The following is an 86,291-nucleotide window of genomic DNA, read 5'->3' on the forward strand; positions in this document are numbered from 1 at the left end:
GGGACGTCGACGACCGCCGGCACCGTGATGCCCTTCGGGTACTCCGGGTCGCGGGCGAAGTAGGCCTGCTGCAGCCGCTCGTAGCCGAGCACCGGGTCGCGGCCGTCCGGATCGAGGTCGAAGGTCCAGCTGCGCGCGTCGTGCGTCGGCCCGCACAGCCCCATCGAGATCGCCGACTCCAGACCCAGCAGCCGTCGCACGATGATCGTGCGGTTGGCCCACGGGCAGGCGCGGGCGGCGATCAGCCGGTAGCGGCCGGCCTCGACCGGCCAGCCGTCCCGCCCGTCGGCGGTGATGCGGTCGGAGATGTACTTCTCGTCGCGCGTGAACTCCGGCTCGATGTACCCGGACCCGCTGGTGCTCTTGTCACTCACCCCGTCAGCGTGCCCGGTCGCCGTCCGGCTCACACCCCGGACCGCCCCGATGACGCGTGCGGCGGTGGGGACAGCGCAGAATGCCGGGGCGGAGCCGCCGGGCGCCGGGAGTGGGGAGAGCACGTGGTCGCGGTCGGGCAGTACCCCTTCGACACCAGCGGCATCGACGTCGGCGCGGACGGGATCCGCCGCTACGCGGGTGTCGGCGGCACCGTCGTCGACATGCTGCGCCGCACCGTCGAGCGGCACGGCGAGCGGACGGCGGTGGTCGAGCTCGGCGGGCCGTCGATCACCTTCGCGCAGCTGTGGGAGCGCGCGCTGCGGGTCGCCGGTGGGCTGCGCGACGCCGGGGTGCGCCCGGGCGACCGGGTGGCGATCCGACTGGGCAACTCGGTGGACTGGGCGCTGGCGTTCTGGGGCGGGCACCTGGCCGGCGCGATCGTCGTCCCGATGAACACCCGGCTGGCCGAGCCCGAGGTCGAGTACATCCTCGGCGACTCCGGCGCCGCTCACGTCGTCCTGCCCGGCGTCCCGCTGCCCGACGGCGAGCCGGGGGAGATCCCGGTGCGCGCGCACGGCGACGTCGCGGCGCTGTTCTACACCTCGGGCACGACCGGCCGCCCCAAGGGCGCCATGGTCACCCACGAGAACTTCCTGTCCACGGTCGAGAGCGTCGTCCGCTGCCGGACGCTGGAGCGCGGCCCGGAGCACGTGGGGCTGATCTCCGTGCCGCTGTTCCACGTCACCGGCTGCTGCTCGCAGTTCATGACGCAGATGGGCCTGGGCGGGCAGTCGGTGGTGATGCCGCAGTTCCAGCCGGCTGCCTTCCTCGCCGCGATCCAGGAGCACCGGGTCACGCTGGTCACCGCCGTGCCGACCATCTTCGAGCTCGCCCTGCGGCACCCGGACTTCGCGACGACCGACGTCTCCTCCATCCGCACCCTCAGCTACGGCGGGTCCCCGATCGCGCCGGAACTGGTGCACCGGCTGCTGGACGCCTTCCCGCACGCGCGGGTGGGCAACGGCTTCGGGCTGTCCGAGACGACGGCGATCGCCACCTTCCTGCCGCACGAGTACGCGCTCGACCACGCGGACTCGGTCGGCTTCCCGACGCCGGTCGACGAGGTGCGGCTGGACCGGCCCGACCCGGTGTCGGGGGTGGGCGAGCTGCTGGTGCGCGGCCCCAACGTGGTGGCCGGTTACTGGGGCGACCCGGCGCGGACGGCGGAGACCTTCGTCGACGGCTGGCTGCACACCGGCGACGTCGCCATGATCACCGACGGCATGGTGCGGATCGTCGACCGCGCGAAGGACATGATCAACCGCGGCGGCGAGAACGTGTACTCCGTCGAGGTGGAGAACGCGCTCGCGGAGCACCCCGACGTGATCGAGGTGGCCGTCGTCGGCGTCGCCGATCCGGTGATGGGGGAGAAGGTGGGCGCCGTCGTCCTGCCGCGGGACGGTGCGGGCGACGACCTGGTGCCCTCGCTGATCGCCTTCGCCCGGGAGCGGCTGGCCGACTACAAGGTGCCGCAGTTCGTGCGGGTGCTGGGCGAGCCGCTGCCCCGCAACGCCGGCGGCAAGGTGCTCAAGACGACGCTGCGCGGCAGCGAGGGCTGGGTCGAGATCCCGCGCCGCTAGAGCCGACTGGTGGTCGCCTCGTCGTCCCGGCCGGCGAAGTACCGGTCGAGGACGGCGCGGAACAGCGGCTGACCGGGGTCGGTGTGCGCGAACAGGGTCATGGACGAGCGCAGCTTCTGCGCGTCCACCGGACCGAGGACGGCGACCGCGTCGGTGCCGTCCAGGTCCACCAGCGCCTGCGTGCACTCGATCAGCCGGGGGCCGAGCACCGGGTGCGCCAGGTAGGCGTGCGCCTCGTCGAGCCCGCTGATCGCGAAGTGCTGGGCGGTGGCGCTGTGGCCGAGCCCCGCGATCTGCGGGAACACGAACCACATCCAGTGGCTGCGCTTGCTCCCGGAGTGCAGCTCGGCGAGGGCGGTGTCGTAGCTGTCGCGCTGGGCGTCGACGAAGCGCTGCAGGTCGAAGGCGTCGCTCACGTCCGCGAACGCTTCCCGGCGCCGCCGGCGGCGGCAACCGCAGTGACCTCCGTCACGACGAAGCCGCAGGTCAGGCGCTCGTACCCCTCGCCCGGGTGAGTTGCGCCGGAGGACGGTCGAGCGCCGGCCGCCGGCAACCGAAGTGATCTTGTGATCACTCATCTTGCGCGGGTCCAGGACGGTCTCGGTGCGCTGCACCCCGTCGGCGGCGGGTCGGGGGAGACGCCGACGCTGGAGGCACTGGCGCAGTCCGTTCCGGTGCTCTCGGGGGCGAGCAGCTGCGAAGAGCTCGACCGCGCGTTCGGCCGGTCGCGCGGCGCCGGGTGCGCGGTGGTCACCCATCCCGACGTCGACGGGGTCGTGGGCCTGGTCGAGCGGAGTCGCTTCGAGGCGATGATGAGCGGGCCCTACGGCTACGGTCGGTCGCTCTACGGCCGCCGTGACGTGGCAGAGGTCGCGCAGTGGGACGCGCTCACGCTCGCGCCGTCCACCACCGTCGTGGAGGCGTCCAGCCGGGCCATCACCCGGCACCCCGACCACGTCCAGGACCACGTGCTCGTGCGGAGCACCGACGGAGCGGTGCTGGCCGTCCCGATGCCGGTGCTGCTGTCCGCGCTGGCACAGGCGCTCGCCGGGCAGGCGCTGCGCGATCCGCTCACCGGCCTGGCGAACCGGCACGCGTTCTTCGGCCGGGTCGAGGAGTCCTGCCGGCGCAGCGCCACCCAGGAGGGCCACCAGACGGCGGTCGTCTACTTCGACCTCGACGGCTTCAAGCTGGTCAACGACACCTTCGGTCACGACCGCGGCGACCTGCTCCTGCAGCAGGTGGCCGACGCGCTGACCGAGGCCGCCCGCCCGACCGACCTGGTGGCCCGGCTCGGCGGCGACGAGTTCGCCGTGTGCCTGGACATCGAGGCCACCCCGGCCGTCGGGCACGCCCTGGACACCGATGTCGCCTCGTCGATCGCCGGCCGGATGCACGCCGCGGTGGCCGCCATCGGCCGGGCCGACGGGGTGCGGGAGCGGCTGCGGATCAGCGCCGGCCTCGCCGTGAGCGCGGGTGGCTGCGTCGACCCCACGGAGCTGGTGCGCGCCGCCGACCTGGCCATGTACACGGGCAAGCGGGACGGCGGCGACCACGTCACCGGCCCGGTGGTGGTGACGACCTCGGCCGACGCCGACCCGCTGGTGGGGAGCACGGTGGCGGAGGTCATCGCGCGCGGAGAGCTCCGGCTGCTCTTCCAGCCCATCGTCGCGCTGGCCGACGGCCGGCTGTGCAGCGTCGAGGCGCTGGTCCGCTGGCAGCACCCCCGGCTCGGCCTGCTCTCCCCGGACGCCTTCCTGCCCGCCGCCGCGCGCGCCGGCCAGCTGACCGAGCTCGACGACTGGGTGCTCCGCACCGCTGCCCGCGAGTTCGCCGCCTGGCGGCGGGCCGGTGGGCCGGACGCCGACGGCGTCGCGCTGAACGTCAACGTGAGCACCGACCGGCTGCTCACCCCGGGCCTGCTCGACGTGCTGGAGTCCGCGGTCGCCGCGGCCGGTCTGGAGCCTGCGGTCGTGCGGGTCGAGGTGCCCGAGCACCTGCTGGTCGACCAGCTGGCGGCCGCCGTCGAGCCGCTGGTCCGGTTGCGCGCCGCGGGGTTCGAGGTGACCTTCGACGACGTCGGCGCCGGCGGGACGTCGCTGCGCCACCTGCGGGACGTGCGCGCCGACGGGCTGAAGATCGACCGCTCCTACGTGCAGGGGATCGGCACCGACGACCGCGACCGGGCGGTGGTGCAGCTGCTCGTCGACTTCGCCGAGAGCGCCGGCATGGCGGTCACCGCTGAGGGCGTCGAGACCGCCGAGCAGCGCGCGGAGCTGCTGGCGATGGGCTGCCGCTACGCCCAGGGTTGGCTGTTCGCCCGCCCGGCGCCGCTGGCCGACCTGGGGACGCACTTCCCGGCGTCCTGATCGACCGCCCGCCGACCGATGACTCCGGCCCGGAGTCCAGGTCTGCCAGGCATGGAGACGACGACGTTCGACCTCGCCCCTGCCGCCGACGCGGTCCGGCGGGTGGCGGCCGGGGTGCGGGACAGCCGGCTGTGCGACCCGACGCCGTGCGAGGCCACCTCGGTGGCCGGGCTGCTCGACCACCTGGTGGGGCTCACGCTGGCCTTCCGGATGGCCGCGGAGAAGACGGTGCCCGACGGCGGACCGCAGGCGGACGCCGCGAACCTGGCCCCGGACTGGCGCACGCGGCTCCCGGCGCGGCTGGACGAGCTGGTCGACGCCTGGCGGGAGCCCGACGCGTGGGACGGCGTGACCGAGGCCGGAGGAGTGGAGATGCCGGCGTCGCTCATGGCGGTCGTCGCGCTGGACGAGCTGGTGGTGCACGGCTGGGACCTCGCCGTCGCCACGGGGCAGGAGTTCGCGCCGGACGAGGAGTCGGTGCGCCGGTGCCTGGAGTTCGCCGAGTCCTTCGGCGACGACCCGCAGGCGCGGGCCGGGCTCTACGGGCCCGTCGTCCCGGTGCCGCTGGACGCGCCGCTGCTCGACCGGCTGATCGGCGCTACCGGGCGCGACCCGGCCTGGACGGCCCGCTGAGGGCCGGAGCGCCTAGCCGGCCTCCTGCCGGCGCACCATCTCGGCGATCCAGACCGGTGCGAACGGCGAGGTGCAGCCCGGGGACGTCGGGTAGTCCTCGAGCACCCGCAGGCGTTCCCCGATCGCGATCGCCCGGGCGCGGTGCCCGGGGTGGGTGATTCCGATCTGTGCCAGGCACTCGTTCATCGCCCACTGCAGGCGGTCGGGGGCGTTCTTCATCTCCGCCTCGACGGTGTCCAGCAGGCCCGGTAGGTCGAGTCCCTCGGGCTGCCTGACCACGCGCTCGGTGGTCAGCGCCCAGCCGGCGCTCGCGACCACGGGGTCGGGATCGGCCGACCAGACCGGGCGCAGCGCCTCGGCGTGGGCGCTCTTCTTCACCACGTAGTTCACGAGCCAGTCCTGCACCTTGGGCACGCGCGCCTCCCGCAGCATGCGGTCCAGCTCGTCGCGCTCGAACGCCTTGGGCCGGCAGACGAGCAGTGCCAGCAGTCGCGCCGCGGTGTCGCCGGTCGCCCAGAGCTCGCGAGCGAGGTCCTGCTGCGTCTTCAGCCGCTTGGCCACGGCGCGCAGCCGGGTGAGGTTCACGCCGTGGTCGTCGCCGTGCCGCTCGTTCACTGCACGGACCCTGGGGTCCTCGAGGGCGGCGAGTTCGGCCATCACCTCGGCCACGGTCGTGCCGGTCGTCGCGGTCATCTCGTTCCTCCGGTCAGCCGACCCGGTGGGTCACCGCGGTGCTCCGCCCCGCCTCGACGGCGTGCGCGAACCGCAGCGTGGTGGACAGCCACAGCAGGATGTCGTGCATCCGGAGCTGGGTGAGCTCCACGGCGTCCGTGCGGAGGGCGGCCTCGAGCTCGGCGAAGGCGCCGGCGGCGGACCGCAGCTCCCGGTGGACCACCGCCTCCACCCCGCTGTCGCCCTCGCGGACGTGGGGCAGCAATGGCCGGCGCGTGCTGTCGTGCAGCACCGGGAACAGCTCCGGGTGACGGTGGTGCAGCGCCGCCGCGACGTGCGGCCGGCTCGCGTCCAGCCGGTCGCACAGCTCCCCGACCGACCGCAGCAGCGCCCCGACGGTGCCGGGCTCGGCGAGGACGGAGAACTCGTCCTCCGGCAGCTCCCAGAACGCCCGTCCCGCCGCCCGGGCGACGACGTCGTCGGCCAGTGCCTGCACGGCGGGCAGGGCCGCGGCCATCGCCGTCCAGTCCCCGCGGCCGAGGCGCCCGTGCAGGCCCTCGGCGGTCAGGATGTCGGCCTCGCCGAGCGGGGCGTCCGGCACCGGCCCGCGGTCGAACCGCTCGTAACCGAACGCCGGCACCTCGGCCCAGCGCCCGGTGCGCGCGTTCGGCGCGCGGTAGTACAGCGGCCGCCGCGCGGCGCAGTAGCCGAGGACGGCGGCGACCGCGGTGCCGGCCGGGATCGGCTCGGGCCCCGCGCTGGGCAGGTGCAGCGGTGCGGTCACGGGTCCCCTCTCCGGTCCCGGTCAGCATCCTCCGTCCCGGCGCCCTGACCGTGGTGCGGGCGGCCGCGTGTGGCGAGTGGGACACGGCTCACGGTCCGGACCTGCCCGGACGGTCCGCTCGGGCGCCGGGTCCGCCGATAGTTCACGGGGTGGCGGAGCTCCTCGATCCCGTCGCCCGAGGGGGGAAGAGCGCGATGCCGCGACGACGTGGACGCTTCGGCGACGGGCTGGCGGTGCTGTCCGGCGCCCGGCCGGACGTGCTGGAAGCGGTGCCGGGCGCCCGGGCGAAGTTCGTCGCCCTGGGCGGTGTGCTGCTCTCCACCGGCGGGCTGGCGGTGCTCTCCGCCGCGTTCGCGGTGCACATGGCCCTCGGCGTGTGGTGGCCCCTGGCGCTGCTCGTCGGTGTCGGCTGGGGCTTCGTCATCGTCAACCTCGACCGGATGCTGCTGGTCGGGATGGCGCACGACGCCTCGCTCAAGCGCAACCTGCTCATGGCCGTGCCCCGCGTCGGGCTGGCGCTGGTGCTCGGCATCGTGATCTCCACGCCGCTGACGCTGCAGATCTTCCACAAGGAGATCGACACCGAGATCGTCTCGCTGCAGGCCGAAGCTTCCGATGCCTACAACGAGAGCCTGGACGCCGACGCACGCTTCGCCGGGCTGCCCGAGCTGCGCGAGAAGGTCGCCACCCAGCAGGCCGTCGTCGCCAGCGGGGGCAGTTCGGCCGCCGACCTGGCGCCGCTGCAGGGCGGGGTGGCCGCCGCCCAGGCGGCGTACGACGCCGCGCTGAGCACGCAGCGGGAGCTGTCGGCGAAGGCGCAGTGCGAGCTCGACGGCACCTGCGGCACCGGGGACGCCGGCACGGGGGAGGCCTACGCCCAGGCGCGTGCGGCGGCCGACGCCCAGCGCGACGTCGTCGATGCGGCCAAGGCCGACCTGGACGCCGCGGTCACCGCCGTCGCGGCCGGGGCGTCGCGCAGCATGGCCCAGGCGGCCGCGGACCTGGAGACCGACACCGCGGAGCTGGCGCGGCTGACCCAGCAGCAGACGGCGCTTCAGGAGGCGTTCGACGAGACCAACGCGGACAACACCGGCATCCTCATCCGGCTGCAGGCCCTGTCCGCGCTCAGCGACTCCACCGCCACCATGGCGGTCGCGCACTACATGCTGGCGCTGCTGTTCATCTGCATCGAGCTGCTGCCGGTGCTCATGAAGATGCTGCTGAACTTCGGGCCGCGCAGCACCTACGACCGGCTCACCGAGCTGCGCGACGACGGCGACCTCGAGGTGGAGCAGCTGCAGCAGTCGGCGCGGGTGGAGGTCGAGCAGGCGGTCCAGGAGCTGCTGATCATGGCGGAGAAGGAGCGGGTCGACCGGCAGAAGGAGCAGGTGCTCGCCCGCCGGCGGGCACGGCTGGCGGCCGCGGTGGCCCAGCGGGAGTCCGGCGAGGTGCCGGCGCCGCGGACCGAGTCGTCGGCCGAGGAGTCGGGCCGCCGGATGTGGGACACCGGTCCGATCATCGGGCTGGCCCGCGAGGCCGCGTCGCGGACCGTGCGGACGATGCGCCGCCGTCCCGACGTCCGCGAGGTCGAGACCGTCTGACGTCCCGGGTGCGCCTCGGGACGGCGGCGGCGGTGACCTGATCGTCACCGACGATCCGCGGGCCCTCACCCGGAACCCGGGCGTCTCGTGACAAGGTGCTCCCTTCGACACCGACGACGTGAGGCCCGCACCCGATGAGCACCGACGACAGCCGGCCGACCGGCGCCGCTCCCACCGCGACCCAGCCGGCGCACGGCGACCCGGGCGCTCCGTACTTCGGCGGGGCGCAGACCGATCCCGGCTTCCAGCTCCCCACCGGCGAGCCCGAGGCGGAGCCCGGCTGGTTCGAGCGCAACGCCACTCTCGTCATCAGCATCTCGGTGGCGGTCATCGCCGTCGTCGCGGCGCTGGTCACGCTGTTCTTCTACCGGGAGTCGGTGGACGAGCGGAACGGCGACACCGAGGAGGCGGTGAGCGCCTTCGTCGAGGAGAAGGGCGGCGAGGTGGAGAGCGTGCAGTGCGACGACGGCTCGTGCACGGCCATCGTCGACGGTGCGGCCTACAGCGTCCTGGTGCACGAGGACGAGGACGGCGACCAGACCTTCGGCGTCTCCGCGTACGCCGGCAACTGACCCCTCGGAGCGACGCGCGGTGGCCCCGTGCGGGGTGCGACGGCGCGTCGTGGGCTAGACAGGGCACATGACCGAGGTGACGAACTCCGACGCGGGCTGGCTCTCTCGTGAGGAGATGGACCTCGCCCGCGAGCGGCTGCCGATCCTCTACGTCGACGTCGTCCCGGTGCGCGTGGACGGCCAGGGCACGGCGATGGCCGTCGGTCTGCTGCTGCGGGCCGGTGAGGACGGGCAGATCAAGCGGGCCCTGGTGTCGGGGCGCGTGCTGTACCACGAGCGGGTGCGCGCAGCCCTGCTCCGGCACGTGGAGAAGGACCTCGGTCCGCTGGCGCTGCCGCGGGTGCCGCCGGCGCCGCAGCCGTTCACCGTGGCCGAGTACTTCCCGACCCCGGGCGTCACGCCGTTCCACGACCCGCGTCAGCACGCGGTCTCGCTGGCCTTCGTCGTGCCCGTCGAGGGCGACTGTGCGCCGCAGCAGGACGCGCTGGAGCTGACCTGGGTCACCCCCGACGAGGCGCGGGACCCGGGCGTGCTCGCCGAGATGGCCAACGGGCAGAGCAGGCTGCTCCTTCAGGCGCTCGGGCATCTCGGCGTCTGAGCGCGCCCGGGTGCCGGGTCGTCAGACCAGTTCGGGCACGCGCAGGTGGTGCAGGACGACGTCGTAGCTCTGGACGTCGACCAGCTCCATCCGCATCTGCCGGGTGAACTCCTCGCGCATCCGCCGCATGTCGTCCCCGGCCGCCTCCATGGCGGAGCGGTCGTCGTAGACCGTGGTGAGCGACCCGAGGCCGGAGTGCCGGTCGATCATCATGCTGAGGCTGCAGAAGCCGGGGACGTCGTCCATCCGCGGAACGATCGTGGTGCGGAAGGCATCGATCACCTGCTCGGCCCGGTCGGGATCGGTGCGGCTCCAGGTGACGCGGGCACAGGCGTCGTCGCCGGCGTGATGTAGCCGGTGCAGGGCGGCAATCTCCCACTCCTGCACCTGGGGTGAGGCGGAGCCGAACCGCGTCGCGGTGTTGTCCCGCAGCATGGCGACCCGGTCGCGGGTCCTGGCCATGGCCTCCTCGGTCTCCCAGGCGGTCGTGACGATGCACCGGCCGGAGTCGCGGTCGCAGAGCATCGACAGGCCGGTGCAGCCGTCCATGTCGAGGACGGCGGGCATCACGGTGTCGCGGACCTCGGCGATGCCGTCGTCCATGCGCTCGGGGTCGGCGGTGAGCGTGGTGGAACGGGCGTACATGGCGTCCCCTTCCGGGACAGAGCGGCGCCCCTGCGGCGTCGCCGCACCCTCATGCTGCTCTGCTGACTCCTGCTGTCCACGGCCCTAGGTCCCCGGTGGACCGCCCCGCTTCCCCGACCGCATGCTGGTGACGCTGCAGGCGACCGGCTGGCCGACGCGCTGGACCTGGTGATGATCGCCGAGGGCGTGGAGACGCCGGCGCAGGCGCGGATCCTGACCGCGCTGGGCTGCCCGCTGGGGCAGGGCTACCTGTACGGCCGCCCGCGCCCGGTGGCCGAGCTGGTCGCCGAGCTGGGGTCCGTGCGCACGACCGTGGAATCGTCGCTCTTTCGCTACGCACCGACGATGTTCCTACCCATTCGCACCACGGGCCCCAGCGACACCTGGCGGCCCGGCACGAACTCGGCACTCCGCCACATAGCGGTACGGTCCCGTTCCTCTACGGGAATGGAGACCCTCCGTGTCTGACACCGCTGCCATGTCTGGTGCTAGTGCCACTGCCGGCTCGGCCGAGCCGGAGAAGAAGTCGAAGCGCTGGCTGACGTGGGGGATCCCCGCACTTGCCTTCCTGATCGGCGTCGGAGTGGGCGGTTCGGGAACTCCCGAACCGGAGGTCGAGGCCGCTCCCGCGTTCGTCTCCCTCAAGAGTGAACTGACCGAGAGCCAGGCGGAAGCAGCGGAGCTCGAGGACCAGGTCGCGGAGGCGGAAGAGCGCATCCGTCAGGCCACGGCCGAGGGGGAGTCGCGCCTGGCGGCGCAGGCAGCCGAGCTCGATGAGCGGAGCGGCCTGCTGGATCAGCGGGAGAGTGAGCTCACCGCCCGTGAAGCGGTGGCGCTCCGGGCCACGCCGCCGTCGCAGGCAGCGCCCCGGCCGGCGCCTGCCGCCCCGCGGCCCGCGGCTCCTGCACCGGTAGCGCCGGCACCGATCGTGGAGGCGCCTGCGCCGTCCTCGGTCTCCTACGACAACTGCACCGCCGTGCGGGCCGCGGGAGCCGATCCGGTGCGCACCGGGGATCCGGGGTACGCCCGCCACCTCGACCGTGACGGCGACGGCGTCGGCTGCGAGTAGCCGACGTACCTGTCGCCCGACGGCGCCCGCGGGCTCAGGCGTGGAGGGCGGCGGCGCGGTCGGCGTGGTCCAGCTGCGCGACGACGTCCGCCAGCGGCGCAGGGCGGCCGTAGAGCCAGCCCTGGCCGAAGCGGCAGCCGATCGCGCGCAGCTGGGCGTCCTGCTCCGCCGTCTCGACGCCCTCGGCGACGACGTCCAGGCCCAGCACATGGGCCATGCCGACGATGCTGCGCAGCATCGTCGCCCGGCGCGGTGAGGTGGTGATCGTCCCGATGAAGGACGCGTCGAGCTTGAGGATGTCGACGGGCAGGGTGTCCAGCCGGCTCAGTGACGAGTAGCCGGTGCCGAAGTCGTCGATGGCGATCATGAAGCCCAGGGCGCGCAACTCGTGCAGCGCGGCCACGGCGGTGGAGGACTCGGCCTCCACGAGGCTCTCGGTCACCTCGAGCACGGTCTCGGCCGCCGACCAGCCGGTCGCGGCGAGCACCGCGCGGATGCGCTGCGGATAGCTCGGGTCGGAGAGCTCCCGGCCGGACACGTTGACGCCGAGCCGCAGCCGCCGTCCGGTGGTGGTGCGCAGTTCGACCAGCTGCGTGCAGGCGGTGCGGAACACGTGCTCGCCGAGGCGGGTCATCAGCCCGTGCTGCTCGGCGACGGCGACGAACTCCACCGGCGACACCGGGCCGCGCTCGGAGTGGGTCCAGCGGGCCAGCGCCTCCACGCCGACGATCTCGTCGGCGCCCATGTCGACGATCGGCTGGAAGTGCACCGTCACGGCGCCGGAGTCCAGCGCGACGGCGAGGTCGGTGACCAGGTCGGAGGCCGGGCCGTCGTCGAGCCGGCACCCGCCCCGGCCGGCGGCCTTGACGGTGTAGAGCGCCAGGTCCGCGCGCCGCATCAGCTGGGCGGCGCTGTCGTGCGCCCGGTGCTCGGCCACCCCGCAGGACATGCCGATGTCCGGGTGCGAGGCGCGGATGCGGCAGACGAGCTCCAGGGCCGCCGGTCCGGCCAGGCCGGGGAGCAGGAGGGCGAACTCGTCACCGCCGTGCCGGGCGAGTACCGCCGTCGTCGGCAGGGCCGTGCGCCAGACCTCCGCCACCCGCCGCAGGACCCGGTCCCCGGCGTCGTGGCCCTCGGTGTCGTTGATGGTCTTGAAGTGGTCCAGGTCGAGCAGGGCCGCGGACAGCGGTTCGCCGTTGCGGGCGGACGCCGCCATCAGCTCGCCGAGCGCCGAGTCGAAGCCGCGGCGGTTGGTCAGGCCGGTGAGCGGGTCGCGGCTGGCGCTGGAGGCGCGCAGGACCAGTCCGCGGGTCACCGTGCTCAGCCCGATGACCGCCGCGACGAGCGCGAGCGCGGTGACGACGGGGACGTCGTCCCGGAGCACGAGGGCGACCGTCGCCGAGACCAGAGCCACGACCAGGTGGACGACGGTGAGGGGGAGGCTGAAGAAGAAGCAGGCGTTGATCGCGACCAGGCTGTTCAGCGAGGCGATCGTCACGGCCGAGATCGCATCCGGGCTCACCGTCACGGCGACGGCGATGACGGCCGACGCGGCGAAGACGGCGACGTGGAAGACGTGCCGGGCCCAGGCTCGGCCCCACCGGAAGGCGACGACGGCGGCGACGAGCACGCTCGTGGCGAGGACGACGATGGTCTCGCGGCCGTGCCCCTCGGCGCCGGCACCGAGGCCGGCCAGCAGGCCCGCGGTCCCGCCGAGGAGGAAGAGCACCGCCAGGGTCTGGGCCATGACCCGCGGTGTCGCCACCTCGGGCACGCCGGACCAGTTCATGAGAACGACATCGACTCGATTGCGCGCAATGTTGATCCGGTTCCCTCCTCGGGGGGACACCGGCGAGGGCTGTGCCGGCTCGCGGGCCCTGCGACCGGCGCAGGGCCCGCGGAGCTCAGCTGCGGGGGAGTGCGGGCCGGGTCTTGGCCCAGGCGAGGAACTTCACGGCCTGGTGCAGGTCCGGGATGTCGTTCCCGACCAGGGAGCGCAGCAGGTCATTGCTCCAGATCGCGACGCGCCCGATCGTCCAGGCGACCTTCTCGGCGGCCGGCAGGTCGAGGTCGAAGACGAGCTTGACGATCTCCTTCTTGCCGTCGGTCGGGGCCGTGTAGCGGAGCACGGGGAGGAACCGGTCGGGCTCCGCGACGCACAGCACCTTGGTGAGCAGCGGCTCCTTGTTGAACGACGGCAGGCCGATCTTCTTGCCGTCCACGAGCTGGGTGAGCCGGTCCTCCAGGCGCAGGCTCGCCGGCCCGTGCAGCAGGAACTCGATCGACTCGCGGACCTTGTGCGCCGCGGCGTCGGCGCCCTGGGTCTTCCAGGCGCGGTTGACGCCGGACATGTTGCCGGCGCTGGCCAGGGTGTCGGAGGTGGCGAAGTGCAGCAGCTGCTCCGGCGTCGCGTCGCCGAGCCCGTCCTGGGTGAAGAGCTCCTGGTAGCGCTCGCGGAAGGCGGTGACCTCGGGGTCGGGTTCCGGCCGGTCGAGCTGGAACTCCGCCGTGAGGAGCTCGACCCGCTCGCGGACGTCGGGGCGCACCGCTGCCGCGGTCGGGAAGGCGGCGTGCAGGGAGTCGATCGTCTGCACCGCCGGGCGGCCGGGGTCGCGGCGGGCCTCGCCGCGGAGCCACTCGTGGCCGCAGTCGGCGCAGTGGATGAGCAGCTGGCTGTCGGCCTGCTTGGTGCCGGTGATGTCCTCGCTGGAGCAGGTGGGGCAAGCGATCAGAGGCATGAGTTCCCGTTCGTTCGGTTGGTGCGTGTACGAGCACCCGCGGGCCCTCAGCGCTCCCTGTGGGAGCGCATCGGCCGGCCGGCTGGCGGATCGATGTCGTGTCGCCGGCGGTCGGCTGGGGTCAACGATCCCACGTCGGCCCTGCTGGGTGGCCGTTCCGGAGGTGGATCCCCGCCGATCAGCCCGCGGGCGCCGCCGTCGACCGCCATCGGGCGACCAGGCCCGGGACCACCTCGGCGCCGGCCGCCCCGGCGACGGCGCAGGCCAGGACGATCGCCCAGGAGACCGGGTCCAGGGGTGTGCAGCCGAAGAACCGGCTGAGGCCCGGCGTCTGCACGATGCCGAGCAGGACGGCGAACGAGCCGGCGACGGTGGCCAGCACCAGCGGGCTGTGCCGGCCGGACCACGCCGTCTGCACCAACTGGGTCGAGATGAGGGCCGCCAGGCCCATGGTGCTCGCCCGGCCCCGGAACAGCGGGCCGGTGACCCGGCCGGCGACCCAGGCGGCGGTGGCGCCGCTCGCCGTCGCGGCGCCCCGGACGCCGACCATGCGCCGCACCTCGCGGGTGAACCCGGAGTGCGGGCCGGCGAGCAGGACCGCCGCGAGCGGGTGCCCGGCCAGCGGTCCGTCGTCGCCGGTGCCGTTGGCCGACGTCCCGTTCGACGATCGCGGTGCGGCGACCGCGACGGCAAGTGCGGGGAACATGTCGGTGAGCAGGTTGACCAGCAGCAGCTGCCGGGTGCCCACCGGTGCCCGTCCGCCGACGGCGGTGCCCAGCACGGTGAACGCGACCTCGCCGGCGTTGCCGCCGACCAGGATCGACACCGCGTCGCGGACGCGGGACCACATGGCCCGGCCCTCGGCGATCGAGTCGACCAGCCGGGTGAGGTCGGAGTCGGTGAGCACGAGGTCGGCGGCGGTGCGGGCGGCCGGTGACTCGGCGCCCTCCACGCCGACGCCCACGTCGGCCAGCCGGATCGCCGCGGCGTCGTTCACCCCGTCGCCGGTCATCGCCAGGGTGGCCCCGGCCCGGCGCAGCGCACCGACCAGCAGCACCTTCTGCTCCGGGCTGAGCCGCGCGAAGACGGCGTGGTCGGCGACCAGGCGGGCGCGCTCGCTCTCCGACGCCCGGGCCAGCTGCTTCCCGGTGATGACGCGGTCGGCGTCGGGGATGCCGGCCTGGGCCGCGATGGCGCCGGCGGTCTCGGGGTGGTCGCCGGTCGCGACGACCACCCGGACACCGGCGGCGAGCAGCTGCTCGACGGCGCGCACCGACGACTCCCGCAGGGTGTCGGCCAGCCCGACCAGGCCGCGGAGGGTCAATTCCTTCGCGGCTTCGTCGAGGTCGTCGGGGACGCCGTCGACCGCGCGGTCGGCGACGGCGAGCACCCGCAGCCCGTCGGCGGCCAGCTGCTGGATGTGCTCGCGCAGGTCGGGGGCGTCGGTGCAGCGGCGCAGCACGGTCTCCGGGGCGCCCTTGACCACCAGCCGGCCGTTCCGCACGCCGGCGGAGAACCCGCGCCCGGCGGCGAAGGGCAGGCTCGCGTCGGGCGGCCCGTCGTGGGCGTCGCCGGCGGCGTCGAGGACGGCGCGGTCGGTCTCGTGCGCCGCGGCGTCGCCGTCGCCCATGCCGGCGGCGGCCAGCCGGAGCAGGTCGTCCTCGGTCCCGTCGTCCAGCGGCACCAGGCGGGCGACCCGCAGCCGGTTCTCGGTGAGCGTGCCGGTCTTGTCGAAGCAGACGGTGTCGACCCGGCCGAGCGCCTCGAGCACCCGCGCGCTGCGGACCACCGCACCCCGCCCGGAGAGCCGCCGGGCGGCCGCCTGCTGGGCGACGGTGGCGACCAGCGGCAGGCCCTCCGGGACCGCGGCGACGGCGATCGCCACCCCGGCGGCGACCGCCTCGCGCAGCGGCCGGCCCCACAGCACGCCGAGCAGGGTGACCGCCCCGCCACCGGCCAGGGTGAGCGGCAGGACGGCGCTGGTCAGCTCGGCCAGCCGCGCCTGGACGCCGGCCGGGGGAGCGGCGCCCCCGGCGGCGCGGGTGGCCCGCCCGGCCTGGGTGGCCTGCCCGACGGCGACGACGACGGCCCGCCCGGTGCCGGCGACCACCGTGGTGCCGTCGAAGAGCATGCAGGTGCGGTCAGCGACGACGGCGCCCGGCGTCGCGTCGACCGACTTGCTCACCGACAGCGACTCGCCGGTGAGCCCGGACTCGTCGACCTCCAGGTCCTCTGCCTCGAGCAGCCGGGCGTCGGCGGCGACGAGGTCGCCGGCTCCGACATGGACGACGTCGCCGACGCGCAGGTCCGTCGCCGGGATCTCCTCCGTCCGTTCCCCGTCCTGGACCTCTCGCCGGGCCGTGCGGTCCTGTTCCAGCAGCAGTTCCTCCAGCGCGGTCTCCGCGCGGAGCCGCTGCAGCCCGCTGACCAGAGCGTTGACCACGGTGACGCCGCCGACCAGGACCGCGTCGGTGAACTCGCCGAGGACCGCGGTCGCGGCGGCCCCGGTGGCCAGGATCGGCGTGAGCGGGTCGGCGAGCTCGGCGGCGACAGTGCGGGCGAAGCGGGCCGGGGTGCTCGCTGCCTTGGGCTTCCGGCGCTCGTCCGGCTCGGCCGGGACGTCTGTGAGGCGGCGGAGTACCTCGTCCGGGTCCAGGGCGTGCCAGGGGGTGTGCACGGTGGGCGCCGGCACCGGGCGGCGGGCGACCCGGACGGCGGTTCCGGCGCCCACTGCCATCGTGCTGACCGTGGCCCACTTGCCCGGCGTGGTGGCCCGGCGCTGGCCCACGCGGGGGCTGCCGACGGCGGCGAGCAGTCCGCCCAGGACGTTGCCGGTCAGTGCGGTGCGCACCGCCTGCCGGCTGATCCGCTTGGCGTCGGCGGTCGCGGCGACGATGCGGCAGGCGTCGGCCAGGCCGGGTGCGGTGACGAGGTCGGCGCCCCAGGCGGGGGAGCGGCCCTCGAGTACCGGGGCGACGGCGACGTCGGCGGCCAGCAGCGCAGGCCCGTCGGTGGCCGAGACGAGCAGCACGCCGGCGCCGTCGGACTGCAGCCGCCGGACCGTGTCGACCAGGGGCTCATCCGCGGGCGGGACCTCCTCCGACGCCCCGGCCAGTTCGCCGGTGCTCACGTGCGGGGTGAGCACCAGCCGGCAGCCGGCCTCGACGGTGGCAGTGAGCAGCGCCTCGGCGTGCGGGTCGAGCCCGGGGGCCACCAGCACCGTGCCCATCCGGCGGCGGCCCTGGAGCAACGAGCGGACCTCGCCGCCGGGGGAGTCGGTCGAGGTGCGCGGCGGGCCGAGGCGGAGCTTCCCGCCGTCGCGTTTGCCGTCGTGGGCCGTGCCGTCGTTCTTGCTGTCCCCGCCGAGCAGGCGGGTGGCGGCGGTCCAGACCGCGGCGTCGTCCCAGCCGTCGGCCTGGCCGGTGGCCTCCACGACCTCCGGCGGGCCGGTGGCCAGCGTGCCGGCGTCGACGACGACGGTGTCGATGCGGTCGAGCCGGCGGTAGGCCGAGCCGTCCATCGGCAGCACGCCGCGGCGGGCGAACAGCAGGTCGAGCCAGGCGGCGAACGACTCGCGGCCCTGGACGGCGGCTCTGTGGTTGAGCGCCTTGAACAGGTCGGCGGAGCGGCCGGGGCTCCGGGTGAGCGGCAGCAGGGCCAGGGCCGCGGCGAACTCGCTGGGGCCGAGCCGGTCGAGGTAGGTCTCGACGGGGCCGTTCGGCAGCGGGGTCGGCCGCGGACCGGGAGGGAGCTCGGGTTCGTCGCTGCCGTTGTCCGGTTCGGGCAGGCACAGCTCGCGCTCGCGGCGGCGCCACACCTGGCGGCGGGCGCGCATCTCCAGCGCCCGCTGGATCGCGGCGGCGGCGTTGAGCGCCGGCACGGTCGGGCTCTGGGTGAGGGAGTACAGCAGGGCGCTGGTGGCCTCGAAGGCCAGGTCGGTGCCCACCGGGCCGACGCGGCTGCCGAGGGCGCGCTTCAGCCACTGCTGACTGTCCAGCACTGCCATGACGAGCGTGGCGTGCCGGCTGAGGGCGGGGACCGGCAGGTATCTGGCTGCGGTGGCCACTCCGAGCGCGGCGGTGTCGATGACGGCGGAGACGGTGGCGGCCAGCAGCGGTTCGAGGTCGGCCGGGTGGTCGGGGCGCTGGGGGAAGATCCGGGTGCCGCCGCGGGCCTGCTCGACCTCGGTGACGACGCCGATGACGTCGTCGACGCCGACCCGGCGGGTGTCGACCGCGACCAGGACCCGGCCGAGGACGTCGTTGACCGTCGCCCACTCGACGCCTTCGAGGCGCTCCAGGTGCCGGAGCAGGCTGCGGCGGGCCTCGGCCGGCTCGTCGTCGGCGGGGGCCTCCACCTCGATCTGGATGCGGTCGCGGTCGCCCCAGACCCTTCTCGTGTGGCGGGCCTCCGGTGGTTCGAGCATGCCCCGGGCGGTGCCGACCAGGTCGCGCAGGTGCCCGCCGGGGAGCGGGTCGGCGCCGGTGACGACCGTGCCGACCGCCCGGGTGCCGTGGACGACGGCGCGGCGGGTGAGCTCGACCGATCCGCTGATCCCGGCGCGGGCGACGTCCCGCGTGAGACCTGCTGCCCCGCCCAGCAGCCCGGCGCCGACCGCCACGGGGACGGCCGCCAGCGCGGCGGTGGCGGTGGCCAGGCCCGCCGCCTCCCGCGCGACAGTGCCGGCCGACGCGATCCGGCGGAGCAGGGCCATGACACCTCCGTTGTGACGGCGGTCACTCCGAACGGTACGTCGTCGGCGGCTGGTGGGCAGGTCCTGCGGCGGTCTGCTTCGACTCCCTGGCCTCGGGCCGGTGCTCACGCACGGTGAGCTGAGGCGGGGCCTCTGCACCCCATCGAGCGACACGATTCGAGAGGCGGGTCTTCGGGCCCGGGCGTTCACTCGTCGTGAGGAGCTGATCACCGACGGTTGAGGAGGCGCGATGTCCATGCACATCACCGCTGCCCTCCGTCGGCCGGTGCGGTCGCCCGTGGCCCGGCGCGCGCTCGTGCTGTCCGGCCTCGCGGCAGGGCTCTGGCTGGCCGGCTCGGCGACTGCGTCCGCTGCTGCGGACGACATTCCCCCGCCGCCCCTTGCTCCGCTGACCGCGCCGGTGCAGGACGTCGCCGATCGGGCCGGCGGGCTGGTGTCCCCGGTGACCAGCGCCGTTTCGCCGGTTGTGGCGCCGGTCGTCGCGCCGGTCGTCGCGCCGGTCGTGGCGCCCGCCGTCGAGGCGGCCGTGGCTCCGGTGGCGGAGACGCTCGCGCCGGTGACGGAGACGCTGTCTCCCGTCGTCCGTGCGATCGAGCCGGTCACCGCACCGGTGGTCGCCGTGCTCGCGCCGGTGGTGGAGCCCGTGGTGGCTCCTGTGCTGCCCGTGCTGGAGTCGGTGCTGCCTGCCCTGGAGTCGGCGCTGCCGCCCGTCGTCCGCGACGTGGTGGAGCCCGTGCGTGTCGCGACCGGTGTGCCGGTCGCCCTCGGCGCGCCCGTCGTGGCGGTGCCCGCTCCTTCCTCGCCGGTCGAGGAGATCGCCGGCCCGGCCACCCCCGTCCTAGCGGCTGGTGCGGACGGTTCGGCCGCCCGCACGGGCATCGTCGCCGAGCACCTCGATCACGCCTCCACCGCCGGTCCCGCCCCTGTCCCCGGCGGGAACCACGTGCCGGTGCCCGGACCGGCTCTGCCGGCCGGTGCACCGGCACCGGTGGCCTCCGGGCCGTCGTCCCCGGACCAGCCGGCGGCGGACCTGCCGCCCGCTGCACGCCTCGTCGATGCGGCGGCGCTGTACGCCGCGGCCGACGACGCCCGAGACGCGGCAGCCGACCGCGCGCTCGACCCTTCCTTCGCGCCCGACTGAGGACGCCCTGGTCAGCCCTGAGCTGACCGCGGCCATCCCACCCGGTCCCCTCGGACCGGTCCCTCAGTCAGAGAAGGACACCCCTCATGAACGTGTGGATGAAGCGCGGGCTGCAGACGGCCCTGTTCACCGGCGGTCTGCTGGCCGCCGGCACGGGCATCGCGTCCGCCGACGACGACATCGCGGTGACCGTCCCGGTCACCGTCACCGACAACGCCCTGGCGGTGCTGGGCACGGCGCCCGGGACCACGCCCGCCGAGATCGAGCCGCCGGCTATCGACGGCACCGTGGGCGCCGACCTCGGTGGCCTGGCGATCGCCGTCCCGATCGACATCGGCGGGAACGCCGCCGACGTCGCCGAGCTGGACGTGGCTCAGCCCGCTGCCGCTCCGGCGTCCGGCGGGACCTCGGGCTCGGCGGGCGGGTCATCCGGATCGGCGGGCGGGTCCTCCGGCTCAGTCGTGGACGCCGACGTGCCGGTGACCGCGACCGGCAACGCGATCGCGGTGTTCGGCGACGCCACCGCTGGGAGCTCGTCGACCGGCACCGCCCCGGCGGCGCAGCCCGAGGACAGTGCGTCGCTGCTCGACGTCGACGCACCGGTGCTGGTGTGCGGCAACGCCGTCGGCGTCCTGGGTGATGCCAGCGCCGACTGCGCCGCTCCGGCGCCCGCCGCGGGTGGCTCGACGGACGGCGCTCTGCTCGACGTCGACGCGCCGGTGACCGTCTGCGGCATCGCCGTGGGGGTCCTCGGGAACGCCGACGCGGACTGCACCGCTCCGGCGTCCGGCGCTGGTGGTTCGACGGACGGCACCGGTCCGGTCGTGGGCGTGGACGCGCCGATCAGTGTCTGCGGGATCGGCGTCGGGATCCTGGGTGGTGCCAGCACCACGTGCACCGACCCGGCCGCGCCGGCCACCCCTGTCGCGCCGGCCGCTCCGGTCGAGCCGGCGTCCGGCCAGCCGGGCGCGTCCCCGGGTGCGGCGACTGCGAGCACCAGGGAGTCGACGGGCGTGGAGGGCTCCGACAAGAAGGCCGGCGGTGCGGCTACCGGTACTGATTCGGCGCTGGCCTACACCGGCATCGCCGCCTTCCCGGTGGTGTTCGCCGGGCTGCTGGCCGTCGCCTTCGGCATCGGACTGACGCTGCTCAGCCGTCGCCGGGCCGGCGTCCTCGGCTGATCCCGGCACCACGGGCCCGGCCTCCCTGGGGTGGCCGGGCCCGTCGTGGGCCCACGGACGTGGCTCGCGTGGTCGGCGGCCGACGGACGACGCCTGGTCAGGCTTGACCGACGTACGCAACGCAACGCAATGCACCGCGCCGACGCCGCCTCGGTTAGCGTTGCACGATGCGCAACGGTGCTGATGGCGACGGACCGGCGCTGGTGCAGTCCGTCGACCGCGCGCTGGCGATGCTCTCTGTGCTGGCTGACCGCGGCAGCGCCGGCGTCACCGACCTCGGTGCCGAGCTCGGCGTGCACAAGTCCACCGCATCCCGGCTGCTGGCCACCCTGGAGGCGCACGGACTGGTCGAGCAGCTGGGGGAGCGGGGCACCTACCGGCTCGGGTTCGGGCTGGTGCGCCTGGCCGGGGCCAGCGCGGCACAGCTGGACCTGACCCGGCTGGGGCGCGAGGCGTGCGAGCGGCTGGCCGCCGAGCTCGACGAGACGGTCAACCTCGCGGTCCGCGACGGCGACAGCGTGGTCAACATCAGCCAGGTGCAGGGCAGTGCCTCGGTCGGCCTGCTCAACTGGGTCGGCCGGCGCACGCCGCTGCACGCGACGTCCAGCGGCAAGGTGCTGCTCGCCTTCGGCCCCGCGGCGGTGCGCCGCGGCCGGCGGTCGGCTCCGCTCGAGCGCTACACCCCGGCGACGATCACCGACACCGCGGCGCTCGAGCAGGTCCTGGACGAGGTCTGCGTCCGCGGCTGGGCGGCGACCGAGGGCGAGCTCGAGCTCGGGCTCAACGCGGTGGCCGCACCGGTGTGCACTGCGGACGGCGGGCTCATCGCCGCGCTCAGCGTCTCGGCACCCTCGTACCGCCTGCCTCCCGAGCGCTTCGACGACGTGGCCGAGAAGCTGTGCGTCGTCGCCACGGAGACCGGCCGACAGCTCGGCTGAGCCGTCGACGGCCGCGCTCTGTGTCGCGGCTGTGAACACCATGTCAGGACTTGCGGCCAGGGGCTGGCGCCTCTTGACGGCGCCGCACCCGGGTTCGGATGCTGTTGCGCATCCCGCGAGCCGTTGCGGGAGTCGCAACAACCGAAGGGCGTGGCCATGGGCATGGCTCCCCACAGGACGTCGCCCCGCGTCGTCGTCATCGGCGCCGGGATCGTGGGGTGCTCGCTGGCCGACGAGCTCACCGAACGCGGCTGGACCGACGTCACCGTGCTCGACCGGGGCCCGCTCTTCGCGGCCGGCGGATCGAGCTCGCACGCCCCGGGCCTGGTCTTCCAGACCAACCCGTCGAAGACGCTCGCAGAGTTCGCGAGCTACACCGTCGGCAAGTTCGGTGCCCTGACGCTGGACGGCGTCCCGGTCTTCCGGTCCGTCGGCGGTCTGGAGGTGGCGACGACCCCCGAACGCCTGGCCGACCTGGCCCGCCGGCACGGACTGGCCACCTCCTGGGGGATCGAGGCCCGGCTGGTCGACCCCGCCGAGTGCGCCCGGCTGCACCCGCTGCTCGACCCGGGTGCCGTGCTGGGTGGGCTGCACGTCCCGAGCGACGGGCTGGCGCACGCGGTGCCGGCCGGAGAGGCGCAGGCACGGCGTGCCATCGACCGAGGGGCGCGCTTCCTCGCCCGGCACCGGGTCACGGGCGTCGCCGAGGAGCGCGGCCGGGTAAGCGGCGTGCACACCGACCGCGGCTTCGTGCCGGCCGACGTGGTGGTCTGCGCCGCCGGGTTCTGGGGTCCGGACGTCGGCGCCCTCGCCGGGCTGACCGTGCCGCTGCAGCCGCTGGCGCACCAGTACGCCACCACCGCGGCAGTGCCGGCACTGGCCGGCGCGGTGCGGGAGATCAGCGCGCCGATCCTGCGGCACCAGGACGCCGACCTGTACTACCGCGAGCACGGCGACCGGATCGGCATCGGCTCCTACGGCCACCGGCCGATGCCGGTCACCGCGCAGGACGCCGAGGCGTACGCGAACAGTTGCCTGCCCTTCACTCCCGACGACTTCGCCGATGCCTGGAAGCAGAGCCTCGCGCTGCTCCCCGGGCTCGCCGACACCGAGGTCGCCGCCGGCATCAACGGCGTCTTCTCCTTCACCCCCGACGGCATGCCGCTGCTCGGCGAGCACCGCGACCTGCCCGGCTTCTGGGTCGCCGAGGCGGTGTGGGTCACCCACTCGGCGGGCGTGGCGAAGGCGCTGGCGGAGTGGCTGGTCGAGGGGCAGCCGCGCACCGACGTGCACGAGTGCGACCTGCACCGGTTCACCGACGTCCAGCTCTCGCCGCAGTACGTCGCCGAGCGGGGGGCGCAGCAGTTCGTCGAGGTCTACGACGTCGTCCACCCGCTGGACCCGCCGGCGGTGCTGCGCCCGCTGCGCACCAGCCCGTTCCACCCCCGGCAGCAGGAGCTCGGCGCCGTCTTCACCGAGGCGGGTGGCTGGGAGCGGCCGCTGTGGTTCGAGACCAACGCGCCGCTGGCCCAGGGACTCGACCTGCCGGAGCGGGACCCGTGGGCGGCGCGGTGGTGGTCACCGACTGTGGCCGCCGAGGCGCTGGCCACCCGCGAGCGGGTGGCGCTCTACGACATGACCCCGCTGACCCGCATCGAGGTGACCGGTCCGGGGGCACTGGACTTCCTGCAGCGGCTGACCACCAACGACCTCGCCCGCCCGGTCGGCCGGGTCACGTACACGCTGCTGCTGGACGCCGCCGGCGGGATCCGCAGCGACCTGACCGTCGCCCGGCTGGGCGAGCAGCGGTTCCAGGTGGGTGCCAACGGGCCGCTGGACCTCGACTGGTTCCGGCAGCACGCCCCGTATGACGGATCGGTGCAGCTGCGGGACACAACCGCGGGCACCTGCGGCATCGGACTGTGGGGACCGCGGGCGCGCGACGTGCTCCAGGCGCTGACGAGCAGCGACGTCTCGCACGCGGCGTTCGGCTATTTCCGGGCGCGGGAGCTGTTCGTCGGCGGCGTGCCGGTGACCGCGCTGCGGGTCTCCTACGTCGGGGAACTCGGCTGGGAGCTGTACACCGACGCGGCCACCGGGCTGCGGCTGTGGGACGTGCTCTGGGACGCCGGGCAGCGGCACGGGATGGTCGCCGCCGGGCGGCGGGCCTTCGACAGCCTGCGGCTGGAGAAGGGATACCGGGCCTGGGGGACGGACATGACGACCGAGCACGACCCGGTCGAGGCGGGGCTGGGGTTCGCCGTCCGGGAGGACAAGGGCGACTTCGTCGGCCAGGAGGCCCTGCAGCGACGTCCGCACGACCGGCGGCTCGCCTGCCTCACCCTCGACGACCCGGCGACGACGGTGCTGGGGCGCGAGCCGGTGCGGGTCGGGGGAACGCCGGTCGGCTACGTCACCAGCGCGGGGTTCGGCTACTCGATCGGCCGGTCGATCGCCTACGCGTGGCTGCCGGCGTCGCTCGCCGTCGTCGGCACCGCCGTGACCGTCGACTGGTTCGGGGAGCCGCTCGCCGCGACCGTCACCGCTGAGCCGCTGGTCGATCCCTCCGGCGCCCGGATGCGGTGCTGACCATGGGCCGGAACACGAGCTACGACGTCATCGTCCTCGGGCTGGGCGGCATGGGCAGCGCGGCCGCCGCGCACCTGGCCGCACGCGGGCAGCGGGTGCTCGGGCTGGAGCGGTTCGGCCCGGCGCACGACCAGGGGTCCAGCCACGGCGGCTCGCGGATCACCCGGCAGGCCTACTTCGAGGACCCCGCCTACGTGCCGCTGCTGCTGCGCGCCTACGAGCTGTGGGACCAGTTGTGCGCCGACTCCGGCACCGACGTGCTGGTGCGCACCGGCGGGGTGTTCCTCGGCCGGCCGGACAGCCGCACCGTCGCCGGCAGCCTGCGGGCCGCCCGCGAGTGGGGGCTGGCCCACGAGCTGCTGGACGCCGCGGAGGTCCGCCGCCGGTTCCCGACGCTGACCCCCGCGGACGACGAGGTGGGGCTGGTCGAGACCGCCGCCGGGTTCGCCCGCCCGGAGGCGACCGTGGCCGCGCACCTGGACCTGGCCTTCTCGCGCGGCGCCGGGCTGCGCTTCCGCGAGCCGGCGCTCTCCTGGACGGCGACCCCCGGCGGCGGGGTACGGGTGCGGACAGGGGCGGGGGAGTACGAGGCCGGTGCGCTGGTGGTCAGCCCCGGCTCCTGGGCGCCGCAGGTGCTGGCCGACCTCGGCGTCCCGCTGACCGTGGAGCGGCAGGTCATGTACTGGTTCCAGCCGACCGGTGGCACCGGCGCCTGGACGCCGGACCGGCACCCGATCTACATCCACGAGGCGGCCGACGGCACCCAGATCTACGGGTTCCCCGCGATCGACGGCCCGGACGGCGGGGCGAAGGTCGCCTTCTTCCGGCGGGGGATCGCGTGCACCCCGGAGACGGTCGACCGGGAGGTGCACCCCGAGGAGGTCGCGGCGATGGCCGGGCAGCTCGCCGGGGTGCTGCCGACCCTGCCGGGACGGCTGCTGAAGGCCGCGACCTGCATGTACACGACGACGCCCGACGAGCACTTCGTGATCGCGCCGCATCCCGAGCACCCGCAGGTGACGGTGGCCTGCGGCTTCTCCGGGCACGGCTTCAAGTTCGTGCCGGTGGTCGGCGAGATCCTCGCCGACCTCGCCACCACGGGAACGACGAAGCACCCGATCGACCTCTTCGACCCCCGTCGGCCCGCCCTGGAGGCCACCCCATGACCGCGACCCTCCCCACGTCCTCCAGCCTGATGCCGACCCTTGCCGGGCGGTACTACACCGATCCGGCGCTGTTCGTCCGCGAGCAGGAGCGGGTGTTCGAGGCGATGTGGTGCTGCGTCGCCCGCACCGACGAGGTCGCCGCGCCCGGCAGCTTCCGGAAGGTGCAGGTCGGCCGCGAGAGCGTGCTGGTGGTCCGTGGCCGGGACGGCGCGCTGCGCGCGTTCCTCAACGTGTGCCGGCACCGCGGCGCGCAGCTGTGCAGCGAGGAATCGGGCCAGGTGAACCGCACGCTGCGCTGCCCGTACCACGCGTGGTCGTTCGGACTGGACGGTGCGCTGGTCGCCGCACCCAACCTGGCGCGGATGCCCGACGTCGACCGGGTGGCCAACGGGCTCGTGCCGGTGCAGCTGCGCGAATGGCTCGGCTATGCGTGGGTGTGCCTGGCCGATGACCCGCCGTCGTTCGAGGACGACGTCGTCGGCGCGGTGACCGAGCGGCTGGGCAACCCGGCGGCGATCGAGGGCTACGACGTCGGGCGGCTGGCGCTGGGCCGGCGGATCGGTTACGACGTGGCGGCCAACTGGAAGCTCGTCGTCGAGAACTTCATGGAGTGCTACCACTGCGCGACGATCCACCCGGAGCTGACCGACGTCCTGCCGGAGTTCAGCCGTGGGTACGCCGCGCAGACCTACGTCGGGCACGGGGCGCAGTTCGCGGCCTCCGCCGAGGGCTTCACCGTCGACGGCGGCGCCGGCTTCCCCGCGCTGCCGGGGATCGACCCGGACCGGGACCGCCGCTACTACGCGGCGACGATCAAGCCGACGGTCTTCCTCAACCTGGTGCCCGACCACGTGATCGTGCTGCGGATGACCCCGCTGGCCGTCGACCGCACGGTGGTGGAGTGCGACTGGCTGTACGCGCCGGAGGTGGTCGCGGCGGGGCTGGACGTCTCCCGGTCGGTGGAGCTGTTCCACCGCGTCAACCAGCAGGACTTCACCGCCTGCGAGCGCACCCAGCCGGGGATGAGCTCGCGGGCCTACGCGGCCGGTGGCGTGCTGGTCCCGGTCGAGCACCACCTCGCGCTGTTCCACGACTGGCTGCGCGGGCGGCTCGGCGAGGGCTGACCCGGGCGTGCGTCTGCGCCCGCCCGGGTCCTCGCCGGTCAGACCAGCTCGGGGACGCGCAGGTTGTGCAGGACGACGTCGAACTCGGCCTCCTCGGTGACCTCGACGCCCATCGGCGCGGCGAACTCGTTGCGCATCCGGTCGAGCTGGTCGCGGGTGGCGGCCATGGACGCGCGGTCCGCGTATACGGCGGTCAGCGACGCCCGGCCCTGCGCCCGGTCGATCAGAAGGCTGATGCTGCAGAACCCGGGGACGTCGTCCATCGCCGGGACGATCCGGTGGCGGAAGGCGTCCAGCACCTCCTCCACCCGGCCGGGGTCGGTGCGGCTCCAGCCGACCCTCGCGCACGACTCGTCGCCGGCGGGGTGCAGCCGGTGCATGACGGCGACCTCCCACTCCTTCACCTCGGGGTACGAGCCGCCGAACTTCGCCGTCGCGCGGTCGCGCAGGCGGTCCACGCGTTCGCGGGTCGCGATCATCGCCTCCTCGGTCTCCCAGCCGGTCGTGACGATGCACCGGCCGGTATCGCGGTCGCACAGCATCGACAGGCCGGTGCACCCGTCCATGGCGAGGACGGCGGGCAGCACGGTGTCGCGGACGTCGGCGATGCCGTCGTCCATGCGGACCGGGTCGGCGATCAGTGTGGTGGAACGGGCGTACATGACGGCCCCCTTCCGGGACTGCGCGGCGCCCCTGCGGCGTCGCCGCGTCGTCCATGGTTCGCCGCTGCGGCGCGGTGTCAACGGGCGCATGCGCGGCTCCGCGTCAGGCCCGTTCGCTCCCGGCCCCGACCTCGCCCGGCAGCCAGCGGCGGGCCTCCGCGTCGACGGCCACGGTGGCGCCGGGCGAGCACAGGACGCCGGCCAGCCCCGTGGCGACGCGCTGCAGCAGCAGGTGGCGGGGCGGCACGGTCAGCCGGCGCTGGGTGCGCAGGGTCTGGCTCCGCAGATCCGAGGCGCGCCGGCGCCCGGGGAGTCCGGTGCGGTGCAGACCTCGGCGGGCCTGCTCACGGCGGGTGCCGGGCCGTCGGCGGGGGTAGGGGCGGACCCATGGAGATGCGCACGCTCGGTCGCACCGGCGTCAAGGTCAGCCCGCTCTGCCTCGGCGCGATGATGTTCGGACAGTGGGGCAACACCGATCACGACGACTCGGTGCGGATCATCCACGCCGCGCTCGACGCCGGGATCAACTTCGTGGACACCGCCGACATGTACTCGGGCGGCGAGTCGGAGGAGATCGTCGGCAAGGCGCTGGCGGGTGGCCGCCGGGACGACGTCGTCCTCGCGACCAAGGCGCACGCCCCGATGGGCAAGGACCCCAACCAGCGGGGCAACAGCCGCCGGTGGCTGGTCCGCGAGGTGGAGGACAGCCTGCGGCGGCTGCAGACCGACCACATCGACCTCTACCAGATCCACCGGCCCTCGGAGGACACCGACGTCGAGGAGACCCTCGACGCGCTGACCGATCTGCAGCGGGCCGGGAAGATCCGGTACTTCGGCTCGTCCACCTTCCCGGCGTCGCAGATCGTGCAGGCGCAGTGGGCGGCCGAGAAGCGGCACAGCGGGCGGTTCGTCACCGAGCAGCCGCCGTACTCGATCCTGGTGCGCGGCATCGAGCGCGAGGTGCTGCCGGTCTGCCAGCAGTACGGCATGGGCACGCTGGTGTGGAGCCCGCTGTCCGGCGGCTGGCTGTCGGGGAAGTGGCGGAAGGGCTCCGACGCCACGGAGACGCACCGGTCGACGATGATGGGCGGGGCCATGGCGGCCCGCTACGACCTCTCCGACCCGGTCAACCAGCGCAAGCTGGACGCCGCCGACGCGCTGGCCGTGCTCGCCGAGGAGCACGGTATGTCCCTGGTGCACCTGGCCATCGCGTTCACGATCCGGCACCCGGGCGTCACCTCGGCGATCATCGGCCCGCGCACCATGGAGCAGCTCACGAGCCAGTTGCCGGCCGCCGATCTCGTGCTCTCCGACGAGGTGCTCGACGCGATCGACGCGATCGTCCCGCCGGGCACGAACATCCGCGCCGACGACGCCGGGTACGCACCGCCGTGGCTGGCCGACGCGTCCCAGCGCCGGCGCTGAGGGCAGGCCTTACCGGGGTCGGGTCGGCTGGAGGACGGCCTCGGTGAGGGCCTGGCTCCGGAAGTGGGTGAACTGCTGGTACTCGGGGTCGGCGACCATCTTGCTGAAGGCCTCGCGGCTCGGATACCGGATCAGCATCACGGCGTCCCAGTCCTGGCCGTCCTCGGCGACCAGCGGCGTGGAGCCGTCGCCGGCGTAGACGACCTCGCCGCCGTAGCGGGGGAGGAACGTCTCGCGGACCGCGCTGGAGTACTTCTCGTAGGTCTCGCGTCCGCCCTCGGCGAAGCGGAGCAGGTTGAGCATCACGACGGGGCCGCCCGGGTCCTCGGCGAGGTAGTGCTTGAGGCCGGCGCCGGTGGGATTGATTGCCATGGCTCCGGACGCTATCGGCCCCCGGTCGGCCCCGCCGTCCGGTGCCGGTCTTCGGGCGCTGGGTCAGCGCACCGGCTCCGGTTCCGGCGGGCAAGCGCCGGGCCGGCGGGTACGGCCGGGCCGCGGACGGCGACCAGGTGCGCTGCCGCGGCGGCCACCACGACCGCGGCCGCGAGCGCGGGGGCCAGCAGTGCGGTGGTCGCGCCGAGCCGGTCGGCGACGGCGCCGGTGGCCGCGGAGGCGAGCGCCTGGCCGACGACGACCGCGGAGCCGAGCAGGGTCATCGTCGTGGCCGACCGGCCGGCGGGGGAGAGCTGCGCGCCGAGGCTGTACTGGGCGACGAGGGTGGGCCCGATTCCGCAGCCGGCCACGGCGAGGGCGACCACGAGCGCGGGCACCGAACGGGCGGCGGCGAAGGCGACGGCGGCGGCCAGCAGCAGCGCGCCGAAGACGAGCCAGCGCATCCGCACGGGGAACCGTGCGGGAAAGGCGGCCGACCCGAGGGCTAGGGCGGCCGAGCCGATGCCCATGACGCCGTAGAGCAGGCCGGCGCGCTCGCCGTCGCCGTCGGCGGCGAGGAAGGCGGTCAGCGAGGTGAGGGTCGCGCCGAAGAAGAGGCCGACGCCGAGGGCACCGACGACGACGGTCACCAGTGGGAACCTCACCAGTTCGCGGGCGGGTGCGGCGTCGACGGGCGTCGAGGAGGTGTCCGGCTCGACCCGGCCGGTGGGGTGCAGGGCGAACCAGGTGACGAAGACCAGCGTCAGCGCGGCCGCCCCGGCGACGGCGAGCCACGGGGCGACGGCCGTGGCAAGGAGGCCGACGAGGAACGGGCCGACGATGAAGACGGTCTCGTCGGCGGCGGACTCGTAGGCCATGGTGCCGTTGAGCGTCTTCTCCTGGCGGTCCTTGTCGATGTGCCGCCGGATGAGGGCGACCAGCCGGGTGCGGGACAGCGGGGCGACCTGCGGAGCGGTCGCGCCGATGGCCACCGAGAGCGCGAGGAGGGCGGCGTTCGAGGCAACGCTGCCGACCACCAGCGGGAAGGCGCCCAGCAGAGCGGCGTTGAGCAGCCCGACCGGGACCAGCACGCGCCGCTGCCCGAACCGGTCGACGGCCGCGCCGAGCAGCGGGCCGGCGGCCGCGGTGCCCAGGCCGGCGGCGGCGGAGTTGAGCCCGCCGAGGGTGACCGAGCCGCGCTCGGCGACGACGAGGGTCAGCACGCCGACGACCATCATCGCGAAGGGCAGCCGCGCGATGAAGGCGAGCGGGAAGTACGTGGGGCCGGCGTGCCGGAGGAGCGAGGACTCGAACAGTCGGGCGTGCGTCATGACCTCGGTGCTTCTGCGGATCGGGCGTGCCGCCTTGATCCGTCAGCGAGGCCGACAGCAGGTAGTTACACGTTCTGAACGACCTCAAGCCTATCGCCCGCATCCTTCCCGGCCGTGTGGCTCAGGCGAAGAGCTTGAGCTCGCCGAACTCCGCGAAGCGCATGACATGCAAGTCCACTCCTGGACCATTGGTCGGGGTAGGGGGTTCAGATGGAGGGTGTCGCAGCACTCGGAGCTTGGCCGCCCGCACCCGTCGCGGTATCCGATTACCGCTGGTTCCCGGCGGCAGCAAGACTCTTGTCATGGCTGCAGCGAAGCGCATCGCCCGATGGCGGTCAGCAGCCGCGAGCTGGTTGCCTCCGCCGCGGAGCCCGTCGCCCGACGGTCACCCAAGCACAGGGCAGATCGACGACCTCCCGGACGACGAACAGCTCAAGACCTTCGACGAGGCCACGCTCGCACTGCTCAACGACGAGGTCGGGCGCCGCCTGGACGGACAGCACACCGACCTCACGCAGCTAGATGCGAAGGCAGGCTCGCTGGTCGCGGCCAGCATCGCCGCGAGCGGCTTCCTGTTGTTGGGGGATCAGACGTGGCTCACCCGGTTGGCGGCCGCCGCCCACGTCGTCGTACTCCTCCTGGGCTTGGCGTCTCTAGCTGTCCGCACCTGGCAGCAGGCACCCACCCCCGACGTGCTCCTCCGACTCGAGTCGACGAGCCCCAACCAGGCGTACGCCCGCATTGTCCGCGCAAAGGTGACAGCATTCGATCGGAACGTCGACAACGGCGCGGCCAAGGCGGACTGGGTAAAGATCTGCACCTGGGCCCTCGTCCTCGCGTTCGTCCTCACCGTCGTGTCCAAGCTGGTGTGAGAGGGGAAACATGTCCGAGTCCGAGGAGATCGAGCAGCCGGCCGGGGACGAGGCGGACCAGGCAGTCGTCGCGTCCGATGTCCAGCCGGCCGACCTGGTCGACCAGGTGGAGAAGCAGCTTCCCCAGCCGGCGGAGATGGTCGACTCAGCGGATAGAGCGGACACGCAGATGCCACGGCCTTCGGAGATGGTCGACGAAGCCAGCTTCAGCCGTGACGACGACGGCCCAACCCTCACCACCTGAGTCGGTCACGGTGCCGCTGCGCTAGTCGGAGTGGATCGGGAAGGCGTCTGTTGCGGCGGCGCAACCAGGCTTTGACATGGTGAGCCGGCCGCGGCTCGGAGCCGCTCGAACGGGTGGCCGCGTCGGCTCGGATGTCCAACTAGTGGATTCGTGTCAGATGCGTCCCCAACTCTGCCTCCGAGGCGGGGCCGTTCCGGACGGCCGCTGAGAGCGGGAGGGGCGAGGCGATGCAGCGACTCGACGGACGGCTGGTGCTCAGCCCGACCGACCTGACCGCCCACCAGGAGTGCCGACACCTGACCCGCCTCGATTTGGGCGTGGCAGCGGGGGAGTGGGCGGCGCCCGCCGAGGCGACCGCACCGGAGGTGCAGTTCGTCTTCGACCGGGGGATTGAGCACGAGCGGAAGTACCTGGCGTCGCTGGTCGCGTCCGGGCTCTCCGTCACCGAGATCGCCGGCGGCTCCGGGCTCGAGGGACGACGGCGCGCGGAGGCCGAGACGGTCGAGGCGATGCGCAGCGGCGTCGACGTCGTCTATCAGGGGACCTTCTTCGACGGCGCCTGGGGCGGGCAGGCCGACTTCCTGCTGCGGGTCGAGACGCCGTCGCTGTTCGGCGACTGGTCCTACGAGATCGCCGACACCAAGCTCGCCCGCAAGCTCAAGGTGGCGGCGCTGCTGCAGATGGCCACCTACGCCGAGCGGCTGACCGCGCTGCAGGGGGTCGAGCCGGCGTTCGTGCACGTGGTCACCGGCGACGGGGAGTCGCGGCCGTGGCGGCTGGTCGACGTTGCCGCGTACGCCCGGCGGGCGCGGGCCCGGCTGGAGGGCTTCGTCGCTTCCCCACCCGCGACGGGACCCTCGCCGATCAGCCACTGCGAGCAGTGCCGTTGGGTGTCGCGGTGCAACGCCGAGCTGCGGGAGTCCGATGACCTCGGCCTGGTCGCCGGCATGCGCGGCGACCACCGCGACGCGCTGCGGGCGGTCGGCATCCCGACCATGGCCGCGCTGGCGGCGGCGTCGCCGGAGCTGCTCCGGGAGTCGGGCATCGGGGTGGACGCGCGGGCCCGGCTGCAGCAGCAGGCGGCCGAGCAGCTGCGGGAGCGGCTGACCGGGGAGTCGTCGCGGACGCTGCTCCCGCCGCTCGAAGGACTGGGCCTGCTGCGGCTGCCACCACCGAGCCCGGCCGACCTGTACCTCGACTTCGAGGGCGACCCCTGGTTCGAGGACGGCGCGGGGCTGGAGTACCTCGCCGGATTGGGTGACCGGTCGGGTGCGTTCACGGCGCTGTGGGCGCACGACCGGCCGGCGGAGAAGGCGATGGTCGCCGAGCTGATCGACCGGCTGGTGGCCGCGGCGGCGAGCGACCCGGGCATGCACGTCTACCACTACGCGCCCTACGAGGTGACCGCGCTCAAGAAGCTGGCCGGCGGCTACGGCGTGCGCGAGGCGGAGCTGGACCAGCTGCTGCGCGAGGAGCGGTTCGTCGACCTTTATCCCGTCGTCCGGCAGTCGATGCGGATCAGCAAGGAGTCGTACTCGATCAAGAAGGTCGAGGCGTTCTACGGCCGGGAGCACGGGGGAGAGGTCGCCAGCGCGCTGGGCAGCGTCCTGGAGTACGAGGCCTGGCTGGCCGACGGCGACGACGCCCGGCTGGGGGCGATCGAGTCGTACAACAAGGACGACGTCGACTCCACGCGCGAGCTGCACGACTGGCTGGAGGCGCAGCGGGCGGAGCTGGAGGCGGCACACGGCGGGCTGCCGCGGCCGTCGTGGGCTGCTGCTGCGCCGGACCCCGTGGTCACCGACGCGCAGGCCGCCGAGTTGGAGCTGGCCGAGCGCCTGCACGACGCCGGGCACGAGCTGCTGGGCGATCTGGTGGGCTGGCACCGCCGCGAGGACAAGCCCGCCTGGTGGGAGGTCTTCCGGCTGCGGACGCTGGATCGCGAGGCGCTGATCGACGACGGAGCGGCGCTGGGCGGGCTGTCCGATCCGGAGGCGTGCGGGACGGTCGCGAGGAGCCGGCTGTACGAGTACTCGTTTCCGGTGCAGGACACGAAGCTCTCGATCGGCGACGAGGCGCTGGACGTGGACACCGCGAAGAAGGCCGGGACGGTGTTCGACCTCGACATCGCCACATGTCGACTTGTCCTCAAGACGACGGCGGCGGAGCCGCCGCGGCCGCGCGGGCTGGGACCCGGCGGGCCGCTGAACACTCGCGGTCTCCGGGAGGCGATCGCGGCGACCGGCGACGACGTGCTGGCCGGCCGGGACTGCCTGGGGCAGGCGCTGGTCGAGCGGCGCGGTCCCGCGGGAACGCCACTGCGTGAGGGCGAGGCGACGACCGACGCAATCGTGCGGCTCGGGCCGGCACTGGACGGCGAGGTGCTCGCCATCCAGGGTCCGCCGGGGAGCGGCAAGACGACGGCGGCCGCGGCGTTGATCCGGGCGCTGCTGGACGCCGGGAAGAAGGTCGGCGTCACGGCGACCTCCCATGCGGTCATCGGCAACCTGCTCAAGGCGGTCGGGCGGCCGGCGCTGCAGAAGTGCACCGAGGACCAGCACTGCGGTGCAGCCGGTGTCGCGTGGTCGGCGGACAACGGCGTCGTCACCCGGGCGCTGGTGGACGGCGACGTGAACCTGGTCGGCGGGACGGCGTGGTTCTGGACGCGCGCGGACGTGGCGGCTGCCGTGGACGTGCTGGTGGTCGACGAGGCGGGGCAGTTCTCGCTGGCCAATGCGGTGGCGGTGGCGCGGGGTGCGCGCTCGATGGTGCTGCTGGGCGACCCGCAGCAGCTGGCGCAGCCATCGCAGGCGGTGCACCCGGGGGAGTCCGGCGCCTCGGCGCTGGAGCACCTGCTCGACGGGCACGCAACGATCCCGGCGGACCGGGGCGTCTTCCTGGACCGGTCGTACCGGATGCACCCTGACCTGACCGCGTTCGTGTCGGAGCTGGCGTACGAGGGCCGGCTCCGGTCCGCTGACGGCCGCGAGCGGGTAGCGGTGCTGGGGGAGGGGCCGCTGTCCGGAAGCGGGCTGCGGGTGCTGCCGGTGGCCCACGAGCGGACGTGCGCGGACAAGAGCCAGCAGGAGGCCGACGCCGTGGCGCGGCTGTGGCACTCGGTCCAGGGCTCGACGTGGCGGAATCACCTGGGGGAGGAGGTGCCAATCGGGCCGGCCGACGTGCTGGTGGTGGTGCCGTACAACGCCCAGGTCGCGCTGATCAAGGCGGCGCTGCCGGACGGCGCGCGGGTCGGGACGGTGGACAAGTTCCAGGGTCAGGAGGCGCCGGTGGTCCTGTATTCGATGACGAGCACCAGCGCCGACGATGCGCCCCGCGGGGTGTCGTTCCTGTACGACCTGAACCGGCTGAACGTGGCGGTGTCGCGCGCGCAAGCCCTTGCCTGCGTGGTGCTGAGCCCGGAGCTGCTGGACGCGCCGGTACGGACGCCGGACCAGTTGCGCCGGGTCAACGCGCTGTGCCGGTTGGTGGAGTCGGCGAGCGGAGTGGCTCTGGACTGACCGCGTCGCGCGGGGGTCTGGGACGCGTGGTCTGATGCCTGACAGAGGTTGTGGCCGGCGTCAGGGCTTGGCCGCTCGGTTGAGAGGTGGGCTCGTGGCCGGATCCGGTGAAGTGCTGCTCGAGGTGGACGGCGGCGTCGCGATCGTGACGCTGAACGCTCCGGACCGGCGCAACGCGCTGACGCCTGGAATGGCCGACGAGCTGATTGCCACGTTCGACGAGGTGGACGCCAAACCGGAGGTTGGCGCGCTGGTCATCCGCGGGGTCGGCAAGTCTTTCTGTGCAGGCGGCGACGTCGCGACGCTGACCTCGGCCGGCAAGGACCCGGCGGCGGCTGACGCCTACGAGGGCATGGGCAAGATCTACGACTCCTTCTACCGGCTCGGTCAGGTTCGCGTGCCCACGGTGGCTGCGGTGCGTGGTTCGGCGGTGGGTGCCGGCATGAACATGCTGCTGGCGGCGGACCTGCGGGTCGTGGCCAAGGACGTGCGGCTGCTGGCCGGCTTCCTGCGGCGCGGTATGCACCCGGGCGGCGGGCACTTCGTGATCCTGTCGCGGTTGATCGGCCGCGAGGCTGCGGCCGCGATGGCGCTGTTCGGCGAGGAGATCAACGGCGAAAAGGCCGTCGATCTGGGGCTGGCGTGGGAGTCGCTGGACGACGCCGCGGTCGAGGACCGGGCCATCGAGCTGGCGCAGCGGGTGGCAGCCGACCCGGAGCTGGCGCGGGTGGCGGTGGGCAACTTCCGCAAGGAGGTCGTCAACGGCGCGATCCCATGGGACGTCGCCATGCAGTCGGAGCGCCCCGCCCAGATGTGGTCAATGCGCCGCTCGGCGGGCTGATATCTAAGCAGGAAGGACGCTTCGCGGTGCCAGCACAGCCCGAGCTCGACCCTCACGACGATGCTGATAGGGCTAGCGCGTTGAGGCTTCGAGCTCGATGGCAGTTGCCGGCGAATCGAATCGAGACGATGGCCAGCGGGTCGACACCTGATTACGCCTCTTCGAGGCTCTCCCTGAGTGCGGCTGCCAACACGTCATCATCTTCGCTCCCGCGCCAGCGCACGAACAGGATGCCTTCGTGCCTCTCGTGAGACGAAGCGGGAAGGGCTTGATTCGCCACGACGAAACCAACGGCACCGAGAGTTCGATTGAACTCCCTGACTTGTTCGGCAGCGCTCCGCACTTGGTGGGGACTTAGCGGCTTCGGGGAACGCTTCACTTCGATGGCGAAAATCTTACCGTCAGCGGTCTCGCCAAGGATGTCGACCTCGCGGCCAGCGGACTCCTGGTTCAGCCCAACTTGGCGGAGATTGCTCACGAGGCGTGTCACAGCCTCCGCCACGTCCTTCTCGTACCGCGCATAATCAGCCCAAGCTGAATGAGCCGAGGGAAGTGGGCGGACCGCGCCAATTGGCACCGTAACGGTTGCCTCTTCCTCCCCGACTTGCCCGGCGGAGATCTCGACCAGGACTCGCGGGCGCGTTCCAAGATAGGTCTCCAATACGCGGCCACGAACGGTATCTAAACCCCAGTCCACCTCCACGTCGTCACCTGCGGCGGGGAGCTCGGCCGCGTCGGGTGCCGATGTTCTCACCATGGTGGACCCCCGGCAGTGATCGTTGCGATGTTGCGTGAAGTTACAACGTCGATAGCTCGGGCCGTCATTCTCATGCTCGCATCCCATCCTTTGACTTGCTGGAGCTGTAGACGTCCAGTTCCTGTCGCTTTAGCGATCTTGCTTGAATCGCTGTGGGCTATCCCGTTTCGTGCATCGTTGAGGTTCTCCAGCGCCTTCAGCCAAGACTCGGCCCGGCGATATGAACTCTTAAGGTCGTCTAGCAGTTTGAACCCGAGACGAAGGAAATCCTGTTGCAGAGCACTCGGTGTGGCGTTCCCCTTGTCGAGCTGCCGATTCAACGTGAACTGATTCCGGATGATTCTCTGTGCCGCTGGTGTGGGTGTACCAACATGATCAAGGAGGGCGTCAAGCGCTTCGTCGTGCAAATCGCGAGCGAAACCCTGGAACTCGCCTGCAAGACGAATAGCGAGCGACCAGTTGAGCTGCTCTGTGGCCGTACGCCGCCCTGGCCCCGAGCCACCCACGGTGGTGTGCGCGATGTACAGCTCGTTGAGGCGAGCGCGTCGCTCGCCCTCCCAAGATCGAAGCGCGTTGGAGGTCATGCCGTCCTACAAGTCAGAACGGTCGATGATCGCCCCGGCGCCTGACTTTCGAGTCTTGAACCCGATGCGGCCGCTGGGCGCAGACAAGTAGGGGAGCGCGTACGAGAACAGGCTCGCGATGTCGGCACTAGGGATATCCTGAGTCTGCTGCAGATCCTGCGGCTTGACGTCCGGATTCTCGGCGTCGAGCGCGAACGTTAACAGGAGCCCGCCCCGTGTAGCGGTGTGCAACGCCTGCGCGACCGGACCGCCGGTTGTGTCGAGCGTGAGCGGTGACCCGACTCGTTTGCCTGCGATTGTTTCGACGGCTGCGCGCTGGCGAAATGAGCTGCCTGAGAACCCGCCGCGTCCGCCGCCGCGCCGTGCGCGCTTCAGGATCGAGAACAGTTCCTTCCGATTGCCGATGCGATGCTCCGGTGCGCCTGTGAGCGTGGGAACTAGAACAGCAAAGTCGGTCAAGGTTCCTTCAGCGATCGCCGAGGCCATGAACTTCAAGTGAGGGCTGAACTTGTAGTTCGGTGTCCACTTGAAGCCGGAGATTGCCTCGAGGAGCACCTTTGCGTCAACAATGCCGTAGCGAGCGTCGTAGGTCCGCACCTGGTTCGAGGTCGGATCGACGTACTCGAATTGTCCGCGGTCTTCGAGCCTGTCTAGCAGTGGCTGCACGAGCTCGAAATGCTTGTCGTTGTGCTGCCCCTGCTCGCGCTCCGCTTGCCGAGGGAAGTCCTGGAGCTGGCCCCCAACGCCCTGCGTGGTCAGCTCGGCGTTGTACATCTTGTTGGACGCGGTGGGCTTCAGCCACGGTAACTGTTGGAACACCATCGGCGGGACATCCTCGGGCCGAACCTGAGGCTGGCCGGTCTCCTCGTTTAGGGCGGCGTAACGGGCCAACTCGGCGCGGAAGTCTTCTTCATCTCGCACGACAGCCTCGAACGCCTCGTACAGATCGATCGTCTGCGTACGGGGACCAGGGACGTTTCGGCCGATGTAGAGGCGCACCAAGTCCCGGTAGCCGCGGCGGAAGCCGAACCACCGCCCCATCTGCATGAGGGTATCCGCCTGTTGCGTCCGGCGCGTGTAGTACGAGATCGTCAGCCCTTCGACTGTGAACCCGCGGCTTAGCTTCGCGCCCCCGACGAGGATTTTCCACACGTTCGCCGTCTGGAAGTCAAGGGCGTCCTGCTCATAGTCCTTCTCCGCCGCGCCGTTCACCACGATGACGGGGGACGTGCCCGCGTCGATGAGGTCGAGCGCCTTGCCGATCCAACCGCCGGCAGTCAGTTCCTCGAAAGTCTGCGGCGTGGGAAGCATGGCGGGAGCCGGATCACCTACGGCGTCCGCCGTTCGTGTGGCCCTCCCGTGAAGAGCTGCGGTCACCGGCTGTACGTCCGTCTCGAAGAGCCGCTGCAGCCGCTGCAACCCCACAGTGGTGTCGTAGCCGGCCTGCTTCCATAGCTCACGGATCTCGTCGGCTAGTGCCGCGTGATCCGCCATCTTGACCGATTCATGGACCAGCATGGTGTGGTGCCGGAACGGCTCCCCGCACGGCTCCCGACGGTAAAGCTTGATCGTGCCGGTCAGCACAAAAGCGTCGATCGCTTCCTGTAGCTCCGCGACTCTCTTGTCGGCACTCGTGGAGGTCAGGTCCCGGACGAACGCCTTCTCGTTCGAGTTGTGGATGGTCTTCGGCTCTCCCCCGAAATCCACGTCGAGGTCGTGGAAGTCGGATGCGCCCATGTATCCGTGCGGTCGGTCAAGGGTGACGATGAAGTCCTTGGGGAAGATGTCCTCGGAGTCGTCCGGGTCCACGAATACGTTTGCGAACGGTGTCGCGGTGTACCCGACGTATTGCGCGCGTTTCAGGACCTTCAGCAGGTCGGCGATGCGTCGGTTGACGGCCGTCCGTTCCTTCTCTTCAGCCGTCGGGTTCCTCTGCTTCTTCGTGTTAACCGATGCCTGGTCGGCTTCGTCGTCGATGATCAGCGTCGGAATCTCGCCGAGCTCAGCGTGGATCTCGCCGAGGTCGTCGACCAGGCGCTTGAGCACGGTGCTGTTCTTCTTCACGATCGCGAGTCGCACATCGCTGCGGAAGAGATTGACGGGGTCGTACAGCGGGCGCTGCTTGTCCGCCAGCTCGTGCCCCGCGCGAAAGTCCAGCGCGGCGAGGCCCTGCTTGAGTCGCTTGTAGTCACCGGAGTACGTGCTGAGCCGACGGATCGTGGGTGCGTCGTCCAAGGTCCAGATGGGCACGTTGTGGCGGAGGAACTTCCCGTCCAACCAGTCCTGGTCCTGGTGGTAGTCGGTCTCCGCAACCTTCGTCGCGTCCGCCTCGTCGATGCCGCCGAGGATGTTCTCGACGCCGACGAGTTCCATGTCAAGGCGCCGCTGGGTCTGACGCCTCAGGATCTCGACCGTGCCTGTAAGGACGATGATCAAGCGATAGCCCGCGTCGACGGCTTTCGCGAGTACTCCGGTGAAGTTCGCTGTCTTGCCGCTCTGCACGTAGCCGACGACCAGGCCCTTGGACTGATAGCGGTCCGACCATGTGGGGTCGGCCAACCGGCGCACGACAGACGTGGTTGCAGTGTCGAGGCGGCCGAGGGCCTGGGCATTCCATCCGCTCTTCGCGAGAAGGCCGGAGTAGGCGTTCCAGTAGAAGTCGCGCTCCGACTGGCGTCCGGCGTCGTACCAGGGATCCCAGTCCCCATCCCCACCCTCGATAACGATGGCTCCGGGGTCCCGTGGATACACCTCATCCAGGCGCTCGCGGGAGTCGTCGCCGATCTCGAGAAGGTCGTAGATGGACAAGCGACGGTCCGCGCTGTGGGCGGTGGTCTTGGTAGCCCAGCTACTCGATGAATCAGCGTCCCATCGGCTGATCAGCAGCTGGAAGCGAACGCGGGCCTGGTTGTTGACGTCCGGCGTTGCCAGTGCTTCGACCAAAACGGACTCGTCGAGCTTGTCGGCACGGGCCTTCTTCAGGAAGAAGTTGACTGTGTCGAGCAGACCCGACGGCGCCTCTCCGTCCAGGCTTTTCAACGCCGGGACAAGACCCACGGCTTCACTCACTACTGCCTCCAACGAACGGGGCGAGCGCGCCCGGAGGCGAGCCGGGAACGAGACTTGAGACGTCGACACGGTAGGAGACGGTGGTGACAAGTTCCGGCTGCGGAACTACGCCGTCGATCCGCCGTCGGGTCAGAGCGGGAAAGGCTTCGTCGACGAAGTAGGCGGCCGGCCTGCTGCGGAGGAGATACCGCTCCCTGTAGAGATCTGCATCGCCATCCCGCCATCCGACGCTGCGTAGATGTCCCGCGAAGGCATCAGTCTGAGCTTGGATGCGCGTCCGTACCCGACCGACGACGTCAGACAGGCCGAAGCCGTCGCCGGCGTCGCCGGCGCGAGTGAGCTGGATGGAGACCAGCCAGAGGGGTCGGTGGGGGCTCGGTTGAAGTTGAGTCTCGGTGCCGATCCTGTGGATTCGTCGCTCGCTCAGCGTCGTCTTGACCTCTGCGTCCACGTCGGCCAGGACGAAGTCGTGTTCCTCCGAGTCGGGCCCGACCCACGCAAGAACTGCTGAAGTCTCGCCCAGTAGGTCGATCACGGAGTCCAGGAGCAGGAGCTCCCCGAGGAGCCCGATGGTCTTCTCCTCGCTCAGCCGTTGACGATTGGCGAGCAGCTCCTTGAAGCTTTCGACCGATCTGGCCATTGCGACGTGCAGCAGACGGCCAGCGGTCAGATCGTCGACGACAGCCGCGATGAGCGAATAGGCCTCGTAATGCGAGCCCGCCGCGTCGACTTCGAGGACGAACCAGGTCCCGCGATCCACCTGCTCCGTGGTGACCGAGACGCGATCCATGGCGGTGACGTCCGGTTCTGGTCCGGCGGCCGGGGTCCAGAGTTGCAGGCGCTGCACCGAGGGGTCGATACGCAGGTGACATTCAGGCTCGTCAGCCAGACGCAGATTCACGACGACGTTCGCGCCGAAGTACGTCTCGAGCGTCTCCGCGGTCAGGTGTTCACGGTCGTCGTCACGCACGTCCCTGCTCCCGTTCGGTCTGAGCGGTGACAGCCGCAAGCAGAAGGGTTTGCCACGCCTCGATCTCCCGCCGTTCTTTGATGCCCATGAACGAGCCTTCGAAGTATCGGTTGAGCAGCAGGTGTAAGAGCGTCTTCAGCACGGGAGCGTCGTCCGTGTCGAGACTGGGCCCGCCCACCAGCACCTTGCGGTATCGGAGGTTCAGCGCGAGGACGTCGTCCTCGCGATCGATCTCGAAGACCTGACCCGGGGGCAGAGTGCGCCACACGATGTCGACGGCAGACGTGCCCGGCCGGAACTCGACTGCAGCTTCATAGGCGTCGAGCACAGCGGCGGGGAGCCCTCCGCGGGGCTCGACGACGGCGATCGGCCGGCGTTGACGCTGGCGGCTGCGCTTCTCCTCGCCGGCGGCACGCTGCAAGTAGTCCGTGAAGGTCAGCCCTGTGCCTGCGCAACTCGCCCTCTCCAGTGCTCGACGCAGGTCGCTCGAGAACGTGATGCCGGATTTCTCTGGATTGATAGTTACGTGCGCATCTGCGGTAGGCCCCAGATCCAGCTCCACACGAGCGAGCCCCCACTCCGGCCTGGGCCCCCACAGATCGCACCAACCTCCCCCTTGCAGTAGTCGGTTGCGCCGGTACACGAAGAAGCCCTGGGCGTCCTCACCGGGGCGCCCCCCCAGCTTGAAGCCTGGGTCCTGGGACCGGGCCGGCCAAACGTGAGCACGTGCGGATACAGGCTCCGACCCGTCGGGCATCTCCAGGCTTAGCTCGGCGGGAAACCCCGGCTCTCCCGAATGCCGGTACCCGAACGGATCGATCGGCGCGATGGCTCTAGCTGCACTGAGTTCACCGGTACGGAGGTTCTGCGAGTCGATGAAGACGTGCGGCCCCTCTGCGTCCAGCAGCCTGTGCAAGACGAGGCCGAGGTGACTCCGGACGTCGCGCACGGCTGCTTCAAGCCAGCGCATCTGCTCACTCGTGTCCGTCGTGGCAGGGAACGTGCGGACGTCCCGCCACTCGACGATCGTTCCGCTGCCGCCGGCGAAGTCAAAGCGTGCCTCGGCGAGGCTTTTCTCGGCATCGCCGGCTGAAAGTTCGCCGACCCGAGGGGAGGCCATGTCGCCTTCTCGCACGAGCATCCGGCCGACGGCGCTGGCGCCGTAGGCACGTGAGTACACGAGCACCGCGTTGGCCTGGCTCAGCGACGCCGCCTTGAGGCCTACGCCGAAGTGCCCGAGGTCGGTGTCGTGGTAGTCCCGGCGTCCCGCATAGGTCATCGCCTTGTCGATGGTCAGGCTGTCCATGCCGTACCCGTCGTCGATGACCTGAAGGGCTACAGGCGCCACGCCGTCGAGCAGAAACCGGATCCGAATCGCCCCAGCAGTGGCGTCCAGGGAGTTGTCGACCAGGTCGGCAACCGCAGTGGCGAGCGAGTGGTGCAGGCCGATGCTGTTGACGAGCGCGATGTCCATCTCCACGGGCCGGAGACTGGTTGCGCGCGGAGCCGACAGTGCGGACATCACCCGTCCTCGAAGCGATTGCCGACGAATCCCAGCTGAGCCCCGTTCTCCGTCACCGTCCGGACCGTCCGCTGGTCGAAGCCGTCGATGCGTTCGGCTCTGACCGACAGGGTGATGTCGAGTGCATCGGGGCCTGCGGCGACGAGATGATTCAACATCTCCTCGACCACCTCACGCAGCTTTGCGGCGACGTCCCCGTCCGGTTTGACGGAGAGGCGCGCCTGGTAGCGCACGTTCGAGATCGTTGCGGGCTGCTTGTTCCCCGGCAGCGGAGGGAGTGCCTGCCCGCCCAAGCCGGGCGATGGCGCCGGCCCACTTCCACCACCCGGAAGATCTGGCCCGGGCTTTCTCGACTCGCGCTCGTGCTGCGCTGTAGCCAGGTGCGGAGCCACCAGGAGGGTGGTGTCCGTGATGGTGGCGATGTGCGCATCCGGGCCCGGCAGAATCAGCCCGCCGAAGTCGCCGGTGCCCTTGTCGTAGCTCTCGGCGAGGGCGAAGGCTGCACCTTCCCAGTCCAACTCGTCGAGCGCGGATCGGATGCCTTCCTCGAGCACGCGACGATTCCGCAGCCGGTCCAGGTACGGGTGGCGCTGATAAAACTCCCATAGGTCGTGGACAGACACGCGCCCGTCGTTCCAGGTGCGGCGCAGTGGGTTGTCGAGCGCGAGGCGGATGTTCTGGGCGCCGATCGCGGTCAGGAGCAGCTGCTCCTTGATCAACCGCGCGGAGGTGCGCACGGCCAGACGGTGCTCCGCCCCCTCCACCTTCAGTGCGCGGACGACCAGCGGCTTGGCCCCGTCGGGCTGCTCCGGATACATCACCCAGATGTAGGTCGTCGGAACCCGCTGGTCGACGACGCGGTTCGTCTCCTCCGAGCGTCGCCGGACCACAGCCGCCTGCTGCTGGGTCAGGTCGAGTTCGTTGATGCGACCGACGAGGTGTCGCCACGCAAGGTGGTTCCGCACGGCGGACTCCAGCTCGGCGTAGCGCTGCGTGTCGGCCGCCAGGGCCACGATCAGATTCCGGCGTTCCCGCGGTGCCGTGCCTCGTGACGTGATGAGCTCGTCAACGAACCGGTAGGCGGCGGAGTCCGTTCCCTTGCCGGAGTGCGTGAAGCGGGGGTGGAGGACGACGAGGCGGACGCCCTCCGGCTCGGACACTTCCCCGGAACTCTCGGGGGCGACCTCTACGGCGGTGAACTGGCCCGGTTGGGCCTTCTCGGTCCGACCGATGCGGGTCACGATCTCGTTCCAGACGTCCTCCGGCGTGAGCCCGGCCGCGTACTCGGCCGCTTTGCGGTTCAGCGAGGGCTGGACGTCGTACCAGTACCGCTCGCTGTCGCTGTAGAGATATGTCGCGTTGTCGGTCAGGAGCTGGAGGGCGGACCCGAAGTTGCCGACCGTGTCGCCGGGCTGCGCCACGCCCAGGAAGAGACGTTGACGCTCGATCCCCTTGTGCGCGCTGCGCAGGGTGGCTGCGGACCCGAGGAAGAGCGCACGGGCGATCCGGCGCGTGAGCGCACGCTTTCCGAACAGGGGGCGGTCGGCGTCGATGCGTACCGGAGTGGACGTGTCCCCGTCGACATCGGCATCCAGAATCGGCGCCCAGCTGTCCTCGAGGTACTTCGAGACCTCATTCCGGACGCCACCGGAGTCGAGCGGAACTGTTCCCGGCATGATCAACGGTGACGGGTCGTCGCTGCTGCTCAGGGTGTGCACGACCGCGCTCATCAGCCGCAGGACGCCGCGCGTTCGCTGGAAGCGATCCAAGCTCGACCAGTCCTCGTACAAGCGGTCGAACAACTCGGGGTGAATCGGGTAGGCGGACTTGATGCGGCTGACGTAGTCGTTGTCCGTCGTCTCCTTCGGGAACTCTCCGTGGTGGGACCGGTAGAACTCCACGAAGCGCTGAGCAGTGACGGCGATCTTCGCCCGGCTATCTCCGTCTGGGTCGACGAACAGCCTCCGGCGGACGATCTCGAAGGACTCCTGCGCGGACGCCGGCCTCCACTCGTAAGAAGTCCGCCCGATGACGTTCTGCAGTCGCTCGAGTGCCTCGCGCCCGTGGGCGCCACCGATCTCCAGGTCGGAGGCGTCGCGACCGTCGTGATCGGCGCGGACGTCGGAGGCCGGGATGGAGACCAAAAGCAATGCGCCTGGAGTTGCTGCGGCAGCCCCGGTGAGGGTCTGGGCGAACGTGAACTGGGTGTCGAACGTGCCACCGCGCAGATCGTCTCGCGTATATAGGCCGCGCGCGTATGCAACCCACTCGTCGACGAGGATGACGCAAGGGGAGTAGGCGGCCAGCAGCTTCTTCAGTGCAGCGCCGGGGTTCGTCGCGGTCCGGTCGGCCTCAGCCAGCATGTCGTAGGCGTCCCGTCCCCCGAGCTGCCAGGCAAGCTCGCCCCACAGTGTGTTGACCTCGACGCCGTCTTCCGTACGGATGGGCAGGTTCGGGGCGATCTCGTGGCCGGCGAGTGCAACCCGGCTGACCTTCTTCCGGCCTGCGATCGCCACTCCCTGGAGCAGCTCCTGGACGTCCTGCGGATAGTCGGCGATCGCATGTCCGGACACCAGGTGCCATACGGCAAGCATCGAGTGCGTCTTGCCGCCGCCGAAGTTGGTCTGCAAGTTGATGACCGGATCGGCGGCCATGTCACCCGACAGACGAGCGGCCGCGCGCCGGAGGAGGTCCTTCAGCCCGTCGGTGAGATACGTGCGGCGGAAGAATTCGACGGGGTCCCGGTACTCCTCCCCGGCATCGTTCGTTCCGTTGTCGTTGCCGAACGCCACCTGATGCAGGTCCGCGGCAAACTCCGACGTCGCGTAGCGACCGGCGGCCACGTCCGGGTGGGGCGTCAGGACGTCGCGCCACGGCGGAAGCCCTTGCGACTCGAAACCGGCGACGGCGGTGTGCGTTCGGGCTGCGCGCGCGACCTCGGTGTCGTACTCCCGTCGCTGGAGGTCCACTCGGAGCAAACGGCTCTCGTCCGCCTCGTGCACCGCACCTGCGGCTCGGAGTAGGCGCTCCGCCGTGTCCAGGGCTCGGTACGTGTCGTCGGCGGAAAACGGCTTCTGGTGCGCCCACTTGTCCCGGACGTCCCGCAGCTCGCTGGCCAGGGATTTCTCCGCCCGCGAGAGGAACGCATCGAACGGGAACCAACCAGGAACAACGGTTTCCGTGAGGATGCGGAGCTGGTTCTGGACGTCGGCTCGCTCGTAGGTTTTGCCGCCGATCCCCTTACCGGCGTCCTTGGCGGCGAGCAGCGCGGTCCAGTCCGCCCCCACGGGTACCCGTTCGGCGACCGCCCGAGCGATGAACTGGTCCAGCCCGGCCGACAACAGCTCCAGTGCACGCCCGACCCGGTCGCGGTTGCTTATTGCCATGTGGTTTCAGTGCTCCATGTCAGTACGCCGCGTCGAGCACGAGTTGCTCGCTGGCGTCGTCGGCCGTGCGTCGCGCAGCGTCCACAACGTCCGCCCAGGACGCCGCGAGCAGGTTGAACAGCTGGGCGACGCCCGACCATCGCTTCTTCTCTGCGATGGAGAACATGAGGTACGCCAGCTCTTTCGCCGCGTCCAGGTCGATGCGCGTGGCCGCCCTGGCCATGATCAAGCCCGCGGCATCGAGTCCCTCCTCATCTAAGGCCTTGGCGAGGTGGACGATCACCTCCCACAGAGTGATGTGGTCGTCGGTACGCGGGTCGTAGCCGCCACCAAGGGCGGCCGGGTCGAACAGCTGGACCTTGCCTCCGCGCGAGCTGAGGGCGCCGGAGCGGCCCAGTCCTGCCACGGACGTGTTGTAGGCAGAGGCGAGAGTTTCAGCCTCCCCATAGGGGCCAGGGGCGAAGCCGTAGGACTCAAACCATTTCACACACCAACGGGTCGCCGAGTCGAAGTCCCCCTCCTGGGCCGAGAGAACCTCTCCCAGAACTTGATTGATGATCTGCAAAGCAGACCGGATGGACATCGTCGCACCTCCAGCCTCAACTACCTTGGAATAGCTTGAGAAGACGGCCATCCCCGGACCAATCGCTGCCTGCGGCAGGTCCACCGGCGCGATCGAGCCCTGCTGTAGCGCCCTCAGTCTTTCGGGTAGGCCATTTCGCAAACTTGCGGTAAAACCGCGGCGATCGATAACCGGGGCGTGATCGGGGCGGGGGCGTAGGGCGAGAACGATGGACGATGCAAGCGTGTTCGCTCCGACGCTTGTCATTCGACCCGTGCGCTCCGATCGCATTGGCCATGTTGCGGTTATCTGCCATCCGCTTCGAAGCATGCCTTCCAACAAGGTCTCCCACCCGGTCGAGACCTCGCCGTTTTCCGTAGACTCCGTTTGCTTGAATGCGTAGTAGACGGTGATCGGGAACTCTTCCGACGCGCTGAGTCGAGCGCGTCTGAATACCTCCTTGAATCCTGACTCGAAGAAGCTCTTCGCCGCTTCCTTGCCGCCTCGCCGATACGGGTTTGCGACTAATTCTTCCGCCTTGGGAACGAGCAATGTGCTGAGCATCTCGGGATAGATCTCCCGCAGCATGGTGCGTAGCCAAACATAGAAGTAGTCCGACAGATCGGAATAGCCGATATTGTCATAGTAGGGCGGGTCGGTCGATATGAGCCCACCGATTTCTGTCGAAGCTGCATCGGCCTGAACGGCCTGGCCAGCCGGAGACGTAGGGAGTCGGTCGATGCTGCGACTCACCCACAAGGCGCTCCACTCGAAATTACAGGGGCCAGCAATCCACGGATTGCCTTCGGCGTACTCCCAAACCATTGGTAACGCCTGCCGCCCGAACGTGTCCGTGACGCTCTCTTTCGATGGGGCAGGGTTCCACCGCGAAAGTGATGAATTGGTGGAAGTTAACCTGCTCACGGCGAAGGCGAGGAAGGTGGCGATAGCATCTGCGTAAGCGAATGCGTCGGAACCGCCGCCTTCAAGTCCGGCACCGTCCGTCATCCCAGCTGCTCTAGCGTCTGAAAGAACCTTCGCTCGTACGTCCTGGATGCTGCTTGCAAAGGTCGTCAGGGTGACGAGCTGTCGATTGGTAAACAGGTCGACAAAGCTCTTCATGCCGAAGGCGGGAGTAGAAAACCACCGCGGATTGTCGGCAATGATTCCCGCGGGGAGGGTGCTCGGCCGGTCAACCCGAGCCGCTTGTGCCTGATCTTCCGTCGGTGGGAGGTAAATCCGACGCCGAGGCCCTTCGGCGACTGTTGCGATGAGATCGCTGCCTAGGCGGCCGGACTGGCCTTCCGCTCGGATGTATTCGATGGGAGCGACGGACTTGCACGCCACGCAGACGGCACCGGTCCGATTCATGGTCCCGTCCGAGTCTTTGTCCGGTCCATGCTTCGGATCTGTCCCGATGGTGTAAGCGATTCTCTTTTCGTCGACCACGGGAACTACATAGGCTTCCTTTCCTGGCTTCTTCCCGAGCCACCATTTACTAGTGAGCGGCATCGTGACATTACACGCTGGATTCGGGCACGTGACCGTTCTCGCCCATATCCAAGCGATAACCCTGGCCGTCGAACCGTCGGGTAGTCTAATATCCGGGTACAATTCTCTGACCCGCTTGGCGACTTGGGTGCTTATCCACGCCGCATAGAGGCGGACGTCTTCCGCGAGACCGGCTGCGCCCGGCCAGTCGCCCATCTTGCTATCTGAGATACCGGGAAAAACGGGAGCCTTGTTCGGGAATCTTGACGGAATCTCGATCAGTGCCTTGTTAAGAAGTACTGCGACGGGATTTAGATCGGCTGCTCGCGCCCTGAGTCCGAGCCGCTGGGCTTCGAGTGGAATAGCTCCTCCACCCGCAAATGGATCGAATATTGTTGGCGGCTGTCCAGTTGTCGAGCGGGCGATTTCTCGTCGCGCTTCGTCGAGGACTTGCTGGTTGTTCGAGTTCTCCCAGGTGACCAATCTTTCGATCAATCGAAAAAGGCGAGCGCGTTCAGCGTTGACCCACCTAGTGCGCTCGCCTTCGTCGACGATGGCGCGTGCTTCTGCTGTAGTACCCGGATCGTCGACCAGTTGAGCGAAAATGACCGCCCGAGCCGTCGCCAAAGGCTTGCGGGACCACCACAAGTGCATGGTGGCCGGATGTCCGTGACGGACTGACTTTTCCCGCGCTGACTCCCTGTTGATCGCCTCGAGAGGCAGGGCGACCTCGATGAGCTTTCGGCGCTGCGTCACTGTCACTGGATCCTGTCCGTTGCTGTCTCGGTACTGCTCGTGACCTTCGTAGCAGGCGGCGGCGTTTCGTGGCAGCCGCCTCGCCCGCTGGGATGACCTATGGCCGCCGGTGGGCGTACAGCAGCCGCTACAGCATCGGCGGCCAATAGCGGATCCTCATGCTCCCAGAACCGAAGGACGGTCCATCCGAGCGCGGCGAGGTGCTCGTTGGTGGCCTGGTCTCGGCGCACGTTGGTGTCCAGCTTCGTGGCCCACCACGCGCTGTTGGCTGCGGGCGCGGTTCGGTGTTCCGGGCAGGAGTGCCAGAAGCACCCGTCGACGAAGACGGCCACGTGGCTGCGGGTGAACGCGATGTCCGCTCTTCGCCGCGGCATCCTGGGCAGCGGCCAGTCGACGCGAAAGCGCAGGCCTCTCCTATGGAGTTCACGGCGAAGCGCCACCTCGGGCGCTGTGTCCCGGCGAGCTTGACGCGACATTCGGGCGGTGACCGACGGATCTGACGGCGTCGGTCGCCCGCTCGGACGTGAAGGTTCGGTCGTCATCGGTCTGTCGGCCTGGGATCGTCGGTGGGGCCGGCTAGCCTCCGCCCGTGCAGCTTGCGTCGTCCTCGCCGTCCCTTGTCACTGCCGACGAGGACCCGACACTGCGGGCGACGGTACTGGATCTCTTCAGCGGCGCTGGCGGGATGACCGAGGGATTCCACGCGTCCGGTCCGTTTCAGACGGTGCAGGCCGTGGAGATGGACGCGGCCGCGGCGGCCAGCTATGCCGCGACGTTCGGCGACATCGTGCACGTGGGACCGATCGGGGAGTGGTTGGCGACCTGTGAGGTTCCCTCCGTCGACGTCGTCATCGGCGGTCCGCCGTGTCAGGGATTCTCGACCCTGGGAAAGCAGGACGCGGAGGACGCGCGAAACGCGCTGTGGCGGGACTACGCACAGACCATCGTTCGGGCGGCTCCCAAGTACTTCGTCCTCGAGAACGTCGGCGCCTTCCTCGCGTCGGAGCAGTTCGGAGATCTCCGAGAGGCCACCGGAGTCGGCGGACTGCTGGCCGACTACGCGTTCGAGGCTGCCGTGCTGAACGCGGCAGACTTCGGCGCCGCGCAGGCTCGCCGACGAACCATCCTGATCGGGCATCACCGAGACCTACCCGCCCCCGGACTTCCCTCGAAGACGCACGCCGGGCGGCACGTGCCTCTGTCGGCGGTGCTCAAGCGGGTTCGTCCCCAAGTGGCTTCGACGGAGCTTCCGGAGCGCAGCAAGACTGTCGGGGGCCGGGTCCGGCCGGGCCCCTTCTTGACCACCGAGCTGCACGTCGGCCGTACCTACTCGGCGACGTCTATGGCTCGAATCCGTTCCATTCCTCCGGGGGGAAATCGGTTCGACATTCCGGAGAACTTGCTTCCCCCGTGCTGGCAGAAGCACAAGAGGGGGTCGGCGGACGTGATGGGCCGGCTCCGGTGGGACAAACCGTCCGTCACCATCCGGACCGAGTTCTTCAAGCCGGAGAAGGGTCGGTACCTGCACCCGACCGAGGACCGCGCGCTCACGCACTACGAGGCGGCGTTGATTCAGGGCTTCCCGAAGACCCACCGGTGGGTGGGGTCGAAGACAGCCATCGCCCGCCAGATCGGTAACGCCGTTCCGATCCCTCTGGGGCGAGCCATCGCCAACCACCTGGCCGAGGCGATGCGCCTGTCCCGACCCGACGGCGGCGCGGAGACGCGGCCGCTGGTGGCCTGAGGCTTGGTTGCGGCCCCACGAACCGGCGGCACTCTGTCGCCGCGGGGGGTTCCGTGGTGAGATCCGAACCCACGGGGACTCGCAGCCGACGCGTGCTTCGGGTGGGGCGCTGTTCCTGTCCGGTCCCATCACGGAGGAGCTGACATGCAGGCCCAGACGCACACACCCGCGGCAATCTTCGGGAGCCACATCCGCTACGTCGTTCCGCTCTTCCAGCGGCGCTACGTCTGGGATCAAGCGGAGCAGTGGGCGCCGCTCTGGGACGACGTGCGAGCACTCGCCGAGAAGGTGCTGGAGACGCCGTCCGGATACGGAGCTCCTCCGGTGTCGCCTCACTTCCTCGGCGCCATCGTCGTCGACCAGCAGTCGAACCCATCGGGCTTCATTCAGGTGCGTCACGTCATCGACGGGCAGCAGCGGCTGACCACCCTCCAGCTGCTGCTCGACGCCGCCCAAGAGGTGACCGAGAAGCACGGTGCCCCACTGGACGCCGAGACGCTGAAAGTTCTCGTGCTCAATCAGCCGCAGGTGACGCAGTCCCCCGACGAGGTCTTCAAGGTCTGGCCCACCGACCGGGACCAGGACGCCTTTAGGGCGGCAATGACCAACGATTCAGTCGTCACGCCCGAGCTGGCCACCTCGCGCATCGCAAGAGCTCATTCGTTCTTCGTCGATCAGATCACTGAGTGGTGTGAGCCGGCCGGCGATCCGGACAAGGTGGCGGCGCGGCTGAAGGCACTGGCGCAGGCGCTGCACGCGCATCTCAAGCTGGTCGTGATCGACCTCGAGCCGGGGGACAACGCTCAGGTCATCTTCGAGACCCTCAACCACAGGGGATCCCGGCTTCTCGCCGCGGACCTGGTAAAGAACCTGCTCTTCCAGACGGCGCAGATCCAGCAGCTTGACGTCGCCAGCCTGTACAAGCAGTACTGGCGTCCGCTCGATGAGGACTATTGGCGCGAACTAACGGCTCAGGGGCGGTTGTACCGCCCCCGCATCGACGTCTTCCTGAACTACTGGCTAGTCATGAAGCTGCTTCGGGAGGTTCCGGCCGATCGCATCTTCATCGACTTCCGGGACCAGGTCGCCGCTTCGAGGGCGCGCGAGCTGCCCGAGCTGCTGGCGGAGGTGGCCGCGGACGCAGCGGTCTTCTCCAGCCTCGACTCATTGCCGGCCGGGTCGGCTCCCGCCCGGTTCTACTACCGGGTGATCCGTGCGCTGGACACACGATCGGTCATGCCGGTGTTCCTGTGGCTGATGCGGTGGTCCGCAGAGGAGTTGCCTCTCGAGCAACGGGACAAGGCGCTCAACGCCATCGAGTCCTGGCTAGTACGTCGAACTTTGGCCCGGTTGACCGGCAAGAACGTCAACCTGGTAGTGCTCGAGCTGTTGAGGGCGCTCGATGAAGCTGGGCCAGCGGACGCCGGGGACCGGACGGAGAGGTTCCTGGTTGAGCAGACGGCGGACTCCCGACTCTGGCCCCGCGACGAGCTGATAAGGGAATCCCTGGCGACGGCTCCGGTGTACACGTCGCTGGTGCGCGCGCGAGTCCGGATGCTCCTGGAGGCGCTTGAGGACGATCTGCGGACCGCGTACGGAGAAGGGCAGCCAGCGCCACGAGAGCTCACGGTCGAGCACATCCTTCCGCAGAAGTGGCGGGAGAACTGGCCGCTGTCCCCGGATGATCTGGCGGGCGCGATCGCGCGCGACCGACTGCTTCATGTGCTCGGAAACCTGACCCTGGTGAGCGGGGGGCTCAACCCGGCGCTCTCCAACCGGCCGTGGACTCGCGACGACGGAAAGGGTAAACGTGACTACCTGCTCGAGCACAGCGCCCTGAAACTCAACGCAAAGCTCGTGACGCAGCACCACGAAGCGTGGACTGAGGACGACATCCGTGCCCGCACGACCGCGCTGACTGAAAGGGTGCTGACCCTGTGGCCGCGCCCCGACAGCCCTTCACCCGCAGATGCCTCCGCTGTGTCGCCTGAGGAGGCGGGGGCAGAGCCTGCGGAGGCTGTCGACGAGGAAGTGGACGATTCGAGCGTGCCGTCGCACACGGGGAAGTATCGGAAGCTGTGGGAGTGGCTGCGGGCCCAGGACGCCGACGAGATTCCGCTGACCTTCGAAGAGGTCGAAGAAGTCCTCGGTATCCCACTACCGCCGTCGGCCCGACTGCACATGCCGCACTGGTACGGCTACGAGGGGACCGCGCTTGGTCGAGCCATCCGCGACGCTGGGTGGAAGGCTTCGATGGTCGATCTGCAGGAGCAACGGGTGACCTTCGTGCCGGGCGCCTGAGCCGTCGGCACACCAGCCTACGAGCAGCGGCAGGTAGCGGTCAGGCTCGCTCGTACGCCACACGACGGACAGAGATCTGTCGTCGGTTCAATTCGGCTTCTCTGCGCTGCTGCCGAGACGCGGAACACCATGGCGGGTTTGCGAGGCGGCGGCACAGGAGTCGCCTTGCGCTTCCAGAACGAATGGGGGTGGGCGAGCACCTGAGCTACTTGTGCTCTTGTCACGTTCAGGCCGTTCCCCCGCAGGTGGCGCGCGAGGCGCTTGTAGCTGACACCGGGGTTGGCCTTCGCGAGGCGGCGAATCGTCGCCTCGAGCTCCTCAGCAGCGCTCGGTCGTTTCGCTCGGCGAGCGCGGGCAGGCTGCTGCGCCGTGGGGGTCTTGCTGCGGGACACGGGAACGCGAGCCGTCTGCTTGGCCGCGGAACCGGCGGTCCTGCGAACACCTCGAGATGCAGCGACGCTGGCCCGGCGGCGTTGCGAGCGAGTCGTCGACGTGCCGGCCGCCTGCAAGTCCCACGGTGCCGGACGCTCCACGACCTCGTCGTCCAGGTGGTCTCCCAGCGATGAATCGGAGTGATCCTGGAACCAGCCGTTAATGGAACGCGCCATGCTGCCCTCCCGAAGCGTCCGACGAGGACACATCACCATGAAGGAGTGACGAATATCCAGCAGACGTGACGGCAGCACCAGATCGGGCTACTGGTTGAGGTGACCACCCGTCAATTAGTTGCCAGTACACCGAGTTGCCGGGCTCGCGCTCGCGTCAATGTGAGCTCTGCGGTGGCTATTCCTCCGTCATACGAGGCGTCTCGGCCTCTGATCTCGCGCGCATTCGGTCAAGGGTCGTAGTGAAGCTGGCGTTCCACAGGCCGAGGTGGGGCCAGCGGGCGGCGACGTGAGCCGTCGCCTCGTCGGCCGTCATGCCCTCGGTGCGCATCAGCCAGGCTCGCAGCACCAGTCCGGTCCGCGACGCGCCGCCGTGGCAGTGCACCAGCAGCCGGTGGCCCTCGGCGCGCAGCGCTGCCATGTCGTCGAGGACGTCGGCCAGTACGACGTCCAGGTCGCTGTTGTGCTCGTTGTCGGCGACGTACGCCATCCGCTGCAGCTCGTGCTCGAAGGGCTCGCCCAGCCGGCACAGCGAGATGACGGCGAAGTCCTTCTCGCTGTACCGCGCCCCGTCCAGGTTGGCCGCCCAGATGCCCGGCAGCACCTCCGCCGGCCCGATCCGCGGGATCACGCCCGGGTCGTAGCTCTGCTGCGCCGCGCCGTCCAACGCCGCCGCCAGCTGCTGCAGGTCCGCCAGCCGCCACAGCTTGTCGGAAAGCCCAGGCACCCGGCCGTGCACCACCGACGCCCACCGACTCGGGATCCCGCCCATGCCGAACACCGCCCCGGCCAGCCCGCCGGCCACGCACGCGACCGTGTCGGTGTCGCCGCCCAGGTCGATCACCAGCCGCAGCACCTCGGCGAAGTCGCGCCCGTTCCGCAGCGCCCACACCGCCTGCCCCAGCGTCGGCCACACCGCGCCGTTCGACTCCGTGGCGTCAGCCGGCGTCCAGTCCTCAGCCAGCACGGAAGCCCACCGCTCCCGGTGCTCCTCGGCCACCAGCTCCAGCGCCGACGGAACGGCCGCCAGCAGGTCCCCGCCGTCCAGCGCCACCCGCATCAGCTCATGGAAGATGGCGCAACCCTCACCGGCCGCCGGGTCACCATGCGTCAGCGCCGAGATTCGCCGGGCGGCGTCCATCGACGCCGCCGTCCCGGAGCGGGAGAACCAGATCGCCGCCGGCGTCGTCCGCATCAGCGAGCCGTTGCCCGCTGCGTGTCCCAACCGCGCGAAGTGCTCGGCCGCAGCCGAGGACCACGGCAACCCTGAGCCCAGCACGGCTCGGGTCTGGTTGCCGATGTCCGGCGGCCCGGCCGCCGCCCACTGCGAGAACCGGTCGAACACGTCCGCCAGGTCCAGCCCGCCGGACGACACCAGCGACGACGCCACCATCAGGGCCATCTGGGTGTCGTCGGTGAACTCGCCCGGCTCCCAGCCCAGCGACCCGCCGCCGCACATCTCCGTCTTCGACCCGCGCGCCGGCACCGGGAAGCGCGCGGAGAAGGCCCCCGGCGGGCCGAACTCGAACGGCGCCCCGAGCGCGTCACCGACGGCCGAGCCGACGAGCGCGCCGGCGACGCGGTGGCTGCGGTGCATGGACTGCGGCACGGACACTCCTCGAGGACGGCGGACCCGCCACAGCATCCCTCGGCACCTCTCCGGCAGCCCCGGCGCGACACGGATCGGCTCAGTTGTCCCGTCCGTCCCAGCCGACGTGGGCGTTTGCCGCGAGTTCCCCCGACATGCGGCGATCGCTTCGTACGCTGACGAAAACCTCCATGGAAGGAACGGTGGCGTGGCCAAGCACCTGCTCGACGAGACGGCCGAATTCCGGATGCCCGGCCTCGGCCGGCACACCTCCCCGGACACGGGCGAGCTCGAGGTGACCCAGCGGATGGAGCCCCTCGACCAGCCGGGCCGGGCGCACCGCCCCCGGCCCGACGACCAGCGGGCGCGCTGACCGACCCCATTCCAACGCGACGCGGAGGCGGAGGACGGCGTGGTGCGCACGCCGTCCCCGTCCCGCTCTGTCGCGGAGGTGGCGTGGCCGGTCGTCAGACAGCGGCGCGTGCGCGAGGATTGCTCACCGCCGATGAGCTGGTGACCGCCGTCACAGCAGTGTCAGGGCCGCGTGCGAGCATCGCCGGGTGGCCGCTCCTTCCCGTCTGCTGATCGCCAACCGCGGAGAGATCGCCGTCCGCATCGCCCGCGCCGCGGCGGCCGAGGGCATTACGACCGTCGCCGTCACCGCGTCCGACGAGCCAGACGCCGCCCACCTCGCCGCCGCCGACGAGACCTACGTCCTTCCGGGCAGCGGCCCGGCCGCCTACCTCGACGCCGCCGCGGTCGCGCAGGCCGCCGTCGCTACCGGCTGCGACCTGCTCCACCCCGGCTACGGCTTCCTCTCGGAGAGCCCCGACCTCGCCCAGGCCTGTGCGGACGCCGGGCAGCGGCGCGGCGCTCCGCTCCTCTTCGTCGGGCCCAGCGCGCCGGTCCTGGCGACGCTCGGCGACAAGGTGCTCGCGCGCGGACTCGCGGAGAAGGCGGGCATCCCCGTGCTGGCCGGCGTCGGGTCAGGTGTGGACGTCGACACCGTCAGCAGCCTGCTGGCCGAGGCCGGCGCCGTCATGCTCAAGCCCCGCTTCGGCGGCGGTGGCCGCGGCACCCGCATCGTCCGCCGCGGCGACGACGTCGCGGCGGCGATCCGCAGCGCCGGGGCGGAGGCGCGCGCGGCATCCGGCGACGCCACCCTGCTCGCCGAGGCCTTCCTCGACCCCGCCCGGCACATCGAGGTCCAAGTGCTCGGCGACGGACATGGGGACGTCGTCGTCCTCGGTGACCGGGACTGCTCCCTGCAGCGCTCCCGCCAGAAGATCGTCGAGATCGCCCCGGCACCCGACCTGCCCGACGACGTGCGCGTCCGGCTGCACGCCGCGGCCGCCCGGCTGACCGCGGAGGTGGGGCTGCGCGGCCTCGCCACCGTCGAGTTCCTCGTCTCCGCCGACGACGCCGAGCGCTACGTCTTCCTCGAGTGCAACCCGCGCCTGCAGGTGGAGCACACCGTCACCGAGGAGACGACCGGGCTCGACCTGGTCCGCCTGCAGTTGCGCGTCGCCACCGGCGCCACTCTCGCCGACCTCGGCCTCGCCGCCGGCGCACCGGCGCCCCGGGGTGTCGCGGTCCAGGCCCGCGTCAACGCCGAGACCGTCACCGCCGACGGCACCCTGCTCCCGTCCGCGGGCACCATCCGCGACCTCGCCCTTCCCGGCGGGCCCGGCGTGCGGGTCGACACCGCGGCCCGGCCCGGCGCCGAGCACAGCCCGCGCTACGACTCGCTGCTGGCCAAGGTGGTCGTGCACGAGCGGCAGGGCGACCTCGGCGACGCCATGCGCCACCTCGGTCGTGCACTCGCCGAGGTCGACGTCCGCGGCGTCGCCACGAACACCGGCTTCCTCCGCGCCCTGCTTGCCGACCCCGACGTCCTGGCCGGCCGGGCCACCACCACCTTCGTCGACGACCGCGTCGCGCAGCTGGTCGCCGCCGCCGAGCAGTACGCCGGCCCGGAGCCATACCGAGAGCAGATCCAGCTCGACCCCGACGAGGACGCCCTTCGTGCACCGGTGCCCGGCACCGTCGTCTCCGTCGAGGCGCCGGCCGGCACGACGGTCGAGCCCGGGGGAGCGGTGCTCGTCCTGGAGGCGATGAAGATGGAGCACGTCGTCCCGCTGCCGGCCGGCGGCACCGTCCTCCGCGTCGCCGTCCGCGTGGGCGACACGGTGCGGCAGGGCGACGTGCTCGCCACCGTCGAGCACTCCGACGGCGACGTCGCCGAGTCGACCGGCCTGCCCGACGACCTCGACGCCGCGCGCGCCGACCTGGCCGAGGTGCGACGGCGCCACGAGCAAGGCCTGGACGCCCACCGCACCGAGGCGGTGGCCAAGCGGCACGCTAAGGGCCGGCGCACTGCCCGCGAGAACCTCGCCGACCTGGTCGACGAAGGCAGCTTCCTCGAATACGGGCCGCTGGTGTTCGCCGCCCAGGAGCGCCGCCGCAGCCGGGAGGAGCTGCAGGAACGCACTCCGGCCGACGGCGTCGTCGGCGGGCTGGCCGACGTCAACGGCGACCTGGTCGGCCGCGAGCGCAGCGCGGCGGTCGTCGTCTCCTACGACTACACCGTGCTCGCCGGCACCCAGGGCCATCGCGGCCACCTCAAGAAGGACCGGCTGTTCGAGCTGGCGGAGAAGCGGCGGCTGCCCGTCGTCCTCTTCGCCGAGGGCGGCGGCGGGCGGCCCGGCGACACCGACTACCCGACCGCCTCCGCGCTCGACACCGCGGCGTTCGCCCTCTTCGGCCGGCTCTCCGGGCTCGTCCCGACCGTGGGCATCGCCAGCGGTCGCTGCTTCGCGGGCAACGCCGCGCTGCTCGGCACCTGCGACGTCGTCATCGCCACCGAGGACGCCAACATCGGCATGGGCGGCCCGGCGATGATCGAGGGCGGCGGGCTCGGCGTGGTCTCCCCGGAGGAGATCGGGCCGATCGACGTCCAGCACGCCAACGGCGTGGTCGACATCCGGGTCGCCGACGACGCGGCCGCTGTCGCCGCGGCCCGGAAGTACCTCGGCTACTTCCAGGGGCCGGTCGCCGACTGGACCGCGCCGGACCCGCGCGTGCTCCGCCACCTGATCCCGGAGAACCGCAAGCGCGTCTACGACATGCGCACCGTGCTGCACGCCCTGGCAGACGTCGACTCGGTGCTCGAACTCCGCGACGGCTGGGGCGCGGGGATGATCACCGCGCTCGCCCGGGTCGAGGGCGCGCCGGTCGGCGTGATCGCCAACGTGCCGACCCACCTCGGCGGCGCGATCGACGCCGACGCCGCCGACAAGGCCGCCCGCTTCCTGCAGCTCTGCGACGCCCACGGGCTGCCGGTCGTCTCGCTCTGCGACACCCCGGGCTTCATGGTCGGCGTCGAGTCGGAGAAGACGGCCACCGTCCGCCACTTCTCCCGGCTCTTCGTGGTCGGCGCCAACCTGTCGGTCCCGATCGGGACGGTGGTCGTGCGCAAGGCGTACGGCCTCGGCGCGCAGGCCATGGCCGGCGGCAGCACGAAGGTGCCGCGCTTCACCGTCGGCTGGCCGTCGAGCGAGTTCGGCCCGATGGGCCTGGAGGGCGCGGTGCGGCTCGGCATGCGCCGCGAACTGGAGGCCATCGAGGACGACGCCGAGCGGCAGGCCGCGTTCGAGGCCGCCGTCGCGGCTTCCTACGAGCGGGGACACGGCCTCAACGTCGCCGCCCACTGGGAGATCGACGACGTCATCGATCCCGCCGACACCCGCCGCTGGATCACCACGCTGACGCGCGAGGTGGCGGCCACCCCGCGGCCACCGGGGCGGGTCCGCCCCAACGTCGACACCTGGTGACCGGTTTCGCGGGTCGCCCGGCCGGCACTGTCGGGCCTGCTGCTCGGGCACCACGTCGAAGGAACTCCCGGCAGCGGGGGACGGCGCCCGGCGATGCGGCCGCCCGGCGACCGCCGTCGTTTCACGATGCGGGCGGTGGGCAGGTGCTCGTCATGGGACGACGACCGGACGTGGACTCGTGACCGTGCGCGGCGTGCTCCAACGGGCGCTGAAGGCCGTCGAACGCTGGGAGATCCTCGATGCGCCGAGCTACCCGATCGAGCACGGCGTCTCGCTGACCTTCCTGCTCACCGGCCGCTACGCCCGCCCGCTGCAGGACCTGCTGCACGGCGTCTGGCTCGGCCACCCCCTGCACCCGGCCTTGGTCACCGTGCCGATCGGCTCCTGGAGCGCAGCCCTCGCCTTCGACGTCCTCGACGCGACCGGGCGCAACAAGGCCGCGGGCGACGCCGCCCGCACCGCCGTCAAGCTCGGCGTGGCCGGCGCCGTCGCCTCCGCGGCCACCGGGCTCACCGACTGGCAGCACGCCCACGACCAGGCGCGCCGCGTCGGCCTGGTGCACGCCGGCCTGAACAGCACCGCGCTCGGCCTCTACGCCTGGTCGCTCGCCGACCGGGCCCGCGGCCGCGCCGTCCGCGCCCGCGTCACCGCCGCCACCGGGTACGCGATCACCCTGGCCAGCGCGTGGCTCGGCGGCGCCCTCTCCTACCGGCACGGGATGGGCACCGACCACGCCGCCCGCAGCTACGAGCCGCGGCAGTTCGTGGACGTCGCCGCCGTGGCCGACCTGCCCGACGGCGAGCCCGTGCCGGTCGACGCCGACGGCATGCCGGTGGTGCTCGTCGCCACCGGCGGGACGGTCCAGGCCGTCGGCGGCCGCTGCCCGCACCAGGCCGGCCCCCTCGGCGAGGGCTGGCTGCACCGCGGCGAGTTGGTCTGCCCCTGGCACGGCTCGCGCTTCGACCTCGCCACCGGCGAACCCACCCAGGGGCCGTCCACCGCACCGCTGCCCTGCTTCGACGCGCGCGTCCGCGACGGCCGGGTCGAGGTCCGCCGCCGCGCGGAGTGGCGCTCGCCCACCGCACTCACCACGGTCCAGGAGGCATCCCGATGAAGGCCGACGAGGTCCTGACCGCCCACCACGACGTCCTCCGCGGCCTGCTCCGCGACCTGGCGGAGACCACCGGCGAGGAGGTCGGCCGGCGCGAGGAGCTGCGCAGCCGGCTCGTGCGCGAGCTGGAGATCCACACCCAGATCGAGGACGAGCTGTTCTACCCCGCCGTCGTCGACGTCTCGCCGCTGCTGTCGCTCGCGCACGCCGAGCACCGCCAGATCGACGACCAGCTGGCCATCGTCATGCGCACCGCACCCGACGATCCCGAGTTCGTGACCGAGGTGCGCATGCTGGAGAAGACGCTGCGCCACCACACGATGGAGGAGGAGCAGCGCATGTTTCCCCAGTCGCACGCGCTCGGCGTGGACCGGCTCGAGGAGCTCGGCCGCCAGTTGCAGGAGCGGCAGCGGGAGCTGGCCGACAGCGGCGGCATGCGGCTGATCGTCCGGCTCAAGCGGGCGGTGCTCCGCCTGGTGTGAGCCGCCGAGCCGGCTCGTGCGAGCCGGCCGGGGGCGCCGGGTCAGTCCCCGGGGACGACGACGGCGCGGCCGCGGATCGTGCCCTCGTGCAACCGCCGGTAGGCCTCCGGCGCCTCGTCGAGGGTGAACCGCTCCACCTCGACGTGGATCGCCCCGCAGCGCGCGAGGTCCAGCACCTCCAACAGCTCCGCCCGCGTGCCCCAGTACGGCGCTCGCACCGTCGCGCCCATCGGCGTCGAGAAGAAGCCCGTCGGCAGCGTTCCGCCGCCGATGCCGACGATCTGGATGACTCCGTCCATCGCCACCGTCTGCCGGGCGATCTCCAGCGTCGGCGGCGCACCCACGAAGTCGAAGACGGCCTGCGCGCCCACCCCGCCGGTCAGCTCACGGATCGAGGCGGCGGCCGACTCGTCCGACTTCAGCGCGCGGTGCGCCCCCACCGAACGGGCCAGCTGGAGCTTCTCCTCGCTCACGTCCAGTGCGATCACCGTCGCTCCGGTGATCGCCCGCAGGATCTGGATGCCCACGTGCCCGAGCCCGCCCACACCGATCACCACCGCGGTCGAACCGGCCGGCAGCGCGCCGAGCGAGGAGACGATCGCGTGATACGGCGTCAGCCCCGCGTCGGTCAGCGACACCGCGGCCACCGGGTCGAGGTCGCCCAGCGGCACCAGGTGCCGGACGTCGTCGACGATCAGGTACTCGGCCAGCGCACCCGGCGCGCCCAGCCCGGGCGGCTGGATGCCCAGCGCCGAGGCGCGCGGGCAGTAGTTCTCCGCACCCTTCGAACAGGCGTGGCACTGCCCGCAGCCCCACGCCCCGTACACGGCCATCGAGTCGCCGATCGACACCCCGGTCGCGCCCGGACCGAGCGCATCGACCACGCCCACGCCCTCGTGCCCGAGCGTCATCGGCAGCGGGAACGCACCCTCCGGCAGGCTCATCACGAACTCGTCGGAGTGGCACAGCCCCGCGGCGGTCACCTTCAGCCGCACCTGACCCGGGCCCGGCTCCGGCGTCGGGATCTCGACCACCTCGGGCTCGCTGCCGACGGACCGGTACTGAACAGCGCGCATGCGAACTCCTCCGAGGACGACGTCACCCCGACCCTAGGACCCCGCGTCGACAGGTCGACCGTCGGAACCCAGGGCTAGGGTCCGAGCCGCCGTCCCCACCGCCCCGTCCAGGAGACCTCGTGCCCCGGCCCCACCCCACCCGCCCGCAGCCGCTCCCGCGCCCGGCCCGCCTGGCCGCCGCCGCGCTGGGCCGCCGGTGGAAGCTGCCCGCCCCGCAGAACCGGGTGCAGGTGCTGCGCGGGGTCGACATCGCGATGCGCGACGGCACCACCCTGCGGGCCGACGTCTACCTGCCCGCCACGGGTGGCCCGCACCCGACGGTGCTGATCCGCTCCCCGTACGGCCGCGGCGCCGGGTTCGCCCTCTCGGCGGTGCCGTACGCCGAGCGCGGCTACGCGGTGGTGCTGCAGAGCGTCCGCGGCACGTTCGGCTCCGGCGGCGAGTTCACCCCCGTCGTCCACGAGGAGCACGACGGACAGGACACCGTCGCCTGGCTGCGCGACCAGCCGTGGTTCGACGGCCGGCTCGGCACCCTCGGGCCCAGCTACCTCGGCTACACGCAATGGGCCCTGGCGCTCGACCCGCCGCCCGAGCTCGAGGCGATGGTGCTGCACATCGGCCCGCACGACCTCGCCCAGGCCGGGATGATCGACGGCGCCTTCCAGCTCACCAACCTCGCCATCTGGACCGATCTCATCGCCCACCAGGAGCAGGTCGGCTTCCTCCGCGGCCTCCTCCGGCTGACGACGGCGGAGCGGCGGCTGAGCCCTCACCTCGGCGAGCTGCCGCTGCAGGGCCTGGCCGAGCGCTTCGGTGGCACCCCGGCGCCGTGGTTCGACGAGTGGCTGAACCACCCGGACCTCACCGACCCCTACTGGGACCGCTACCGCGCCACCCCGGCCGTCCACTCGAGCACCGTGCCCACGATGCTCATCGGCGGCTGGCAGGACTGGTTCGTCGAGCAGACGCTCTACCAGTACGCGGCGCTGCGCGAACGCGGCGTCGACGTCGCGCTCACCCTCGGCCCGTGGGCACACCTCACCATCGACCCGGCGGTGACCACGCCGGAGAGCCTGGCCTGGCTGAACACCCACCTGCCCGTCGACGGCGCAGAGCCCGCCCCGCCGCGGCCGGAGCCCGTGCGGGTGCACGTCAGCGGCGCACGCACCTGGCGCACCCTGCCCGACTGGCCGCCGGCCACCACCGACCGCACCTTCCACCTCGCCCCGGACGGCCGGCTGGCCGACGACGCCCCGACGCAACGAGGGGAGACGCCCTTCACCTACGACCCGCTGGACCCGACGCCCTCGGTCGGCGGGCGGGTGCTCGCCGGCAGCGCGGGTCAGCGGGACAACCGGGAGCTCGAGGCGCGCGACGACGTCCGCACCTTCACCACGCCGCCGCTGCGGCAGCCCGTCGAGGTGCAGGGCGGGGCGCGCGTCCGGCTCGTCGTCGAGTCGGACAACCCGTACGCCGACCTGTTCGTCCGGCTCTGCGACGTCGAGCCGAACGGCCGGTCGCTCAACGTCACCGACCGCCTCGTGCGGCTCGATCCGGCACCGGGGGAGGAGCCGGCCGCCGGGCAGCGGACGGTCGAGCTCACCCTGGTCGAGACGGCGCACCGCTTCCGCGCCGGGCACCGCATCCGGCTGCAGGTCTCCGGCGGCGCCCATCCCCGCTACGCCCGCAACCTCGGCACCGGGGAGCCGCTGGGCGAGGCGACGACGGGCGTTCCGGTCACCCACCGGATCTGCCTCGGCGGGCCCTCGCCGTCGTCGCTCACCCTGCCGACCGGCTGACGTCGGGGGCGCGTGCGCGCGGGACTCATCCCGGCGGGTAGGTGTGACGGCGTGACGCACTCAAGCCGGGCGCCCGATCTGCCGACGACTTCGAGGTGAGCAGGTCCGCGGCGCCCGACGTGGCGACGACGCGCGTCATGGCACGAATTCTGGCGACCTTCTACGCCTTCGGCGGCTCGGCCGGCCTGCTCATCACCCTCGACGCCGAGCCCGGTTCCCGCCGGTCGATCCTGACCGTCCTGGCGGGGGTGGCGCTCCTCTCGGCGGTCGTCGTCGGCCGGTGGGGATCCCGCTGGCCGCGCGCCTTCTTCCACGTCGCGGTGGGTGGGGCCACGGTGCTCATCGTCAGCGCGGTGGCCCTCGCACCGAACCCCGTGACATCGCTGGCCGCCGCGACCCTGATCACCTTCGTCGTCGTCGACGCGCACTTCTTCTTCTCCGCGCGACAGGCCCACGCCCACCTGGGCATCGCGGTCGTCGGCATCACTGCGGCGCTGGTCGCCGGCGACGTCGGGCTGGGGACGGCGCTGGGCCTGGACCTCGTGCTGGTCAGCATCGGCACGGTCATCCGGCAGTTGGTCACCCTGGCCTCGGACGCCAGCCGCGACCCGCTGACCGGGCTGAGCAACCGGCGCGGGTTCGACCGGGCGCTCGAGGAGCTGATGTCGGAGGCCGCCCGGAGCGGCGAGCCGCTGTCCGCGGTGCTCATCGACGTCGACCACTTCAAGGCGGTCAACGACACCTACGGCCACGAGGAGGGCGACCGGGTGCTGCGCCGGGTCGCCGACGTGTGGCGCGGCGAGGTGCCGGAGCGGGCCTTCCTGGCCCGCCACGGCGGCGACGAGTTCTCCCTGCTGCTCCCCGGCACACGCGGCCCGGCGGCGCTCGCCCTCGTCCGCCGGGTGTGCGCCCTCGACCCGGCGGTCTCGCTCTCCTGCGGCGTGGCCGAGTACCGCACCGGCGACAGCGCGTCCCAGCTGATGCGCAGCGCCGACCGCGCGCTGTACGACGCCAAGATCCTCGGGCGCGGCCGGGCCGAGTTGGTCACGGACGCCTCCGCGACCCGACCGGACGGCTCGACCAGCTGGACGCCCCCGCGCGCCTGAGCCTCAGCCGGTCCCTTCGGCAGCGATCAGCTCGGCGATCTCGTCCGGCCGGGTGGTGCAGTCGTCGCCCGACGGTTCCTGGTCGGAGGCCGAGCCGGTGATGCCGATGTCCTCGACCGGCTGGGTGCCGAGCCGGTCCAGGTGCCGCGGCACCCGCGCCTCCGCGTTGAGCACGTGCGACCGGGACAGCCAGCCCATGCCGTCGTCCACCTCGAAGTCCATGCCGCCGCCGGGCGCGCGCTGCACGTGCCCGGGGGAGGGCAGCAGGCCGACGATGCGCACGGCCTGCGCCTGGGACAGGTCCCGCGGCGCGACGTCGAAGTAGTACCAGGAGGCCGCGCAGACGCCGTAGAGCGTCGGGCCGAACTGCGCGTAGTTGACGTAGAGCTCCAGCATCCGGCGGTCGTCGATCAGCGCCGCCACCTCCACCGACATCAGCGCCTCGACGCCCTTCCGGAACGCGCTCAGCTCCTGGTTGAGGAAGAGGTTCTTGGTCACCTGCTGCGGGATGGTGGACCCCGACGGGTCGTCCTCGCCGGCGAGGTGCGCCTGCGCCCGGTCCCAGAGGTCGGACCACTCGAAGGCGCCGGAGCGGGTGGGCAACGCTGCGTCCTCGTGCGCGATGACCGCGGCCAGGAACGTGCGGGAGACGTGCTCGACCGGCACCGACTGCTGGATGGCGCCGTCGGGGTTGGCCGACATGAAGGCAGTCGTCGGCGGGTCCACCCAGCGCAGGGAGAGGACGACCAACGCCTGGACGACGGCGAGCACCACCAGCAGGCGCGCCACCCGGCGCAGGATCCGACGGCGCGGGCGCCCGGTGCGGGCCGGCCGGCCGCGGCGACCGGCTTCCGGCGCGGTCCCCTCGGGCGGGAAGGGTCGGTCGGGCGGGAAGGGGCGGACGGGCGGGAAGGGCCGCGCGGGCGGGGTGCCGTACCGGGCGGCGGCTGGCGGGGCGCCGTACCGGTCGCCCGCCGGGGGAGCGCCGTACCAGTCGTTCCCCGACGGCGGGGGGCGGTCGAACCGCGGTCGACGCACGGGCCGGCCGTACTCGTCGTATCTGTCGTGCTCGGACGGCACATATCCGTCGTACCGGTCGTCCTCGGGCGGCGGCGCGTACCCGGACGGTCCCGGGCCGGCCGGGCCGCGGCGGAACCGGCGGGTCGGTGGGGGATCCGGCTCGTAGGAGCCCATGAGGTGCTGCTCCTCTGGTCGGTGTCGGTCGCGAGGGTAGGTCGGCGACCTGTGAGCCGGGCTCTCCGCGCGAGATCGCGCGGTGCTCCGGGACGGGTCAGCCCGCGGTGCCCAGCCAGGCCTCGATCCGGTCGAGTTCGGCGTGGGTGAGTCCGCGCGTGTAGTGCGGTGCCACGACCAGCACCTGGCCGTTCGCGGCCAGCCAGTCGCGGGTGTCCTCGGCCTGGTCGGCGAGGTCGTCGTCGACCCAGACGATGCGCCGGCCGGGTTCGGCCTCGGCGAGCGCCTGCGCCGCCGCCAGCTTCCACCACCCGGCGATGCCGCCGAGCGCGCCACCGAACCCGGTGGGCAGGAGGTCGCGGCTGTGCGTGCGCAGTCCGCGGGGCAGCCCGAGCGGCTCGGCCAGCAGCCGGTCGGCCAGCTCGGTCCAGGTGGTCAGCCACTGCAGTTCGACCCGGCCGGACTCGTGCAGCGCCCGCAGCCGGGCGACGACGGCCGGGTCCCACGACAGCACGTAGCCGTTGAAGCGCCCGCGCTGCCAGCCCTCGGGGAGGTCCGGGCGCACGGCGTTGAGCACGCCGTCGACGTCGAGCAGCAGGACGGGCGGGGGAGAGGTCACCCCGTCGTCCTACCCGGGATGTGCCGGGTGGTCGCGACCACGCGTCAGGCGGTGATGGCGTCCCGGCGCTGCAGGCGCAGCCGCCGGCGCTCGCGCTCGGACAGGCCACCCCAGATGCCGAAGCGCTCGTCGTTGGTCAGCGCGAACTCCAGGCACTCGGCCCGGACCTCGCATCCGGTGCAGACGCGCTTGGCGTCGCGGGTGGAGCCGCCCTTCTCCGGGAAGAAGGCCTCCGGGTCGGTCTCGCCGCACAGCGCCGACAGCCGCCACGACTCGTCGCCGCCGGCCGGCGCCGCGGCCCAGGGCTGCGACCAGGAGTCCGCAGCGGGCTCGGACCACGGCTGCGGCCAGGCCGACTCGTCAGCGGCCGGGGAGGAATCGGGAACCAGCGACAGGAAGGGGCGGAACGAAGACACGGAGCACTCCAGGGGAAGTGGGGTGGTGACGGACCAGTACGGGCCGATCTCTCTCCGTAACGCTAACGGCGGCGAACCTCGGAGGCTCCGGCGTAAGCACCCCGAAACCGGTCCGTCCGTTTGGCGCATTGTGTCGACTTGTCGGTACGTCGACGTGTCGCCGCGTCGACGAGCCGACGGCTGGGTCCGCTCCGCACACGGGAGCGGACCCAGCCGGTGGAGTCGGATCAGGCGACCCGACGCGCGGTGTTGTAGCCCGGCACCGAGCTGACCGGCACGATCGAGACCGGCTTGCCGTAGGTCGAGGAGTGGACCATCACCCCGTACCCGAGGTAGATGCCGACGTGTCCCACCGGGGAGTAGAAGAAGATCAGGTCACCGGCGCGCAGGTCGGCGCGGCTGACGTAGTGCCCGGCCGTCGACTGGGCGCGGGAGGTGCGCGGCACGTTGACGCCCAGCGCGCGGAAGGACGAGTAGACGAGTCCGGAGCAGTCGAAGCCGCCGGGGCCCGTGCCGCCCCACTGGTACGGCTTGCCCCGCTGGGCCATCGCCACGTGGGCTGCGGCCAGCGCCCGGTCGCGCGGCGCGACCCCGTAGGCGGTCGGTACCGCGGTGAGTGCCGACACCGACGTCTGGGCCGGCAGGGAGGCGACGGCGCCGGGGCCGGGGCTCGCCGAGGCGGCGAGCGGAGAGAGCGCGATCCCCGCGCCGGTGAGAAGGGCGAGCGCTGCTCCGCGGAACGAGCGGCGGGTGATCGTGGACGTGCGAGTAGTCGTCATGGACGACGCGTTCTCCTGTTCTCCATCAACCGCCTACCGGGTTAGCTGACGGGTTCGGACGGGGAGATCGCCCGGCGCTACCGGCGGAGCCGGATCGCGCTTCACCCCAGGACTGCGGTGGGTCCCCGGTCCGGCGCCGCGAAGAGTCCGGCGCCGGTTCGGCGGTGTCCGGCCGGGTGTCACCTGGGGCGGTGACGAACGGGCCTCGGCCGGACCGCGACGACGCTAGGTCGGTCATCCGGTCGTCACAAAGTGACGGATGTGCGTCCCCGGACGCGCCGGCCGGACGACCGCGGACCCGCGCCGGACGGGCGACTCGCGAGCCGACCACGGGGGACGCCGACGGCGCTCCGGGCGTGGCGGCACGCGTGCATGACCGATCGCAACCGGCCGCTTACTTCGTCGCGGCGGCGTGGCGCAACGCACCGTCCCCGCCCCCTCGCGGGATTCCGCCGCCGCGAACCGGTCCCGGCGAGATCAGGACCATCGCCCCACGACGCCGGGACACCTCCCGCTCGACCGTGGTCCTCGCCGGGCGGGAGGGACCCGCCAGGCGTCGGAGGTGGACCCCATGACCGCTGAGCACGTGACCCCGGCTCCCGCGCGGCCCGCGCCGCACGACCCGCCGGCCCCACGGCCCGCACCGTTCGGACGGCGCACCGCCATCGTCAGCCTGACGGTCGGCGCCGCGCTCAACCTCGCCGAGGCCCTGATCGGCAGGGTCGTCGGCCAGGGCGGATCGGTCGCCGGCAGCCTGGACGCCTGGGCCGAGCGCCCGACGCTCGCCGCGGTCGGGCTGGTCGTCGGCACGATCGCCGTCCCGTTCCTGCTGCTGGGCCTGGTCGCCATGGCGCAACTCGTCCGGCCGCACATGCCGCGGCTGGGCACCACCGCCATGGTCCTCGGCTTCGTCGGCGCGCTCGGCTTCGTCGGCATCCACGCCGTCTCGATCATCGACCACGCGGCCGTCGACCAGCCCGACCGCGCGGCGATGGTCGCGCTGATCGAGGACGCGCAGACCAGCGCCCTCGCCGCGCTGATCCTGGTGCCGTTCCTGCTCGGCATGGCGGGCTCGGTGCTGCTCACCTCGATCGGCTACCTCCGCACCCGCGTGGTGCCGATCTGGATCCCCGTCGTCCTGCTGGTGTTCCTGGTCCTCGACTTCGGCGGTTTCCCGACCGGCCCCGTCGATCCGCACTGGCTCTTCGCCGCTGCCTCCCTCGGCCTGGCCGTCACGATCGCCCAGCGGACCGATCGCCAGTGGTGGACCGGTCGCATCGACGAGGCAACCCCCTGACCAGCAGCCATCAGGTCGGTTAGCGTCGCCCGCGAGGTGGTCGAGCCCGTGTTCGAGGAGCGCGCGACGCAGAAGGGCCGGGCCGCCACCACGGCGGCCCGGCTCTCCGCCGCGGCCGCGACCGGCTACCTGGTCGTCGGGCTGGGCGCGCGTCTGGCCACCCCCGCGGCCGACCGGGTGGACCTCCTCGCGTCGCCCGAGCCGGTGGTCGGTCCGGCCATGGCGATCGTCGGCGCCACGCTGCTCGGCCGTGTGCCGGGCCACCGGGTGCTGCAGCTCATGACCCTCATCGGCTGCTTCGCCTGCGTGTACGCCGGCTCCGTCGGCCTCGCCGTCCACGGCTTCACCTCCGGCGACGACCCGGCGCTGGTCTTCCGGATCGCCGCCTGGCTCACCCTCTGGACCTGGGTGCCGTCGTTCGTCACCTTCGCCACCCTGCTCCCGCTGGTCTTCCCGGACGGGCGGCTGCCGTCGCGCCGCTGGCGCCCGGTCGCGATCACCGCGGTCGTGGTCATCGGCACGATGTCGGTGCTCACCGCCTTCACCGACGTCCAGCCCGAGGGTGACCAGCCGGCGAACCCCGTCGCGATCGCGGTTCCCGATGCCTTCCTCGACGGGGCGCAGACGCTGCTCGACCCCCTCGTCCCGGCGCTCGCCCTGCTCGGGCTGGTCAGCCTGGTCCTGCGCTTCCGTCGGGCCGACCCGCAGGGCCGCCGGCAGATCGCCTGGGTCGGCTACGCGTTGGCGCTGGCCGTGCTGGCGGCGTTCGTCGCCCCGGCGCCGATCAACGTCGTCGTCACCCTCGCCGTGCCGCTCGCCATCGGTGTCGCGGTGGTGCGCTACCGGCTGTTCGGCATCGACGTCGTCGTCAACCGCACCCTGGTCGGGACGGCGCTGCTGGCCTGCTCGGCGCTGGTGTACGTCGCCGTCGTCGGCTGGCTCGGGGGGCTCGCCGGCAGCCGTGACTCCCTCGTCGGTTTCGTGGGCGCGGTCGCCGTCGCCGCCGTCTTCCACCCGCTGTACGTGCGCATCCAGCGCGCCGTCGACCGGCTGCTGCACGGCTCCCGCGGCGACCCGTACCGGGTGCTCGGCCGGGTCATCGAGGCACTGCGAATCGCCGGCTCCGCCCGCCAGGCGCTGACCCGGGCCTGCACCGCGATCGCTGCGGAGCTCAAGCTGCCCGCCGTCTCCCTCCGGATCGACCGGCCCGACGCCGCGCCGGTGGTGGAGTCGGTGGGGGAGGAGGAGCTCGCCGTCCACGCCTTCCCCCTGCGGTGGCACGACGGCGTCGTCGGCACCCTCCGGGTCGGGCACCGCGCCGGCACCGACGGCCTCGACCCGCTCGACGAGTCGCTGCTCGCCGACGTCGCCGCCCAGCTCGCCGCCGTCGGGTTCGCGCTCCGGCTGGCCACCGATCTGGAGCGCTCCCGCGACCGGCTGGTCACCGCCCGCGAGGAGGAGCGGCGCCGCATCCGCCGCGACCTGCACGACGGCCTCGGCCCGCAGCTCGCGGCGGCGGTCATGGCCCTGGACGTCGCCGACCGGGCGCTCGGGCAGGAACCCGGGCGCGCCGTACCCCTGGTGGCCACGGCGCGCGACCAGCTGCAGGTCGCCGTCGCCGACGTGCGCCGCATCGTCCACGGTCTCCGCCCGCCGGCCCTCGACGACCTCGGGTTACTCGGCGCGCTGCAGGCCGGCGGTCCGGGCCTGCTCGCCGGGAGCAACGGTGCGCCGGACATCCGGATCGAGGGCAGCGGGAACCTGGCGGGCCTGCCGGCCGCCGTCGAGGTGGCCGCCTTCCGGATCACCCAGGAGTCGCTGACCAACGCCGTCCGGCACGCGGGTGCCGGGCACATCGCGGTGCACCTGGCCGGTGACCCGGACGCCGTGCGCATCGCCGTCGTCGACGACGGCCGCGGGTGCTCCGAGAAGGCCGTGGCCGGGCTCGGTCTGCAGTCGATGTGCGACCGGGCCGCGGAGCTCGGGGGCGCCTGCCGCGTCTCGGCCGAGCCCGGCGGCGGCACCCGGGTGGCTGCGGTCCTGCCGCGAGGAGGACACCCGTGATCCGGGTCGTGCTCGCGGACGACCACCCTGCCTTCCGCACCGGACTGCGCATGCTGCTGCAGGACAGCGGGCTCGACGTCGTGGCCGAGGCCGCCGACGGGCCGGGTGCCGTCGACGTCGTCGTGGCCACCGACCCCGACGTCGCGCTGCTCGATCTGCAGATGCCCGGTCTGACCGGGGTCGAGGTGACCCGTCGCCTGCAGGAGGTCGCGCCGCGGACCAGGGTCCTCGTCCTGACGATGATCGAGGCCGACGAGACGGTGCTGGCCGCCATCCGCGCCGGAGCCTGGGGCTACCTGCTCAAGGGCGCGGGGCAGGCCGAGATCGAACGCGCCGTCCGGTCGGTCGCGGACGGGCAGGTCGTCTACGGAACGGGCGTCGCCGAGCGGGTGCGGGGCTTCTTCGTCGCCGGAGCCGGCGCTGCGGTGGAGCCGTTCCCGCAGCTGTCCGAGCGGGAGCGCGAGGTCCTGCGGCTGGCCGCCGAGGGCCGGGCCAACGCGGAGATCGCCCGTCGGCTCTTCCTGTCGGAGAAGACGGTGCGCAACCACGTGTCGAGCATCTTCGCCAAGCTGGGCGTCTCCGATCGCGCCCAGGCCGTCGCGCGTGCCCGGGACGCCGGGCTGGGGGATAGCGGCCACACCCCATCGATCGGCTGACAGGTCCGAGCCCACGATTGGCGGACGCTCCGACGGGGCAGTGAGTCCCCCAGTCGACAACGAGGAGGCGACCATGGCCGGAATGATCCGGAAGATGGTGATGTCCGGGATCGCCGCGAAGGTGTTCCAGGAAGCCAAGAAGCCGCAGAACCAGGCGAAGCTCAAGAAGATGCTCGCCGACTTCCAGAACAAGAACTCCGGCGGCAAGCGCCGCTGATCGGTTCATGGGACACCGCGGTACCGGCGGTGCCGCAGGAGCGGCCCCCGTGGCAGAGGCAGTCGCCTCTCCCGCGGGGGTCGCTGCCGTTCCCGGAGGAGTCGTGGTGCAGCCGGTGAAGTCGCGCGAGGAGCGGTGGCAGGACCGGCTCGCCCTGCCCGTCCTGGTCGCGGCGCTCGCGTCCATCCCGGCGATGTTCCTGACCGTCGCCGACGGCCACCTCGGCACCGCGGGTCACGTCATCGACATCGCCAGCGGTGCCGTCCTGGTCGCCGAGACGGTCATCCTGCTGGCCGTCGCCGAGAGCAAGCGGGCCTGGATCCGGGGGCACCTCGGACTGGTCGCGCTCACCCTCGCGGTCGTCGTCGCCATCGTCTTCGCCCTCGGCCCGGTGCAGATCCTCCGACTGGTCCGCACGGTCGGCGCGCTCCGCATCCTCCGCGCCGGGCGGATCGTCAAGGCCGCCCGCAGCGTCGGCGACCGGATGGGCTTCTCCGGCCGGCTGGCGCACGTGGTCTCCGCGGGTGCCGGGCTGCTCGTCGCCGTCTTCGTCGGCGTCGTCCTCGCCGACCCGACGTCGCGGTCCCGCGACCTGATCACCTGGGTCCTCGGTGACATCGGCACCCCGGCCATCGTCGTGCTGTCCGCGGTGGCCGGCGTCGTGCTGGGCGGCGCCACCTACCTGCTGGCTCGCGACCCCGGGAGCGACGTCGACGCCGACCCGGACGCCGAGGACGTCCGCCCGATACCGCAGGAGTGACGGTCCCGTGACGATCGGGCCGGGATGGTTCCGCGACGGCTCCCGTGGGCACCCACCGGGGCATGGGACTCATGAGCAAGTTCGCGAAGGCCGGCGTCGCCAAGAAGGTCATGGACGAGGCCCGCAAGCCGCAGAACCAGCAGAAGATCAAGAGCGCGATCTCCAACTTCACCAACAAGAACAAGGGTGGCGGCACGGGCGCCAAGCCCCGCTGATGCCCGGCCGGTGTCCCCGGCGGGCGCCGGTCGCGGGACGCGACCGGCGCCCCGGGGGCGCCGGACCGTGCTGACACCGCGCGGGATGTAGTAGACCCGGAACGTGCATCGCGTCGCCGTCCTCGACGACTACCAGTCCGTGGCCGCCGGCTTCTGCGACTGGTCGCAGGTGCCCGGCCCGGTGCAGGTGGTCGAGTTCCACGATTCCGTCGCCGACAAGGACGCTCTCGCCGCACGGCTGGAGCCTTTCGATGTCGTCGTCGCCATGCGGGAGCGCACCGCCTTCCCGCGCAGCCTGCTCGAGCGGCTGCCCCGCCTGCGGCTGCTGGTCACCACCGGCATGCGCAACAAGGCCATCGACGTGGCCGCGGCCGGCGAGCTCGGCATCACCGTCTGCGGCACCGGCGCGGGCGCCGACGCCACCGTCGAGCTGACGTGGGGACTGATCCTCGCCACAGTCCGGCACATCCCGCGGGAGGACGCCTCCGTCCGCGCCGGCGGCTGGCAGCAGACCCTCGGCGGCGACCTGGCCGGTGCCCGGCTCGGTGTCATCGGTCTCGGCCGCCTGGGCAGCCGGGTCGCGACCATCGGGCAGGCGTTCGGGATGGACGTCGTCGCCTGGAGCCAGAACCTCACCGACCAGCGCGCCACCGAGGTCGGGGCCCGCCGGGTGGAGCGCGACGAGCTGTTCGCCACCGCCGATGTCGTCTCGATCCACCTGCTGCTGTCCCGGCGCACCCACGGGCTGATCGGCGCCGGCGACCTGGCCCGCATGAAGCCGACCGCCGTGCTGGTGAACACCAGCCGGGGGCCGATCGTCGAGCAGCAGGCGCTGCTCGACGCGCTGCACGGCGGCCGCATCGCCGGCGCCGGGCTCGACGTCTTCGAGGCCGAGCCCCTGCCCCGGGACCATCCACTGCGCTCGGCGCCGCGCACCGTGCTCACCCCGCACCTGGGCTACGTCACCCGCGGGACCTACGAGGTCTTCTACCGCGAGGCGGTCGAGGACGTCGCCGCATGGGTGTTCGGGGACCCGGTGCGGGTGATCCAGCCGTAGCTGCCGGGCGGTCGGTCCGCAGGGAGACCGACCGTCCGACCGGACGTCAGCCGGCGTCGCGGCGCAGCAGCGACAGCCCACCCGCGACCAGGCCGACCCCGGACCAGCCGGCCAGCAGCGCCGTCGCACGGGCCGCCGACATCGACGACGGCTCGCCCAGCAGCGCCCAGATCGCTCCCGTGCCCGGCAGCCACTCGCCGAGATCCGCCATCCACTGCACGCCGAAGGACGGGAGCAGCAGCGGCAGCACGAGCTGCAGCAGGAAGACCGTGGCCAGGCCGGCCGCCGTCGACCGCAGCAGCAGCCCGGCCCCCACGGCCAGGACCGAACCCGCCAGCAGGACCCCGGCCACCCGCGCCAGGCTGTCGGCGGCCTGGCCGACCGACAGCGTCAGGTCCGGGTCGATCCAGCGGGCGAGCACGTCGGCGACGAGGGCGAGCAGCACCCCCGCCACCGTCACCACGACGGCGACGACGCCGAACCGGGCCGCCAGCAGCACCCCGCGTCGCGGGGTCCACTGCAGCGTCGGGCCGATCGCTCCGCTGGCGTACTCCTGGGTGACGGCGAGCACGGCCAGCGCCAGCAGCGCGAACTGGCCGAGCAGCACGCCGTACTCACCGGCGAAGGTCGCCGCGATCGGGTTCGCCGCGGTCGAGGTCCCCTCCGCCTCGTCGGCCGCCGCGATGGCGCCCAGTCCCACGATGGTCACGGTGGCCGCGATCAGGCACCACCACGTCGTCCGCACGGTGCGCAGCCGCACCCACTCCGCACCGGCAGCCCGCCCGAGGACCGTCGCCGTGCCGGCCCCGGCGGTCGGCGGGGCGATCACCCCCGCGCTCATCGCTGCACCTGCCCGGCCGGCTGCGGCTCGGCCGCCACCCGGTACTGCACGCTGTCGCCGGTGAGATCGAGGTAGATCTGCTCCAAGGAGTTGTGCACCTCGGCCAGCCGGTGCACGGCCACCCCGACCTCCAGCGCGACGTCGCCGACCGTCTCGGGCGACGCGCCCTCGACCAGCAGGTCGCCGATGTCGGTGGGGTGCACCCGCAGCTGCCGGCGCAGCAGCGCGCCGGCCAGCTCGTCGGGGGACGGGGTGCGCACCTGCACCTGGCGGCGTGCGCTCTCGCCGCGCATCACCTCGGCCATGGAGGCATCGGCGATCAGCCGTCCGCGCCCGATGATCACCAGGTGGTCGGCGGTCTGCTCCATCTCGCTCATCAGGTGGCTGGACAGCAGCACCGTGCGGCCCTCGTCGGCCAACTCGCGCACCAGGCGCCGGATCCAGCGGACGCCGTCGAGGTCCAGGCCGTTCATCGGCTCGTCGAACAGCAGGACCGCGGGGTCGCCCAGCACCGCGGTGGCGATGCCGAGCCGCTGGCGCATGCCGAGGGAGTAGCCCTTCACGCGGCGCCGGGCGGCCGGGCCGAGCCCCACCTGGTCGATCACCTCGTCGACCCGGCGCAGCGCGATGCCGTTCGCGCGGGCGGCCACCCGCAGGTGGTCCCGGCCGCTCCGGCCGGGATGCATCGCCTGTGCGTCGAGCAGCGCACCGGCCGTGCGCAGCGGCTCGCCCAGCCGGCCGAACGGGCGCCCACCCACCAGCGCCGAGCCCGAGGTCGGCCGGTCCAGGCCGAGGACCATCCGCATGGTGGTCGACTTGCCGGCACCGTTCGGGCCGAGGAAGCCGGTCACCTTGCCCGGCTGCACGTCGAAGGTCAGGTCGTCGACGGCGCGCACGGCGCTGGACCCGTGCGCCCATCGACTCGCGCCGTACTGCTTCGTGAGCCCGCGCACCTCGATCATGCGGAGCTCTCGGTGAGGCGGCACTGCCGCCAGGAGTTCGTCTCGGTCATGATCAGCAGCGTGGCGACCCGGGACGTGCGCGCGGATCACCCCGCAGGGCCGACCTGGGTCCCCCGCGTGGGGGAGGCCCGGAGCGCGCCGACGGGGGAATCGGCCGGCGGCGGAGAACGCCAGGATCGATCCGTGCCGACGACGTTCCCCCGCTCCGCGGCCGAGATCGCCGCCTGGCTGCACGCCGCGGTCCGCACCGCGGCGAGCCCCGGCTGGCCCGGTCGGCTCCTCTACGCGCTGACGATGCTGCCCGTCGGCCTGCTGTGCCTCACCCTCTACGCCGCCCTGTTCGGCGCGGTCGTCAGCGTGATCTACGGCATCGGCCTGGTGCTCGTCCCGTTGGTGCTGGCCGGCATCCGCGGGTTCGGCGGGATCGAGCGGGAGCTGGCCCGCACCTTGCTGGGCGTCGACATCCCCACCGGCGAGCGGCTGCGCCGTCAGCGGGGCCTGGTCGTCAGGGTGCGGCGGCTGATGACGTCGGCCGGCACCTGGCGGGCGGTCGGCTGGCTCGGTGCCCGCGTGCTCCTGGGCGCCGGCACGGTCGCCATCGGTCTGTTCGGTGCGGCCGCCTTCTTCGGGCTGCTCGAGGACGTCGACTGGAACGTGCTCAACGCGCTGCCGCTGCTCGCGCTCTCGGCCCTGGTCGTCGTCGTGACATGGGTGCTGCTCGACCTGGTCGTGCGGCTGACCGCCTCCGTCGCACCGCGGCTGCTCGGCGCCGGGGCCGAGCAGCAGATCGCCGCACTGCAGCAGAGCAGCCGCCGGCTCGCCGACCGCAACCGGCTCGCCCGCGACCTCCACGACACCATCGGGCACGCGCTGACCGCCAGCCTGCTGCAGGCCACCGCCGCCCGCCGCACGCTCACCCCGACCGGCGACCGGTCGGCGCAGCCCGACTTCGCCCGCCAGGCGCTCGGGCACATCGAGACGAACACCCGCACCGCGCTCGCGGAGCTGGACCGGGTGCTCTCGGTGCTGCGCGCGGAGGACGGCGGTCGCGACCTCGTCCCGTTCGCCGCGCCCACGCTCGCCGAGCTCGAGGAACTGCTCGCCGGGCTGCGCGACGGCGGGCTCCCGGTGGTCCTGGTCGTCGACGGCGCCGTCGACGACGTGCCGCCCGACGCGCAGGAGCTGGCCTACCGGGTCGTGCAGGAGGGGACGACGAACGTGCTGCGGCATGCGGGCACCCCGCTGACCGTGGCGGAGGTCGTCCGCGACGGCAACACCCTCGTCGTCCGCGTGTGCAACGAGCGGGCCGCGCAGCCGGACAGCCGGCCCGGGCCCGGTGGTGGCCGTGGGCTGGCCGGTCTGCGCGAGCGGGTGACGGCGTCCGGCGGCACGCTCCAGGCCGGGCCGACCCCGGCGGGCGGCTTCGACCTGACCGTCACCCTCCCGCTGCCGGGGGCCACGTGACCGAGCTCGCGAGGTCACGCAGGGACACAGCACCCCGCGGCACGGGGACGACGAGCGCCAGCGAGGAGGGCCCGTGACCGCCCTGCGGCTGGTGCTCGTGGACGACGACGTGCTCGTCCGGTCGGGGCTGCGGGTGATCCTGGAGAGCGAGCCCGACCTCACCGTCGTGGGGGAGGCCGGCACCGGCCGCGACGCGCTGGAGGTGGCGGCCCGCACCGATCCCGACGTCGTCCTCATGGACGTGCGGATGCCCGACATGGACGGCATCGCGGCCACCGCCGAGCTGGTCGCCCGCGATCCCCAGCGGCCCCGCGTGCTCGTGCTGACCACTTTCGAGGACGACGACTACCTGTTCCGGTCGCTGAAGGCCGGGGCGAGCGGCTTCGCGCTGAAGCGGACCGACCCCGACGAGCTCGTCGACGCCATCCGCGTCGTCGCGCGCGGCTCGTCGCTCGTGCTCCCCGACCTGACCCGCCGGCTCATCGCCTCCCACGTGCCGTCGGCCGCGCGGGGGGCCGCGGCGCTGCCGGCCCTGACCGGTCGGGAGGCCGACGTCCTGCGGCTGGTCGCCGGCGGGTTGTCCAACGCCGAGATCGCCACCGAGATGTTCCTCAGCCGCGAGACGGTGAAGACCCACGTCAGCAGCGTGCTGCTCAAGCTGGGCGCGCGGGACCGCACCCAGGCGGTGATCGCCGCCTACGAGAGCGGCTTCATGACGGTCTGACCGCGTCAGACCAGGAAGCGGTACGCGGTCGACCCGGGGGTGAGGTGCTCGATGCGCAGCGGGCTGGCCTCGACCCGCGCCAGCAGCTCTCCCAGCCCCTCGACCCGGCCCAGCTCGATGCCGGTCAGCGCCGCCCCGGTCTCCCGGTTGTCCCGCTTGACGTACTCGAAGCGCACGATGTCGTCGTCCGGGCCCAGCACCTCGTCGAGGAAACGGCGCAGCGCACCCGGCTCCTGCGGGAACTCCACCAGGAAGTAGTGCTTGAGCCCGCGGTGCACCAGCGACCGCTCGACCACCTCGGCGTACCGGCTCACGTCGTTGTTGCCGCCGGACAGCACGCAGACGACGGTCTGCCCGGGCTGCAGCGTCACCAGCCCGCCGCTCACCGCCGCCGGCGCCAGCGCCCCCGCGGGCTCGGCGATGATCCCGTCGGCCTGGTAGAGGTCGAGCATCTCGGTGCAGATCTGGCCCTCGGGCACGGCCAGCAGCTGCGCACCCGAGTCGCGCACCAGCGGGTAGGTGACCGCGCCGGCCCGGCGCACGGCGGCGCCGTCGACGAAGGTGTCCATCTCCGGCAGGTCCACCGGCCTCCCGGCCGTCAGCGCGGCGGCCATGTTCGCCGCGCCCGCCGGCTCCACGCCCACCAGCCCGGTGGTGGGGGAGTGGGCCCGCAGCCAGCTGCCGGCGCCGGCCAGGAGCCCGCCCCCTCCCACGGGGAGGACGACGACGTCGGGCCGCTCAGGCAGCTGCTCGAGGATCTCCACCGCCACGGTCGCCTGCCCGGCCACCGTCGCGAGCGAGTCGAACGCCGGCACCAGCGTCGCCCCGGACGCCGTCGCGAACTCCGCCGCCGCGGCCGCCGCGTCGTCGTAGGAGTCACCCGTGACGATCAGCTCGACCATGTCGCCGCCCAGCGCGGCGATGCGCTCCCGCTTCTGCCGCGGCGTCGTCCCCGGCACGAAGACCCGGCCGCGCACCTGCAGGGCCCGGCAGGCGTAGGCGACGCCCTGCCCGTGGTTGCCCGCGCTGGCGCAGACCACGCCGGCCGCGCGCTCGGCGTCGGGGAGCGCGGAGATCATGGTGTACGCGCCGCGGATCTTGTAGGAGCGTCCGACCTGCAGGTCCTCGCGCTTGAGCCACACGTCGGCGCCGGTCAGGCCGGACAGCCGGGCGTTGCGCTGCAGGGGCGTCCGCTCGGCCACCCCGTCGAGCCGGCGGACGGCGTCGAGCACCTGCGCGGTCAGATCGGGGGAGGAGGTCGCGGCGCTCACCCGGCCATCGTCGCCCACCGGCCCCGGGGCGCCCGCAGGCAGGCCGGTCAGGTCGGGAGCAGGCGCAGCTGGGGTCCGGTGCGCAGCCGCTTGATCAGCTCGACCCGGTGACGGCCGTCCTCGGCGTTCACGAACTGCAGGTCGTCGACCAGTGCCCTCATGAGCACCAGCCCGCGGCCGGCCTCCAGCGGCGAGCCCTCGGGCACCGACGCCTTCTCCAGGTCGAACCCGTGCCCCTCGTCCAGGACGCTGATCCGGCAGGTGTCGTCGGTGATGCCGACGTCGACCTGGTACTCCTCGTGCGCGCCGGCGTGCTGGACCACGTTCGCGCAGGCCTCGGTCAGCGCCAGCACGATCTCCTCGATCGCCTGCGACGCGATCTCCAGGTGCTCGAGCGCCTGCCGCAGCAACCCCCGCATCAGGGGCAGGCTGCGCGCGTCCCTCGGCAGCCGGACGCTGAACGAGATGTCCATGGCTGGTCCGTCCCCTCGGCACCGATGTCCTAGTCTCGTCCGGACGACGAGGTGAGAGGGGCGGTGCGGTGCAGTTCGACGTGGAACGGTCGACCGTCGCCGGCCGACCTTCGCTCACCGTACGGGGTGAGCTCGACCTGTTCACCGCCCCGCGGCTGGACGCGGCCGTCGACGACGCCCTGCAGGGCTCGGGCGGGTCCCTGGTCGTCGACCTGACCCACACCGCCTTCCTCGACTCCTCGGGCGCTCGCACGCTGCTCGGCGTGGCCCGCAAGGCCGGGGCGGCCGGTGTCGGGCTGCACGTGCTCGCCCCCCGGTCCAACGGCCCGGTGCGGCTCACCATCGACCTGCTCGACCTGGGTGCCTTCGTGCCGCTGGTCGCCTCGGTGGGGGAGATCCCCACGGGCATCGCCGGGCGCGACGCCGGCACGTGACTGCCCGCCCGTGACCGGCCCCGTGGACGACGAGGCGCTCCGGCGCTGCGCCGACGAGCCGATCGCCGTCCCGGGTGCCGTCCAGCCGCACGGGGTGCTGCTCGCCGTCATCGAGCCGGATCTGGACGTCGTCGTCGCCTCGGCCAACGCCGCCGCGCTGTTCGGCCGGCCGGTGCGGAACCTCGGCGACGTGCTCGACGACGACGCGCTCGCGGTGCTGCGCGACGGGCTCGCCGGCGACCTGGGCGAGGTCAACCCGCTGCGCATGACCATCGGCGGCGCGGAGGTCGACCTCGTCCTGCACCGCGCCGACGGGCTGCTGCTGACCGAGTGGGAGCCGGTCGCCGGCGCGGAGCAGGCCGGTGCGGCCTGGCACCGCCGGCTGGCCAGCGTGCTGCAGCGGCTGTCGTCCGCGGGGACGCTCGAGCGGCTCGCCGCCAGTCTGGCCCGCGACGTCCGCACGGTCACCGGGTTCGACCGGGTGATGGTCTACCGGTTCGACCCCGGGTGGAACGGCGAGGTGATCGCCGAGGACCGGCGCGAGGACCTCGAGCCCTTCCTCGGCCTGCGGTTCCCGGCCGCCGACATCCCCGCCCAGGCCCGCGCGCTGTACACCACCAACTGGATGCGGCTGATCCCCGACGCCGGGTACGAGCGGGTGCCGCTCGAGCCGGCCGCGAACCCCCTGACCGGCCGCCCGCTGGACCTCTCGGGCGCCATGCTGCGCAGCGTCTCGCCGGTGCACCTGGAGTACCTGGCCAACATGGGCGTGGTCTCCTCGATGTCGGTCTCGCTGATCGACCGCGGCCGGCTCTGGGGCCTCATCTCCTGCCACCACTACGCCGGGCCGCACCGCCCCTCCTACGCCGACCGCACCGCCGCGGAGTTCCTCGGGCGCACCGCCTCGCTGCTGCTGCACACCGTCGTCGCGGAGGGGGAGGCCGACGGCGTCGTCGAGGTCGCCGAGCGCACGGCCGAGCTGGCCGCCGCCGTCGGGCGCACCCCGCGGGCCCTGGGCGCCGCGCTCACCGAGCAGGACGTCACCGTCCTGGACCTGCTGCCCGCCACCGGTGCCGCCGTCCGGCTGGACGGCCGGCTCCGGCTGCTGGGGACGACGCCGCCGGCCGACCGCGTCGCCGGGCTGGTGGGAGCGCTGCTTGCCGCGGGTGTGACCGCGACCGACGCCGCCTCCCGCGTCGTGCCCGGGGCCGAGGACCTCCTCGACTCCGCCAGCGGTGTGCTGGCCGTGCCGGTGGGCACGGGCGACTTCCTGGCCTGGTTCCGCCCGGAGACGCTGCGCGAGGTGACCTGGGGCGGCAACCCGTACACCTCCAAGGTCGCGCAGACCGACGACGGCCCGCGGCTGAGCCCGCGCCGCTCCTTCTCCGCCTGGAGCGAGACGGTGCGCGGGACGTCCCGCCCGTGGCGGGAGCACGAGGTGGCCGCCGCCCGTGCGCTGGCCGGGCACCTGGGCGCGGCCACGCTGAACCGCTCCGAGGAGGACAACCGGCTGGTCGGCGCGCTGCAGCGCACGCTCCTGCTGCAGGAGCTGCCCACGGTGCCCGGTCTGGCGCTGGCCGCCCGCTACCGGCCCAGTGCCGAGGACGTCGTCGGCGGTGACTGGTACGACCTCGTGCCTCTGCCGGGTGGGAAGCTCGCCGTGGTCCTGGGCGACGTCGCCGGTCACGGCTTGGCCGCCGCCTCGGTCACCGCCCAGCTGCGCCACGCGCTGCGGGCCCAGCTGCTGCGCGCCGCCGGGCCGGCCGCCGCGCTGGAGCTGCTCAACGAGGTCACCAGCGCGCTGCTGCCCGGCGAGATGGCCACCGTCGTGGTCGCCGAGGTCGATCCGGGCACCGGGGACGTCGTCGTCGCCAGCGCCGGTCACCTGCCGGTGCTGCATGCCCACGACGGCGACGTCGAGTACGTCATGGGTGGCCGCGGCCCGGCGCTCGGCGTGCTCGACCGGCCCACCTACGCCGAGACCCGGCTGGCGCTGGCCGGCGACGACCGGCTGCTGCTGTTCAGCGACGGCCTGGTCGAGCGGGGGCGCGGCGGGCTGCAGCGCGGGCTGGACGCGCTGCGCGACGCGGTCGCCGGCGCACCGGCCGAAGCGGAGCCGCTGCTCGACGCGGTGCTGGGCGCGCTGGCCCCGCCGGACGTCGACGACGTGACCGTGCTGGCTCTCGCCCGCACCTGACCTCACCTGTCACAACCGGAGTGGCGTCACGCGTCGTGACCGTGGCCCCGCCTTAACGTAACGCCGAGCCCGCTCGGCGGGCGGTCCTCACGCACGCCGACGCAGGAGCACGCCCTCATGTCCCACCGGATGCTCACCCGCCGCCGCCTCGGCCGCACCGCCGCAGCGCTCACCATGACCGGGGCGCTCGCGCTCACCGCGGCCTGCGGCGCGGAGGAGACGAAGCCGGCAGCGGCGAGCGACTCTCCCGCGCCTGTCGCACCGCCCGCGCCGGCCCTGGTGCCGTGGCCGCTCACCGGCGTCGAGGTCGAGGCGGTGCCCGCGCGGCCCGCGCTGGCGGTGAAGATCGAGAACTCGGTCGCCGCGCGCCCGCAGAGCGGCCTGAACGCCGCCGACGTGGTGTGGGAGCAGGTCGTCGAGGGCGGGATCACCCGGTTCGTCGCCGTCTTCCACTCCACCCTGCCACCGGACATGGGGCCGGTCCGCTCGGTGCGGCCGATGGACGCCGCGATCGCCGGCCCGCTGCGCGGCCTGTTCGCCTTCTCCGGCGGCGGCCCGGCCTACATCCGGGCGATCGCCGACACCGGCGCGCAGGTGGTCAGCCAGAACTCCGGCGCCGACGGCTACTTCCGCCTGGGCACCCGCCCCGCTCCGCACAACGTCTACGCCGACCCGGCGAAGCTCCTCGCCCAGGCCGACCCCGGGCACCAGGCGCAGCCGGCCGGCGAGTTCGTCTTCGCGCGCGCCGGTCAGCCGCCCACCGCCGTGGCCCTGGGCGCCCCCGCCAGCGCGGTGCAGCTCACGCTCTCCGCCAGCAGCCGCCCGAACTGGACGTGGAGCCAGCCGGACAACGGCTGGCTGCGCGCCGAGGGGGAGACCCCCGCGACCGGCGCCGACGGTGCCCGGCTGCGCGCGGCCAACGTGGTCGTGCTGCGGGTCGACGTCGTCAACACCGCCGCCCGTGACGGCGCCGGCAACCCGGTGCCCGAGACAGTGATGGTGGGCGGGGGAGAGGCGATCGTCGCCAGCGGTGGGAGCACGATCGCCGCCACCTGGTCGAAGGCGTCGCCGACCGACCCCCTCCTGCTCAGCGGTCCTGGCGGGGCGCCGGTCGAGCTGGCGCCGGGCAACACCTGGGTCGAGCTCGTGCCCAACGGCACCGGCTCCGTCGCGCTGGGCTGAGCCGCTCGCCGGGTCGGTGATCAGGCAGCGGACAGCGGCGGCCCGTGGGCGCTGCCGCGGACCAGCACCTCCCCACCGCGCTCGATCCCGGGCCCGTGCAGGCGCAGTGGCACGGTGCGGGCACCGGGCTCCGGGTCGGGTTCGTAGGCCAGCCGCCAGACGCCGGCCCGCGCGGTGAGCTCCTCCACCTGCCGCCACTCGTCCGGGTCTACGTAGGTCCGGACGATGCTGTGCCACACCACCGGAACCCCTGCCTGCGCCGTCGACCCGGCTCCGAGCCGGTGGCCGAGCCACTCGGCGGCACCGGCCCGCTCGACAGGGACGCGGGAGGACCCGGCGACCTCCAGGGCGCCGCGCAGTCGCCGGAACCGCTCCACCTGGTCACCCCAGATGCTGGCGGTCAGCCGGAGGCGGGCCTCGTCGTCGCCCGGGTCGAGCGGCGCCGGGTCGCAGCCGGCCCGGTCGACGATCACCACGCCGTCCAGGTCCAGGTCGACACCGGGCGCGGGCAGCCGGCACGGTGAGTCCGGCGGCCCCCAGACCTCGCCGAAGCGGAACCGGTCGACCAGCAGGTTCAGCCCGGCGGAGGCGCCGATCTCCCACAGCTGCAGCGGCCCGCCGGTGCGGCGGGCGACCTCGGCCAGGCCGACGAGCAGCGGCACCGTCCGGCCCACCTCGTTGGTCTGGCAGGGCTGCCCCGTCAGCTCGCGCACCCGCGCCGTCTGCCGTTCCAGGACGCGCCGGGCCGGCGCCCAGGCCAGCTCCGGGGCGGCCGTACCGCCGACGGTCGGGTAGTGCGCGGCCAGTTCCGGCGCCTGGCCGGTCAGCACCAGCCGGTGCAGCGCCGCGGCGAACCGCAACGGCAGCGCCGATCCCTCCCGATCGCCGGCGTAGACCTCCAGCACGGCACGGGTGACCCCGCCGGCGTCCCAGTCGTCGGCGGCACCCAGGAGCAGGGCCTGCATGAGCGGGGAGGTGCGCTCGGCCGGGTGGTCCGCGTCCTCCCGGAACACCTCGGCGACCGTCGGTGGCATGGGCGCATCCTGGTGCAGTGCGCCGGTGCGCGCGCGGGTGGTGCCGGGCCGGCGTCCCGCGAGGGAACGCCGGCCCGGTGTCAGTCGCCCTTGACGTTGACGATCTGGCGCAGCGTGTGGCGCACCTCGACCAGGTCGGCGGCGTCGGCCATCACCTGGTCGATCGGCTTGTACGCGTCGGGGTGCTCGTCGAGGAACGCGTCCGAGTGCCCCCACGCGATGCCGGTCATCCGCGCGTCGAGGTCCTGCCGCGTGAACCGCTTCCGGGCCGCCGAGCGCGAGAAGTTCCGGCCCGCGCCGTGCGGCGAGGACATCAGCGACGGCACGTTCCCCAAGCCGGCGACGACGTAGGACGCCGTCCCCATCGAGCCCGGGATCAGGCCGAGCTGGCCCTCCCGCGCCGAGATCGCGCCCTTCCGCGACAGCCACACCTCGCGCCCGTAATGGGTCTCGCGCTCGGTGTAGTTGTGATGACAGTTGACGGTCTCCGTCCGCTCGACCTCGGTGCCGAGGAACCGGCCCAGCTGGTCGACGCAGCGGTCCATCATCTCCTCGCGGTTGAGGTAGGCGAACCGCTGTGCCCAGCGCAGCGCCTCGACGTACCGGTCGAACTCCGGCTCGCCTTCGACGAGGTACGCGAGGTCGCGGTCGGGCAACTGGATGTACCGGCGCGCGCACTGCTCCCGGGCGATCTTGATGTGCTTCTGCGCGAGCCGGTTGCCCACGCCCCGGGACCCGGAGTGCAGGAACAGCCACACCCGGTCGGCCTCGTCGAGGCTCAGCTCGATGAAGTGGTTCCCCGATCCGAGCGAGCCCAGCTGCTGCGGCCACTGCCGCGCCTCGGCGTCGGCCTGCCCCGCGCCCGGGGTGTCCCGCAGCTCGGCGATCCGCGGCTCGGCGGACGCCCGGATCTTGGCGTTCCGGCCACCCGCCGACAGCGGGATCGACCGCGAGATCTGCTGGTGCAGCACGTCCAGCGGACGGCCGGCGACGTCGTCGGCGGTGAACTGGGTGCGGACGGCGATCATGCCGCAGCCGATGTCCACGCCGACCGCGGCCGGGATGATCGCGCCGTCGGTCGGGATGACCGAGCCGACGGTCGCGCCCATGCCCAGGTGGGCGTCGGGCATGAGGGCCAGGTGCGGGTAGATGAACGGCATCTGCGCGGTGCGCTCGGCCTGCTCGCGGGTGTTGTCCTCCAGGATCGACGCCCAGTTGAGCAGGCGTCCGTTGATCTTCTCCATCGTCCTTTCGATTCGCTCCGAGTGCGGTCAGGGGGGCTGCGCAGCCGGTGCAGTCAACACGCGGCAGCGGAACCGTGCAGCTCCATTAATCGGGAAAAGGGCGGGGGTGGGAGCCGGACTCCGCCCGCGGTGGTGGGCAGAGACCGACCGAGCGCAGTGCGCGCGGTCGCCGACGCACGCCATGCTTCACTCCTGCGCATGGCGCTCCAGCACTGGACCTTCCTCTACACCGCCCCTGGCCTGCCCGCCGAGGGCGACGTGCGGCAGGTCCGCACGGCAGACAGCACCACGGTCCTGGCCGGCTTCTCCTCCACGACCGCGGCGGTCGAGGCGTGCACGGAGACCGGGCTGGACGGTGCCCTCGAGGGGACCCAGCTCATCGAACTGTGTGGCGCCTTCAGCCACGACCACGTCAGCGCGCTGCGGCAGTCCCTGCCGAACGTGCCGGTCGGCCTGGTCGGCTACGCCGGCGAGATGACCGACCAGCTCCACACGCTGTTCTCCTAGCTGTCGCGACCGGAGAGGTTGTTCACGCGGCGAGGCGGCTGACCGGTGGGCGGCCTCCGAGGGCGGAGTGGCTGCGGGCAGTGTTGTAGTGCTCCAGCCAGCTGTCCAGGGCGGCGGTGCGCTGGTCG

General features: G+C 72.3%; 73 protein-coding genes and 1 riboswitch (1 of these 74 only partly in view). Of the genes, 40 read left to right on the forward strand and 33 right to left on the reverse strand.

What is annotated here, in order from left to right; translation table 11 throughout:
* Positions 1-374, reverse strand: the beginning of a protein-coding gene (locus tag RM425_RS12005; protein WP_311345440.1) for a glutathione S-transferase family protein. It extends 664 nt beyond the left edge of the window; the window shows 374 of its 1,038 coding nt (coding positions 1-374); the start codon lies at positions 372-374; the stop codon falls past the left edge of the window.
* A 123-nt stretch (positions 375-497) separates the two neighbouring features.
* On the opposite strand from RM425_RS12005, the gene RM425_RS12010 reads away from it, so the two are divergent.
* A complete protein-coding gene (locus RM425_RS12010; RefSeq protein ID WP_311345441.1) occupies positions 498-2,015 on the forward strand; it encodes a class I adenylate-forming enzyme family protein in 1,518 nt (505 codons plus the stop codon).
* Here the strand turns inward: RM425_RS12010 and RM425_RS12015 are convergent.
* The gene (locus tag RM425_RS12015) at positions 2,012-2,431 is read right to left on the reverse strand and encodes a DUF1810 domain-containing protein (RefSeq protein ID WP_311345442.1); all 420 of its coding nucleotides are present in this window, start codon (positions 2,429-2,431) and stop codon (positions 2,012-2,014) included. The genes RM425_RS12010 and RM425_RS12015 overlap by 4 nt on opposite strands.
* 150 nt (positions 2,432-2,581) lie before the next feature.
* Here RM425_RS12015 and RM425_RS12020 point away from each other — a divergent pair, with 150 nt between their 5' ends.
* Positions 2,582-4,384 (forward strand): EAL domain-containing protein, encoded by a 1,803-nt coding sequence (locus RM425_RS12020; RefSeq protein WP_311345443.1) that lies wholly within the window; start codon positions 2,582-2,584, stop codon positions 4,382-4,384.
* 51 nt (positions 4,385-4,435) lie between these two features.
* Positions 4,436-5,017: a TIGR03086 family metal-binding protein gene (locus tag RM425_RS12025; RefSeq protein ID WP_311345444.1), complete on the forward strand. Its 582-nt coding sequence runs from the start codon at positions 4,436-4,438 to the stop codon at positions 5,015-5,017.
* Positions 5,018-5,029: 12 nt separating this feature from the next.
* Here RM425_RS12025 and RM425_RS12030 read toward each other — a convergent pair whose 3' ends face one another.
* Both RM425_RS12030 and RM425_RS12035 read right to left on the reverse strand, forming a co-directional pair.
* Positions 5,030-5,710, reverse strand: coding sequence for a DNA alkylation repair protein (locus tag RM425_RS12030; protein ID WP_311345445.1), 681 nt, complete (start codon positions 5,708-5,710; stop codon positions 5,030-5,032).
* 13 nt (positions 5,711-5,723) lie between these two features.
* Complete coding sequence (locus RM425_RS12035; RefSeq protein ID WP_311345446.1) at positions 5,724-6,473, reverse strand: hypothetical protein; 750 nt, start codon at positions 6,471-6,473, stop codon at positions 5,724-5,726.
* 149 nt (positions 6,474-6,622) lie between these two features.
* On the opposite strand from RM425_RS12035, the gene RM425_RS12040 reads away from it, so the two are divergent.
* From RM425_RS12040 to RM425_RS12050, 3 genes are all read left to right on the forward strand, one after another.
* Positions 6,623-8,074, forward strand: a complete 1,452-nt coding sequence (locus RM425_RS12040) for a DUF4407 domain-containing protein (RefSeq protein ID WP_311345447.1) — start codon at positions 6,623-6,625, stop codon at positions 8,072-8,074.
* 134 nt (positions 8,075-8,208) lie between these two features.
* The gene (locus RM425_RS12045; RefSeq protein WP_311345448.1) at positions 8,209-8,646 is read left to right on the forward strand and encodes a hypothetical protein; all 438 of its coding nucleotides are present in this window, start codon (positions 8,209-8,211) and stop codon (positions 8,644-8,646) included.
* A gap of 67 nt (positions 8,647-8,713) precedes the next feature.
* The gene (locus RM425_RS12050) at positions 8,714-9,244 is read left to right on the forward strand and encodes an NUDIX hydrolase family protein (RefSeq protein WP_311345449.1); all 531 of its coding nucleotides are present in this window, start codon (positions 8,714-8,716) and stop codon (positions 9,242-9,244) included.
* Positions 9,245-9,265: 21 nt separating this feature from the next.
* On the opposite strand, the gene RM425_RS12055 is transcribed toward RM425_RS12050, so the two are convergent.
* On the reverse strand, positions 9,266-9,889 hold the full coding sequence (locus tag RM425_RS12055) for an antibiotic biosynthesis monooxygenase (protein WP_311345450.1): 624 nt from the start codon (positions 9,887-9,889) through the stop codon (positions 9,266-9,268).
* Positions 9,890-10,036: 147 nt separating this feature from the next.
* On the opposite strand from RM425_RS12055, the gene RM425_RS12060 reads away from it, so the two are divergent.
* Entirely contained in the window at positions 10,037-10,357 is a 321-nt protein-coding gene (locus tag RM425_RS12060) for an EAL domain-containing protein (RefSeq protein WP_396137044.1), read from the forward strand.
* Complete coding sequence (locus RM425_RS12065; RefSeq protein WP_311345451.1) at positions 10,350-10,958, forward strand: excalibur calcium-binding domain-containing protein; 609 nt, start codon at positions 10,350-10,352, stop codon at positions 10,956-10,958. The genes RM425_RS12060 and RM425_RS12065 overlap by 8 nt, the downstream gene beginning before the upstream one ends.
* A 34-nt stretch (positions 10,959-10,992) precedes the next feature.
* Here the strand turns inward: RM425_RS12065 and RM425_RS12070 are convergent, their stop codons facing one another.
* From RM425_RS12070 to RM425_RS12080, 3 genes are all read right to left on the reverse strand, one after another.
* Entirely contained in the window at positions 10,993-12,747 is a 1,755-nt protein-coding gene (locus tag RM425_RS12070; protein ID WP_311345452.1) for a putative bifunctional diguanylate cyclase/phosphodiesterase, read from the reverse strand.
* Positions 12,748-12,862: 115 nt separating this feature from the next.
* Positions 12,863-13,696, reverse strand: coding sequence for a hypothetical protein (locus tag RM425_RS12075; RefSeq protein ID WP_311345453.1), 834 nt, complete (start codon positions 13,694-13,696; stop codon positions 12,863-12,865).
* A gap of 178 nt (positions 13,697-13,874) precedes the next feature.
* Positions 13,875-18,410: an HAD-IC family P-type ATPase gene (locus tag RM425_RS12080; RefSeq protein ID WP_311345454.1), complete on the reverse strand. Its 4,536-nt coding sequence runs from the start codon at positions 18,408-18,410 to the stop codon at positions 13,875-13,877.
* A 229-nt stretch (positions 18,411-18,639) separates the two neighbouring features.
* Here RM425_RS12080 and RM425_RS12085 point away from each other — a divergent pair, with 229 nt between their 5' ends.
* From RM425_RS12085 to RM425_RS12110, 6 genes are all read left to right on the forward strand, one after another.
* Complete coding sequence (locus RM425_RS12085; protein ID WP_311345455.1) at positions 18,640-19,551, forward strand: hypothetical protein; 912 nt, start codon at positions 18,640-18,642, stop codon at positions 19,549-19,551.
* A gap of 86 nt (positions 19,552-19,637) precedes the next feature.
* Entirely contained in the window at positions 19,638-20,732 is a 1,095-nt protein-coding gene (locus RM425_RS12090; RefSeq protein ID WP_311345456.1) for a hypothetical protein, read from the forward strand.
* Positions 20,733-20,899: 167 nt separating this feature from the next.
* Positions 20,900-21,670 (forward strand): IclR family transcriptional regulator, encoded by a 771-nt coding sequence (locus RM425_RS12095; RefSeq protein WP_311345457.1) that lies wholly within the window; start codon positions 20,900-20,902, stop codon positions 21,668-21,670.
* A 162-nt stretch (positions 21,671-21,832) separates the two neighbouring features.
* Positions 21,833-24,259 carry a GcvT family protein gene (locus tag RM425_RS12100; RefSeq protein ID WP_311345458.1) on the forward strand — a complete coding sequence of 809 codons (2,427 nt, stop codon included), beginning with the start codon at positions 21,833-21,835 and terminating at the stop codon, positions 24,257-24,259.
* A 2-nt stretch (positions 24,260-24,261) separates the two neighbouring features.
* The gene (solA, locus tag RM425_RS12105; RefSeq protein WP_311345459.1) at positions 24,262-25,425 is read left to right on the forward strand and encodes an N-methyl-L-tryptophan oxidase; all 1,164 of its coding nucleotides are present in this window, start codon (positions 24,262-24,264) and stop codon (positions 25,423-25,425) included.
* On the forward strand, positions 25,422-26,549 hold the full coding sequence (locus tag RM425_RS12110) for an aromatic ring-hydroxylating oxygenase subunit alpha (protein ID WP_311345460.1): 1,128 nt from the start codon (positions 25,422-25,424) through the stop codon (positions 26,547-26,549). The genes solA and RM425_RS12110 overlap by 4 nt, the downstream gene beginning before the upstream one ends.
* A 38-nt stretch (positions 26,550-26,587) precedes the next feature.
* Here the strand turns inward: RM425_RS12110 and RM425_RS12115 are convergent, their stop codons facing one another.
* Both RM425_RS12115 and RM425_RS12120 read right to left on the reverse strand, forming a co-directional pair.
* Entirely contained in the window at positions 26,588-27,211 is a 624-nt protein-coding gene (locus tag RM425_RS12115; RefSeq protein WP_311345461.1) for an antibiotic biosynthesis monooxygenase, read from the reverse strand.
* Between the two features lie 103 nt (positions 27,212-27,314).
* Positions 27,315-27,458 carry a hypothetical protein gene (locus RM425_RS12120; RefSeq protein ID WP_311345462.1) on the reverse strand — a complete coding sequence of 48 codons (144 nt, stop codon included), beginning with the start codon at positions 27,456-27,458 and terminating at the stop codon, positions 27,315-27,317.
* Positions 27,459-27,598: 140 nt separating this feature from the next.
* Between RM425_RS12120 and RM425_RS12125 the strand changes: the two genes are divergently transcribed.
* Positions 27,599-28,636: an aldo/keto reductase gene (locus tag RM425_RS12125; RefSeq protein ID WP_311345463.1), complete on the forward strand. Its 1,038-nt coding sequence runs from the start codon at positions 27,599-27,601 to the stop codon at positions 28,634-28,636.
* A 9-nt stretch (positions 28,637-28,645) separates the two neighbouring features.
* Here RM425_RS12125 and RM425_RS12130 read toward each other — a convergent pair whose 3' ends face one another.
* Positions 28,646-29,008, reverse strand: a complete 363-nt coding sequence (locus RM425_RS12130) for a DUF1330 domain-containing protein (RefSeq protein ID WP_311345464.1) — start codon at positions 29,006-29,008, stop codon at positions 28,646-28,648.
* A gap of 11 nt (positions 29,009-29,019) precedes the next feature.
* Complete coding sequence (locus RM425_RS12135; protein ID WP_311345465.1) at positions 29,020-30,339, reverse strand: MFS transporter; 1,320 nt, start codon at positions 30,337-30,339, stop codon at positions 29,020-29,022.
* Between the two features lie 302 nt (positions 30,340-30,641).
* Between RM425_RS12135 and RM425_RS12140 the strand changes: the two genes are divergently transcribed.
* The 4 genes from RM425_RS12140 (at position 30,642) to RM425_RS12155 (ending at position 35,814) form a co-directional block, all read left to right on the forward strand.
* On the forward strand, positions 30,642-31,211 hold the full coding sequence (locus RM425_RS12140; RefSeq protein ID WP_311345466.1) for a hypothetical protein: 570 nt from the start codon (positions 30,642-30,644) through the stop codon (positions 31,209-31,211).
* Positions 31,212-31,221: 10 nt separating this feature from the next.
* On the forward strand, positions 31,222-31,455 hold the full coding sequence (locus tag RM425_RS12145; RefSeq protein ID WP_311345467.1) for a hypothetical protein: 234 nt from the start codon (positions 31,222-31,224) through the stop codon (positions 31,453-31,455).
* 227 nt (positions 31,456-31,682) lie between these two features.
* Entirely contained in the window at positions 31,683-34,973 is a 3,291-nt protein-coding gene (locus RM425_RS12150; RefSeq protein ID WP_311345468.1) for a TM0106 family RecB-like putative nuclease, read from the forward strand.
* A 94-nt stretch (positions 34,974-35,067) separates the two neighbouring features.
* The gene (locus RM425_RS12155; protein WP_311345469.1) at positions 35,068-35,814 is read left to right on the forward strand and encodes an enoyl-CoA hydratase/isomerase family protein; all 747 of its coding nucleotides are present in this window, start codon (positions 35,068-35,070) and stop codon (positions 35,812-35,814) included.
* A 151-nt stretch (positions 35,815-35,965) separates the two neighbouring features.
* On the opposite strand, the gene RM425_RS12160 is transcribed toward RM425_RS12155, so the two are convergent.
* From RM425_RS12160 to RM425_RS12195, 8 genes are read right to left on the reverse strand one after another with little or no spacing between them, the layout of a single operon-like run.
* The gene (locus RM425_RS12160; protein WP_311345470.1) at positions 35,966-36,517 is read right to left on the reverse strand and encodes a hypothetical protein; all 552 of its coding nucleotides are present in this window, start codon (positions 36,515-36,517) and stop codon (positions 35,966-35,968) included.
* A gap of 47 nt (positions 36,518-36,564) precedes the next feature.
* Positions 36,565-37,155, reverse strand: coding sequence for a hypothetical protein (locus RM425_RS12165; RefSeq protein ID WP_311345471.1), 591 nt, complete (start codon positions 37,153-37,155; stop codon positions 36,565-36,567).
* A gap of 6 nt (positions 37,156-37,161) precedes the next feature.
* Positions 37,162-40,224: a Z1 domain-containing protein gene (locus tag RM425_RS12170; protein ID WP_311345472.1), complete on the reverse strand. Its 3,063-nt coding sequence runs from the start codon at positions 40,222-40,224 to the stop codon at positions 37,162-37,164.
* Positions 40,217-41,194, reverse strand: coding sequence for a PD-(D/E)XK motif protein (locus RM425_RS12175; RefSeq protein WP_311345473.1), 978 nt, complete (start codon positions 41,192-41,194; stop codon positions 40,217-40,219). Before RM425_RS12175 ends, RM425_RS12170 begins: the two co-directional genes overlap by 8 nt.
* Positions 41,187-42,668 (reverse strand): ATP-binding protein, encoded by a 1,482-nt coding sequence (locus RM425_RS12180; RefSeq protein WP_311345511.1) that lies wholly within the window; start codon positions 42,666-42,668, stop codon positions 41,187-41,189. The genes RM425_RS12175 and RM425_RS12180 overlap by 8 nt, the downstream gene beginning before the upstream one ends.
* A gap of 47 nt (positions 42,669-42,715) precedes the next feature.
* Positions 42,716-46,102, reverse strand: a complete 3,387-nt coding sequence (locus RM425_RS12185; protein ID WP_311345474.1) for a Swt1 family HEPN domain-containing protein — start codon at positions 46,100-46,102, stop codon at positions 42,716-42,718.
* Between the two features lie 19 nt (positions 46,103-46,121).
* Positions 46,122-48,911, reverse strand: coding sequence for a DUF1156 domain-containing protein (locus RM425_RS12190; protein WP_311345475.1), 2,790 nt, complete (start codon positions 48,909-48,911; stop codon positions 46,122-46,124).
* Positions 48,912-48,913: 2 nt separating this feature from the next.
* Positions 48,914-49,453: a very short patch repair endonuclease gene (locus RM425_RS12195; protein ID WP_311345476.1), complete on the reverse strand. Its 540-nt coding sequence runs from the start codon at positions 49,451-49,453 to the stop codon at positions 48,914-48,916.
* Positions 49,454-49,500: 47 nt separating this feature from the next.
* Here RM425_RS12195 and RM425_RS12200 point away from each other — a divergent pair, with 47 nt between their 5' ends.
* Together RM425_RS12200 and RM425_RS12205 are read left to right on the forward strand one after the other, a co-directional pair.
* The gene (locus RM425_RS12200; RefSeq protein ID WP_311345477.1) at positions 49,501-50,655 is read left to right on the forward strand and encodes a DNA cytosine methyltransferase; all 1,155 of its coding nucleotides are present in this window, start codon (positions 49,501-49,503) and stop codon (positions 50,653-50,655) included.
* Between the two features lie 144 nt (positions 50,656-50,799).
* Positions 50,800-52,956: a DUF262 domain-containing protein gene (locus RM425_RS12205; RefSeq protein WP_311345478.1), complete on the forward strand. Its 2,157-nt coding sequence runs from the start codon at positions 50,800-50,802 to the stop codon at positions 52,954-52,956.
* A gap of 783 nt (positions 52,957-53,739) precedes the next feature.
* On the opposite strand, the gene RM425_RS12210 is transcribed toward RM425_RS12205, so the two are convergent.
* Positions 53,740-55,170 (reverse strand): ADP-ribosylglycohydrolase family protein, encoded by a 1,431-nt coding sequence (locus tag RM425_RS12210; protein ID WP_311345479.1) that lies wholly within the window; start codon positions 55,168-55,170, stop codon positions 53,740-53,742.
* Positions 55,171-55,357: 187 nt separating this feature from the next.
* Between RM425_RS12210 and RM425_RS12215 the strand changes: the two genes are divergently transcribed.
* The 4 genes from RM425_RS12215 (at position 55,358) to RM425_RS12230 (ending at position 60,575) form a co-directional block, all read left to right on the forward strand.
* A complete protein-coding gene (locus RM425_RS12215; protein WP_311345480.1) occupies positions 55,358-55,522 on the forward strand; it encodes a hypothetical protein in 165 nt (54 codons plus the stop codon).
* Between the two features lie 187 nt (positions 55,523-55,709).
* On the forward strand, positions 55,710-58,982 hold the full coding sequence (locus RM425_RS12220) for an acetyl-CoA carboxylase family protein (RefSeq protein ID WP_311345481.1): 3,273 nt from the start codon (positions 55,710-55,712) through the stop codon (positions 58,980-58,982).
* A 178-nt stretch (positions 58,983-59,160) separates the two neighbouring features.
* Entirely contained in the window at positions 59,161-60,096 is a 936-nt protein-coding gene (locus RM425_RS12225) for a Rieske 2Fe-2S domain-containing protein (protein WP_311345482.1), read from the forward strand.
* Positions 60,093-60,575: a hemerythrin domain-containing protein gene (locus RM425_RS12230; RefSeq protein WP_311345483.1), complete on the forward strand. Its 483-nt coding sequence runs from the start codon at positions 60,093-60,095 to the stop codon at positions 60,573-60,575. The genes RM425_RS12225 and RM425_RS12230 overlap by 4 nt, the downstream gene beginning before the upstream one ends.
* A gap of 41 nt (positions 60,576-60,616) precedes the next feature.
* On the opposite strand, the gene RM425_RS12235 is transcribed toward RM425_RS12230, so the two are convergent.
* A complete protein-coding gene (locus tag RM425_RS12235; protein ID WP_311345484.1) occupies positions 60,617-61,651 on the reverse strand; it encodes an NAD(P)-dependent alcohol dehydrogenase in 1,035 nt (344 codons plus the stop codon).
* Between the two features lie 119 nt (positions 61,652-61,770).
* Here RM425_RS12235 and RM425_RS12240 point away from each other — a divergent pair, with 119 nt between their 5' ends.
* On the forward strand, positions 61,771-63,450 hold the full coding sequence (locus RM425_RS12240; RefSeq protein WP_311345485.1) for a CocE/NonD family hydrolase: 1,680 nt from the start codon (positions 61,771-61,773) through the stop codon (positions 63,448-63,450).
* 137 nt (positions 63,451-63,587) lie between these two features.
* Positions 63,588-64,556: a GGDEF domain-containing protein gene (locus tag RM425_RS12245; protein ID WP_311345486.1), complete on the forward strand. Its 969-nt coding sequence runs from the start codon at positions 63,588-63,590 to the stop codon at positions 64,554-64,556.
* Between the two features lie 3 nt (positions 64,557-64,559).
* Here the strand turns inward: RM425_RS12245 and RM425_RS12250 are convergent, their stop codons facing one another.
* The 4 genes from RM425_RS12250 to RM425_RS12265 form a co-directional block, all read right to left on the reverse strand.
* Positions 64,560-65,750, reverse strand: coding sequence for a transglycosylase domain-containing protein (locus tag RM425_RS12250; RefSeq protein WP_311345487.1), 1,191 nt, complete (start codon positions 65,748-65,750; stop codon positions 64,560-64,562).
* A gap of 97 nt (positions 65,751-65,847) precedes the next feature.
* Complete coding sequence (locus RM425_RS12255; protein ID WP_311345488.1) at positions 65,848-66,369, reverse strand: HAD domain-containing protein; 522 nt, start codon at positions 66,367-66,369, stop codon at positions 65,848-65,850.
* Positions 66,370-66,413: 44 nt separating this feature from the next.
* Positions 66,414-66,785: a WhiB family transcriptional regulator gene (locus RM425_RS21805; protein ID WP_449495086.1), complete on the reverse strand. Its 372-nt coding sequence runs from the start codon at positions 66,783-66,785 to the stop codon at positions 66,414-66,416.
* Between the two features lie 227 nt (positions 66,786-67,012).
* Positions 67,013-67,564 (reverse strand): C40 family peptidase, encoded by a 552-nt coding sequence (locus RM425_RS12265; protein WP_311345489.1) that lies wholly within the window; start codon positions 67,562-67,564, stop codon positions 67,013-67,015.
* A gap of 15 nt (positions 67,565-67,579) precedes the next feature.
* A riboswitch (cyclic di-AMP (ydaO/yuaA leader) is annotated at positions 67,580-67,738 on the reverse strand.
* Between the two features lie 397 nt (positions 67,739-68,135).
* On the opposite strand from RM425_RS12265, the gene RM425_RS12270 reads away from it, so the two are divergent.
* The 7 genes from RM425_RS12270 to RM425_RS12300 all read left to right on the forward strand — a co-directional run bounded on the left by RM425_RS12270 (position 68,136) and on the right by RM425_RS12300 (position 73,830).
* A complete protein-coding gene (locus RM425_RS12270; RefSeq protein ID WP_311345490.1) occupies positions 68,136-68,861 on the forward strand; it encodes a hypothetical protein in 726 nt (241 codons plus the stop codon).
* 36 nt (positions 68,862-68,897) lie between these two features.
* The gene (locus RM425_RS12275) at positions 68,898-70,925 is read left to right on the forward strand and encodes a sensor histidine kinase (protein WP_311345491.1); all 2,028 of its coding nucleotides are present in this window, start codon (positions 68,898-68,900) and stop codon (positions 70,923-70,925) included.
* Positions 70,922-71,581 (forward strand): response regulator transcription factor, encoded by a 660-nt coding sequence (locus RM425_RS12280; protein WP_311345492.1) that lies wholly within the window; start codon positions 70,922-70,924, stop codon positions 71,579-71,581. Before RM425_RS12275 ends, RM425_RS12280 begins: the two co-directional genes overlap by 4 nt.
* 73 nt (positions 71,582-71,654) lie before the next feature.
* Positions 71,655-71,798 (forward strand): hypothetical protein, encoded by a 144-nt coding sequence (locus tag RM425_RS12285; RefSeq protein ID WP_311345493.1) that lies wholly within the window; start codon positions 71,655-71,657, stop codon positions 71,796-71,798.
* A 49-nt stretch (positions 71,799-71,847) separates the two neighbouring features.
* The gene (locus RM425_RS12290; protein ID WP_311345494.1) at positions 71,848-72,558 is read left to right on the forward strand and encodes a hypothetical protein; all 711 of its coding nucleotides are present in this window, start codon (positions 71,848-71,850) and stop codon (positions 72,556-72,558) included.
* A gap of 71 nt (positions 72,559-72,629) precedes the next feature.
* Positions 72,630-72,773 (forward strand): hypothetical protein, encoded by a 144-nt coding sequence (locus tag RM425_RS12295; protein WP_311345495.1) that lies wholly within the window; start codon positions 72,630-72,632, stop codon positions 72,771-72,773.
* Positions 72,774-72,876: 103 nt separating this feature from the next.
* On the forward strand, positions 72,877-73,830 hold the full coding sequence (locus RM425_RS12300) for a D-2-hydroxyacid dehydrogenase family protein (RefSeq protein ID WP_311345496.1): 954 nt from the start codon (positions 72,877-72,879) through the stop codon (positions 73,828-73,830).
* A gap of 46 nt (positions 73,831-73,876) precedes the next feature.
* Here the strand turns inward: RM425_RS12300 and RM425_RS12305 are convergent, their stop codons facing one another.
* Together RM425_RS12305 and RM425_RS12310 are read right to left on the reverse strand one after the other, a co-directional pair.
* Positions 73,877-74,671: a hypothetical protein gene (locus tag RM425_RS12305; protein ID WP_311345497.1), complete on the reverse strand. Its 795-nt coding sequence runs from the start codon at positions 74,669-74,671 to the stop codon at positions 73,877-73,879.
* Positions 74,668-75,633, reverse strand: a complete 966-nt coding sequence (locus RM425_RS12310) for an ABC transporter ATP-binding protein (protein ID WP_311345498.1) — start codon at positions 75,631-75,633, stop codon at positions 74,668-74,670. The genes RM425_RS12305 and RM425_RS12310 overlap by 4 nt, the downstream gene beginning before the upstream one ends.
* 183 nt (positions 75,634-75,816) lie before the next feature.
* Here RM425_RS12310 and RM425_RS12315 point away from each other — a divergent pair, with 183 nt between their 5' ends.
* A complete protein-coding gene (locus RM425_RS12315) occupies positions 75,817-77,097 on the forward strand; it encodes a sensor histidine kinase (RefSeq protein ID WP_311345499.1) in 1,281 nt (426 codons plus the stop codon).
* 73 nt (positions 77,098-77,170) lie between these two features.
* Positions 77,171-77,821, forward strand: a complete 651-nt coding sequence (locus RM425_RS12320; protein WP_311345500.1) for a response regulator transcription factor — start codon at positions 77,171-77,173, stop codon at positions 77,819-77,821.
* Positions 77,822-77,826: 5 nt separating this feature from the next.
* Here RM425_RS12320 and ilvA read toward each other — a convergent pair whose 3' ends face one another.
* Together ilvA and RM425_RS12330 are read right to left on the reverse strand one after the other, a co-directional pair.
* Positions 77,827-79,092, reverse strand: coding sequence for a threonine ammonia-lyase IlvA (ilvA, locus tag RM425_RS12325; RefSeq protein ID WP_311345501.1), 1,266 nt, complete (start codon positions 79,090-79,092; stop codon positions 77,827-77,829).
* 47 nt (positions 79,093-79,139) lie between these two features.
* The gene (locus RM425_RS12330; RefSeq protein ID WP_311345502.1) at positions 79,140-79,565 is read right to left on the reverse strand and encodes an ATP-binding protein; all 426 of its coding nucleotides are present in this window, start codon (positions 79,563-79,565) and stop codon (positions 79,140-79,142) included.
* 68 nt (positions 79,566-79,633) lie between these two features.
* On the opposite strand from RM425_RS12330, the gene RM425_RS12335 reads away from it, so the two are divergent.
* From RM425_RS12335 to RM425_RS12345, 3 genes are all read left to right on the forward strand, one after another.
* Positions 79,634-79,999, forward strand: a complete 366-nt coding sequence (locus tag RM425_RS12335; RefSeq protein WP_311345503.1) for an STAS domain-containing protein — start codon at positions 79,634-79,636, stop codon at positions 79,997-79,999.
* Positions 80,000-80,009: 10 nt separating this feature from the next.
* A complete protein-coding gene (locus RM425_RS12340; RefSeq protein ID WP_311345504.1) occupies positions 80,010-82,196 on the forward strand; it encodes a SpoIIE family protein phosphatase in 2,187 nt (728 codons plus the stop codon).
* Between the two features lie 117 nt (positions 82,197-82,313).
* Positions 82,314-83,378 (forward strand): DUF3048 domain-containing protein, encoded by a 1,065-nt coding sequence (locus tag RM425_RS12345; protein WP_311345505.1) that lies wholly within the window; start codon positions 82,314-82,316, stop codon positions 83,376-83,378.
* A gap of 20 nt (positions 83,379-83,398) precedes the next feature.
* Here the strand turns inward: RM425_RS12345 and RM425_RS12350 are convergent, their stop codons facing one another.
* Positions 83,399-84,412, reverse strand: a complete 1,014-nt coding sequence (locus RM425_RS12350) for a DUF2332 domain-containing protein (RefSeq protein ID WP_311345506.1) — start codon at positions 84,410-84,412, stop codon at positions 83,399-83,401.
* A gap of 80 nt (positions 84,413-84,492) precedes the next feature.
* On the reverse strand, positions 84,493-85,656 hold the full coding sequence (locus RM425_RS12355) for an RtcB family protein (RefSeq protein ID WP_311345507.1): 1,164 nt from the start codon (positions 85,654-85,656) through the stop codon (positions 84,493-84,495).
* A gap of 198 nt (positions 85,657-85,854) precedes the next feature.
* Here RM425_RS12355 and RM425_RS12360 point away from each other — a divergent pair, with 198 nt between their 5' ends.
* Positions 85,855-86,163 (forward strand): DUF6506 family protein, encoded by a 309-nt coding sequence (locus RM425_RS12360; RefSeq protein ID WP_311345508.1) that lies wholly within the window; start codon positions 85,855-85,857, stop codon positions 86,161-86,163.
* A 22-nt stretch (positions 86,164-86,185) separates the two neighbouring features.
* Here RM425_RS12360 and RM425_RS12365 read toward each other — a convergent pair.
* Positions 86,186-86,291 (reverse strand): integrase core domain-containing protein (locus RM425_RS12365; RefSeq protein ID WP_311345513.1); only part of this gene is annotated, 106 nt, incomplete at its 5' end.

The sequence above is a fragment of the Blastococcus goldschmidtiae genome (genome assembly GCF_031845325.1).
Taxonomy (GTDB): domain Bacteria; phylum Actinomycetota; class Actinomycetes; order Mycobacteriales; family Geodermatophilaceae; genus Blastococcus; species Blastococcus goldschmidtiae.

What these genes read in the sequence shown, in the direction of transcription:
- RM425_RS12330 (WP_311345502.1), bottom strand. Translation starts at nt 79,565, where the DNA reads ATGGACATCTCGTTCAGCGTCCGGCTGCCGAGGGACGCGCGCAGCCTG.
- RM425_RS12360 (WP_311345508.1), top strand. Translation starts at nt 85,855, where the DNA reads ATGGCGCTCCAGCACTGGACCTTCCTCTACACCGCCCCTGGCCTGCCC.
- RM425_RS12080 (WP_311345454.1), bottom strand. Translation starts at nt 18,410, where the DNA reads ATGGCCCTGCTCCGCCGGATCGCGTCGGCCGGCACTGTCGCGCGGGAG.
- RM425_RS12270 (WP_311345490.1), top strand. Translation starts at nt 68,136, where the DNA reads ATGACCGCTGAGCACGTGACCCCGGCTCCCGCGCGGCCCGCGCCGCAC.
- RM425_RS12135 (WP_311345465.1), bottom strand. Translation starts at nt 30,339, where the DNA reads ATGACGCACGCCCGACTGTTCGAGTCCTCGCTCCTCCGGCACGCCGGC.
- RM425_RS12125 (WP_311345463.1), top strand. Translation starts at nt 27,599, where the DNA reads ATGGAGATGCGCACGCTCGGTCGCACCGGCGTCAAGGTCAGCCCGCTC.
- RM425_RS12030 (WP_311345445.1), bottom strand. Translation starts at nt 5,710, where the DNA reads ATGACCGCGACGACCGGCACGACCGTGGCCGAGGTGATGGCCGAACTC.
- RM425_RS12230 (WP_311345483.1), top strand. Translation starts at nt 60,093, where the DNA reads ATGAAGGCCGACGAGGTCCTGACCGCCCACCACGACGTCCTCCGCGGC.
- RM425_RS12075 (WP_311345453.1), bottom strand. Translation starts at nt 13,696, where the DNA reads ATGCCTCTGATCGCTTGCCCCACCTGCTCCAGCGAGGACATCACCGGC.
- RM425_RS12055 (WP_311345450.1), bottom strand. Translation starts at nt 9,889, where the DNA reads ATGTACGCCCGTTCCACCACGCTCACCGCCGACCCCGAGCGCATGGAC.
- RM425_RS12285 (WP_311345493.1), top strand. Translation starts at nt 71,655, where the DNA reads ATGGCCGGAATGATCCGGAAGATGGTGATGTCCGGGATCGCCGCGAAG.
- RM425_RS12050 (WP_311345449.1), top strand. Translation starts at nt 8,714, where the DNA reads ATGACCGAGGTGACGAACTCCGACGCGGGCTGGCTCTCTCGTGAGGAG.
- RM425_RS12165 (WP_311345471.1), bottom strand. Translation starts at nt 37,155, where the DNA reads ATGACCTCCAACGCGCTTCGATCTTGGGAGGGCGAGCGACGCGCTCGC.
- RM425_RS12245 (WP_311345486.1), top strand. Translation starts at nt 63,588, where the DNA reads ATGGCACGAATTCTGGCGACCTTCTACGCCTTCGGCGGCTCGGCCGGC.
- RM425_RS12025 (WP_311345444.1), top strand. Translation starts at nt 4,436, where the DNA reads ATGGAGACGACGACGTTCGACCTCGCCCCTGCCGCCGACGCGGTCCGG.
- RM425_RS12185 (WP_311345474.1), bottom strand. Translation starts at nt 46,102, where the DNA reads ATGGCAATAAGCAACCGCGACCGGGTCGGGCGTGCACTGGAGCTGTTG.
- RM425_RS12115 (WP_311345461.1), bottom strand. Translation starts at nt 27,211, where the DNA reads ATGTACGCCCGTTCCACCACACTGATCGCCGACCCGGTCCGCATGGAC.
- RM425_RS12110 (WP_311345460.1), top strand. Translation starts at nt 25,422, where the DNA reads ATGACCGCGACCCTCCCCACGTCCTCCAGCCTGATGCCGACCCTTGCC.
- RM425_RS12090 (WP_311345456.1), top strand. Translation starts at nt 19,638, where the DNA reads ATGAACGTGTGGATGAAGCGCGGGCTGCAGACGGCCCTGTTCACCGGC.
- RM425_RS12350 (WP_311345506.1), bottom strand. Translation starts at nt 84,412, where the DNA reads ATGCCACCGACGGTCGCCGAGGTGTTCCGGGAGGACGCGGACCACCCG.
- RM425_RS12045 (WP_311345448.1), top strand. Translation starts at nt 8,209, where the DNA reads ATGAGCACCGACGACAGCCGGCCGACCGGCGCCGCTCCCACCGCGACC.
- RM425_RS12085 (WP_311345455.1), top strand. Translation starts at nt 18,640, where the DNA reads ATGTCCATGCACATCACCGCTGCCCTCCGTCGGCCGGTGCGGTCGCCC.
- RM425_RS12205 (WP_311345478.1), top strand. Translation starts at nt 50,800, where the DNA reads ATGCAGGCCCAGACGCACACACCCGCGGCAATCTTCGGGAGCCACATC.
- RM425_RS12100 (WP_311345458.1), top strand. Translation starts at nt 21,833, where the DNA reads ATGGCTCCCCACAGGACGTCGCCCCGCGTCGTCGTCATCGGCGCCGGG.
- solA (WP_311345459.1), top strand. Translation starts at nt 24,262, where the DNA reads ATGGGCCGGAACACGAGCTACGACGTCATCGTCCTCGGGCTGGGCGGC.
- RM425_RS12130 (WP_311345464.1), bottom strand. Translation starts at nt 29,008, where the DNA reads ATGGCAATCAATCCCACCGGCGCCGGCCTCAAGCACTACCTCGCCGAG.
- RM425_RS12345 (WP_311345505.1), top strand. Translation starts at nt 82,314, where the DNA reads ATGTCCCACCGGATGCTCACCCGCCGCCGCCTCGGCCGCACCGCCGCA.
- RM425_RS12295 (WP_311345495.1), top strand. Translation starts at nt 72,630, where the DNA reads ATGAGCAAGTTCGCGAAGGCCGGCGTCGCCAAGAAGGTCATGGACGAG.
- RM425_RS12250 (WP_311345487.1), bottom strand. Translation starts at nt 65,750, where the DNA reads ATGGGCTCCTACGAGCCGGATCCCCCACCGACCCGCCGGTTCCGCCGC.
- RM425_RS12265 (WP_311345489.1), bottom strand. Translation starts at nt 67,564, where the DNA reads ATGACGACTACTCGCACGTCCACGATCACCCGCCGCTCGTTCCGCGGA.
- RM425_RS12180 (WP_311345511.1), bottom strand. Translation starts at nt 42,668, where the DNA reads ATGGACATCGCGCTCGTCAACAGCATCGGCCTGCACCACTCGCTCGCC.
- RM425_RS12095 (WP_311345457.1), top strand. Translation starts at nt 20,900, where the DNA reads ATGCGCAACGGTGCTGATGGCGACGGACCGGCGCTGGTGCAGTCCGTC.
- RM425_RS12145 (WP_311345467.1), top strand. Translation starts at nt 31,222, where the DNA reads ATGTCCGAGTCCGAGGAGATCGAGCAGCCGGCCGGGGACGAGGCGGAC.
- RM425_RS12150 (WP_311345468.1), top strand. Translation starts at nt 31,683, where the DNA reads ATGCAGCGACTCGACGGACGGCTGGTGCTCAGCCCGACCGACCTGACC.
- RM425_RS12195 (WP_311345476.1), bottom strand. Translation starts at nt 49,453, where the DNA reads ATGACGACCGAACCTTCACGTCCGAGCGGGCGACCGACGCCGTCAGAT.
- RM425_RS12140 (WP_311345466.1), top strand. Translation starts at nt 30,642, where the DNA reads ATGGCTGCAGCGAAGCGCATCGCCCGATGGCGGTCAGCAGCCGCGAGC.
- RM425_RS12305 (WP_311345497.1), bottom strand. Translation starts at nt 74,671, where the DNA reads ATGAGCGCGGGGGTGATCGCCCCGCCGACCGCCGGGGCCGGCACGGCG.
- RM425_RS12235 (WP_311345484.1), bottom strand. Translation starts at nt 61,651, where the DNA reads ATGCGCGCTGTTCAGTACCGGTCCGTCGGCAGCGAGCCCGAGGTGGTC.
- RM425_RS12355 (WP_311345507.1), bottom strand. Translation starts at nt 85,656, where the DNA reads ATGGAGAAGATCAACGGACGCCTGCTCAACTGGGCGTCGATCCTGGAG.
- RM425_RS12310 (WP_311345498.1), bottom strand. Translation starts at nt 75,633, where the DNA reads ATGATCGAGGTGCGCGGGCTCACGAAGCAGTACGGCGCGAGTCGATGG.
- RM425_RS12070 (WP_311345452.1), bottom strand. Translation starts at nt 12,747, where the DNA reads ATGAACTGGTCCGGCGTGCCCGAGGTGGCGACACCGCGGGTCATGGCC.